This is a genomic window from Streptomyces sp. NPDC014995 (assembly GCF_043080745.1).
GTDB lineage: Bacteria > Actinomycetota > Actinomycetes > Streptomycetales > Streptomycetaceae > Streptomyces.
Map to the genome: position 1 here is coordinate 57,672 of NZ_JBIBVX010000011.1, position 115,343 is coordinate 173,014.

A 115,343-nucleotide genomic window follows, 5' to 3' on the forward strand; every position below is an offset into this window, starting at 1 on the left:
GCGGAGCTTGGCCAGGAACTGCTCGCCGCGCCGCACGGCCTCGTCGGTGGGCAGGGGGTGGGGGTGGATGAGGTCGAGGCGGAAGCGGCCCAGGAAGAGTTCCTTCGCGAAGCTGGGCTTGCGCCAGTGCCGCTCCCGGGCGGCCTCGGCCACTTGGCGGGCCTCACGCTCGGTGACGACGGGTTTCTTGAGGGGTGGTGCGGACATGAGGCTCACCTCGCCGCGAATCGGGATCGGGGACCTTTTGGTTACCGACGGGTCCTACTCGATCGTTGGTACCCGATCCGGGGCGAGGCCACCACCCCTCGCGCGGCCGTTCAGCCGACGGTGACCGCGTAGGACGTGGTGTCCAGACGGCCCGTGCCCTTGAAGACCTCGGTGCCCGCCTCGATGCCGGAGACGTACTTGTCGTTGCCGAGCAGCTTGCGCCGGACGAGTGCCTGGGTGAAGTCGTCGAGGTCGAGCGTGGCCTTGGTGGTGTTGGTGCGGCGGACGAAGGAGTGGACCTTCCAGCCGATGTCGCCCTGGTAGATGTCCCACATGGCGCCGCCCAGGCTGACGCTGCCGTACCTGGTGCCGAGCGGGCCCGCGCCGCCCTGGCGGTTGAGCCAGATCATGATCTCGTCGGTGGGCCGGTCCTGCCAGTCCGCGGTGCTCTTGGTGTGCAGCCACAGGTCGTAGGCGACGTTCATGGTGCCGGGGTCGGCGGGGAGGGAGAACTCCCAGGTGGTCCTCACCGGCTTGCGGTCGCCGACCCTGATGGGCAGCCCGGTGGCGGCCTTGTCGGCCTTCCAGCCCCAGTGCCAGCCGAGGACGGTGCTCGCGTACGACTTCACGTCCGCGTCGGTGCCCTTGCTGTTGTTGGCCCAGGTGTAGTCCGTGCCCCAGGAGATCGTGGAGCCGTTCGCGGCGTTGTCCCACACGCACTGGCTGCCGGTGCCCTTGTCCTGGCCCCAGAGGTTGTTGTTCACGTAGTACTTGCCGAGCGTGATCGTGTCGAACGCCGTGCACTTCTTGCTCGACTCGCCCGCCTGGGCGACGGTGACGCCGGCGGCGGCCGCGAGGGCGACCACGGTGGCGGTGAGGGCCCGCGCCTTGAGAGGCGGGGGCGGCGGTGCTGCATGGGGGTCCTTCCGGGGGAATCGCGGTGACGCTCCTCAGTGGCCGCCGAGGCGCGGAAGGTTGCCGTCCGTCACGGACGCCTCCCGGTCGGGCGTCCGCCGTGGTAGGCAGGGGCCCGCCCCCGTTCCGTGCCCCGTCCGGAACTCGCTGTCGAAGCGCTTCGACAACCTATGGACACCCACCCTCGCTAGAGCTACTGTCGAACCACCCTCACCCGCCCCTGTTCGCACTGCGCACTGTCGAAGCGCTTCACAAAGCTTGGAGAGCTGGATGGTCACCCTCGCCGAGGTCGCCCAGCACGCCGGAGTCTCGGCGAGCACGGTGAGCTATGTCCTCAGCGGCAAGCGGTCCATCTCCGCGACCACCCGGCAGCGGGTCGAGCAGAGCATCCGCCAACTCGGCTACCACCCGAACGCCGGCGCGCGCGCCCTGGCCAGCAGCAGGTCCAACATCATCGCGCTGATGATCCCGCTGCGCACCGACATGTACGTCCCGGTGATGATGGAGATCGCCATCGCGGTCGCCACCACGGCCCGCACGCACGGCTACGACGTCCTGCTGCTGACCGGCGAGGAGGGGCCCGACGCCGTCCGCCGGGTCACCGGCAGCGGACTCGCCGACGCGATGATCCTCATGGACGTCCAACTCGACGACGAGCGGCTGCCGCTGCTGCGCGGCACCGACCAGCCGTCGGTCCTCATCGGACTGCCCGCCGACACCACGGGCCTGACCTGCGTCGACCTGGACTGGAGCGCGACGGGCGCGCTGTGCGTGGAGCACCTGGCGACGCTCGGCCACCGCGACATCGCGGTCATCGGCGAGGCCCCCGCCGTCTACGAGCGGCACACCGGCTTCGCCGAGCTCACCCTCGAAGGACTCCGCTCCCGCGCCCGGGAGCTGGGCCTGCGGATCCTGCACCGCCCGTGCGAGGGCGGGTACGACGCGATGGCCGTGACCCTGGCCCGGGTCCTCGACGAACGTCCGGGCACCACGGGGTTCGTCGTACAGAACGAGTCGGCGGTCGAGCCGCTGCTCGCGCTGCTGCGCCAGCAGGGCCGGGCCGTGCCCGAGGACATGTCGGTGGTGGCGATCTGCCCCGACCAGGTCGCCGTCCAGGCCTCGGTGCGGCTGACGTCGGTCGCCATCCCCGCGCAGGAGATGGGCCGGCACGCCGTGGAGCGTCTGGTGGCCAAGCTCGACGGGCGGGGCAGCGACGACGTCGTGCTGCTCGCGCCCGAGTTGACGGTCCGCGCCAGCTCGGGACCGGCGCCCGCGGCGTCCTGACACCCCTGCCCCTGCTCGCCCCACCTCGCCCCACCGGTCCCCCGCGCTGCCGGGGAACCCCCTGTCCGCCCTCCCCCGCGCTGCCGGGGCACCCCCTGACCGCCCCCTCCACGCCGCACCTCCCCAGCCGCACCCTCCATGCGTCACCCCTCCATGCCTCACTCCTCCATGTCTCACTCCTCCAGGAGCACAGGAGCACCCCACGTGAATCAGCCTGCCGAAAACCAGACCAGTCACCCCGCGGTCAGCCTGGCGCAGTCCTCCCCCACCGTCGGAACCTTCCGTGAGCGCGACGGCGCGCTGGAGTGGAGCGGCCGTCAGGAGACCGTCCGCGTCGAGCCGTGGGGCCCGGACGCGGTCCGGGTCCGGGCGCGGCTCGGCGGTCCCGTCCTCGACGGTCTGCCCGGCGCGCTGCTCGAGGAGGCCCCGCCGGCCCCCTCCACCGTCAAGATCGAGGACGGGCGGGGGCGGCTGACCGTCGGCGCGCTGACCGTCGAGGTCGACGCCGAGGGTCTGATCCGCTTCCTGCGCACCTTTGGCGAGGAGGAGCTGCTGGCCGAGGAGCGCGCCCACTTCTGGTGGCCCGGCCCGCGCCTCTACACGGCCGTCGGCAACGGCCATCACCGTCTGGAGCAGCGGTTCGCCGCCTACGAGGACGAGCGGCTGTACGGCCTGGGCCAGCACCAGCACGGCCGGCTGGACCAGAAGGGGCTGGTGCTGGACCTGGTCCAGCGCAACGCCGAGGTCGGCATCCCGGTGCTCACCTCCAGCCGCGGCTACACCCTGCTGTGGAACAACCCGGCGATCGGCCGCGTGGAGCTGGCCGGCAACGGCACCCGCTGGGTCGCGGACTCGGCCCGCCAGATCGACTACTGGATCACCGCGGGCGCCCCGGCCGACGCCCAGCGCCGCTACAGCGCGGTGACCGGCCGCACCCCGATGCTGCCGGAGTGGGCGGCGGGCTTCTGGCAGTGCAAGCTGCGCTACCGCACCCAGGACGAACTCCTCTCCGTGGCACGCGAGTACAAGCGGCGGGGCCTGCCCCTCGACGTGATCGTCTGCGACTTCTTCCACTGGACGCACCTGGGCGAGTGGAAGTTCGACCCGAAGGAGTGGCCGGACCCGGCCGCGATGGTCCGCGAACTGGACGAGCTGGGCGTCAAGCTGGTGGTCAGCGTCTGGCCTTCGGTGTCGCCGCTGAGCGAGAACCACCCGGTGATGGAGCAGCGCGGCTACTTCATCGGCACCCAGTACGGCCCGCTGGCGCACGCCGACTGGCCGGACAAGGAGGTCGCGTCGACGGTCCAGGTGGCCTTCTACGACGCGACGAACCCCGACGCCCGTGACTTCGTGTGGTCGCGCGTGCGCGACAACTACCTGGCTCCCTACGGCATCAAGGCCTTCTGGCTGGACGCCTGTGAGCCGGAGCTGAAGCCGGGCTTCCAGGAGAACCTGCGCTACTGGGCGGGGCCCGGCCTTGAGGTGGGCAACCTCTACCCGGCCGAGAACGCCCGCACCTTCTACGAGGGCCTGCGCGCGTCCGGCGAGGACGAGATCATCACCCTCAACCGCTCGGCCTGGGCGGGCAGTCAGCGCTACGGCGCCGCCCTGTGGTCCGGTGACATCGGCACCGACTTCGCGACCCTGCGCCGCCAGATCGCGGCGGGCCTCAACACGGCGCTGTCCGGCATCCCGTGGTGGAACACGGACATCGGCGGCTTCCACGGCGGCGACCCGGACGACCCGGACTACCGCGAGGTGATGATCCGCTGGTTCCAGTTCGGCGCGCTCTCCCCGCTGATGCGCCTGCACGGCTTCCGCGACCCGGCCATGCCGCTGGGTCCGAGGATGACCGGCGGCCCCAACGAGGTGTGGTCGTACGGCGAGGAGGCCGGGGCGATCCTGGAGCGGTACCTGCGGCTGCGCGAGCGGCTGAAGCCGTACGTGCTGGACGTCATGCGGGAGGCGCACGAGGAGGGGCTGCCGGTGATGCGGCCGCTGTTCCTGGAGTTCCCCGGGGACCGGGCGGCCTGGTCGGTGGACGACGCGTATCTCTTCGGCCCCGACCTCCTCGTCGCGCCGGTGCTGACGGCGGGCGCCACGACCCGCACGGCGTATCTCCCGGCGGGCGCGAGCTGGACGGACGCGTGGATGGGTGAGACGTACGAGGGCGGTACGGCCGTGACGGTCGACGCCCCGCTGGACCGCATCCCGCTGTTCCTGCGGGACGGGGCGCGGCTGCCCGTAGCGGAGCAGCCGCGTCGGTGAGGAGGGTGCGGCCGGTCCCGTAGGGGAGGGACCGGCCGCACCGTCGTGTGGGCGGGCGCGGCCGTGTCAGCGGCAGACCGAGGCCAGGGAACGGACGAGGGCGCGGGTGTGCAGGGCGTCCGGGTGCTGCTCGTGGCGGACCTGGAGGGTGGCGACGGCCAGCCGCGGGTGGCAGGCCGGGGCGGTGCGCTCGGGCGTGGTGGCGGCCAGGGCGGCGACCAGGTCGGTGGTGACGCGGTTGATCGTCTCTCGGACGACGCTCAGGTCGGGCCTGGTGGTCGGGGCCTGGTCCGGGTGGGTGGTCCAGCGGCGGAACAGGCCGCGCTGGACGGCCTTGTTGGCCTCGATCTGGTCGCGGAAGATCCGCCGGACCTCGTCCGGGTCGGCGCCGGCCCGCTCGGCCTGCGCGGCCACCGTGTCGAGGACCTGCCGCTCGCGGGCCGGGTCGTCGATGGGGGTGTCGGTTCCCCACTTCGCGGCGGCCACCAGGTCGGCGGTGGCCAGGCGTTCGGCGGAGAGGGCGACGACGGGGCGCAGGGACGGGAACGAGGGCGAGGACGCGTAGGGGGGCGAGGGGGAGGACGAGGGGGCCGCCGTCGCGGCGGTGCCCGGTGCGGTGAGCAGGGCGGCCGTCGCGGCGGCGGCGATCAGTGTGCCGCGGAGGGGGGTGGGGATGCGCATGGTTCCCATGGAACCCCACCCCCGCGCCGTCAGCTTCTGCTGACGGTCAGGTTGTTGGTCCGGAAGTCCAGTCCGCCGGAGGACGAGGTGATCTCGAAGCCGAACTGGACGTCACCGATCGTCTCGTTGCCGAACCAGCCCTTGGTGTCCTTGATCCACCTGAGGATCGGGAGGATGTTGACGGTGCCGGAGTTCGAGTCGGAGGTGCGCAGGAACGAGAAGACCTCGTTGGCGCCGTTGTTGCCCTTGTAGACGGACCAGGTGTGGCCGCCCAGGGTCACGCTCCCCTGCGAGGTGCCCAGCGGGCCGACCGCTCCGTTGTGGTTCACCCAGAGCATGATCTCGTAGTCGTAGTCGGTGTCCCAGATGTCGTACGACGTGTTGTACGCGCCGGACGACGGGACGGTGACGTTGTAGTTGCTGGTGAGCGAGCCCAGCGAGGTGATCGACTTGTTGATCACCTTCTTGGAGTTGGGGTAGGACTTGATGCCGCCGGTGTTGGGGTGGTTGGCCCAGACGCCCCAGTTGGTGCCGGAGTTGGCCCAGATGCACTGGCTTCCGGCGCCGGAGCCCCAGATGTTGTTGTAGAGGGTGTAGCCGTTCAGGCTGGTGTTGCCCCACTGGTCGCAGGAGTTCCAGACGGCGGCCTGGGCGGGGGCTGCGGCCAGGCCGATGGTGGCGCCGAGCGCGAGGGCGGGGGCGAGCAGGGCCTTGGTGACCCTGCCGAGGGTGCGTGTTGCCATGGTGTCCCTTCCATGGGTGGGGGGATGTGCGGGGAGTTACCACGTCCCCAGGGTGAGGACGTGGTCTTCTCCGGCGACGAGGTCGAGCGGCTCGGTGCCGGAGGAAGTCCGGACGTCGATGCGGTGGGTGCGGTGCGGCCTCAGGACGGCTCGGGCGCCGTCCGGCCCCCAGGTGAGGTCGAGGTCGGCGCCGAACCGGGTGCGCACGCCCCGGAGTTCGCCCGCCGGGAGCGCGGGGGTGAGCGCGGGCAGCAGGACCAGCCGGTCGGGGGTCGACTGGACGAGCATCTCGATGAGGACGGCGGGCAGGGTGTGGGCGGCGTCCGCGTTGTAGACGTCGCGGTGGGGGTAGTGGGCGCTCATCAGGGAGGCGTGGAAGAAGTCGCCCTCCAGGACCCGGGCGAGGGCGTGGGCGACCCGGTGGCCGTCGCGCAGGCGGGCCGCGACGAGCGCGTGGTGGAGGTGGCCGTGCGCGGAGTCGTTCTCGGCGCCGCGCAGTTCCAGGGCGCGGTGGGCGGCGGCCGCGAGGCGCGGGGTGTCGTAGGGGTTGATCTCGTCGAGGGGCCAGACGGCGTAGAGGTGGCTGAGGTGGCGGTGGTCGTAGGTGTCGTCGAGGCCGGGCCAGGCCCATTCGGCGAGGGCGCCGTCGGCGTTGATCCGGTGCGGCGGGATCCGGTCGGCGAGGGCGCGCCAGCGCTCGGCGTGTTCCGGGTGGTACGCGGCGGCCGTGAGGAGCGCGTGGCGGGCCGCCGAGAGGTCCATGGCCGCGTTGAGGGCACCCCAGCTGGCGTTGGCCGGCCGGTTCTCCGGCGAGTAGGAGGGGACGACGACGAGCTGTCCTTCGTCGTCGGTGCGGGTGAGGAAGTCCTCGTAGAACCGGGCTGCTTCGGCGAGCGCGGCGGCGGTGCGCGGATCGTGTTCGCCGCGGGTCTCGTCGTGGTCGACGAGCGGTTTGAGCAGCCAGTCGGCGCCGGCGGTCCACAGGTGGAGGGGGTATTCGCGACTGAAGTGGTACGTCAGACCCGATTCGCCGTCGGTGTGGGGCGGGGCGACGACGCCCCGGGCGCCGAAGATCGCGCGGGCGTTCTCCCGCCAGTCCGGAAGCTGGCGGTAGATCAGGGAGGCGAGCGCCGAGAGGACTTCGGGCAGGGCGGCGGCTGCCGCCGACGCCGTCTGGAGGTTGATGTTGGCGTCGGTGGTGAAGGCGCCGGCCCAGGCCGTGTCCCAGTCGCCGGTCCACAGGCCGGTGAGGCGGGGCGGGAACAGGCCGCTCGCGCAGAGCAGGTGGTAGCGGCCGGCCGCGAACAGCCGCTCCAGGAGGGCCGTGCTGCCCGGCCGCTCGAGCAGCTCGGAGCCCGGCAGGGCGCGTTCGCCGGCGTCGGCGGCGAGGTCGAGGGTGACCCGTTCGTAGGCGGTGCGGTGCAGCGCGGTGTGGCGGTCCAGGAGGTCCTCGTACGACCACTTGGCCAGCAGGGCGCGCAGGGCGCGGGTCTCCTCGGCGACGTCGAGTTCGCCGGTGTGCCGGCGGACGCGGGTGAGGAGCAGGACGGAGTCGGCGTCCTCGATGCGGACGCCGGGCGCGGCGAGGGACACGCGGCCGCCGGTGACCGCGAGGACGGTGACGCCGGTGTACGCGCGGTCGCTGTCCGGGTAGCGGGCGCGGAGGCTGAGGGCGGCGCCCTCCGGGGTGCGGAGCGTGCCGTGGCCGACGCCCAGGCCGGCCGGTGCGCCCGGGAGCCGGTGGTCCAGGGAGAGGTCGAGGGTGAGGCCGGTGCCGGTGACGTACTGGACGATGACGTCGTCCGCGCGGGAGACGAAGACGCGGCTGGTCCAGCCGGCGCAGCCGGCGGTGGTCTCACCGGTGGCGAAGTCGACGCCGCGGCGGTAGCGGGGCCGGTCGGCGCAGGGGCGGCGCAGGCGGGTCTGGAAGGCGGGGTGGAAGGGCCGCACCCACTGCAACGGCCGTCCGTCCGTGAAGCCCTCGGCGGCCGTGAGGTCGCCGGCGAGCAGCCGGTCCTGGAGGGCGGGGAGTTCCGCGGCGAGCTCCGGGGGTCCGGCGTGTTCGGCGCCGTTCGGGCGGACGAGGGTGTGGTGCGTGACGACGACCCGGTCGTCGTCCGGATCTCCGAACACGAGGGCGCCGTGGTGGCCGTTGCCGCTGAGGAAGCCGTCCTCCCAGCGGGCGGCGGGGCGCGGCTCCCAGGTTCCGTGGACCGGGCCGGGGTGGGAAGCGGGGTGGGAACGGGGGCGGGGGCCGGTGCCGGGGCCGCGCGATGGGGGTGTCATGGTCGCAACACCACCACTCCGTAGCGGCCGAGGGTGACCTCGTCCGTGAAGGTCGCGCCGGTCAGCAGGTCGCGGTGGGTGCCCGGCACCTGGACGGTCACCGACTCGCGCCCGTGGTGGAGGAGGAACAGCAGCTCGCCCCGGCGTACGGCCTCGACCTCCCGCGGGAGGCCGTCGAGGACGGGCCGTGCGCCGGCGTCGGCGGCGACACGGGCGAGGAGGGCGCGCAGCGCGTCGGGCTCGGGGAGCGTCGACACGTACCAGGCGCGGTCGCGGCGCAGGACGGCGGGCAGACCGTCGAGTTCGCCGCCCTTGTAGACGGTCTCCACCGAGCCGTCGGCGGCTTCCAGTTCCTCCGACCACAGCGTGCCGCGGAAGCCGTCGCAGTCGACGGTCTCCCCCGGCTCCAGCGGCCACCACTCGTGCAGGGTGCGGATGCCGAACAGCTCGCGCAGCCGGGCGTCCATGCCGCCCGCGCGGACCCGGTCGTCCTCGTCGGCGACACCGGTCAGGAAGCCGCTGACCAGGGTGCCGCCGCCGCGGACGTGGGCGAGGAGGTTGTCGATCGCCGCGTCGGTGAGGAGGTAGAGCTGCGGGACGACGACCATCCGGTAGCCGGAGAGGTCGTGCTCGGGGTGGGCGAAGTCGGTGGTGAGGTGGGACTCCCACAGGGCGCGGTGCCAGGCGTGCAGGACGGCCGGATGGTCGACGTGGGTGGACGGGCGGCCGTCCTGGGCGCTCGCCCACCAGGCGTGCCAGTCGTGCAGGACGGCGACGTCCGCGTGGATGCGGCCGTCCGTCACCTCGCCGCCGATGCGGGCCAGGTCGGCGCCCAGCCGCCTGACCTCCTGGTAGGTGCGGCCCCGCTCCCCCGCGTGGCTGACCATCCCGGAGTGGAACTTCTCCGCTCCCTGGCGGGACTGGCGCCACTGGAAGTAGCAGACGGCGTCGGCGCCGCGGGCGACGGCCTGGAGGGACCAGAGGCGGTTGAGGCCGCGCGGCTTGGGGTGGTTCACCCCGCGCCAGTTGACCGGACCGGCCGCCTGTTCCATCAGCATCCAGGGGCCGCGGGCCTGCGAACGGGTCAGGTCCTGGATCAGGGCGGCGTGCTGCGGGCCGAGCGGATCGCGGGGGTCGGGGTAGAGGTCGACGGAGACGACGTCCTCCTCCTCGGCCCAGCGCCAGGCGTCCTGGCCGAGGAACAGCGGCATGAAGTTGGTGGTGACCGGGAGGTGCGGGGTGTGCCGGGTGACGATGTCGCGCTCGGCGGCGTAGCACTCCAGGAGCATGTCGGAGGTGAAGCGCCGGAAGTCCAGCACCTGGGTGGGGTTCTTCAGGTAGTGCGGGGTGCGCGGGGGCAGGACGCCGTCCCAGCTGTCGTAGTCCTGGCTCCAGAAGGCGGTGCCCCAGGCGGTGTTGAGGGCGTCGAGGGTGCCGTACTTCCCGCGCAGCCAGCGGCGGAAGGCGGCGGCGGCCTCGTCGCCGTGGTCGTAGGTGCAGTACTCGTTGTTGATGTGCCACATCGTGAGGGCGGGGTGGCCGGCGTAGCGGGCGGCCAGGTCCTCGGTGATGGCGGCGGCGTGCCGGCGGTAGGTGGCGCTGGAGTGCGAGAAGTGCTGGCGGCCGCCCCACCACTCGGTGCGGCCGTCCTCGGTGCGGGGCAGGGTGTCCGGGTGGAGCCGGCCCAGCCACGGGGGCGGGGAGGAGGTGGGGGTGGCGAGGACGACGCCGATGCCGTTGTCGTGCATCAGGTCCATCAGCCGGTCCAGCCAGCCGAACTCCCGGGCCCCCGGGCGGGGTTCGAGCCTGGACCAGGAGAAGACGCCGAGGGTGACGGAGTTGACGCCGGCGTCCCGCATGAGGCGGACGTCCTCGTGCCAGGTCTCCTCGGGCCACTGCTCGGGGTTGTAGTCGCCGCCGAAGAGGATGCGGCCCCGGGTCACGTCGCTGAGGCCGGGCATCAGACGGGGTCCCCGTACTGGATGCCGCGCCCGTTGGTGGCGATGTACACACGGCCGTACACGCGCGGGTCGCCGGTGATCGTCTCGCCGGTCCAGCCCCACTGGTGCTGGTCGTCGTTGATCCGCACCCAGGTCTTCGCCTCGTCGTCGGAGCGGTACACGGCGGTGATCGTCTCGGTGGAGCCGACCATGTAGACCGCCGGGTAGCCGGCGCCGTCGGCCGCCTTGCCGAAGCCGAGGGTGTACGAGGCCCAGCAACTGCTGGCCTTGGTGAAGGTCGCGCCGCCGTCGGTGGACCGGTACAGCCCGTTCCACTTCACGCTCAGCCACAGGTCGCCCGAGCGTCCCGGCGCCGCAACCAGCTCGAACTGGCTGTCACCGGAGGGCAGTCCGGTCGCCCGCGCGGTGAAGGAGCGGCCGCTGTCCGTGCTGGCGTACAGCGTTCCCGTGTCGGTGTCGTAGGCGTAGAAACGCGTCGGGTCGGCCGGGTCGGCGACCGGTGTGGCGCCCTTCGGGAAGGAGGAGACCTCGGCCCAGGTGACGCCGTTGTCCGCCGAGCGGTGGGCCGGGTACTTGGTGCCGTCCCAGTGCACGAAGGTCCACAGCAGCGCGCTGCCGTCGGCGTTGGTGGCGATCGGGCCCGGTGCGTCCTTGGCGAGGGCGGGCTGGGCCTCGAAGGGCGCCCAGGTGCGGCCCCCGTCGTTCGAGTAGGCGCCGTTGCCCTTGTCGCCCCAGCCGGTCCGGACGACGTACGACGGCTTGACCGCCGCCTGCGCGAGCCCCGTCGCCGTGCCGAACACCGGGTTCGACGCCATGCCGCGCGACGGCGATGCCGTGAGCCGCTCGTGGTACATCACGCCGATGTCCCCGGAACCGCTGAGCAGGTGCGCCTCGCCGGTCGGGGGCGAGATCAGCTGGCGTATGGACGCCTCCTCCAGGCCGCGGATCTGCGGGGCCCAGTGCTTGAGGTCCCGGGTGCCGTAGAGGGTCGCGCCGGTGCCGTAGACGACGTGCCGGGAGTCGTACGGGTCGAGCGCGAGGGCCTGGATCCACCAGCCGAACTTCGGCTGGGCCTCACCCCACTTGAGGTAGGGGGTCTCCGACACGTCGAGGACGGCGGTGTCCTTGAGGGACGTCCAGGTGCGGCCGCCGTCGGTGGACCGGTACAGGGTGTCGATGGCGGCCCAGCGGTTGTTGGTGGAGACGACGACGGTGCCGGGGCGGCGGGCGTCGACGGCCACGCCGCCGTAGCCGAAGGTGTCGGCCGAGCCGTCGGCGGCGGTACCGCCCGGCTTCACGGGCGTGACCTCCGTCCACGTGCCGTCGAGGGTGCACAGCTTGTGCACGCTGCCGTCGGACTGGCCGTTGGGCCCGGGGGCGTTGGCGTACGTCACGTACAGGTGGCCGGTGCCCCGGTCGTAGGCGGCGCGGACCGGGACCTTGGCGGCGGTGCCGGAGGGCTGGCCGGGGACCGCTTCCCAGGTGGTGCCGTCGCCGGTCCGGTACAGGTTCTTCGTCCCCGGCGTGCCGTCGCCGTCGCCCCAGCCGGCGTAGAGGGTGCGCCCGGCGGCGACGAGGAGGGTGACGCCCTGGCCGTTCGCGCCGGGGGTGCCCGGGAAGCCGCCGACGGCTGCCCAGGTGGCCCCGCGGTCCGTCGATTTCCACAGACCGTCGTGCCGGGTGCCCAGCCACAGGGTGTCGCTGTCCCGCGGGTCGACCAGGAGCCGCTCGCCCGTGCCCCGGCCGTCCTCGTTGGCGCCGAGCTTCACGGTGAGGTCGGTGCGGGTCCAGGTGGCGCCGCGGTCCTCGGAGCGCAGGACGGCGCCGTTGCCGGCCCAGGACTGCGCGTAGGTGCCGAGGGCGAGGTAGAGGCGGTTCGGGTGCGCCGGGTCGACGGCGAGGGCCTCGACGCCGAGCAGGTTCCAGTCGTCCCAGCCGAGGTGATCGGTGAGCGGGGTCCAGCGGGCCGTGCGGTCGTCCCATCTGTAGGCGCCGCCGATGTCGGTGCGGGCGTAGGCGAGGCCCTTGACGGCGGGGTGGAAGAGGACGCCGGTGATGAATCCGGTGCCGCCGATGACGGCGTTGCGCCAGCGGTAGGTGACGGGGGCGGCGGCCGCGGCGGCCGTGCCGGCGGCTCGGGCGGTCGCCTGGAGCGCGGGGACGCTGGTGAGAGCCGCGGCGGCGGCCGTGCCGGCGAGTACGGTGCGACGGCTGAGGGGGGAGGCGTGCATGGGGTACCTCGCAGGGGGTCGGAGTCGTGGACCTGGGTGTGCCGGGTGCCGTGGGCTGGTGGGGGGTGGGTCGCGCGGCCGGCGCTGACGGGGTGCCGCCTGTGCCACCCGTGCTGCCCCGGGCGGCTGGGCGGCTGGGCGGCTGGGCGGCTGGGCGGCTGGGCGAGGTGACTCCAGGGCGCGGGGAACTGCGCGACCGGCCACGGGCGGCCCGCAGTCGCCGGACGAGCCTCAGCCCCCGCGCCTGCGGCGCAACCGCTAACCCTTCACCGCGCCCGTCAGCATCCCCTTCTTGAAGTGCTTCTGGACGAACGGCGACAGCACCGCCACCGGCAGCAGGGCCATCACCATGACCGCCATCTGCACGGCCAGGCCGGACAGTTGGCCGGTCTTGATGGCCTGGCCCAGGCCCACCGGCGCCTCCTGCTTCTGCACGAGCTGGATCATGACGTTCTGCAACGGCATCATGTCCTGGTCGTTGAGGTACAGGGACGCGTTGAACCAGGCGCTCCAGTAGCCGACGGCGTAGAACAGGGTGATCACCGCGATCACCGCACGCGACAGCGGCATGACGATCTGCCACAGGATCCGCAGGTCGCCGGCACCGTCGATCCGCGCGCTGTCGATGAGCTCCTGCGAGATCCCCATGAAGAACCCCCGCAGCACCAGGATGTTGAACACGCTCACCGCGCTGGGCAGGATCAGCGCGAGATAGGTGTCCGTCAGACCCAGGGTCTGCACCAGCAGGTACGTCGGGATGAGGCCGGCGCTGAAGAACATGGTCGCCAGCAGCGTCATGAGGATCCAGCGGTGCCCGAGCGACCCCGTGCGGGACAGCCCGTACGCACACAGCACGGACACGGTCATGGAGAACGCCGTGCCGATCAGGGTGACGAGGACGCTGATGATCGTGGCCCGGGTGACCTGGCCGCCGCTCAGCAGCTCCCGGTAGGCGATGAAGGTGATGCCCTTGGGCACCATCACCAGCCCGCCGGCCTCGTCGATGGTCTTGCGCGAGGAGAGGCTGGTGACCACGACGATCCACAGCGGGAACAGGATCGCCAGGACGGCCAGCGACAGGGCGAGACCCTTGCCCGCGAGGCCCGCCCTGGAAGGCTCTTCCTCCCAGCTCGGCCGGGGCGGTGCCGCCCACCGACGGGGCTCCCGCACCGGCTTGTCGATGACGGCGGTCACTTCTTGTACACCCCCTGCTCGCCCATGAGATGGGCCACCTTGTTGGCGGCGAGGACCAGCCCGAGGCTGACGACGCCCTTGATCAGGCCGGCGGCGGCCGCGTAGCCGAAGTCCTGGTTGCGCACGCCGTTCCACCACACGAAGGTGTCGAGGACTTCACCGGCACCCGGCCCGACGGCGTCACGTTGCAGCAGGATCTGCTCGAATCCGACGGTCAGGGCGTCCCCGACGCGCAGCACCAGCAGCAGGGCGATCACCGGCCGCAGCGCGGGCAGGGTGACGTGCCACATGCGGCGCCAGCGTCCGGCGCCGTCCATCGCGGCGGCCTCGTACAGGTCCGGGCTGACCGAGGCCAGGGCGGCGAGGAAGACGATGATCCCCCACCCGGCGTCCTTCCACACGCTCTGCGCGGTGATCAGCAGCGGGAAGGTGTCCGGGTTGGTCATGATGTTGATGCCGTTGTAGCCGTTCTCCCGCAACAGCTGGGAGAGGACGCCGGCGCCGCCGAAGAGCTGCTGGAAGACGGCGATGACCAGCACCCAGGAGAAGAAGTGCGGCAGGTACAGGACGGCCTGCGCGACCGCCCGGACCCGGGGCCTGACCACACTGTTGATGAGCAGCGCGAGCAGGACCGGGATCGGGAAGTACAGCACGAGCTGCAGGAAGAACAGCACCAGTGTGTTCTGGACCGCGTTCCAGAAGGCCGAGTCCTGGAAGATCCGCTGGAAGTTCTCCAGGCCCACGAAGGGGCTGTTCAGGATCGAGACGACGCCGTTGTCGCTGATGTAGGGGTCGTACTCCTGGAAGGCGACGACGTTGCCGAGGATCGGTACGTAGTTGAACAGCAGGACCAGCAGGAGGGCCGGCAGTGTCATCAGGAGCATGACGCGGTCGCGTCTGAACCTGGACCGCAGGCTCGGCCTGCCCGTGCCCCGCTCGCCCCCGGGGCCGGTGGCGTCGCCGGACGCCACCGGGGTCCTGCTCGTGGTCTTCGTCTTCGCCTCGGCTGCGCTGCGAGGCACCGTACTGTGGGACACGGCCTTCTCCTTGCCTCAGCCCCGGGTCAGCCGGCCGCGCTGCCGTTCTCGTCGAGGATCTTCTGGTACCAGTCGCGCAGCTTGTCTCCGCCCTTGCTCTTCCAGTCGGAGACGAACTGCTGCATGTCGCTGATCTTCTTGCGGCCGCGGACGATGTCGTCCTCGAGCTGCTCCATGTCGTTGGAGAGGTTGGTGAAGCGCGTGGGCTCGGTGATCTGCATGCCCCAGAAGCTCGACTTCTTGGTGAAGGCGCCCATCCGCTGCTGCCACTCGACCTGGCCCCTGGCCACGTCCGGGAAGTCCGGGTGGGCGAGGGTCGAGGCGGGGCTCGCGACCATCACGTAGGCGTTGAGGACCTCGTTGTTGCCCTTGTCGTTCTTGACGGGCACGCCGTCCTTGAGGGTGTAGTGGGTGCCCTCCACGCCGTAGTTGGTGAGCATGTACTCCTTGGTGCCGTACGGCGCCGCGGTCACGTTGGCGACGGCCAGCGCGTCGCGGATCACGGACTCGGACGCCTTCTTGCTGATGAAGGCGAAGATGCTGGCGGGCTGCGCGGCCCACAGGGTCGGGTCGCCGCCGTCGTGGCCGAAGATGTCCATGCCCCAGATCTTGAAGTCGGGGTTCTGGGTGGCCTGGGAGGCGGTCTGGCCGTACCAGTTGGAGATGTCGTTGTTCCAGATCAGGAACTCGCCGGCGGCGAACTTGGGGGCCGGGTCGGTGGCCTGGCTCTTGCCCAGTTCGAAGTCCGGGTGGACGACCCCGGCGGCGAACAGCTTGCGGGTCCACTCCAGCGCCTCGAGGAACTCCTCGGTCTCGATGCGGTAGATCAGCTTGCCGTCGACCAGGTTCCAGCCGAGCGGCTTCTCCCCGCCCGACAGCACGCCGAAGGAGTTGAAGGCGGTCCACTTCATGTCGCCGCAGGCCCACCGCTTGGCCTTGGCGTTGGTGATCTCCTTGCACAGGGCCAGGAACTCGTCCGCGGACGTGGGGACTTCGTAGCCCTCCTTGTCGAAGACGTCCTGGCGGTAGCAGGGCACGATGTTCTGGACGTACGAGGCCGGCATCGGCAGTCCGCGCAGCGCGCCGCCGAAGAGGGACCGCTGCCACGCCTCCGTCGGGATCGCCGCGAGGTTCGGGTACTCCTTGACCGCGTCACCGGACAGGTAGGGGCCGAGGTCGGCGAACTTGCCGATGATGGCGCTGGGTATCTTGCCGCCCATGTTCCAGCCCGGGATCACCACCACGTCCGGGACGTCGCTGGAGGCGAGGACCGCGCCGAGCTTCTGGTCGTAGGTGTTGCCGTCCTGGTTCTGCCACCGGACGTCGACGCCGATCAGGTCGTTCATCGCCGTGTAGTAGGCGTTGCCGGCCGCGGGCGGCGAGCCCCAGAACGGCGACATGATGGTGACCTTGCCGCCCTTGCCGAGCTTCTTCGGGACCGACGTCTTCAGACCGGCGAGGTCCAGCTTGCTGGTGAAGCCGATCGACGAGCCGTTCTTGGACGGGATGTCCGGCGTCACCACGTTGCTGGCGACGTAGGCCGGAAGGATCTTCTTCGCGTCCTTGCCCGACGTGGTGCCGTCGCGCGAGCCGCTGTCGGTGCCGCCGCAGGCGGCCAGCAACGGCATCCCTCCCGCCACCGCTGCGGTGGCGACCGCCGTGGAGGCGAGGAAGCTTCTCCGGCTGGGCCCGGAGGAGGCGGAAGCGGCGTTCGGCGTCATTGCGTCAACCCTTCATGGCGCACCAGGACACCCGGCGGTGGCCGTCGGCTGCGGTGTCTCGAGTGGAACTGGCTGAGCTGAAGCGGTTCCCGGTCCTCGCTCGTCGGAGGATTGCGTGCCTGGCGGCTGCCACTCCGGACTGTCCAAGGATCGTCGAAGCGCTTCGATGTTGCTGTGAGGTTAAGTGAAGGCATGGGGGTGCACAAGGGTTCGCTCCCAAGATTCCTCCGAGGTATCCAGGTTTCGTCCACGCTCATATGCTGCTTGAAATGACGCCCGGAAGTCGGAGTTGTTGCCGAGGGACGTCTTGACACCCACCCCGGTATCGAATGAGCATCGAAGCGCTTCGAAAGAGCTCCCCCGCTCCATCGCAAAGGGATCACCACGTGACCGCACAGACGCCGCCCACGCCGCCTTTCCGCGATCCGCAGCTGCCGTTCGCGAAGCGCATCGACGACCTGCTGTCGCGGCTGACCGTGGAGGAGAAGGTCTCCTTCCTGCACCAGTTCGCACCCGCCGTGGAGCGGCTCGGCATCGCCGCGTTCCGTACCGGCCAGGAAGCGCTGCACGGCGTGGCGTGGATGGGTCCGGCGACGGTGTTCCCGCAGGCCGTGGGGCTGGGCGCGACCTGGAACCCGGAGCTGGTGCGCCGGGTCGGCGAGGCGGTGTCCAAGGAGGTCCGGGCGATGCGCGCCCGCGACGAGCGCGTCGGCCTCAACGTCTGGTCCCCCACGGTCAACCTGCTGCGCCACCCCCTGTGGGGCCGCAACGAGGAGGGCTACTCCGAGGACCCGAAGCTGACCTCGGCCATCGCCACCGCCTACACCCAGGGCCTGCGCGGGGACCACCCGACCTACTGGCGCACCGCCCCGGTCCTCAAGCACTGGCTGGCCCACAACAACGAGACCGGCCGTGACGTCACGTCCTCCTCGGTCCGCCCGCGCGTGCTGCACGAGTACGACCTGCGCGCCTTCCGCGAGACGGTCGAGGCGGGCGCGGTGGCCGGCGTGATGCCCGCGTACAACCTGGTCAACGGCCGCCCCAACCACGTCTCCCCGTACCTGCGCGAGCAACTGCGCACCTGGACGGACGAGGAACTGCTGGTCTGCTCGGACGCCGGCGCCCCCTCCAACCTGGTCGACTCGGAGCACTACTTCGACACCCACGAGGAGGCGACGGCGGCCTCGCTGGTCGCCGGCGTGGACAGTTTCACCGACCACGGCACGGACGGCTCGAAGATCACCGCACGGGTCCGGGGCGCCCTGGAGCGGGGCCTGCTGACCGAGGCCGACCTCGACACGGCGGTCCGCCGTCAGCTCTCGGTCCGCTTCCGCCTCGGCGAGTTCGACCCGCACTACGACCCGCACGCGGGCACCGGCGAGTTCGACACCCCGGCCCACCGCGCCCTCGCGCGGGAGGCCGCCGAGCAGGCCGTGGTCCTGCTGCGCAACGACGGCGTGCTGCCGCTGGCCGCAGGCACCCGCGTCGCCGTGGTCGGCCTGCTGGCCGACGAGTGCAAGCTCGACTGGTACAGCGGCACCCTGCTCCACCGCTCCACGCCTCTGGAGGGCCTGTACGAGCGGTTCGGCGCCGAGCGGGTGGATTTCGCGGAGGGCGTGGACCGCGTCCTGCTGAAAACCTCCGCGGGAACGTTCCTGAGGGTTCCGCCCGCCCCGGAGGCCGCCGACGAGGTGCGCGGCGCCGAGGGCGCTCTGGACCCGGCGCTGCTCGCCGGCCGCACCGACCTGCCGCCGCTCACCACCGACGCCACCGGCACCGAACTCGCCCTGGTGGACTGGGGCGAGGGCGTCCTCACCCTGCGCGCCCCCGACGGCCGCTACCTCTCGGTCGCCGAGGACGGCCGCATACGCGCCGCGGCCGACCAGCCCGGCGGCTGGGTCGTCCAGGAGACGTTCCGCCTCGAACCCCATGGGAACGGTCACCTCCTGAAGCACCTGGGAACGGGTCGCCACGTCTGTGTCGCCGCTGACGGCGTGCGGGTTGCCGAGGAGGATCCCGAGGTCTTCGAGCTGGTCGTGGCGGAGCGCGGCGAGGAGGCGGTGGCCCGGGCCGCGGCCGGGGCGGACGTGGTCGTGGTGGTGGCGGGCAACGACCCGCACATCAACGGCCGCGAGACCGAGGACCGTACGACCCTGCGGCTGCCGGCCCAGCAGGAGCGGCTCCTGGAGGCGGCCCGCGCCGCGAACCCGCGCACGGTGCTGGCGCTGGTGTCGGCGTACCCGTACGCGATCGAGCCGGGCCACCTGTCCGCGGTGCTGTGGACCGCGCACGGCGGGCAGGCCGCGGGGACCGCCCTGGCGCGCGTCCTCGCCGGTGACGTCTCCCCCGCGGGCCGGCTGCCGCAGACCTGGTACGCCGACGACGCGGACCTGCCCGACCTGCTCGACTACGACGTGATCGGCGCCCGCCAGACGTACCTGTACTTCGAGGGCACCCCGCTGTTCCCGTTCGGGCACGGCCTGTCCTACACCTCGTTCGCCTACGCCGACCTGGTGGTGGGCGTGGGGGACGGCTCGGCGCGCGTCTCCTTCACGGTCACCAACACCGGGGAGACGACCGCCGACGAGGTCGCCCAGCTCTACACGCGCGCGGTGGACCCGTCGGTCACCCGGCCGCGCCGCGAGCTGCTGGCGCACCGCCGGGTCACGCTCGCCCCGGGCGAGAGGCGGGAGCTGTCCTTCGAGGTCCCGCTGTCCGCCTTCGCGTTCTGGGACGTGGCCCGGGGGGACTGGCGCCGCGAGCCGGGCCCGTACGACCTGCTGGTCGGCGCGTCCAGCGAGGACGTCCGGCTGCGCACGACGGTGACGCTCGACGGCGACGCGGCCGCCCCGCGTCCCGTGGTGCGCCGGGCTCTGGCCGCCGTCGACTTCGACGAGCAGAGCGGCACCGAGATCGTGGACCGGACCAAGGTGTCGGGGGACGCGGTGACGCCGGTGGCGGGCGGCACGGGCGAACTGCTCTACCGGGCCTGCGACTTCGGGGCCGGCACCACCGGGGTGACCGTGGAGGTGGCCGGCGAGGGCACGGTGGAGGTCTGCCTGGCCGGCGGCCCGGCCCTGGCGGTGCTGACGCTCGACGCGCCCACGCCGGGACCGTACGACTACACCACGCTCGACGCCCCGTTCGCCGCGGGCGGTGTGCACGACCTGCGGCTCAGGCTGCGCGGCCCCCTGCGGCTCGCGCTCGTCGGCTTCTCCGGTTGAGGGGCCGGACCAGGCCGACGCGGAGAAGGGGCCCGGCACCGGAAGGCATCGGTGCCGGGCCCCTTCAGGGACGGCGAACTCGCGTCAGGAGCGACAGTACCTGAAAATGGTTCCCATTAGCTAGGGGTCGGCCGGGAATCCGGTCAGAGGGCGAGCCCGGTGAGGACCAGCACCCGCTCGTACGTGTAGTCGTCCATGGCGAACCTGACGCCCTCACGGCCCACCCCGGACTGCTTGGCGCCGCCGTAGGGCATCTGGTCGGCGCGGTAGGAGGGCACGTCGCCGATGACGACACCGCCGACCTCCAGCGCCCGGTGGGCGCGGAAGGCGACCTGGAGGTCGTGGGTGAACACGCCCGCCTGGAGGCCGTACTTGGAGTCGTTGACGGCGGCGAAGGCCTCGGCCTCGCCGTCCACCCTGCGCACGGTGAGGACCGGCCCGAAGACCTCCTCGCAGGAGATCGTCACGTCGGCAGGCACGTCGGCGAGGACGGTCGGCGCGTAGGAGGCGCCGTCGCGCTTGCCGCCGGTGAGGAGGGAGGCGCCGGCGGCGACGGCCTCGTCCACCCAGGTCTCGACGCGCTTGGCCGCGTCCTCGCTGACCAGCGGGCCGACGTCGGTGGTGTCGTCCGAGGGGTCACCGGTGACCTGGGCCTCGACGGCGGCGACGACGCGCGGCAGCAGCCGGTCGTACACGGACGCGTCGGCGATCACCCGCTGCACCGAGATGCAGGACTGGCCGCCCTGGTAGTTGGAGAAGGTGGCGATGCGGGTGGCCGCCCAGTCGAGGTCGGCGTCGCTCGCCCAGTCGCCGAGGACGACGGCCGCGCCGTTGCCGCCCAGCTCCAGGGTGCAGTGCTTGCGCGGCACCGAGTCCATGATCGCGTAGCCGACCTTCTCGGAGCCGGTGAAGGAGATGACCGGCAGCCGCTCGTCCTGGACGAGGGCGGGCATGCGGTCGTTGGAGACCGGCAGGACGCTCCAGGAGCCGGCGGGCAGCTCGGTCTCGGCGAGCAGCTCGCCGATGACCAGGGCGGAGAGCGGGGTGGCGGGCGCCGGCTTGAGGATGATGGGCGCGCCGGCCGCGATCGCCGGGGCGACCTTGTGGGCGCACAGGTTCAGCGGGAAGTTGAACGGCGCGATGCCGAGCACGACGCCCTTGGGGAAACGCCGGGTGAGGGCGAGGCGCCCCTGACCGCCGAGGTCGGTGTCGAGGCGCTGGGCCTCGCCGCCGTTGAACCGCCGGGCCTCCTCGGCGGCGAACCGGAACACGGAGACGGCGCGTCCGACCTCACCGCGCGCCCACTTGATCGGCTTGCCGTTCTCGGCGGAGATCAGCCGCGCGATCTCCTCGGTGCGCTCGACGAGCCGCCTGCTGACGTGGTCGAGGGCGGCGGCGCGTACGTGGGCCGGGGTGGCGGCGAACTCCTCCCGCACGGCGTACGCGGCGGCCACGGCCTCCTCGACCTGCGCGTCCGTGGGCACGCTGACCTTGCCGACGAGACGGCCGTCCCACGGGGAGCTGACGTCGAAGCTGTCCTCGCCGGTGGCCTGGCGGCCGGCGAGCCAGAAGGCGTGGAGGGAAGTCATGTCGGGTCCCGGCCCTTCCGCTTTGGGGGTGTGCTGGCTTTTCCTGGTCCACGGTAGGGGCGGGGAGGCGGAGGGTCGCTTGTCCGAGTCGTAGTGGTGGAGCGCGGGCGTGCGCCGCTTTGGCGCGGTCGGGCTACCGCCTCGCCCGCCGGAGCAGGAGCCACAGGGCGCCCAGCAGCACCGCGCACAGGCACCAGCTGGCCACCACGTCCAGCGGCCAGTGGTACCCGCGCCGGACCAGCCCGAAGGAGACGGCCAGGACGAGGACGACCGCCCCGGCGACCGCCGCGCGCCGGGCGGCCGCCGTGACCAGCCAGGGCAGCAGGACCATCACCGCGGATCCGTAGGCGACGGCCGCGGTCGCCGTGTGACCGGACGGGTAGTAGCCGGTGGCCGGCGGCACGACGTGCGTCCCGGGCCGGTCCGTCCACTCCTTCAGCGGTACGACGATCAGCGGGACCAGCGTCATCAGGAGGAAGGCCGCGACGGGCGGCAGCCACCAGCGCCCCCGGCCCACCGCGCTCCCCCGCCAGGCCACGTATCCGGCCACCAGCGCCAGGGCCGGCACCGCCACCTGCACGTTCCCCAGGTCGGACAGCAGCTCGGAGGGCCGGTCGGGGTGGACGAGGGCCCGGCTCAGGCGTGCGTCCAGCCGCAGGAGCGGGCCGTCGGCGGCGACCTGCCAGGTGAGCAGCGCGAAGAGGAGGGCGGGCAGGACCAGCAGGAGGATGAGGAGAAGGGTGTGGGGAGCCGGGGTGCCGGCGTCCGGCGGCGCGGGCGCGTCCTCGGTCCGCTGGTGGGGGCGGGTCGACATGGACTCCAGCTTGTCAGGTGCGGCGGGGTGCGGCCGCGAGGGAGGGCAGGGCGCCGGTGTGCTCCAGGATCGCCGCGGCCAGCGGTGCGTGCACGGCTCGGGGCAGGGCGTGCCCCATGCCGGGGATCTCCACGAGCCGTGCGCCCCGGATCGCCTGGGCCAGGTGCTGCGGGTGGGGCGGAGGGAAGACCGGCTCGGCCGGTGCGGAGACGACCAGGGTGGGCACCTCGGTGCGGGCGAGCCGCTCGGTGCGGTCCATGCCGGAGGAGTCGGCGCGGGCGTGTGCGGTGGATGTGCGGTGGTGCCCGGTGTGCGCGATGATCCGGCGTTCCAGTTGCCTGGTGTACGCGGCGTCGAAGGGCAGTTGCTCCCCTCCGAGCAGCCGCCAGTGCTCGACCCTCCGGTCCAGCTCGGCCTCCGGGTCCGGGTCGTCCGGCACCGGGCGGGCCCACAGCTCCAGCAGGCGGGGGTCGATGCCGGGCAGTTCCCCGACGGGGACGGCGCTCCCGTCGGGGCGTCGGTACGGGACGGAGCTCAGCGCCTGGGTGCCGATCAGGGTGGCGCCGAGCAGCCGGCCGGGATGGTCGGCCAGCAGCAGCTGGGTGAGCATCCCGCCGAGGGACATGCCGACGACGTGGGCCCGGTCGGCGCCGAAGGCGTCCAGGACGGCGACGGCGTCCTCGGCGAGCGCGGTGACCGGGTAGGGCCGCTCGTCGTAGGCCCAGGTGGAGCGGCCGGTGTCGCGGTGGTCGTAGCGGATGACGCGGTGGTGGACGGCGAGCAGGTCCACGAACTCGTCCGGCCAGCCGAGTGCGCAGGCCTGGGCGCCCATGATCAGCAGGAGCGGGGGCGCGTCGGCGGGGCCGCGCTCCTGCGCCCAGAGGCGGATGCCGGGTGCGGCGTCGACGTACTGGTGCATCGGTTCCTCCTGCGGACGGCGAACGGTGACGGAGAACAACGTCATCACGAGACGAGACGTACCGTATCGCATCCCGCTCGAAAAAGAGACCCCGGAGCGAGTCCGGGGTCTGCGTTCCGTGGTCCGCACGTCGGAAGGAGGTCGGCCACCCCGGAACAGGGGGGGTGGTTCCGGGGTGGCCGTCCGGATCGGAATGTGCCGCGCGCCCCGGGGGGTTTGGGGCGGGCGACCGTCCGATCGGTGAGGAGATCCGAAGCCGGAGGCTCCGGTTTGTGTGCGCGAGGCACGACCAGGTCGAAGCTGGGGAGGCCCCGGCCCGGGTTCGCCCACAGTCCCCTGTGGGCGGGGTGTATCTCTCATCTGGTGAGAACCTACGGCAGTGGTCGACGGGACGACAGACGGATCCCCGTCCCGCCATCCACCTCGCACACCTTCTTCACACGCTCTGCCCGGCCCGGAATTCCGTGGCTTCCGGACCGGACGTCCGGGGCCCGTCTCAGATGCGGGCGAAGGCCTGCTCGATGATGTCGAGACCCTCGTTGAGCAGGTCGTCCCCGATGACCAGCGGCGGCAGGAAGCGCAGCACGTTGCCGTAGGTGCCGCAGGTCAGGACCAGCAGGCCCTCCTGGTGGCAGGCCTTGGCCAGGGCGGCGGTCGCCTCCGGGTTCGGCTCCTTGGTCGTACGGTCCTTGACCAGCTCGATGGCGATCATCGCGCCGCGGCCGCGCACGTCGCCGATGATGTCGAACTTCTCGGCCATGGCGCCCAGCCGGGCCTTCATGACGGCCTCGATGTTCTTCGCCCTGGCGTTGAGGTCGAGCTCCTTCATCGTCTCGATGGAGCCGAGCGCACCGGCGCAGGCGACCGGGTTGCCGCCGTAGGTGCCGCCGAGGCCGCCCGCGTGCGCGGCGTCCATGATCTCGGCGCGGCCGGTGACGGCGGCGAGCGGCAGGCCGCCCGCGATGCCCTTGGCGGTGGTGATCAGGTCCGGGACGATGCCCTCGTCCTCGCAGGCGAACCACTGGCCGGTACGGCAGAAGCCGGACTGGATCTCGTCGGCGACGAAGACGATGCCGTTGTCCGCGGCGAACTGGCGGATCGCGGGCAGGAAGCCCTTGGCCGGCTCGATGAAGCCGCCCTCGCCGAGCACCGGCTCGATGATGATCGCGGCGACGTTGTCCGGGCCGACCTGCTTGGTGATCTGGTCGATGGCCTGCGCGGCGGCCTCGGGGCCGGCGTTCTCCGGACCGGTCGGCCAGCGGTAGCCGTAGGCGACCGGCACGCGGTAGACCTCGGGCGCGAACGGGCCGAAGCCGTGCTTGTACGGCATGTTCTTGGCCGTCAGCGCCATCGTCAGGTTGGTCCGGCCGTGGTAGCCGTGGTCGAAGACGACGACCGCCTGGCGCCTGGTGTACGCGCGGGCGATCTTGACGGCGTTCTCGACGGCCTCGGCGCCGCTGTTGAACAGCGCGGACTTCTTGGCGTGGTCACCCGGGGTGAGCTCGGCGAGGGCCTCGGCGACCTCCACGTAGCCCTCGTAGGGGGTGACCATGAAACAGGTGTGGGTGAAGTCGGCGAGCTGAGCGGAGGCCCGGCGTACGACGGCCTCGGCGGAGGCGCCGACGCTGGTCACCGCGATGCCGGAGCCGAAGTCGATGAGACGGTTGCCGTCGACGTCCTCGATGATGCCGCCGCCCGCGCGCGCGGTGAACACCGGCAGCACGGAACCCACGCCCTGCGCGACCGCGGCAACGCGGCGGGCCTGCAACTCCTGCGACTTCGGGCCGGGGATGGCGGTGACGACGCGGCGCTCCTGCGGAAGTGCGGTCATGGGGGGCTCCCTGATGGTCTTGCGTTCCGGGCGGTCCGGGATGTTCGCGGTCCGGGTGTTCCGGGGGGTGCGTTTTCGGACGCATTGCTTCCTTTCTCGCAGGCTAGGACGGGGAGCGAGGGGTGGGCATGCTCCATGTGGGCGTTGTCGGCGGCGCCGGTTGTCCGCCGTGGACATAGCCGGCCGGCCGGTCCCCGGCACGGGCCCGGCCGCGTAAGCGGTGAACTCCCCTTGCGAGGGCGTTAGATTGACTCGGCGACGACGGACGGAACGGCTGGTCAGGGGGCAACGGCGATGGACAGCGACGGGACGCAGGACGCGCGGGGCACGCACGCGGATCCTGTGCCGCGCCCGGCGGGGCCGCCACCGCGCCCCGCCGTACCGCCGGCGCCCCCCGCGGTGCCGCCGCGGCCGGCCCGAGCGCCGGGCGCGTCCGAGGCGTCCGAGCAGGCCGCGCCGCCGCCCTCCTCCGCCGTGGCCGCCTGGCTGAACGAGGCGCGTCCGGCCGCCGAGCCGGGCATCTGGCGGTTCGGGTACCGGCCGCCGAAGGCCGGGCGGGCGGCGGAGCGGCTCGCGCCCGTCACGCTCGTCGGCATGCTGATCCCGCTGGTGGCCGCGCTGGTGCTGTGGTCGCTGTGGCGGCGCGGCGGCCTTCCGTACCAGTTCGCGCCGCTGCGGCTGTTCACGCCGGACGACTGGTGGTGGGGCGGCACGACCGCCTCCCCGAGGACCACGCAGGGCGCCGAGGCCCGGGTGGTCTACGACGGGGTCTTCTTCGCCGTCCTGCTCTACGCCATGGGCCGGCTGGGCGGCTGGCTCGACGCCGCGCGCCACTTCGTCGGCCGCCGGCCACAGCCCGCGCGGGCCCTGCTCGCCCTGCTGTGCGCCCTGGCCGCGCTGAGCTTCGTCTTCCCGAGCGCGTTCCCGGGGGTCGGCTGGGACGCCCTGCCGGTCGTCGCCCCGCTGTTCTCGCTCGTCGTGCTGATCTCCGGCAGCTACGAGCTGTTCGCCTCCCCCGCGTTCACCGACTCGCTCTACGCGGTGATCACGCTGTTGGTGGTGTGGCCGTTCGCGCTGCTCGGCGGCTGGTGGCCGTACCTGAGGGAGCGGCTCGCCGCCCGGCGCGCGGCGCCCGACCGTCCCGGGCCGGCGAGCGGGGAACGGCCGCGCGCGCAGTGGCCGGAGCTGCGGGACGCGGGGCAGTACGAGGCGGCGGACGTACTGACCGCCGAGGTGGCGGCCGGGCGGATGAACGACGTGGACTGCGCGCGCGTCACGCGCGCGTGGTCGGCCGGACTCCCGGACTTCCGGGAGACGGTGCTGCGGGAGGCGGGCGCCGCCTGGGCGCACCCCTCCGGCGACCGCGACCTGTCCCGGCGCGGCGCACGCCACGACCTGCTGGCGGGCCAGGTGCGCATCGGGCGCTGGGTGGCCGCCGAGCGCGCCCCTCTCCCCTACCGCGACGCGGGCGCCGCGCTCGGCCCGGACGTGCTGGGCACCTCGCTGCTGGCGGTCGGGCCGTCCGGCTCGGGCAAGACACGGACGCTCGTCGAACCGCTGACCGAGGCGCTGGCCCTCCAGGCGCTCACCGGCGGCTGCGCGCTCGTCGCGGTCTCCGCCCCGGGCAGCCCGCTCGGCTCCGACTCCGCGTTCGACGTGATCGTGCGGATCGGGGACCCGTCGTCCGTCCACGACCTGGACCCGTACGCGGAGTCCGAGGACCCCGACGAGGCCGCCGCCGTCCTCGCCGAGGCGCTGGTGGGCGACCTCGACACCGTGAACGGGCAGAGCGCGGCCACCGCGCTCGCCCAGCTGCTCGGCCCCTACCGGGCCGTGCACGGACGGTTCCCGGCCCTGCCCGAGCTGCGCGAACTCCTCGAGGGCGAGCCCGCGGCGCTGTCCGCGCTGCGGGAGGCCGTGGCCGGGGACGAGGTCATGCGCCGTGAGCTCGACGCGCGGCTCCGTCAGACGGGCACGCCCGGTGATCCGGGCCGCGCGCTCGCCGACCGGCTCGCGCTGCTGAACCGGCCGGTCTTCGCCGGTTTCTTCGACGGGGGCGGCCGACCGGGCGGCGCGCACCGGGCGTTCTCGCTGCGGGCCGTCGCCCACCACCCCCTGCGGGTACGCGTCGACCTGCCCGAGCGCGGTCACGAGGAGGCGGGCCGGCTGATCACCCGGCTCGTCCTCGCCCAGTTCCACGCGGTCGTACGGGAGGGCCGGCGCACGCACTTCGCCTGTCTGGTCCTGGACGACGCGACGGGGACGGTCACCGCGGAGTCGGTGCGCCGCGTCCAGCGGCTGCGCTCGCAGAACGCGGGCGTGGTGCTCGCCCTGCGGACCATCGGTGACGTCCCCGAGTCGCTGCACGGGCCGCTGTACGGGGCGGTCGGCTGCCGGATGGCGTTCTCCGGCATCACCACGTGGGACGGCAGCCGGTTCGCGCAGACCTGGGGCACCGAGTGGGTGGAGACGACGGAGGTCGCGAAGCACACCGTCTTCGCGGACCAGCCGATGACCCGCGCGATCCACGCCCTGCGCAAGCTGGTCACCGGCAAGGCCGTGACCACGGACGCGGTGACCGTGCGCCAGGTCGAACGGGAGCGGTGGTCGGCCTCCCGGCTGGCGCACGAGGTGCCGCCCGGGCACGCGGTGCTGTCCCTGACGACCGTGGAGGGCGAGCACGCGCCGCCGCTGCTGGTGGACCTGCGGGGCTGAACCGGCGCGGGGACTCCTCCAGTGAGGCAGAATCGACACAGGCCCTTCATACGAAGCGGCCAAAAGATCACGCGGAAGACGACGTACACGATCCTCGTCGGACGCACACGATCCTCGTCGACGATCGCCCCTCAGACCTGAAGGCCCCATGCCCCCCACGCTCGCCTCGCTCGTCCACCACTCCGCGCTGAAGCTGACCGTGCGGGCGGGCGGGGACCGCCTGGACGTGCCGGTGCGCTGGGCGCACGTCAGCGAGCTCGCCGATCCCGTGCCGTACATGGAGGGCGGCGAGCTGCTGCTGATCACCGCGCTGAAACTGGACGCGGAGGACCCCCAGGCCATGCGGCGCTATGTGAAGCGCCTGGCCGGGGCGGGGGTGGTCGGGCTCGGCTTCGCCGTCGGCGTCAACTACGAGGAGATCCCGAAGGCTCTGGTGGACGCGGCGGAGGAGGCGGGCCTGCCACTGCTGGAGGTGCCGCGCCGCACGCCCTTCCTCGCCATCAGCAAGGCGGTGTCGGCGGCGATCGCGGCCGACCAGTACCGGGCGGTCACGGCGGGCTTCGCGGCCCAGCGGGAGCTGACCAGGCAGGCGCTGACCGACGGCCCGGAGGGCCTGCTGGCCGCGCTCGCCTCCCAGGTCGACGGCTGGGCGGCGCTGTACGACGCCTCGGGCGCCGTCGTCGCGGCCGCGCCCGAGTGGGCGGGTCGGCGGGCGGCACGGCTCACGGCGGACGTGGAGCGGCTGCGGGACCGGCCGGCGCCGGCCTCGGCGGTGGTCGGCGGACCGGAGCACTCCGACCACGACGACCGGGTCGAACTGCACTCCCTGGGCACCGGCCGCCGCCCCCGCGCGGCCCTCGCGGTCGGTACGGCGTCGGCCCTCGGCACGGCGGAGCGCTACGCCGTCCACTCGGCCATCGCCCTGCTCACCCTCACCACGGAACGCTCCCGCTCCCTGCACGCGGCCGAACAGCGCCTCGGCGCGGCGGTGCTGCGCATGCTGCTCGCCGGCGAACCGGACCACGCCCGGGCCGTCGCGGGGGACCTGTACGGCAGTCTGCTCGACGCTCCCTTCCGGGTGATCGTCGCGGAGGCGCCGCACGGGGCGGGGGACGCACTTGGGGCCCTGGCCGAGGTCGTCGAGTCGGCGGCCGCCCGCTCGGGCGAGGCGGTGCTGGTGGTGCCCGAGGGCGAACGGCTGGTGGTGCTGGGCGCGGACGAGGGCAAGGCCGTGCTGGCGTGCGGGAACCACGCGGCGACGCTGGAGCAGGCCCGCGCGGCCGGGACCGTCCGGGAGGGCGGCGAGGAGGACCACCTGGTCGTCGGCCTGTCCGCGCCGTCCGGCCCGATCGCGGCGGCCGCGGCCTACAAGCAGGCCGAACAGGCCCTGTCCGTGGCCCGCCGCCGGGGCCGTGTCCTCGTGGAACACGAGCAGCTCGCCGCGGGCTCGGTCCTCCCCCTCCTCGCGGACGACGCGGTGAAGGCCTTCGCGGACGGTCTGCTGCGAGCCCTGCGCGAACACGACGCGACCGGCCGGGGCGACCTGGTCGCCTCCCTGCGCGCCTGGCTCTCCCGCCACGGCCAGTGGGACGCGGCAGCCGCCGACCTGGGCGTCCACCGCCACACCCTGCGCTACCGCATGCGCCGCGTGGAGGAGATCCTGGGGCGCTCGCTGGACGACCCGGACGTGCGGATGGAGTTGTGGCTGGCGCTGAAGGCGACGTCACCGGAGTAGCCGGGGAGGGCGGCCGGGGGTCAGGTGTGCTCTCCCCGGGGCGGGCCCGCCGCCGCCTCGTGCATCGCGCGTTCGAGGAGGAACGGGTCGGTCAGGGTGCCCGAGCCGTCCGGGGGGACCAGCCAGCGGATGCTTCCGGTCGAGCGGCCGGGATGGGGCACGACGATCCAGGTGCCCGCTCCGGCCGTGCGGATCCCGGTGCCGAGCCAGCGGGCGGCCGTGCCCGGCGGCACGAGGAAGCCCGCCCGGTCGTCGTCGAAGGCGGCCAGTACGGGCCCCGGCCGGTCGAGGACGCGGGTCAGGACGTCGAGCGTGGGACTGCCGAGCCGGCTCGGCAGGATGAGCAGGTCCCAGGCCTCGCCGACGGGCAGCACGGCGACCCCGAGGGGGTCGCGCTCCCATTCCCGGCGGCAGGCCTCGGGGTCCGGTGCGACGGATGCCAGCCATGCGACGGCCGTCTTCGCCCCAGCCATGAGGGGACCTCCCTTTCTCTCGTGGACGCGTGCGCGTCAGGAAGGGAGAGAGAGGTCCCCGGCCGGCATTACGCGGGTTCCGGCCACCCGTCGGGGTGAACGGCTCGCTCCATCGCAGAGGCCGTCAGCTGTCGAAGCCGAGGCCCAGCCGGTCCATCGTCCGCAGCCACAGGTTGCGCCGTCCGGCGTGCGCGTCCGCCCGCGCCAGCGACCACTTGGTGAGGGCGATGCCCGTCCAGGCGAAGGGCTCCGGCGGGAAGGGCAGCGGCTTCTTGCGGACCATCGCCAGGGACGTGCGCTCGGTGGTCTCCCCGGCCAGCAGGTCCAGCATCACCTCGGCCCCGAACCGGGTGGCGCCGACGCCGAGTCCGGTGTAGCCGGCCGCGTAGGCGACCTTGCCCTGGTGTGCCGTGCCGAAGAACGCCGAGAAGCGCGAGCAGGTGTCGATCGCGCCGCCCCACGCGTGCGTGAAGCGGACGCCCTCCAGCTGCGGGAAGCAGGTGAAGAAGTGCCCGGCGAGCTTGGCGTACGTCTCCGGCCGGTCGTCGTACTCGGCGCGGACGCGGCCGCCGTACGGGTAGATCGCGTCGTAGCCGCCCCACAGGACGCGGTTGTCGGCGGAGAGGCGGAAGTAGTGGAACTGGTTCGCCGAGTCGCCCAGGCCCTGGCGGTTCTGCCAGCCGACCGAGGCGAGCTGCCCGGCCGTCAGCGGTTCCGTCATCAGCGCGTAGTCGTAGACCGGGACGGTGTACGACCGCGCCCGCCTGACCAGGCTCGGGAAGACGTTCGTGCCGAGCGCGACCCGTCGGGCGCGGACCTGCCCGTACGGGGTGCGTACGGTCATCCCGGCGCCGTACGGCTTCAGCGTCAGCGCGGGCGTGTGCTCGTGGACGCGGACGCCGAGCTTCAGACAGGCCCGTTTCAGGCCCCACGCGAGCTTGGCCGGGTGCAGCATGGCCACGCCCCGGCGGTCGTACAGACCCGCCTGGAAGGTGGGCGAGTTCACCTGCTCGCGGACCGCGTCGGCGTCGAGGAACTCGATGCCGTCGGCGAGGCCCTCGCGTGCGATCTCCTCGTACCAGTCGCGCAGGTGCCACGCCTGGTACGTCTCGGTCGCGACGTCGATCTCGCCGGTGCGCTCGAAGTCGCAGTCGATGCCGTGCCGGGCGATCGCCGCCTCGATCTCGTCGAGGTTGCGCTCGCCCAGCTCCCGCAGCGTGTGGATCTCCTCCGGCCAGCGGGCGAGCCCGTTGGCCAGACCGTGCGTGAGGGAGGCCGCGCAGAAGCCTCCGTTGCGGCCCGAGGCGGCCCAGCCCACCTCGCGGCCCTCCAGCAGCACCACGTCCCGCTGCGGCTCGCGCTCCTTGGCGATCAGCGCGGTCCACAGTCCGCTGTAGCCGCCGCCGACGACCAGCAGGTCGCAGGTCTCGGCGCCGGTGAGAGCGGGCTCGGGGCGGGGCTTGCCGGGGTCTTCCAGCCAGTACGGGACCGGCTGGGCCTCCGACAGGGACTTCGTCCAGTTGGTGTCTCTGCCACGGCTCATGGCGCTCGGGGCCATGATTTCAACTCCCTACGGCTGCTTATGCCTTGCGCCTGTTACGGCGGTTGCCGACGACCATCGAGGTCAGGACGAGCAGTACGGCGACGAGGAACATGGCCGTACCGATGACGTTGATCTGGACGGGCGTTCCGCGCTGTGCCGAACCCCAGACGAACATGGGGAAGGTGACGGTCGAGCCCGCGTTGAAGTTGGTGATGATGAAATCGTCGAAGGAGAGCGCGAAGGCGAGCATCGCGCCCGCGGCGATTCCCGGTGCCGCGATCGGCAGGGTGACGCGGAGGAACGTCTGCAAGGGTCCGGCGTACAGGTCCTGGGCCGCCTGCTCCAGCCTCGGGTCCATCGACATGACGCGTGCCTTGACGGCCGTCACGACGAAGCTGAGGCAGAACATGATGTGCGCGATGAGGACCGTCCAGAATCCCAGCTGCGCGCCCATGTTGAGGAACAGGGTGAGCAGCGAGGCCGCCATGACGACCTCGGGCATCGCCATGGGCAGGAAGATCAGCGAGTTCACGGCCCCCCGCGCGCGGAAGCGGTAGCGGACGAGCGCGAAGGCGATCATCGTGCCGAGGACGGTGGCGCCGAGCGTCGCCCAGAAGGCGATCCGGAGGCTGAGCGACAGCGAGCCGCACAGGCCCGGGACGCCGCACGGGTCCTGCCAGGCGTCCGTGGAGAACTGCTGCCACGCGTAGTTGAAGCGTCCCTTCGGTGCGTTGAAGGAGAACACCGTGACGACGACGTTCGGCAGCAGGAGATAGGCGAGGGTCAGAAGTCCCGCGATGACGACGAGATGGCGCTTGAGCCAGTTGACGAACGGCATCAGACCAGATCCTCCGTCCCGGACCTGCGGATGTAGAAGGTGACCATGAAGAGGATCGCGGCCATGAGGATGAAGGAGAGGGCGGCCGCGGTCGGATAGTCCAGGATCCGCAGGAACTGCGTCTGGATGACGTTTCCGATCATGCGGGTGTCGGTCGAGCCGAGGAGTTCGGCGTTGACGTAGTCGCCGGCCGCCGGGATGAAGGTCAGCAGCGTGCCGGAGACCACGCCGGGCATCGACAGCGGGAAGGTGACCTTCCGGAAGGTCGTGAGCGGCTTGGCGTACAGGTCGCCGGCCGCCTCGTGCAGCCGCCCGTCGATGCGCTCCAGCGAGGTGTAGAGCGGCAGGATCATGAACGGCAGGAAGTTGTACGTCAGACCGCACACCACCGCCAGCGGCGTGGCGAGCACCCGGTCGCCGGAGGTCCAGCCGAGCCAGCTGGTGACGTCCAGGACGTGCAGCGTGTTGAGCGCGCCGACGACCGGCCCGCCGTCCGCGAGGATCGTCTTCCAGGCGAGCGTGCGGATCAGGAAGCTGGTGAAGAACGGCGCGATCACCAGGACCATGATCAGGTTCCGCCAGCGGCCCGCCCGGAAGGCGATCAGGTACGCCAGCGGGTAGCCGAGCACCAGGCACAGCGCGGTCGCGGCGGCCGCGTAGGCGACCGAGCGCAGGAACTGCGGCCAGTACTCGCCGAGCGCGTCCCAGTAGGTCGCGAAGTGCCAGGTGACCTTGTAGCCCTCCTCCAACGAGCCCGTCTGCACGGAGGTGGAGGCCTGGTAGACCATCGGCAGCGCGAAGAAGACCAGCAGCCAGAGCAGGCCCGGCAGCAGCAGCCAGTACGGCGTCCAGCGGCCCCTCCTGCGCGGTGGCTTCGTCCCGGGGGCCGTCGGTGCGAGAGGCGGGGGCGCCTCGGTGAGGGTCGACATCAGGCGGCCGCCTCTTCCTCGGTGCCCGCGTCGATGTCCTGGGCCGCGTCCAGGCCGAAGGTGTGGGCCGGGCTCCAGTGCAGGACGACCTCGGCGCCGGGGGCCAGGCGGGCGTCGCGGTCGACGTTCTGGACGTAGACCTCGAACTCCGGGCAGACGGCGCTGTCGACGACGTACTGCGTGGAGACGCCGATGAAGGAGGTGGCGGTGATCCGGCCGGTGACGCGGTTGCGTCCGTCGGGGATCCCGCCGGCGTCGTCGGTGTGGGTGAGGGAGATCTTCTCGGGCCGGACGCCGACCAGCACCCTGCCGCCCGCCGTGGCCGGCGTGGCACAGCGCGCCTGGGGCAGCACCAGCTTGCCGTCGCCCGCCGTGAGCACGATGTCGTCGCCGCTCGTGGAGTCGACCTCGGCCTCGATGAGGTTGGAGGTGCCGAGGAAGTTGGCGACGAACGTCGTCCTCGGGTTCTCGTACAGGTCGGCGGGCGAGCCGAGTTGCTCGACGCGGCCCGCGTTCATCACGGCGACCGTGTCGGCCATGGTCATGGCCTCCTCCTGGTCGTGCGTGACGTGGATGAAGGTGATGCCGACCTCGGTCTGGATGCGCTTGAGCTCCAGCTGCATCTGGCGGCGCAGCTTGAGGTCGAGGGCGCCGAGGGGCTCGTCGAGGAGGAGCACCTTGGGGTGGTTGATCAGCGCACGGGCCACGGCCACCCGCTGCTGCTGGCCGCCGGAGAGCTGGTGCGGCCTCTTGCGGGCCTGCTCCCCGAGCTGGACGAGGTCCAGCATCTCCTCCACCTGCTTCTTCACCGACTTGATACCGCGCCGGCGCAGGCCGAAGGCGACGTTCTCGAAGATGTCGAGATGCGGGAAGAGGGCGTACGACTGGAAGACCGTGTTCACCGGCCGCTTGTACGGCGGGAGTGCCGTCACGTCCTGGTCGCCGAGGTGCACGGTGCCGCAGGAGGGTTCCTCCAGTCCGGCGATCATGCGCAGGGTGGTGGTCTTGCCGCAGCCGGAGGCGCCGAGCAGGGCGAAGAAGGAGCCCTGCGGGACGGTCAGGTCGAGCGGGTGGACGGCGGTGAACGAGCCGTAGGTCTTGCCGATGCCGGAGAGGCGGACGTCGCCGCCGTTGTCTGTCGTCTTCATCGTCGTCACGCCCCAGTGAGCTTCGCGAACTTCTCTTCGTAGGCCGTCTCTTCCTTCGTGCTCAGGGAGCGGAAGGCATGGGACTTGGCCTGCATGGCCTGGTCGGGGATGATCAGCGGGTTGTTCGCCGCATCCTCGTCGATCTTCGCGAGCTCCGCCTGCACGCCGTCGACGGGACAGACGTAGTTGATGTAGGCGGCGAGCTCGGCGGCCGCCTGCGGCTCGTAGTAGTAGTCGATGAGCCGTTCGGCGTTGGTCTTGTGACGCGCCTTGTTGGGGATCAGCATGTTGTCGCTGGACGTCATGTAGCCGCTGTCCGGGATGACGAAGTCGACGTCGGGGCTGTCCGCCTTGAGCTGTACGACGTCACCGGCCCAGGCGATGCAGGCCGCGAAGTCCCCGCTGGTGATGTCGGACGTGTAGTCGTTGCCGGTGAAGCGGCGGATCTGGCCGCTGTCCACGGCCTTCTGGAGGCGGGCGACGGCCGCGTCGTAGTCGTCGTCGGTGAACTTCGCCGGGTCCTTGCCCATGTCGAGCAGCGTCATGCCGATGCTGTCGCGCATCTCGGTGAGGAAGCCGACGCGCCCCTTGAGCCTGGGGTTGTCCAGCATGTCGGAGACCGACTTCACCTCGATGCCGTCGAGCGCCTTCTTGTTGTAGGCGATGACGGTCGAGATGCCCTGCCAGGGGTACGAGTACGCCCGTCCCGGGTCCCAGTCGGGGCTGCGGAACTGGCTCGACAGGTTGGCGTAGGCGTGCGGCAGGTTGGACGGGTCCAGTTTCTGCACCCATCCGAGGCGGATGAGGCGGGCGGCCAGCCAGTCGGTGAGGACGAGGAGGTCGCGGCCGGTGTCCTGGCCCGCGGCGAGCTGCGGCTTGATCTTGCCGAAGAACTCGTTGTTGTCGTTGATGTCCTCGGTGTACTTGACCTTGACACCGGTCCGCCGGGTGAACGCCTCGAGGGTGGGGTGGCGCTTCCCCGAGTCGTCCACGTCCATGTACTCGGTCCAGTTGGAGAAGGTGACGGTCTTCTCCTCGGCCGAGTGGTCCTCGGCGGACGTGCCGCCCTCGGTCCGGCCGGCCGCGGGGATCCCGCAGGCGCTCAGCGCCCCGAGACCGCCCAGCGTCAGGGCGCCGCCCGCCGAGGCGCGCAGCAGCGACCTGCGGGTCATGGCCGCCCTGCCGTTGCGCAGGCTGCGCCGCATGGCGGCCACTTGGGGCGGGGTCAGGCGGTCGGGCTCGTACTGCTCCATGCGCGTGGTGCCCTTTCGGGAGGTCTGGCCGTGGTCGGCGGCCGGTCGTCGCTAACGGTCCCCGAAGACGGTGCGGTGCCAGGGCTTCCGGGCAACCGCCGTGTTATCGAACATAACGTGCTTGATCTGCGTGTACTCCTCGAACGAGTACATGGACATGTCCTTGCCGAAGCCGGACGCCCGGTACCCGCCGTGGGGCATCTCGCTGATGATCGGGATGTGGTCGTTGACCCACACGCACCCGGCCCTGATCTCGCGTGTCGCCCGGTTCGCGCGGTAGACGTCACGGCTCCAGGCGGAGGCGGCCAGCCCGTACGGCGTGTCGTTGGCCAGCCGGATCCCCTCGTCGTCGCTGTCGAAGGGCAGGACGACCAGGACCGGCCCGAAGATCTCGGACTGGACGATCTCGCTGTCCTGCGCCGCGTCCGCGATGAGGGTGGGGAGGTAGTAGGCCCCGTTCTCGAGCTCTCCGCGCGGGGCCTCGCCGCCGGTCACCACGCGCGCGTAGGCGCGCGCCCGGTCGACGAAGGCGGCGACCCGGTCGCGGTGGACGTGCGAGATCAGTGGCCCGAGGTCGGTGCCCGGGGCGAACGGATCCCCGAGCCGGACGGTCTCCATGAGGGCGGCGGTCCGCTCGACGAACGCCTCGTAGAGGGGCCGCTGCACGTACGCGCGCGTGGCGGCCGTGCAGTCCTGCCCGGTGTTGATGAGGGCGCCGGCGACGGCGCCGTTGGCGGCGGCCTCCGGATCGGCGTCGTCGAAGACGACGAAGGGGGCCTTCCCGCCGAGTTCCAGGTGCAGCCGCTTGACGGTGGCGGTGGCGATCTCGGCGACGCGCCGGCCGACGTCGGTGGACCCGGTGAAGGAGGTCATCGCCACGTCGGGGTGTCCGACGAGATGCTCACCGGCCTCCTTCCCGGTCCCGGTGACGATGTTGACGACCCCGTCCGGGATCCCGGCGTCGGTGGCGGCCTGCGCGAACAACAGCGAGGTCAGCGGGGTGAGTTCGGCCGGCTTGAGTACGACGGTGTTGCCCGCGGCGATGGCCGGGAGGATCTTCCAGGCGGCCATCTGGAGCGGGTAGTTCCAGGGGGCGACGGAGCCGACCACGCCGATGGGCTCGCGGCGCACGTACGAGGTGTGGTCCCCGGAGTACTCCCCCGCCGACTGTCCCGCGAGCTGCCGGGCGGCACCCGCGAAGAAGGCGGTGTTGTCGATGGTCCCGGGAACGTCGAACTCGCGGGTCAGCTTCAGCGGCTTGCCGCACTGCGACGACTCGGCCCGGGCGAAGTCCTCCGCGCGCTCGGCGAGAACGGCGGCGAAGCGGTGCAGGGCGTCGGAGCGCTCGGCCGGAGTGGCACCCGCCCAGCCCGGGAAGGCGGCACGGGCGGCCGCGACGGCCGCGTCGACGTCGGCCGTGGAGGCGAGTTCGTAGGTGTACACCTCCTCGCCGCGGGCCGGATCGACCACGGCGTGGGTCCGCCCGGACGTCCCCTTCCTCAGGCGCCCCGCGATGTACTGGGCGCCGTCCGCGAAACGTTCCCGTGCGGGAAACCGGTCGGATCGGTCCGGGATGGCGGTGCCCGGGTTCTGCATGTCGCTCTCCTCCGCCTTCACCCCGCTGTGCACGGGGCCGGGTGGCGTAGCTCCAGCTCGATGTGAGTGCCGATCCTGACAGAGCAGTGGCACTCCAACAAGGGATTCCGTTGTTGCCTTTTGGTTACGCGACGGAATCTGTCGACGGGGTGGTGAGCCCGTCACGAAAAGGAGGGACGCGCTGTCAGCGGCGCGTGCCACAGTGGCGGCATGGAGAAGATCGATTCCTGGGAAGCCCTGGTCGGGCAGGTCCGGGCGGGGGCGAGGATCAGGTACCTGCACTTCTGGGGCCACCGGCCGCTCCCCGACGGCCGGGTGGGCGCGAGCTGTCTGAGCCAGTGGTGGCCGTCCCCCTTCACGGTGGACGGGGTCACCTACGCGACGGCCGAGCACTGGATGATGGCCGGCAAGGCGCGGCTCTTCGGCGACGCGGAGGCGGAGCGCGAGGCGCTGGCCGCCGGGCACCCCTCCGAGGCGAAGAAGGCCGGCCGCCTGGTCCGTGACTTCGACGAGGCGACCTGGGAGCGGGAGCGGTTCCGGATCGTGGTGGAGGGCAGCGTCCACAAGTTCACGGCCCACCCCGAGCTGCGGGAGTTCCTGCTGAACACGGGCGGGCGGGTGCTGGTGGAGGCGAGCCCCGTCGACCGTGTGTGGGGCATCGGCCTCGCCGCGGGCGACGAGGCTGCGTCGGATCCGCGGCGGTGGAGAGGGCCGAACCTGCTGGGTTTCGCGCTGATGGAGGCGCGGGAGCGCCTGCGGAGCGGATGAGCCCGGCCGGCTCAGCCGGCCACGATCACCAGCACCGCCAGCCCGATTCCCAGCACGAACCCGGCCGCGCCGCAGATGATGCCGGCGAGGGCCTGCCCCGGGTTCGAGGCCTCGCCCCGCCTGGCCTTCGCCCGGCCGATCAGACCGAACATCACGGCGAGGACGCCCGTGACGATGGCCGCGGGCCACATGCAGAACCCGCCGGCCGCGATGATCCCGAGCACCATCGCGGTGATGCCCATGCCGTTCTCCATCGGCCGCATCCCGGGCCACCCGTAGGGGCCCGGCGCACCGCCGTAGCCGACCGGTGCCGCGTATCCCCGCCCACCGGGATGGGGGTACGGCATTCGGCCCGGCCCGTCCGGAGCGATCGGCGGCGGGGGAACGGCCCCGTCCTGCACGACGGGAGGCGCGAAGGGGTGCGGGCCGCCGGCCGCCGTGGCGGGGTTCGGCGGCGGGAAGGAAGCCAGGGAGCCGTTCGCCGGCGGGGCCGCGGGGCTCGCCCACCCCTGCGGGACGCCGTCCCCGACAGCCGGGGCGGCCGGGGTCACGCTCGGCAGCGAGGTGACCGTCCGCTGGTCGTGAACGGACAGGGACGGTGCCTGGTCCCGCGTCCCGCCCTGACCGGCGGCAGCCGCGTCCTTGCTCAGCGCCACCCTGGGCTCCGCGTCCTCGCTCAGCGCCACCCTGGGCTCCGCGTCCCGCGGCTCACCAGCCCTCTCGGGACCCGCGTACTGCGGCTCACCGGTCCGCCCGGGACTCGCATACTGCGGTGCTTCGGTCCCTTCCGCGCTCGCGTCCCGCGACTCGGCGGCCCCCTCCGGACTCGCGTCCCGCGGCTCACCGGCCCACTGGGGATTCACGTGGGGCTCGCCGGCCCCTTCCGCGCTCGCGTCCCGCAGCTCACCGGCCCACTGGGGACCCACGTACTGCGGCTCCCCGGCCCCTTCGGCGCTCGCGTCCCGCGACTCGGCGGCCGTCTCGGCGCTCGCGGACTGCGGCCCTTCGGCCCCCTCCGCGCTCGCGTACTGCGGCCCTTCGGCCCCCTCCGGGACGGACCCGGGCGCGGACCACGGGTTGTGGCCGGCGTCCGCGGCCGTGTTCTCCGGCGCTTCCGGCGTCGACGCGTCGTCGGACATGCGCGAGCCCCCCTCTGTCGTGCGTTCCGCAATGCTAAGGCCCGTGCCTGGACAGCGGTGTCCGGCCCGGCTCGGGAGGGCGGCCCGCGGCCCTCCCCCGTCCGCCTACGATGACCCCGACCCACCGATCAGCCGATCACGGGGAGGCCCCCTTGACCCACCGTCTCGACTCCTTCATCGCCGGTCTGCCCAAGGCCGAACTACACGTCCACCACGTCGGCTCCGCCTCCCCGCGGATCGTCTCGGAGCTGGCCGCCCGCCACCCCGACTCCAAGGTCCCCACCGACCCCGAGGCCCTGGTCGACTACTTCACCTTCACGGACTTCGCGCACTTCATCGAGGTGTACCTGTCCGTCGTGGACCTCATCCGCACCCCGGAGGACGTCCGGCTCCTCACCTACGAGGTGGCCCGTGACCTGGCCCGCCAGCAGGTCAGGTACGCCGAGCTCACGATCACCCCCTTCTCCTCCACGAGGCGGGGCATCGACGAGCGCGCCTTCATGGACGCGATCGAGGACGCCCGCAAGGCGGCCGAGGCGGAGTTCGGCACGGCCCTGCGCTGGTGCTTCGACATCCCCGGCGAGGCCGGCCTCGAGGCCGCCGAGGTGACGACCCGCCTCGCCACCGATGACCGTCTGCGCCCCGAGGGACTGGTCTCCTTCGGTCTCGGCGGGCCGGAGATCGGCGTACCGCGCCCGCAGTTCAAGCCGTACTTCGACCGGGCGATCGCGGCGGGCCTGCGCTCGGTGCCGCACGCCGGTGAGACGACCGGCCCGCAGACCGTCTGGGACGCGCTCACCCACCTGCGCGCGGAGCGCATCGGGCACGGCACCAGCTCCGCGCAGGACGAGAAGCTCCTCGCCCACCTCGCCGAGCACCGCATCGCCCTGGAGGTGTGCCCGACCTCCAACATCGCCACCCGAGCGGTCCGCACCCTCGACGAGCACCCGCTCAAGCAGTTCACCGAGGCGGGGGTGCTGGTCACCGTCAACTCCGACGACCCGCCCATGTTCGGCACCGACCTCAACACCGAGTACGCGGTCGCGGCACGGCTCCTCGGCCTCGACGAGCGGGGCGTGGCCGACCTGGCGAAGAACGCGGTGGAGGCGTCGTTCCTCGACGAGCCGGCCAAGGCCGGGCTCAGGGCCGAGATCGACGCCTACACCTCGGGCCGGCTCGCGGGCTGACGCCACAATGAGCCCATGCAGACCGTGACTGCCGTGGCCCACCGCGGCGCCCCCTACCGCTTCCGCGAGAACACCCTCGACTCGCTGCGCTCCGCACTCGACCTGGGTGCGGACGCCGTCGAGATCGACGTACGCCTCACCGGGGACGGCGTGCCGGTGCTGCTGCACGACGACACGTTGAAGCGGCTGTGGGAGCAGGATCGGCCGCTGCTGTCGCTGTCGGCCGCCGAGGTGCGGGGGCTGACGGGGGGCGGGGTGCCGACCCTGGCGGAGGCGCTGGCGGCGACCGAGGGCAGCAGGGTGATGCTCGATCTGCCGGGCACGCGGGACGTGCGGACGGCGCGCCGGGTCGTGGACGTCGTACGGGAGGCGGGGGCGGCGGACCGCGTGTACTACTGCGCGGGCGCCACCGCGATGCTCGCCGTACGCGCCGCCGACCCGGCGGCCGAGATCGCCCTGACCCGTACGAGCCTGGCGCCCGCGCGTCCCGCGTTGCTGGCGGCGGTGCGGCCGCGCTGGCTCAACTACCGCTTCTCCCTGGTCGACCGCGAGCTGGCCGCCCGGGTGCACCGCGACGGCTATCTGCTCTCGGTGTGGACCCCCGACACCCGCCGCTCCATGCGCCGCCTGCTGGACCTGGGCGTCGACTCGATCACGACGAACCGCGTCGACATCCTGTGCGCGCTCCGCGAGGTACGGCCCGCCGGGTGACGCGAGGCGGCTACACCCGGGAACGCTGAGGCACGGTCGCCGGGTCGTCCGGTGTCCCGCGGGTGACGTACTGCGGGACGGGGGTGCCGTCGTCGCCGGTGTCACGGACCAGGCCGTAGCGGACGGCACCCTGGTCGGGGCCGTGGAGGACGTCCTCGTGGACCGCCTCCCAGGTGGAGGGGAAGACGGTGAGGCCGTAGTCGGCGCCGCGTTCGTTCTGGGTGAGGGTGACGCTGCCGTCGAGGTAGAAGTACTCGTTCTGCCACATCTGCTGGGTGCCGGGCGGCAGGACGGCGTAGCCGATGTCGGGGCCGCCCATGCCGGTCACGTACCCGTCGGCATCGCCGCCGAAGGGGTCGTCCATGCGGCGGCCGCCGCCGGAGGCGACGTGGAACAGCTTGCCCTCCAGCCCGGTCCACGACGGCATGACCAGCGCGCCGGGCCGGCTCTTCGGGGAGATCTGCCAGCGCACGAGGACGTAGCCCTGCCCGCTGAGGGTCACGCTGTCGCCGCGGTGCTGCATGACGGCCTTCGGCCCACCGGTGCTGGTGATCCCGGACTCGGTCCGGTGCGGCAGCTTCGCGGGCCGCCGGTCCGGATCGGGCGCGCTGTCGACGGCGTCGACGACGCTGCCGTACCGGGCGGTCTTCTTCTCGGTCACCGACGGGGAGGGCGACGGCGAGGAGGAGGCGGACCCCGACGGTGCGGGGGGCGGCGTACCGGGCGCGGCCGTCGCCGTGGGCACGACGGCCGCACGGGCCGGCGGATCGTCCGGGGTCTGGACGACGACGTAGGCGCCGCCCGCCGCCAGTGTCGCGCCCGCGGTGACCGCGACGGCGGGCTTGGTCAGCGCGGCCAGCACCTTCGCCGACCAGCCGGCCGAGCCGGCGGCCACGGCGGTCTTGCCGCCGAAGGCCAGGGACAGCGTGAAGCCGACGGGCACCGGCACCAGCGCGATCCCGACCATCAGACGCTCCGCCGGTACGACGGAGTCACGCGTGTCCCCGCAGTACCCGCAGCCCCGGATGTGCCGGGCGAGCCGCTTGCGCCACACGGAGTCGGGGCGGCCGTCCCAGCGGGCGGTCAGGTCGCGCAGGGCGGGGCAGGCGCCGTCGAGGGCGCGGACGATGCCCCGGGAGACCTCCAGGCGTTCCTTCATCCGCTGGACGCGCACGGCGGCGTGCTGCCGGCTGATGCCGACGGCCTCCGCCAGCTCGCGGCGGGTGAGTTCGCCCGCGACCTCCAGCCACCACAGCGACAGCAACTGCCGGTCCTCGTCGTCGAGCCAGCGCACCGCCTCCGCGACCTCGCGCCGCTGGCCCTCCAGCTGGAGCTTGAGGACGGTGAGTTCGGCGAAGTCGGCGGCGCCCTCCCGGGGGACGCTCTCGTCCAGCCGCTGCGCGGTGCGGCGGCGCGCCCGGTCCCGGATCTGCCGCATGGCGATCGCCACCAGCCAGGAGCGGAAGCTGTCGGGATCGCGCAGTGAGCCGAGGTTGTCGACGGCACGCAGCATGGTCTCCTGCACGACGTCGTCGACGTCGGCGTGGCCGTTCAGGGCGCGGCCCACGATGTTGTAGACGAGCGGCAGCCAGCCCGCGACCAGTTCGTCCAGCGCGTGCCGGTCACCGGCCTGCGCGGCGGCGATGGTGGAGTGCCAGTGCTGCCCGTCCACGTCGTCCTCTCCGTCCGTCCCGTGCGCCTCGGTTCACCCCGCGCGTCCCCGCACCCTCTCAGGTGGCCCCGGGGTGGCGACCATGCGGGGGATCACCGTGCGGAGACGGGGTGAAGGCTTCGGGGATAACACTTTTTCGGAGCGCCGCACGGGACGGCCTCGAGAGAGTGTGCGACACCCGGTCGCGCGCCCACACCGAGGTGGCCCCAACCGCCCACCGCTTTCCTGATACCCCTAGGGGGTATAAACTGCCGCCATGGATACCCCCCGGCGGTATCAGACCAGGAGCCCGTCATGAACTCCCTTCAGAAGATAGGCGCCTTCGGCGCGGCCCTCACCGTGACCTTCGGCGGCGCCTACGGCATCGGTACCGTGTTCGGGCCGGCCGAGCCGGAGACGAAGAGCGCCGCGCACACGGCCGCCAACGAGCACGGCGAACAGGACACCACCTCGCCGCCGCCCGAGGACCGCACCCCGGCCGGCCTCCAGGTCTCCCAGGACGGCTACACCCTCGACCTGGAGACCACGGCCGTCCCGGCCGGCGAGGGGGCCGCCCTCAGCTTCGTGATCCGCGACGCCGACGGCGACCCGGTGACCCGGTACGAGACCGCCCACGGCAAACAACTGCACCTGATCCTCGCCTCACGCGAGCTGACGACCTACCGCCACCTGCACCCCACCCGTGCCGCCGACGGCACCTGGAGCACGCCGGTCGACCTCCCCGCCGCGGGCGGGTACCGCGTCTTCGCGGACTTCGTCCCGGCCGGCGCGGCGGAGGGCCTCACCCTCGGCTCCGACCTGACGGTCACCGGACCGTACCGGGCGACCCGGCCGCCGGCGCCCGCGTCCACCGTCACCGTCGACGGCTACACCGTCACCCTCGCCGGCGCGCTGAAGTCCGGCGGCGAGAGCGACCTCACCTTCACCGTCCGCCGCGCCGGCCGGCCGGTCACCGACCTCCAGCCCTACCTCGGCGCCTACGGCCACCTGGTCGCCCTGCGCTCCGGCGACCTCGCCTACCTGCACGTCCACCCGCACGAGGAGGCCGAGGGCGAGGCCACGTCCGGCCCCGAGGTGTCCTTCGCCGCCACCGCGCCCAGTACCGGCACCTACCGCCTGTTCCTGGACTTCAAGGTCGACGGAACGGTCCGCACGGCCGCGTTCACCGTGCGCACCGGCCCCCAGGCGACGGCCGCGCAGCCCTCCGGGCACCCGTCCGAGGCCGGCGAGGAGGCCTCCCACGGCCACTGACCGGCGCGTCCCTCACCCCAGCGTCTCCTCCGGCGGCACATGCCGTACCCCCGGCAGATGCCCGTCCAGCTCCCCGGGCTCGAACCGGCACATCCCCACCGCGTGCCAGAACTCGCCCGTGACGTCGCCCTCGAACTTGTACCCGCCGGAGGGAGACAGCGCCGCCCAGCCGCCCGGCAGCCCGACGAGGGTGGCGCGCAGGGTGGCCGGGGCGCCGCCGGGGACGTTCCACAGGCGCACCGTGCCGTCCTCGCCGCCACTGGCCAGCAGCGAGCCGTCGGGGCTGAACGCGACCGCCAGGACCCGGCCGGTGTGGCCGGTCAGGACGGCGGTCGCGCGCCCGGTGCGCGGATCCCACAGGCGGACCGTCCGGTCGTCGCCGGCGGTCGCCAGCAGCGGCCGCCGGGGATGCGCGGCGGCCGTCCACAGCTTGCCGGTGTGCCCGGTCAGCCGGTGCGCGACCGCGCCGTCCCGCCAGATCACCGCCTGCCCGTCCCAGGAGGCGCTGGCCAGCCAGGAGCCGTCGGGCGCGAACGCCACGGCGTACACCCGGTCGGCGTGCCCGTCGAGGACGGCGGTCATCCGGCGCGCGGCCAGGTCCCAGACGCGCACCTTGCGGTCGTCGCAGCCGGTGGCCACGGCCGCCCCGTCGGGCCGGAAGGCGATGGAGCGGACCCGGCCGTAGTGCTCGGCGACGGTGACGACGTGGGCGCCGGTGGCCCGGTACCACAGCTGTACGGTGTCGTCGTCGTTGGCGGTGGCCAGCAGCTTTCCGTCGGCGCTGAACGCCTCGGCCCAGACGTGGTCGGTCTCGACGTCCATCTCGCGCTGGTACTCGCCGGTTCCGGCGTTCCACAGGTACAGGTCGCCGTCGCTGCCGGCGGTGGCCAGCAGGGTGGGGTCGGCGGGGCTGAACACCGCCGAGACCAGCCGGTCGCTCTGCCCGGTCAGCTCCCGCAGCCGCCGCCCGGAGGCGGCGTGCCACAACCGCACGACACCGTCGTTGCCGCCGGCCGCCAGGAGGGAGCCGTCACCGCTGAAGGAGAGCGTGCCGATCCGGCGCCCGTGGCCGCGCAGGATGCGCCGGCCCTGTCCGGTGGCGGGGTCCCAGAGCCGTACGACACCGTCGTTGGCGCCGGTCACCAGCAGGGAACCGGTCTCCGGGGCGGGCCCGTCGCCGTGCGGGCGGAACTTGCACACCCAGACCGAGCCGCGGTGCTCCGCGGGCTGCCGGTTGAGGGGGACGGCGACCGGGTCGGCGTCCGGCGCGACGCGCCACAGCCGGACGACGCCCTGGCTGTCCCCGGCGGCGAGGAGCGTCCCGTCGGGGTCGAACAGCACCTGGTACACCGCGCCCCGGCAGCCGCCGAGCAGCCCGGCGGCGGCCCCCGCGGCCAGGTCCCACAGCCGCACCTCGCCCTCGGTGTCGCCGCTCACCAGGAACCGGCCGCCGGGATGGAAGTCCAGCGTGTAGACGCGCCCCGCGTGACCGGTGAACGTGTGCAGCACCCGCCGCCCGGCCACGTCCCAGACCCGGACCGTCCCGGCCCGCCCGGCGCCCATGTCCCCGGTGGCGAGCAGGGTCCCGTCCGGACTGAACCGGGCCCGGAACACCGCGCCCCGGTGCCCCGGCAGGTCCCCGATCAGCCGTCCGTCGGCGAGGTCCCACAGCCGTACGGCGGCGGAGGCGTCCCCGGTGACCAGGGTGGCGTCGCCCGGTCCGAAGGCGACGGTGTAGACGGGCGCGGAGTGGCCGGGCAGCCGGTGCAGCGGGGCTCCGGTGGCCGTGTCCCACAGGGTGACCACGCCGTCCGCGTCCCCGGTCGCCAGCAACGACCCGTCGGCGTCGAGGGCGACCGGCCAGACGCCCGACGGGTGGATCTCCAGCCGGTGCCGGCAGGCGCCGGAGACCGGGTCCCACAGCCGTACCGTCCCGTCGGCGCTGCCGGTGGCCAGCACCCGCTCCCGGAACTTGACGGCGTAGACGCGGTCGGTGTGGCCCTGGAGCGTGCGCAGGGCGGTGCCGGTGACGGCGTCGCAGACCAGCACCCCGCCGTCCTCGCTGCCCACGGCGAGGAGTTCGCCGTCCGGGCTGTACGAGATGGGCTCGGGCAGCCGGCTGGTGCGCATGTCGTAGCCGTAGGGCACGCCCACCGCCGAGGGCCGGAAGCCGGAGTCGACGGCCATGCCGGGGGCGACGGCGGCGGAGGCCAGTTCGGGGGTGGCGGGCAGGTCGGTGCCGGTGGTCGCCGAGACGAGCGCCGCCCGCCGCCACTTCCCGCCCTCGACGCGGGCGCCGGTCAGGTCGGAGCGGATCAGCCGGGCCCGCCGCAGATCGGCCCCGCGCAGGTCGGCTCCGGTCAGGTCGGCGCCGTCGAGCCGGGCACCGGTCAGCCGGGCGTCGCGCAGCACGGCCCCGGAGAGGTTGGCGCCGACCAGCCGGGCGTCGGTCAGATCGGCGCGGGTGAGGTCGACGCCGGAGAAGTCGCGGTACGACAGGTCCTCCCCGGCGAGGGCGGCGCCGCGCAGGTCGGTGTGGGCGGGCACCCGCAGCCGGGAGAGGATCTTCACGGCGTTGGCGCGGGCGGTCTCCTCGCCCGCGCCGTCGCCGCCCAGGGTGCGCTCGGCCCACTCCTGGCAGGCACGGTGGTCGGCGAGGTCGCACAGGAACTCCACGGCGAGCCGGCTGAGCTGGCACCGGGCCAGCAGCGCGGTGTCGCCGCCGGTCAGCCGTTGGGCGCAGGCCCGGGCGACGAGCCACTCCACCACCGAGCCGTGGATGAACCGGAACACGCCGTCGTCGCTGCGCACCAGCAGGCTGCCGGAGCCGACCGCGTGCGCGGCCTGCGGCACCGACAGTCTGCTGTCGGCGAGCCCGGTCAGGGTCTCGGCGACGTCGGTGAGCTCGTCGAGGCGCAGCGATTCCTGGCCGCTCTCCCAGAGTCTGAGGGCGAGCGCGGTGACCGCGCTCCACAGCTGGTCCAGGGTGAGCCCGGGGGCCCGGCCGGGGCCGCCTCCGGCGCGTTCCGCCTCGAAGCGCAGCCAGGCGGCGAGGACCTCCTCGTAGAGGCCGGCGGGGCTGAGGGCGCGGCCGGCGCCGGCCACCGCGCGCAGCTGGTCGTCGTCGAGGTCGGCGACGAAGCCGAGCAGCCGGGGGTTGCGGCACAGGGCGAGCAGGTCGGGGATGGCGTCGAGGAGCCGCACCCGGCGGTCGGCGGAGCGGTCGTCGCCGTCGTAGCGGTTGACCAGGTAGGCGTGGATCTGCTGCGGGGTGAACTCCTGGACCGCCAGCACCCTGCGGTGCGGGAGGAGGCCGACGCGTTCGCCGAGGGCGGTGAGCACCTGGCCCTGGGAGCGGAAGTGCTGGGTGCGGCTGCTGACGACGATCTTGGCGCTGTCGACGGCCGAGTCCAGGAGCACCTGGAGGCGTTCGGCGGCGCGGTCGTAGGTGACCTGAGTGACCAGTTCGTCGAAGCCGTCGAAGAGCAGCACGATCCGGCCCTGCTGGAGCATGTAGCGGAAGGCGCGCAGGTCGATGGTGTCGACGCCGTGGGCGGCGAGGTGGGCGGCGACCAGCCCCTCGAACGAGTAGGCCCGGTCCAGGGCGTTCAGCTCCACCAGCAGCGGCACCAGGTGCGGCAGTTCGGCCGGGATCCGGCGGGCCAGCTCACGCAGCGCGAAGGTCTTGCCGTGTCCGAAGTCGCCGAGGAGCAGCAGGAAGCGGCCCTGGTCGGAGTCGAGGAGGCGGAGCATGTCGTCCACCAGGCCGTCGCGGTCCTCCGAGCCGAGGCGCTCCACCTCCCGGTACCGCTGCGGCAGGTACATGCCCGGTGGGTAGCGCGGGTCGGTGCGCAGCCGCTCGCTCTGGGCGGCGACGTAGCCGCGCAGGTCGAGCAGTCCCTGGAACTCGGTGAAGCTGCGCACCCGCACGCCCCTGCGGCGGGCCAGGTCGCGCAGGTCGCGGGCGGGCGGCGGGCCGTCGTGGACGAGTTCGGCCTCGGTCTCGGCGTCGGCCGCGTGCACGAGGGCCACGACCCGGTCGACGTCCTCGGCGGTCGGGGTGCCGATGTGCACGGCAACCCGCTGCTGGCGGACGAAGCCGGACTCCTCCCAGGTGACGAGCAGTTGCGGTACGGGTCCGGCCACCGGCCGGATCTGGGCGCCCTCGTGCCGGGTGCGGCAGACCTCCGCGACGCGGGCGAGCAGCGCCTCGGCCGGGGACTGGACCGCGCGCGGCTCGGGATCCGCCGGGGCGTCCGCGGCCGGGGCGGGCTCGTCGGTCCGCGGCCCGTCCGGTCCGGGGCCGAACACGCGGCGGGCCCGCCGCCACTCCGTCCGCCGCCGGTCCGGTTCCCCGGGCCCGTCCCAGACCGCGAGTCCGTCGCCGCCGATGCGCAGCAGCCGGTGCCGGCCGGGGGCGGCGGCGCCGAGCAGCGGCAGCTCGCCGGAGGCGGTGGTGAGGCCGGGGCGGGCCCCGGCGCCCGCGGGGCCGTGCAGGAGCAGGTGGAGCCGGGGCGCGGTGAGCCGGGCGAGGACGTCGGTGTCGCGCAGCGGGCCGCCCCCGTCGGACGCGCTGCCCCGGCCGCTGCCGGGCGGATGCCGCAGCGCCCCGATCCGCAGCCACCCCTCCTCCTCGTACGGCCGCAGCGCCTGGGCGAACCAGGCGGCCTGCTCGGGCCCGACCTGGCCGTACTGGTCGTCGAGCCGGTGGCTGTAGGCCATCGAGGAGTTCAGCCCGGCGACCACCGTGTGCAGTTCGGGCACCGGGAAGAGGGTCCACGGCTGGTCGCTGTCGAAGACGGCGTCCAGGCCCTGGTAGAGCTCCTGGAAGAGCCGGGCGAAGTGCCGCCACTTGGGCCAGTACGGCGGCCGGGGCGGCATCTCGTCGGCCTCGCAGGTGCTGAAGTAGGCCCGGCAGGCGGCCTGGTTGACGTCCCGGCCGCCGGGGACGAGGGCGACCCGGTGCGGTTCGAGGCCGAGCAGGGCGCGCAGCCCGGTGAGGAAGGCGAGGGCCTGGTCGAACTCGCGGGGGCTGCCTGAGGCGGTCAGGTCGCCGGTGACCACCAGCAGGTCGGGGGCGGGGGCGCCGGCGTCGGTCAGCTCGACGAGGTCCCCCCAGATCGCCGCCTGTAGTTCGGCCGGGTCCTGTCCCCGCCCGAAGGCCGGTCCGGCCAGGTGCAGGACGGTGACCGCCTCGCGTCCCGGCCCGCCCGCGGACGCCGGTGGGTACGCCGGTGGCGCCGCGGGCCTGCGCCGCCCGGCCCAGCCGGGCCGCCCGAGGGGCCGGCCGGACGGCGGCGCGGTGGGCGGTGCGGGGGCGGGCGGGGACAGCGGCCCGTTCCCGCCCGGGTAGTCGGGCCGCAGGCTGGGCCGGGCGCGGCCGTCGAGGGCCTGGCGGACCCGGGTGAGGAGCAGGTCGCGGGCGGCCGCCGGATCGGTGACGGGGACCAGGTCGACGTAGGTGATGGTGGCGAGCAGTCCCTCCACCGGGATGTCCTCGACCCGTACGGTGAGCAGGCGGCGCTCCGGGGCGTCCGGGTCGGCGCGCAGGGCCGCCTGCCACTCCATCCGGCCGTACCGGGACCGCTCGTAGTTGCGGGAGAGGACGGCGATGACGGCGGCCGACTCGCTCACGCCCCGGTCCATGAAGTCCACGAAATTGGTGCCGGGGACGAAGTCCCACGCCTGAAGGACCGTGCGGTAGCCCGCCTCCTCCAGGGTCCAGGCGATCCATGACGCCCAGCGTTCGTCGGCCGGTGAGTAGCTGACGAAGAAGTCCAACGGCCCTGACCCATCGATGATCTGACGCTCCCCCATATAGTCATGATGAATGAGCGAGCGTCGATATGCACCGGTTTCGCAGCCAGGATCCTGGCCGGAGGGCCCTGGCCGCGAAACTGTCGGAAAGCACCCCCTGGTTACAGCGGGGCACAGATGTGCGACCCTTCCTCCCGTGCGTGCCATATTGCGTCTGCATGTACTGGACCGGGTGGCGATCGGTCTGCTCGCGACCGGACTGGTGTGCTGGGGCACGGGGTTGCTGCCCTCCGCCCAGGCCGGCGACGCGATGACCCGGATCGCCCCGCTGCTGCCGTTCCTCGGCACGGTGATCGTGCTGGCCGAACTCACGAGCAGGGCCGAGGTCTTCGACGTGGTGGCGGCCCGTGTCGCCCGGGTCGGCCGGGGCAGTTACCCGCTCCTCTTCCTGCTCTGCGTGGCCTTCGCCTCGGTCACCACGATCGCCCTGAACCTGGACACCACGGCGGTCCTGCTGACACCGGTGATGCTCGCCCTCGCCTCCCGCGTCGGCATCGCCGCCGTTCCGCTGGCGATGACGACGGTCTGGCTGGCCAACACGGCGAGCCTGCTGCTGCCGGTCTCCAACCTGACGAACCTGCTCGCGGCGGACCGGGTGGCCCTCTCCCCGCTGGGGCTGGCGGGCCGCATGTGGGCACCGCAGCTGGCGGCGATCGCGGTGACCATGGCGTGCCTGTGGGGCTTCTACTGGCGCCGGGGACGGCGGGGCGCCGCGCGACCGGCCGAGCCGGGCCCGGACCGGCCCGGCGGCGGCCCGGGCGCGGCGCGCGCGCAGGACGTACGGGAGGGGGAGGACGCGCGCGCGTGGCGGGACGCGCGGGTGCGGAGCGACGGACGGCCCCGGGATGACGCCGGGCCCCGGGGTGACGTACGGACGGGGAACGACCTGGGGACACGGGACGACGCAGCGGCGGGGGAGCCCGCGCGGGCGGCGGGTGCCGACCGCTATGTGCCTCCCGGCCCGCACCGCCCCGCCGATCCGGTGCTGTTCCGGGCCTGCGCGCTGGCCTGCGGCGGGTTCCTGGTGGCGATCCTGGTCGCGGACGTCGAGCTGTGGATCGCGTCCGCGACGGCCGCGGCCGTCGCCGTCGCCGCCTTCGCGGTCCGCGACCGCTCCGCGCTGCGGCTGTCGCTCGTGCCGTGGCGGCTGCTGGTCATGGTGCCCGGCATGTTCCTGGTGGTCGAGACGGTCAACGCCAACGGCCTGCACGACCTGCTGGCCTCCGCGGTCGGCCAGGACGGCGGCCTCGGGGGCATGTTCCGCGCGGCGGCGGTCGGCGGCGGCCTCTCGAACGTCCTGAACAACCTGCCCGTCTACCTGGCGGGCGAGGGCGCCGTCCCGGTGGGCAACCACGACCAGTTGCTCGCCCTGCTCGTCGGCACCAACGCGGGCCCGGTGATCACACCGTGGGCCTCCCTGGCGACCTTGCTGTGGTACGAGCGCTGCCACGCCTACGGGGTACGGGTGCCGGTGACCCGGCTGATGGGGACGGGAGCGGTCCTGGCGGTGGCGGCGGTCACGGCGTCGGTCGCGATGCTGGCGGTGACGGGCTGAGGACCGGAACGGGTCCCCCGGCCCCCGCCGCCAGCTCCAGCAGGTGGGGCAGCACCTCCGGCCGCGCCGCGACGAACGACCGCCCCGTGTCGGGGCCCAGGAAGCCCCCGCCGAACTCCCGGCCGTCCAGGTGCCGGACGGCCACCCCGGCCTCCCGGGCCAGCAGCGCCCCGGCCGGCAGGTCGATCGCCTCGGCGCGGTAGCCGACGAAGCCGTCGATGTCCCCCCGCGCCAGCATGGCCCACGCCAGCAGCGGTGCCCACAGCTGGAGCAGCCGTCGGGAACCCAGCTCCAGGGTGTGCCGCAGCGCGCGGACGGCGGGGTCGTCGCGGCGCACCGCGTGCCCCTGGGTCCAGGCCAGCACCGGCCCGGCCGGGGACAGCGGGCGGCCTCCGCCGGCCGCCGCGAGCCTGCCGCCCGGCCCGTGGGCACCGCCCCCGAGCCGCGCCGACCAGGTCCGCCCGCTCACCGGTTCGTGCACCACCCCCGTCACCGGCGCGCCGTCGACGCACAGGGCGACGCCCACCACGTAGACGGGCAGGCCGATCACCACGTTGTTGCTGCCGTCGAGGGGGTCCACCAGCCAGGTGCGGCCGCCCCCGTCGCCGCCCAGGTCACCGGACTCCTCGGCGAGGATCCGGTCGTGCGGGAACCGCTCCCGGATCCGGTCCACCACGATCCGCTCGGCCAGCAGGTCCAGATCGGTGACGACGTCGCCGCGTTCGCCCTTGGGACGGGCGGCGAACCCGTCCGGGAAGCGGGACCTGAGCAGCGCCCCGGCCTCCTCGGCGGCGGCCACCGCCGTACGGCACTCGGACGTGTAGCGGGCCGCGGGTTCAGACGGACGGGGGGTCGGGTTCGGGCTCATGGATCCTCCTGAGGGCGGCCTGGGCGATGCGGACGGTCTGGGCCGCGTCGCACATCCTGCGGACCACTCGGCGGCCCGGGGCCCGCAACGGGCCCAGGGAGAGGTCCGCCCGGCCGGGCAGTGTCCGCCCCAGCACCAGGGTGGCGGCCGGACGGCCGTCCGGCACCACGGTGGTGTGGAACTCGCCCGCCGGAAGGTCGTAGGTCTGGCCGCGCGCGCTGGTCTGCTCGGCGCCCGGCAGACAGCGCACCAGTCGCCCGGTGGGCCGTAGTTCGTCCACCCCCGAGGCATCGCTGTGCACCTCGAACACCCGGTGGGTGGGCCGCTCGGTCTCCTCGTGGACGCCCATGCGCCGGTTGCCCAGCCGTCCGTACAGCACCGTGCTGGTCAGGTCCCAGCTGTGCGAGTGCACCTGGTGCGCCGTCAGGACGGGATCGGCCGGTCCGAAGACGTGCACGCACACGCCGTCCGCGCCGTCCCGCAGCACGGGCAGGCAGACGAACCCCAGGGGATGGCGCACCGCGCGCAGCGCCCGGCGGCCCGTGACCACCTGTTCCAACTCCGATGCGGCCTGCCGCATCACCTCGCCGGCGGCTCCCCGCCGGGCGGCCCGTTCCAGGGCCGGGTAGTCCATCGTCTCCCCCTCGGCACAAGGTGGCTACCTGCGGTACGGGTCCTCCGCCCGCAGGGCCCTGTCGATGATGTCGCCGACGTCACGGTCGGTGAAACTCGTGGGCAGTGGCAGTGCGAGCCGGTCGAGCAGGCGTCTGACCTCGTCGACGGTCGGCTCGTCGCTCAGCGGGGTGGCCTCGCGCAGATCGAGCTTGACCGCCTGCTCCCGGCTCTGGTGCAGCTCGGTGACGTAGTAGTCGTACAGCGGCCGTCCCCGCTCCACGCAGAGGCTGACGCGGCGCGGGTCGTCCTGGGTGATGATCAGGCAGGTGTCGGAGAGGTCGAAGCGCAGGGTCGGCGCCACCGACGACAGGTGCACGTCGATCTCCAGCGTGTCCAGCCGCTGCCGGTGCCAGGCGGCGGCGACCACGGTGGCGTAGGCCTCCTTGCGGGTGCGCTCGGTGGTCCACTCGGTGAACGCGCCGCCCTCCTGCCGATGGCCGAAGGTGCGCCGGAAGCGGGCGTAGGCGGCGCAGACCCGGTCGTCGGCGGGATTGACGATGTCGATCTTCATGCTGAGGGAGCGCCGCTGCCGCTGGGCCTCCACGACGCACTCGGGCAGGGTGACGGCCCGCAGGTAGGTGCCGGTGCCGCCCTTGAACACCCAGCGTGCGGTGCTGCGCCGGGCCTGCTCGTGGGCGAGCGCCACCTCCGGGCCGGCCAGCGTGCGCACCATGGACAGGTCCTCGATGGCCCGGCTCGTGCCCGCGGTCGCGGCCCGGATGTCGGCCAGCCGCCGCCGGCGCTCGGCCAGCGAGCCGTAGACCAGGGCCGCCAGCACCAGCAGGATGGAGCCGGTGACGATGTCGTCGTCGAAGTCCTTGTCCAGGATGTCCATCAGGCCGACCACCAGCGCCAGCGCGATGGCGACGACACCGTCCGCGTTCCTGACCGCCCACGCGATCGAGTCCTCCAGGCGGCGCCCGGACGGCTGCTGCCGTGTCGTACGCGTCACGTCCACCCTCCCCCGACGGCGACCTCCAGGGTAGGAGCAACCACCCCTCGCGAGCTACCGCGCGTGAATCGGCCTCAACGGCGCGTACCCGACGCCGACGGCGCGAGGGACTGCGTATCCGGCGCGGTCGACGGCGTACCCGGCACCGAGGAGGGCACCTCCTGGGCCGGCGACGGTTCCCGGGTGGCGGCGGGGGTGAGGTCCGCGGTGCCGGTGGGGTTGCCGGGTGTCCGGGGATCGGGGACCGGGGCCGGGGTCCCCTCGGTAGGGCCCGGGGCGGCGGGCGCCGGGGACTCCGGCGCAGTGGGCGCGGTCGGGGTGCCGCGCACGGGGGGCGGGGCGAGCGGGACCGTCGGGGACGCGGGCGGCCCGGGTGCCGTCAGGTGCGCCGGCAGCAGGACGAAGGCGGCGACGGCTACGGCGACGGCCGCACCGGCACCGGCGGCGGTGCGCCACAGCCGTCGCCGCCCCGCACGGCGGCGGATCTCCTCGTACCGTCCGGCAGGCGGGCCCAGATGGCCGGAGGGGGGACGCAGGAGGACGGTGAGGGGGTCGTCGGCGTCGCGGTCCGGGCCGTCGTCGAAGTCGTCAACGGGTGTGATCAAGGCTTCTCCCCAGGTGGGCACGGAGCAGTTCGCGGGCCGCGTGCAGGTCGGCCTTGACGGTTCCTTCCTTGCGCCCGGTCAGCACGGACACCTCCCGGATCGGCATGTCAGCGTAGTAGTGCAGCAGGATCGGCACCCGCAGTCGTTCCGGCAGCGACTGCACGAGCAGCCGGACCGAGGGGTCGGCCGTTTCGGCGGGCGGGCTCACGGCGGCCTCGACGGTGGCCCGGCGCACGGCGTTGCGCTCGCGCTCCAGCTTGCGCCAGTGGTCGCGGACCAGGTTGGCCGCGGTGACGTAGAGGAACCCCTGGGGTTCCGCCACGGCCGTCCAGCGCGCCCACAGGCGGGTGAACGCCTCCGAGGCGATCTCGTGCGCCGTCCCGTCGTCGTCGACCAGCCGGCGGCACCAGCCGGCGAGGCGCGGGTAGAGGGCGGCGAACAGTTCGGCCGCCGCCCTCTCACGGGACCGTTTCACCGTTCTCCCGCGACGTCCGGGGCCGCGGGGGGCGCGGCGAACACGATCACGTTGTCGCGGTACCCGTCGTCCTCGCGGGGTCCGCCGCACGTGATGAGCCGCACCTCCGGCCGGTTCACGTTCCCGTAGACCTCCTCCGTCGGGAAGTCCTCCTTGGCGACGGTGCGTACGCGGGTGACGGCGAACACCGCCGCCGTGCCGTTCTCCAGGCGCGCGACGATCCGGTCGCCCCGGCGCAGCCGGCCGAGGCGGCGGAAGACGCCGTCCCCGTACGCGCCCACCGTGACATGACCGAGGATCACGGACGGGCCGGTCCGCCCCGGCGGGGGCGAGTACCGGTACCAGCCCGCCCGGTCGTGCGCCCCGACCGGGGGCACCTCCACGCTGCCGTCCCGGGCGAGCCCGAGCCGCATGACGGGCGTGTCGACTCCGATGGCCGGGATCTCCAGCCGGACCGGGGCCGCACCCCCGGAGGAGTGCGCCGCCGGCCCGGAGGGGCGCGGCGCGGGAGACGTGCCCGCGCCCTGCCCGGCCGGGCGGCCACCGCACCCCACGAGCGGCACCGCCAGGGCCGCGGCGACCAGGGCGCGTCTGGAGAGCGGGCTCATGCCCGGGTCGCCCGCCGGCGCCGCACGACGTGGACCCCGGCGGCGCCCGCGGCGAACGCCACCGCGGCGGCACCCCCCGCGGCCGGCCCGCCCCACGCCCCCGCCGGGTCCGTGGCCGCGCCGGTGTCCGCCGCTCCCCTCGGGACCACACTCACCTGGTCCGGGACCGGCGTCGCGTCCTCGGTGGGTTCCGGCACGGAAGTCGGTGCCGCGGGGGCCGCGGGGGCGGGTGCGGCGGTGGTCGCCGGAGTGGGTGCCGCGGTCGCCGCGGGAGCGGGTGCGGCGGTCGCCGCCGGAGCGGGCGTCGGAGCCGTCCCGTCGGCGGACGCGGGGACCGCCCCCAGCATCACGGCGGCACCCGCGACGGCCAGGGCGGCGGGGCCCGTTCGGGGTATGAACCGTATGTATCGCATCAACCGCTCTCTCTCGTCCGTCCTGCGTCTGTCCTGCGTCTGTCCTGCTGTCACGCATCCGTCCGGCGTCTGTCCCGTCGGACGGATCGAGCGGAGAGACGAGGCGGTGAGGGGGCGGGTTGTAAAGAGAAGGCAAAGTGTGTGATCGGGGGGGCCGTCGACCCCCCAGCAGACGCCGCCGGCCGGCGGCGACGCCGGAGGGGAGCCGCCATGCCGCCGTACAGCCTCGCGAACCGACTGGTCATCGGAATCGCCTCCAGCGCCCTGTTCGACCTGGAGGAGTCCGACGCCGTCTTCCGGCGGGACGGCGAGGAGGCCTACCGCACCTACCAGCGGGAGCACCTGGACGACACCCTCCGCCCCGGAGTCGCCTTCCCCTTCATCCGCCGCATCCTGTCCCTGAACGACCTGGCCCCCGAGGGCGACCCCCTGGTCGAGGTGATCATCCTCTCCCGCAACGACCCCGACACCGGACTGCGGGTCATGCGGTCCATCACGGCGCGTCGACTCCCCATAAGCCGCGCCATCTTCATGCAGGGCCGGGCGCCGTACCGGTTCATGCCCGCCCTGAACATGTCGCTGTTCCTGTCGGCGAACGAGAAGGACGTCCGGGAGGCCGTGGCGTCGGGGCTGCCGGCGGGCCGGGTGCTCGGCTCCGCCGTGGCCGACGACCCCGAGGACAAGGACCTCCGCATCGCCTTCGACTTCGACGGGGTCCTCGCCGACGACGCGTCGGAGCGCGTGTTCCAGCAGGACGGTCTGGAGGGCTTCCGCGCTCACGAGGCCCTGAACGTCGCCACTCCCCACGACGCGGGCCCGCTGCGGGACTTCCTGCGCGAGATCAACACGCTCCAGCGCAGGGAGGAGGAGCGGCGCGGAGCGGACGAGAGCTACGCGATCCGCGTGCACGTCTCCATCGTCACCGCGCGCAACGCCCCCGCGCACGAGCGGGCCGTGCTGAGCCTGAACAACTGGGGGGTGACCGTCAACGACGCCTTCTTCCTCGGCGGTGTCGACAAGAGTTCGGTCATGGACGTACTGAGGCCGCACATCTTCTTCGACGACCAGGAGAGCCACCTCGAGGGCACCTACCGGAGGACTCCGAGCGTCCACATCCCGTTCGGGGTCGTCAACCAGGGGGAGCCTCTCCCCGAGGGGCCCGGGTGAGGCGCCGCCGTCAGTGGACGACGGACACGATCCGGCAGGCGGCCCCGGCGAGTTGACGGTCTCCGCGGATGCGGGAGCGGTCGAGGGCGGTGCCGGGGTCGATGCCGCGCGTGCACAGGCGCCAGGCGGTCTCCGGGTCCAGCCGCACCGCGGCGGCGGCCTGTCCTGCGGGTGCTTCGGCCAGTGACCAGCGGTCCGCGCCGGCGGTCACGGTCCAGGTGCCGCCGGCCGGCCCCTCGACGACGACCTGGAGCTGTGTCCCGAGGGGCGCGGCCGTGTCGCGCAGGGTGTGCGGCAAGGCCCGCATGAAGGTGTCCAGGACGGTGGCCAGGGCGCGGGGCTCGGGGTCGGTGCCCTGGCCGGTGGCGTGCCGGATCTGCTGGCGGTGGGTCCAGTACTCGGTGAACTCCCGGGCGATGTCCAGCCATTGGGGCACCGGGTCGGCCCCGGCCCAGGAGACCCCGAGGCCCGTCGCGTCGAGGTCGGCGCTCTCGAACCGGCGGGCGACCTGGGTGCCGGCCGGTTCCAGGGCCGCGACGAGGTCGGCGGGGCTGTGATCGGCGTGCCGGTCCACCCATTCCTGGTTGGCGCGGTGGATGAACGCCTCCAGCGTCTCCCCGGACGCGGGAGCGGGCCGGTGTCCGTCCCCGTCTCCGCGCCGGCCCAGACGGCCGAGGAAGTCACCGAGGAGGTGGGCGACGACATCGCGCACGGTCCATCCCGGGACGGCGGTCCTGCTCCACTCCTCTTGCCGCAGCTCACGGAGCAGGCGGAGGAGCGACGCCGACTCCCGCCCGAAGAGCGGGCGGGCATCGATCGGCGGGCCCAGCCAGGAGGTGTCGCCCGGACGGCCGGGGCTGTGACGAGGCTTCGTTATGGACACCGGCCAACAGTACAAGAAGGCCATTCCTCCCCCTTTTTCACGGCCCGTCCGGTCGTCCGACGCATTACTGGGGGAATTCGTGGTGACCGTGTGCGCGGCTCTTGAAGGCGACTTGCGGCATATTCAGTCGTGCCGTAATCACGTGAATCATGAACCTGTTCACCCGTGCTGCGTCACTGCGCCGCCCGGCATCCCCCACAGCATCTCAACTCCCCCACGACCAGCGGAGCTTCGCACCCACCGGCCTGCCGGACCCCGCCCTGGCGGCGCTGACCGGGGAATGGATGATCGACCCGGCGCACAGTCGTATCGGTTTCTCCGTCCGCCATGCCATGGTGACCACCGTGCGCGGGGCTTTCACGGAATACCGGAGCCGTCTCTACTTCGACGGCCGCGATCCGGCTCGCTCGCGGGCGGAAATCGTCCTGTCCACCGGGTCCGTCGACACCGGCGTGGAACAACGCGACGCGCACCTGGCCGGCCGTGACTTCCTGGACGCGGCGACCTATCCGCGGATGCGCTTCGTCAGTACGGAGGTGCGTCTCGCGGGCAGCGACGTCTACCGCATGACCGGCGACCTCACCATCAAGAACACCACGCGTCCGGTCGACCTGGAACTCACCTACATAGGACACGTCACCGACCCGTTCGGCTACGAGCGGGTCGGTTTCGACGGCACGACCACCATCAACCGTTCGGACTGGGGCCTGACGTACAACGCGAGACTCGCGGAGGGCGGTGCCATGGTGAGCGAGAAGGTGCGCCTCCAGTTCGACATCGCCGCCATCCGCGCGACCCCCGGCGGCTGAGGAGGGCGCCCCTCGGCACCGCGCCCCCGGACGGGACGTCCCGTCCGGGGGCGCGGTGCCCTGCCGGGGGCTCGGCCTCGCGGCCGCGCCGCGGAGCGCTACGCGTCGAGCGAGGTCATCACGTGCTTGATCCGCGTGTAGTCGTCGAAGCCGTACGACGACAGGTCCTTGCCGTAGCCGGACTTCTTGAAGCCGCCGTGGGGCATCTCGGCGACCAGCGGGATGTGCGTGTTGATCCACACGCAGCCGAAGTCGAGCTTCTTGGACATGCGCATCGCGCGGCCGTGGTCCTTGGTCCACACCGAGGAGGCGAGGGCGTACTCGACGCCGTTGGCCCACTCCACCGCCTGGTCCTCGTCCGCGAAGGACTGCACGGTGATGACCGGCCCGAAGACCTCGTTCTGGACGATCTCGTCGTCCTGCTTGAGGCCGGAGACGACGGTCGGGGCGTAGAAGTACCCCTTGTCGCCGACCTGGTGGCCGCCCGCCTCGACCTTGGCGTGGGCCGGCAGGCGCTCGATGAAGCCGGAGACCTGCTTCAGCTGGTTGGGGTTGTTCAGCGGCCCGTACAGCACGTCCTCGTCGTCCGGCTGCCCGGTCTTCGTCTCGGCGGCGGCCTTCGCGAGCGCGGCCACGAACTCGTCGTGGATCGCCTCCTGCACGAGGACGCGGGTGGCGGCCGTACAGTCCTGGCCGGCGTTGAAGAAGCCCGCGACCGAGATGTCCTCGACGGCCTTGGCGATGTCGGTGTCCTCGAAGACGACGACCGGGGCCTTGCCGCCCAGCTCCAGGTGGACGCGCTTGAGGTCCTTGGACGCGGACTCGGCGACGGACATGCCGGCGCGCACGGAACCGGTGATGGACGCCATCGCCGGGATCGGATGCTCGACCATCAGGCGGCCGGTGTCGCGGTCGCCGGTGATGACGTTGAAGACGCCCTTGGGGAGGATCGAGCCGACGATCTCGGCGATCAGGACGGTCGACGCGGGGGTGGTGTCCGAGGGCTTCAGGACGACCGTGTTGCCCGCCGCGATCGCCGGGGCGAACTTCCACACGGCCATCATCATCGGGTAGTTCCACGGCGCGACCTGCGCGCAGACGCCGACCGGCTCACGACGGACGATCGAGGTCATCCCGTCCATGTACTCGCCGGCGCTGCGGCCCTCCAGCATCCGCGCCGCGCCCGCGAAGAAGCGGATCTGGTCGACCATCGGCGGGATCTCCTCGGAGCGGGTCAGCCCGACCGGCTTGCCCGTGTTCTCCACCTCGGCCGCGATGAGCTCCTCGGCGCGCTCCTCGAACGCGTCCGCGATCTTCAGCAGGGCCTTCTGGCGCTCGGCCGGGGTGGTGTCGCGCCAGCCCGGGAAGGCCGCCGCGGCGGCCCGCATCGCGGCGTCGACGTCCGCCGGGCCGGACAGCGGCGCGGTCGCGTAGGCCTCGCCCGTCGCGGGGTTGACCACCTCGGTGGTCCGCCCGTCGGCGGCGTCCCGGAACTCACCGGCGATGTAATTGCGCAGCTTGCGCAGGGGTCCCAGCTCGGTGCTCACTGCCGGCCCTCCAAGTTCGGATGTCCAATGGCTGAGACACCCACATTAATCGCTGTCCCCACGTTTTCAACACCCCCGATCCCGCCGGGGCTGCGGAATCCGCAGATCTCAGTCTCGTAAACAACGAATTTCATCGCCCCGGCCTTGCGGAACTGTCGAGACGTCGTGCAGAGTGAGGTCGTGGCCAGTCGAAGCGCAGAGCACCGGGACTCCCGCGAGCCCAAGAACGGCACCCCTCACCTGGATGCCGTCAGCCTCGCCATCATCGAGCAGCTCCAGGAGGACGGCCGCCGGCCGTACGCCGCGATCGGCAAGGCCGTCGGCCTGTCCGAGGCGGCCGTGCGCCAGCGCGTCCAGAAGCTGCTCGACCAGGGCGTGATGCAGATCGTCGCCGTCACGGACCCGCTCACCGTGGGCTTCCGCCGGCAGGCGATGGTCGGGATCAACGTCGAGGGCGACGTCGAGGCGATCGCCGACGCGCTCACCGACATGCCGGAGGTCGAGTACGTGGTGATGACCGCGGGCTCGTTCGACATCCTCGCCGAGATCGTCTGCGAGGACGACGACCACCTGCTGGACGTCATCAACAAACGCATGCGTGCCCTGCCGGGCGTGCGCTCCACCGAGAGCTTCGTCTACCTGAAGCTGAAGAAGCAGACCTACATGTGGGGAACCCGATAACCGTGAGGACCCGATAACCGTGAGCACCAAGGACCTCAGCCGCACCGCGTACGACCACCTGTGGATGCACTTCACCCGCATGTCCTCGTACGAGAACTCCCCGGTCCCCACCATCGTCCGGGGCGAGGGCACCTACATCTACGACGACAAGGGCAAGCGCTACCTCGACGGTCTCGCCGGTCTGTTCGTGGTCCAGGCCGGACACGGCCGCACGGAACTGGCGGAGACCGCGTTCAAGCAGGCGCAGGAGCTGGCGTTCTTCCCGGTCTGGTCCTACGCCCACCCGAAGGCCGTGGAGCTGGCGGAACGTCTGGCCGACTACGCGCCGGGCGACCTGAACAAGGTCTTCTTCACCACCGGCGGCGGTGAGGCGGTCGAGACCGCCTGGAAGCTCGCCAAGCAGTACTTCAAGCTCCAGGGCAAGCCGACCAAGTACAAGGTCATCTCCCGCGCCGTCGCCTACCACGGCACCCCGCAGGGCGCCCTGTCCATCACCGGCCTGCCGGCCCTGAAGGCCCCCTTCGAGCCGCTGGTGCCGGGCGCGCACAAGGTCCCGAACACCAACATCTACCGCGCCCCGATCCACGGCGACGACCCCGAGGCCTTCGGCCGCTGGGCCGCCGACCAGATCGAGCAGCAGATCCTCTTCGAGGGCCCGGACACGGTCGCCGCGGTCTTCCTGGAGCCCGTCCAGAACGCCGGCGGCTGCTTCCCGCCCCCGCCCGGCTACTTCCGGCGGGTGCGCGAGATCTGCGACCAGTACGACGTGCTGCTCGTGTCGGACGAGGTCATCTGCGCCTTCGGCCGCCTGGGCACGATGTTCGCCTGCGACAAGTTCGGCTACGTCCCGGACATGATCACCTGCGCCAAGGGCATGACCTCCGGGTACTCCCCCATAGGCGCCTGCATCATCTCGGACAGGCTGGCCGAGCCGTTCTACAAGGGCGACAACACCTTCCTGCACGGCTACACCTTCGGCGGCCACCCGGTCTCCGCGGCCGTGGGCCTCGCCAACCTCGACCTGTTCGAGCGGGAGAACCTCACCCAGCACGTCCTGGACAACGAGGGCGCCTTCCTGCGGACCCTCCAGAAGCTGCACGACCTGCCGATCGTCGGCGACGTCCGCGGCAACGGCTTCTTCTACGGCATCGAGCTCGTCAAGGACAAGGCGACGAAGGAGTCCTTCGACGCCGAGGAGACCGAGCGCGTCCTGTACGGCTACCTGTCCAAGGCCCTCTTCGACAACGGCCTGTACTGCCGTGCCGACGACCGCGGCGACCCGGTCGTCCAGCTCGCCCCGCCGCTGATCTCCGACCAGGAGACGTTCGACGAGATCGAGCAGATCCTGCGCGCGACGCTGACGGAGGCGTGGACGAAGCTGTGATCTTCCGGGAGGTCCGTCCGGTGGACCTTCCGGTGCCCCTTCCTCCGAGGTGATCGACACCGGCCCCGGCGCCGTCCGTTCGAGTGAGAAACGGCGGCCCGGGGCCGTGTGCTGTCCGGATGCCTGTCATGGGCTGCCTAGCGTGCCAGTGACCGATCGGCCCTGCCTTCGTTCCCCCGGACGGGGGAAACGGCACGGGAACTACGGATCTGAACCGAGGTGTACGCCCATGGAGGCCCCGCCGGACAACGACGTGCTGTGGGCACAGTCCCTGCACTTCACGCACCACGACGGCTCCCCCGCGCTCGGCGGCGTGTCGCTCGGCGTGCGGGAGGGCGAGATCCTCGCCGTCACCGGCCCGCGCGGCAGCGGCAAGACGACCCTGCTGCACTGCCTGTCCGGCCTCGCGCCCACCCAGCGCGGCGAGGTCTGGTTCAACAGCATCCCCGTGCACACCATGGGCCCGACCGCCCGCGAACGGCTGCGCCGCGACCGCTTCGGCTGGATCGACCCGGCCCCGGTCCTGGTCCCCGAACTCAACGTCTGGGAGAACGCGGCCCTCCCCCTGATGCTGCGCGGCACCAGCCGCCGCCGGGCCAAGGCCGCCGCCCTGGAGTGGCTGGAGCGCCTCGACGTGGGCGACAGGTCGCGCTGCCGGCCGCACGAGCTGACCCAGGCGGAGCGCCAGCGCGTGTGCATCACCCGCGCCCTGGCCCCCGCCCCGTCGGTCCTCTTCGCCGACGAGCCGACGGCGCCCCTGCACCGCGCGGACCGGGTCCACGTCCTGCGCACGCTCACGACAGCGGCCCGCTCCCACGGCATCACGGTCGTCCTGGCCACCCACGACCCGGAGACGGCGGCCCTGGCCGACCGCACGGTGCCCCTGCTGGACGGACGCCGGGTGAAGACGGTCCACCTGCCCCCGGTCGAGGAACACGAGACGGAAGGCCGGGCGGCGTGCTCGCTCTCCGCCTGACCCGCAGCGCCCACCCCGCCGTCCAACTGCGCCGCCTCCTGGTGGCGACGGCCTCGGCGGGCACGGGCTTCCTCCTCCTGGGCACCCTCGGCCACGCCCTCACCCACCCCGAGACCCCGGGCGCCTCCGCACTCCGCCTGGCCTGGTGCGCGGTCCCCCTGGCGGCGACGGTCCAGTTCGCCCTGGCGGTCGCCCGCACGGACCCCGGCACCCGCCCCCGCCCGGGCCTCGCCGCGATCGGCCTGGGCCCCGCCCGGCTGATGGCCGTCTCGGCCACCACGACGGCCCTCTCCACCACCCTCGGCTCCCTGCTGGCCCTCCTGGCCTTCCTCCACCTCCGCGGCGACCTCACGGGCATGCCCTTCGACGGAGCGGCCGCGGACTTCCTGGCGTCGGAGGTCCTCCTGCCGCTGCCGGCGGCGCTGACCCTGCTGTCCCTGGTCCCGGCGACGGCATCGGCCGCGGTGGCGCTGTCGCTGCGCCCCCGGGACACCCGGCCGGCGACCGGCTCCCGGGGCACGGGGGTGTCGCTGAGGCGGTTCGCGGCGCCGGCGGGAGCGCGGGAGACGTTCGGCGCGTACGGCCGCTTCGGCAGCAGAGCCGTCCGGACGGCGGGCGGTCGTACCGCCGGGGCGACGGTGACGCCCTCGCTCGGGCGAGGCCGAGCGTGGGAGAGCGTGGCCGCGGGGGGCACCCCGCAGGCGCCGGGCAGCGCGACCAGCCCCCCGGCCACGGCCGAGGGCGCACCGGAGGCACCGGACTCCGTGCCCGGCCCCCCGCACGGACCCGGGCCGCACAACCCCCCGCCGCCCCACCCCACCGCCCTCCCCTGGGGCGCGGCCCTCCTCGCCGCCGGCCTGGCCGTGGAGGCCTACGCCCTCCACAGCGCGAGCGAGGCCACCCTCACGCTGCCCGGCGGCCCGACCGGCCCCGCCGCCGTCCTCCTCGGCTGGACCCTCACCGCCCTCGGCCTCGCCCTCGCCGGCCCCGGCCTCACCCACCTCTGCGGCCGCCTCCTGCAAGCCGTCCGCCCCGGCGCCCTGCGACTCCTGGCCGGCCGCGGCCTGATGCAGGAGGCGTCCCGCATCGGCCGTCCCCTGGGCGTCCTGTGCGCGGTGGTCTCCGGCGCGTACAGCATGGCCGCCCTGCACGACCCGTCCGACCCGTCCGCCGGCCCGCTCACCACCCTCGGCGCCCTCCTCGTCACCGGCTGCGCCCTCGCCACCGTCCTCACCGCCGCCGTGGAGGCCCGCCAGGCCCGCGCCGGCACCACCGCCGCCCTGCTCCGCCTCGGCGCGCCGGCCTCGATGCTGCGCGGCGCGGCCGCACTGCGCGCCGGCGCGCTCGCCGCGCTCTTCCTCCCGCTCACCCTGCTCGTGGCGGCGCTCGCGGCCCTCCCCCTGACCGGCTGAATCCGGTACGTGGCCGCAGGGGCACGGGTATGAGGACCCGCCCGGAAAATCCGCGCGAGAAAATCCCGGTACGCCGATGAGTTCCGCTCGACCCCCCGGTCTACCCCACCGAACACGACGAACAAGCCGCGCGGACCAACCGCTCGCAGCCGATGGGAGAGACCCCGATGACCGCCCCCGCCCACCAGCAGATGATCTTCGTCAACCTCCCCGTGAACGACCTCGAGGCCTCGAAGAAGTTCTTCACGGAGCTGGGCTACTCGATCAACCCCCGGTTCAGCGACGAGAAGGCTGCCTCGGTGGTGATCAGCGAGACCATCTTCGCGATGCTGCTCACCAAGCCGTTCTACTCGACCTTCACCAAGAAGGAGATCGCGGACTCCACGAAGACCAGCGAGGTCCTGATCGCGCTGAGCGCCGAGAGCCGCGAGAAGGTCGACGAACTGGTCGACCGCGCCCTGGCGTTGGGCGGCTCGCCCAGTGGCGAGACCCAGGACCACGGCTTCATGTACGGCCGTTCCTTCGACGACCTCGACGGCCACACCTGGGAGGTCGTCTGGATGGACCCGTCGGCGATCGAGGGCTGACCGCCCGGCGGAGGGCACGTCCTAGCATGGGCGGGTGCATCCGACACCCGCCCAGCCGTTCGACGGCTCCCACGACCGCGAGATCGAGTCCCTCGCCGAGTTCGACGAAGTGGTCGCCGCGCAGGGCGCCCTGTCCCACTACCGCGTCCAGGCCGTCGACCTGACGGACCGTACGGCGGTCCTGCTGGCCCTGGACACCTCGGGCAGCGTCTTCCTCGGCTGCCCGATGGACCCGGAGGCGGCGGAGAAGGCCCGCGCCTCGGGCGCCCTGGTCTTCCCGCCCGTACCCGGTCTTTCCTTCGACCCCTACCGCGCCTTCGTCTACACCCCCGACGAGCTGTTCGAGTCGCTGGACGAGGGCGGCTACGAGGCGACGCCCGACGCGCTCACCTACGCCTGGTTCCAGCGGACGAAGTCCGACGGCGACGTGTTCGCCTCCATGCTCCGCTCGCTCCACGACGACGCCGTCTCCGACGCCCTCGACGAACTCCTCGTCGGCGCCCGTGTGGTGGGCGTCATGGGCGGGCACGCCATGGCCCGCGGGACGGAGGCGTACGCGGGTGCCGCCCGCCTCGGCCGGGAGCTCGCCCGCGCCGGCCTGACCGTGGCGACCGGCGGCGGCCCGGGCGCGATGGAGGCGGCGAACCTCGGTGCCTACTCGGCCCCCTTCCCCGACGACATGCTCGCCGGCGCCCTCCGGCTCCTCGCCCGGGCGCCGAAGTTCACGCCCTCGATCACCGACTGGGCGTCGGCCGCCTTCGAGGTCCGCACCCGCTGGCCGCGGGGCGGCCCCTCGGTCGGCGTCCCCACCTGGTTCTACGGCCACGAGCCGCCGAACCCGTTCGCCGCGCACATCGCCAAGTACTTCTCCAACGCCACCCGCGAGGACGGCCTGCTGGCCCGCTGCACCGCGGGGGTCGTCTTCCTGCCGGGCGCCGCCGGGACCGTACAGGAGATCTTCGACAGCGCGACGCCCAACTACTACAAGTCGCGTGGGGAGCCCACGCCCATGGTGCTCGTCAACCGCGCGCACTGGACGGAGCGGCTGCCCACGTGGCCGCTGCTGCGGGCGCTCGCCGAGGAACGCGCGATGGAGCACCGGATCGCCCTGGTCGACCGGATCGAGGAGGCTCCAGAGGCGTTGAAACGTCTCGGCGGTTAAAGCGCGGGCAAAGGCAATGGTCCCGAAGCGTCCACACATTGACAGTACTTATGGAACGCTTATAGACCTGTGAGCCTCCCGGGGATGCTGTCGCCCACCGCACAGGGGGCGTCACCTCCCCCTCCACCCCCCGCAGTTGCGCATCACGTAAAGGACAAACGTGTCCCCATCCCGCCGTACCGCCGCTCGTTCGGTGCGCATGCTCGGCGTCACCGCCGCCTCGGCCGCCCTCGTCCTCGGGGCCTCCGGCTCGGCGTTGGCCAGCGATATCACGGACTTCTCCGCCGCGGCCGCCTGTGACGGCGCGAAGGGCGTCATCACCGTCACCGACAAGGACCCGACGGGGACCCCGGCCGTCGTCACGGTGTTCCTCGAGAACAACGGCGCCGACCTCCGGCAGGTCGGCGAGCAGACGGTCGAGGGCTCGAAGAAGGGCGTCACCGTCACCTTCGCCGAGGACTGGGAGCCCGGCGCCGTCTACCGGATCCACGTCACGGCCACGAAGAACGACAAGGTCCTGGTCAACGCCGACATCGCAGGCAACCTGACCACCCCGGCCAAGGCCTGCACGGCCGACGACACGCCCACCACGCCCACCGGCCCGTCGGCGTCGCCGTCTCCGTCGGACTCCGCCTCCACCCCGGCCGGGACCGACTCCGGGACACCGGCCCCGCCGGCCTCGTCGCCTGCGGCGCCCTCGTCGAGTGACGGCACCGCGCCCGCGGACACCACCGTGAGCAGCGCCCCGTCGCCCGCGGTCGGTGAGTCCAACCTCGCCGAGACCGGCGCCAACTCCCACACCGGCCTGATCGTCGGCATCGCGGCCGTGCTGGTCGCCGTGGGCGGCGGCGCGGTGTTCTTCGGGATGCGCCGCCGGGGACCGGGCAGCCGCTGATCCCCCTACGGCCCGTCCCCCAGGGGGCGGGCCACCGGCGTCCCACCCGAGGCGGATGCCGCGGCCGGTGCGCTCCGGAGTACGCGGTTCGCCGGCCGCCGCCGGTGTCTCCCGCCGGGCGCCGACGGCCAGGTCGCCGGTGTGCGCGACGGCCGGTCAGTCGAGCACGACGACCTCGGCCGCGTCGAACGCCACCCCGACCGGGTCCCCGACCTCCGGCGCCAGCCGCAGCGCGCACGCCGCCTCCAGACGCGGCGCGTCCTCCGGCTGGAGGCGGACGGCGACATGGGTGCCCTTGAAGGTGCGGGCGGCGACCGTGCAGCGCAGGCCCTCGTCCGCGCCGACCAGCCGCACCCCGGCGGGCCGGACGAGCAGCGTGCGCGTCCCCTGCCCGGAACCGGCCGGCACCGGCACCTTGCCCCACGGCGTGTCCGCGGCCTCCCCGGCGACGCTCGCCTCCACCACGTTGTCGAAGCCGAGGAAGCGCGCCACGAACGCGTCCGCCGGCCGCTGCCACACCTCGAGAGGCGTACCGGACTGGGCGATCCGCCCGTCCCGCATCACCACCACCCGGTCGGCGAGCGCGAACGCCTCGCCCTGGTCGTGGGTGACCGCGAGCACGGTGGTGCCCAACCGCCCGAACAACTCGCGGAGTTCGACGACCAGCCGCTCCCGCAGCGACCGGTCGAGCTGCCCGAGCGGCTCGTCCAGCATCAGCAGCCGGGGCCGGGGCGCGAGCGCGCGGGCCAGCGCGACCCGCTGCTGCTCACCGCCGGAGAGCGAGGCGACGGCCCGGCCGGCGGCGCCCGGCAGCCCGACGAGGTCCAGCAACTCCCGTACCCGCTCGTCCTGGTGCCGCCTGGGAACGCCGTGCATGCGCAGCCCGAAGGCCACGTTGCCGCCCACGTCCCGCTGCGGGAACAGCTGATGGTCCTGGAACATCAGCCCGAGCTCCCGCTTGTGCGCGGGCACCCCCGCCTGGTCGCGCCCGTCGAGCACCACCCGCCCGGCGTCGAGGGGTTGCAGCCCGGCCACCGCCCGCAGCAAGGTCGACTTGCCGCTGCCGCTCGGCCCGAGCACGCACACCACCTCGTGCCCGGCGACGGCGAGGTCGACGGCGTCGAGCACCGCCCGCCCGCCGAACCGCACGGTCGCACCCTCGAGCCGCAGCAGCATCAGAACTCTCCCGTCCGGTCGGTCCGCAGCCGCTCCAGCACCAGCAGGGCCACCGCGCACACCAGCATCAGAATCGTGGAAAGGGCCATCGCCTGCCCGTAGTTGAGCTCACCGGCCCGGCCGAGGAGCCGCGCCACCGCGACGGGCAGCGTCGGGTTGTCGGGCCGTGCGATGAACACCGTCGCCCCGAACTCCCCGAGCGACACCGCGAAGGCGAACCCGGCCGCGACGAGCAGCGCCCGCCGCACCATCGGCAGGTCCACCTCCCGCCACACCCGCCAGGGCGACGCCCCCAGCACGGCCGCCGCCTCCCGCAGCCGTACGTCCACCGCCCGCAGCACGGGCAGCATGGTCCGTACGACGAAGGGGACGCCGACCAGCGCCTGCGCCAGCGGCACCAGGATCCAGGTGCCGCGCAGGTCCAGCGGGGGCTCGTCGAGCGCGATCAGGAAGCCGAAGCCGACGGTCACGGCGGAGACGCCCAGCGGCAGCATCAGCAGCGCGTCGAAGCCGCGGACGAAGCGTCCGGCGTCGCGCCGGGTCAGGGCCGCGGCCGCCGCCCCGCCGACCAGCACGGCGATGGCCGTGGCGGCGAGGGCGTACTCCAGGGAGTTGCCGATCGCGTCGATCGGCGGGACGAGGAAGACGTTGCCGTCGTCGCTGGTCAGCGCCCGGTAGTAGGCGAGGTCGGGCGCGTCCAGCGAACGTTGCACGAGCACCGCGAGCGGCATCAGGAGCAGCACGGCGACGGTGACCAGGACACCGGCCAGCAGCCCCCACTGCCCGGCCCCGCGCGGCCGTCGCGCCGTCACGGAGGCGTCCACCAGCCGCAGCGCGGTCTCCCGCCGCCGTACGGTCCAGGCGTGCACGGCGAGGATCGCGCCGACGGCCGCGAACTGCACGATCGTCAGGACGGCCGCCGTGGACAGGTCGAAGATCTCCGAGGTCTGCCGGTAGATCTCGACCTCCAGGGTCGAGAAGGTCGGCCCGCCGAGGATCTGGACCACGCCGAACGAGGTGAAGGTGAAGAGGAAGACCATGAGCGTGGCCGCCGCCACGGCGGGCGCCAGGGCCGGGAGCGTGACCTGACGCCAGGCGCGGAAGGGTGACGCGCCCAGAATCCGCGCCGCCTCCTCCTGCCGCGGGTCGAGCTGCGCCCACAGCCCGCCCACCGTCCGCACGACGACCGCGTAGTTGAAGAAGACGTGCGCGAGCAGGATCGCCCACACCGTGGTGTCCAGCCGTACGCCCCACAGCTCGTCGAGCAGCCCGCCGCGTCCGACGAGGGCCAGGAACGCCGTACCGACGACGACCGTCGGCAGCACGAACGGGACGGTCACGACCGCCCGCAGCACCTGCTTGCCGGGGAAGGCGAAGCGGGCGAAGACGTACGCGGCGGGCAGGGCGAGCAGGAGGGTCAGCGCGGTGGAGGCGAGCGCCTGCCAGGTGGTGAACCACAGGACGTGCCGGATGCCGGACTGTCCGAGCACGTCCCAGAGCCGCCCGAAGTGCCAGACCCCGTCGGCCCGGAGCCCGCGCGAGACGATCGCGGCGACGGGATAGGCGAAGAAGACCCCGAAGAACGCGACGGGCAGGACCATGAGCCCCAGCCGCGCCGCGCTCCCGCGTCGGGTGGCCCCTACTTCAGTACGAGCGAGGTCCACGACTTGACCCAGTCGTCACGGTCGGCGGCGATCTTCGCCGGGTCCATGGTCTCGGGGTCCTCGGCGGCGGGCCCGTACCGGGTGAACTCGACGGGCACGGCCGCGCCCTTCACCACCGGGTAGACGAACATGTTGAGCGGCATGTCCTCCTGGAACTCCTTCGAGATCAGGAAGTCGATCAGCGCCTTGCCGCCCGCGCTGTTCTCCGCGTTGCTCAGCAGCCCGGCGAACTCGATCTGCCGGAAGCAGGTGCCGGTCGCGACACCGGTCGGGGCGGTCGTCGGCTTCGGGTCGCCGTAGATGACCTCGGCGGGCGGCGAGGAGGCGTAGGAGACGACGAGCGGCCGGTCCGCCCCGGCCTTCCTGCCGCCTGCCGACCCGGAGAACTCCTCGTTGTACGCCTGCTCCCAGCCGTCGACCACCTTCACGCCGTTGGCCTTGAGCTTCTTCCAGTAGTCCTGCCACGCGTCGTCGCCGTACCGGGCGGCGGTGCCAAGCAGGAAGCCGAGGCCGGGCGAGGAGGTGGAGGCGTTCTCGGTGACCAGGAGGTTCTTGTAGGCGGGCTTGACCAGGTCGTCGAAGGAGGCGGGCGGGGCCAGCTTGTGGTCGGCGAAGTACTTCTTGTCGTAGTTGACGCAGATGTCGCCGTAGTCGACGGGCGTGACCCGGTGCTTTGCCGCGTCGAGCTGGTACCGGGTGTCGACCTGGTCGAGCCCCTTGGCCTCGTACGACTGGAACAGCCCGTTGTCGAGGGCCCGCGACAGGAGCGTGTTGTCGACGCCGAAGAAGACGTCGCCCTGCGGGTTGTCCTTGGTGAGGACGGCCTTGTTGACGGCCTGCCCGGCGTCGCCGTCCTTGAGGACCTTGACCTTGTAGCCGGACCGCTTCTCGAAGTCCGCGAGCACGCTCTTGGAGACGGCCCACGAGTCGTGGCTGACGAGGGTGACGGTCCGGGAGCCGCCGCTCGATCCCGTGTCGTCGGACGACGACGCACCGCACGCGGACAGCGTGACGAGACCGAGGCCGACGGCCGCGGCCATGAACGTCCTGGTGTGCACTGGATTCCTCCTGGAGGTGACCAGGAAGAGACGCGGCCCTGCCCGGGACCCGCGGGGGGGTGCCCGGGCAGGGCGCAACAGCTCGAGTGATGACCGAACTCCCTACCCAGAATGACCTGGGCGAGGTTCAGAGGGTCTGCGGCCCGGTTGCCGCACTCTCAGCGCTGTGGCGCTCCCCTGTCGGAATATGAAGGTGTCTGAATACCGATGGTGGTGCTTACGCCGGTCAGACTACCGCTCGGTGGCGGCGAGCTGACCACACGCCCCGTCGATCTCCTGGCCACGGGTGTCCCGGACGGTGACGGGTACCCCGTGCGCCGCGATGGCCTCGACGAACGCCTTCTCGTCCTCGGGCCGGGAAGCGGTCCACTTCGAGCCCGGGGTCGGGTTGAGCGGGATCAGGTTGACGTGCACCGGCCGGCCCTTGAGCAGCCGTCCGAGTCGGTCTCCCCGCCAGGCCTGGTCGTTGATGTCACGGATCAGGGCGTACTCGATGGACAGCCGCCGCCCGGACCTCTCGGCGTACTCGAAGCCGGCGTCGAGCACCTCGCGCACCTTCCACCGGGTGTTCACCGGGACGAGGGTGTCGCGCAGCTCGTCGTCCGGGGCGTGCAGCGAGATCGCGAGCCGGCACTTGAAGCCCTCGTCGGAGAACCGGTGGATGGCCGGCACCAGCCCGACGGTCGACACGGTGATCCCGCGCTGCGACAGCCCGAGCCCGTCCGGCGTCGGGTCGGTGAGGGCGCGGATCGCGCCGACGACCCGCTTGTAGTTGGCGAGGGGCTCGCCCATGCCCATGAAGACGATGTTGGACAGCCGGGCCGGCCCGCCCGGGACCTCCCCGTCCCTGAGCGCCCGCATCCCGTCCACGATCTGGTGGACGATCTCGGCGGTCGACAGGTTCCGGTCGAGCCCCGCCTGCCCGGTCGCGCAGAAGGGGCAGTTCATCCCGCACCCCGCCTGCGAGCTGATGCACATGGTGACCCGGTCCGGATACCGCATGAGCACCGACTCGACCAGCGTCCCGTCGAACAGCCGCCACAGCGTCTTGCGGGTGGTGCCCTGGTCGGTCGACAGATGCCGGACGACCGTCATCAGATCGGGCAGCAGCGCCTCACGCAGCTTCCCGCGCGCTCCGGCGGGGATGTCGGTCCACTCCGCCGGGTCGTGCGCGTACCGCGCGAAGTAGTGCTGCGACAACTGCTTCGCCCGGAACGGCTTCTCACCGATCTCCGCCACCGCCTCCTTCCGCTCGGCGGGCGAGAGGTCGGCGAGATGCCGCGGCGGCTTCTTGGCTCCGCGGGGGGCGACGAAAGTGAGTTCTCCGGGTGCAGGCATAACACGTCCAGTGTGGCAGATCATCTCCGGGACCCCAGGCCAGAGCGGGGTGGGGGTGGTCACCCGTGGGCGGCGTCTGTCAGCGTTGGTCGGCCTCGGACGGCCCAGGGACGGCCCAGGGCTCAGCCAGCCTCCGACTCGCCGTGTCCAGACAGCGACGCCACCACCCATCACTCCATCTGCACGGGAGCGACCGGGAGCTGCTCCTTGTAGGGCCATGTGAAGGTGCGGTCGGGCTCGAGGTGGGCGTCCCCCCAGTGGATGGCATGGATGCCGTTTTCGACGTCGGCCGTGAAGAACACACAGACCAGCCTGGTGGAAGCTCCCAGCTCCTCGAACACCTCGTGCAGCCCCAGATACTCCTCGGTCGCCAGGTCCTCATCGACGTCGAACAAGCCTTCCGGAGGCTGCGGCCCGTGCGCCCGGAACAGCCGGTGCCGAGTGGGCGACGCGTTGGCCGGCAGCCGGGCTCGGTCCAGGGGCCTCGGCCTGTCCGCGTACCGGAACGGGAAGAGTGCGTGATCATTGATCACCGCATACTCGTACCCGCGCACGTCTCGAACGGCTTCCCCCAGCTCACGCGCCGTCTCCGCCAGGTTCTCGCGCACCAGCCCTGCTAGGGCGACACCGTACGGACTCCGCTTCTTCAGTCCCGCAGCGAGGTGCGCGGCATGAGCTTTCCCGTGTGCCTTGGCCAGTTGCACCGGGACCGCAGCGGCAAGCGCGCCGGCATGCCGCCCGAACCGCTCGACGGCCCAGGCCGACGGCCCTACCGGATAGCCACCCAACACCGACATGCAGTGCTCCCTCCCCCAGGTCCCGCCTCAGAACTGTGTGACACGCACACGAAGGGCGCACAAGGGGGCGATCCGGCCAGGACGCGGCCACACACGCTCGTTCCGCAGAACAGCCAACTGCTCACGGTCTCGCTGATCAGCGAGGCCAACCGCGGATCCCAGCGACATAGCACATCGGATGCAGGATCTGCTACATCAACTGCTCGATGTCAGTCCCCTCCGCCATGCTCCGCAGTGCTATACCGAGACATCACCCAGGGGGTTTAGTGGCGAAGAAGGCGCGACAGCAGACTCGGAAAAAGAAGCAGATGAAGGGGGTTTTTCCCAGCGCGATTGACGGCGGCGGCGTGATGTTCGCCCTTGCCGACATCCAGCCCTAGATAGACGCTGATGTCTGTTTCGCCCGTCACGACCGTCACTCCCGCCCTCGCCTGTTCCCCGGCCTCACCTGCGGCATCAGCGTGCCGGCATCCACGTTACGAAGAGACTGCCGTACCCGGTTGAGGGATTGGCGCTCGTGCCTCTAATCAGCGGTCTGCCAATGCCTCCGGCACCGGCGACACCACCTTTTCGATCATCTCGACTGGGGGCGCAAGTCATACCGGGGCCGAAGGCCGGGAGCCTCCTTGCGAGGCCACGAAGAAGGTAACGGGGCTCCGCAGCCCCTGCCTCGGACGCATCCCGAGCGCCCCCACCCTGATAGCTGTCAGGGCCACGACGTCCCTGGTGCGGTCTACGGTTCGAGTCGTCGGTTACGACCACAGAGGAGACCCCATGGGACTGAGAAAACGAGCGGCTGCGACGGTCGCGACGCTGATCGCCGCGTTCCTTCTTCCGCTGGCCGCGCAGGCACCGGCACAGGCCGCCGCCACCGCGTGGACGCCGGGGATCTCCCCCCTGTACGACGGCGAGTGGGTGCAGCGGGACATACAAGGTGGTGACGATGCTGACAGGGCGCTCAAGATTTGCGCCTTGGCATCAGGGATCGCCTGTGTCTCGGTCGGTCAGGGCGACGGCAAGCAGAGCATCTTCCACCTGTACAGGTGCGGAACGCGGTCGCTCTCGAACTTCATCGACGCGCTCTCCGTGCTCAACAACCAGACGGGCGGAGCCCAAGTCCGTTTCACGGGGCCCAACGTGGGTACGTACCGCGCCCCTGCCAACCCCAACGTCATCACCGTGTTCCCGAACGCGGCGACGTACGACTTCAACACCATGTCCGTCTGCTGAGGTCACACCGCCCCGGGCACGCCGATCAGGGTGTCCGGGTCGTCGCCCCGTACGACTCCTGAGGTACTCGACGACCCTGACCCTGGTCTCCGTCGCCCCGAACGCCCACAGCGCGGCGCCGTCCTCCTTGTGGAGGCGGATGCCGCCGGTCTGGGTGCCGGCGGGGGCCGGTTGCGTGGCCAGGTCGGCGACGATCTGTGCGGCGGCGTCCTCGCCGGGCAGCGCCGTCTGCTGTGCGTGGGCCGCTTCCACGGCCGCGGCGGCCACACTGTCCGCGTCGCGGACACCTCGATTGACCAGCCAAGACGTCAGGCGGGCCAAGCCGCGTCGACGGAGAGCGGCCGGTGTCTGGCAGCCGGTCAGCAGGACCAGTGCACCCTTGCGGGCCGAGTAGTCGAAGGCCCGCTCCAGGGCGGGAAACATGCCCGTGAGCACGTCGCGAAGCCGGTTGACCGTCCGCACCCGGTCGGTGATCAGGTCGGTGCGGTGGGCGGTCAGCAGTGCCAGGTCGGCGGCCAGCTGCGCGGGCACGTCGAGAGTGCTGAAGTCCCGGCGGTGACGTGCGGTCTCGGCTATGACGTAGGCGTCACGGGCATCGGTTTTGGCTTCGCCCCGGTAGGCGCCGGCCATGCGGTTGACGGTGCGGCCGGGCACGTAGACGGCCTTATGGCCGTGGGCTGCCAGGAGCGCCAGCAGCAGGGCGGAGGACCTGCTGGAGATGTCCACCGCCCAGTGCACCTCGTCGGCCAGGTCCAGAATCTCGCCGAGCGCGGTCAGGATCGCCGACTCGTCATTTCCGATCTTGTTCGACCACAGGGTCGCGCCGGTCTCGTCGACCACTGCGGCCCAGTGGTGGCCCTTTCCCGCGTCGATACCGACCCATACCCGGGCCCGCTGTTTGCTCACGCGTCCCTCCCGAAGCCGAGTTTCTTGCCGTCGGGCCCGTAGGACACCCCGTCGTCAGCTCCGTAAACAGCGACTCGTTCCGCGCATTTCAATCAGCGACCAGGGCGCCCCGAAGGGCCGGACGGCCACTCCAGCCAAGCCGCGGTCGGCAAGCTGCTTTGAAGCCACATCCGGCCCTCCCGGGCCACCGCACAACTTACGGAGCTGCTTTGGCGCGAGTGATCATGCCCCCGTAAGCTTCTGGCGCGTCGGGCAGTCTGTGGACCTGCCCGGTAAAGCACGACGTTAGGGCCATGATCTTCGAGGCTCGCCCCAAATTAGCTGCCTAATACTCCAGCCGTAGATCGTGATCTCGATGGTGAGGGGCGTCGAGGCGGCAGGTGTCCAGAGTGGATCATCTCGCCCGAGATCGCCCATGCCGTCGCGGGCGTCGGCTCCTTCTCCGTCTACCCGAGTTCACCGCGGCGGAGGGCGTCCCTTATCTCGCTGAGCTTCGCGGTCGTTGCCGGGGTCCGCTCCTGTGCTTGTTCAGCGAGTCGGAGGGCATCGTCGATCTCGCTGAGCTTCCTGGAGGACAGGACGGCCGCCCGCTCTATCAGGTCGTCCCGGGACACGGTGGTCAGCCACGTGCACGGGGTGAAGCCTGGACGCGGGAACGCGAGCCGCAGCACGCCTTCGAGCGGCAGCCCTTCACCGGCGCCGACCGTCACTTCGATGCCCAGACCGCTGATGTCGAGGCCCGCCGGAGCGACGACCTGCATCACCTGGAACCCGGACGCGTCGTCTCCTGACAGCAGTACGACCAACCTCCGCTCGTCGAACTGGACCCACCAGACTTCGCCACGTTGCACAAGCCCTCCGATACACAGGACGGCAGGCAGACGCTGCGCGACCTGACGCGGTGTGGAGACGGGTGCGACCACCGTTGATCATCGGTGTGTGAAGACAAACGATCATGCGGTGGCCGCAGGTCACAGCGTAGACCCTGCCTGCCGGCAGGAGGCGTTCGAGGGCCTGATGAGCCGGATGGCGGGACGCTTCACACGGGTCGAATCCCGACGGCGGCCCGGAAGTTGGTACTCGGCCTGTTGTCGGACCTGCCGCGCAAGAACTGCTGGACCATCGCCGAGTGGGCCGGGGACAGGACCCCGGACGGCATGCAGCACCTGCTCGGGAGGGCGAAGTGGGATGCCGACCAGGTCCGCGACGAGGTGGGTGACTACGTGGTGGAGCATCTGCACGACGACGAGGCGGTGCTGGTGGTCGACGAGACCGGCGACGTGAAGAAAGGCACCGACACCGTTGGAGTCCAGCGGCAGTACACCGGCACCGCGGGCAGGATCGAGAACGCCCAGGTCGCCGTCTACCTGGTCTACGCCGGCCGCCGCGGGCACGCCGCAGTGGACCGGGAACTCCATGTTCCGCGGTCCTGGACCTTTGATCCCGACCGCTGCCGGGCCGCCGGCCTCGGTGACAATACGGAGTTCGCGACCAAGCCGGAGCCGGCCGCTCGCATGGTCACCCGATTCCTCGACGCCGGCCATCGGGCCGCCTGGGTCGCGGGAGACGAGGTCTACGGCGGCAACCCGAGGCTGCGCACCACGCTGGAGGAACGCGGCACCGGCTACGTCCTCGCGGTGGCCTGCTCGCACGAAGTCACCACAGGCGCCGGGAGGTTTCGCCGATATGTTGGCCAGGAACGTGCCCAAGAGGGCCTGGCAGAAGCTGCCCGCAGGGGCCGGAGCCAAGGGCCACCGCTTCTACGACTGGGCCGTCATCGACCTCACCGATCCCCGGCCCGAAAGCCGGCAGCTGCTGATCCGCCGCAACCGCAGCACCGGCGAACGTACCCACTACCGCTGCTACTCGCCTGCCGCAGTGCCGCTGACCACCCTGGTGCACGTCGCTGGATCAAGGTGGCGGGTCGAGGTGCGACGCCGCCACCAGGCCCGATCCCAGACCAGCCACCACCGGCGTCAAGCCGCTCAAGCATGAAGATCACGATCTCCAGCTGTAGTACTAAAGCCGTGAAGCCGACCGCCCCAGCCACAGACGTGCAAACATCAGCACTGTCAGGCGATGCTTTCCAGGCCGAGCTTCGCCAGCCGCGACCGGATGGCGCTAGGCTTCCGGCCGAACTGCTTCGCAAGGGTGTCGAAGTCACGTTCCCCCTGCTGGTAGAGCCCAAGGAGGTGCGCGTCGTCCTCTGGTGACCAGGGGTGACCCATCCGCGGATAGCGAGAACGCAGCTCTTCCACTGACTCCCGCTTCCTGCTGGGGGACTTTGTTAGCAACCATTGCTGGTGCCGCGATCGCGCTCGTCGGTCAACACCTAGTGAAACGATCTGAGGAACGGGCTCGCATCTCGGAGCTTCTACTTGAGCAGTGCGCCATGGTGGCGGCGTCCTCCACGGAGTTCCGGGATCGCATCTGGGAGGAACGCCGCCTGGGCGTGGAGGGGCGGGTCGCTGATTGGGATCTCTCGGCCCTGCGGCTGGCAACAGCCCGCCTGCAGATCCTCTCGAAAGACGAAGCCCTGCTGTCGTCACTGGATCAGCTGAACAGGGCTGGCCGACGGCTGGGAAGCTGCTGGCGACGTAGGGACGTGAATGATGCGGAGTATTCCCACCTTTGGGACCAACACGGCGCTGCTATGAAGCAGTTCCTTGAGGCAAGCGGCAAGGCGGTGCACCGCCGTCTGTCTCACACCTGAGTGTCGGGGCACGGCCCAGAGACGGCCCAGCAAGTCGAGCCAGGGACCCTACCGGCGCCAAATGCGCTGGTGGCGCGGCTATTGCGCCCGGCTACTGCCAGTTCTCCGGGCTTAGGCATGGCCATACCAGTGTCGCAGATCGAATCGGGTGGCCCGGAGCCCAGGCCGCACGCGGTGGTCGTGCGGACTTCCACCGGGCCTGAGCTGCTCACCTCCACACCCCGGCGGCGGTGCCTCGCCCACGCCGGATGGTGTATCCCCGCTCGGCGGGCCCGCCCCCGTCGAGCGGGAATCGCAGGTGGGTCGGGGCTCCCCATCCACCTCGGAACGCGGTGAAGGCCCGCCGCCCCGAGGGGCCGCGGACCTTCACCGGTCATGCGAGCGAGCCGACGGTCAGCCGGACCCCACGAACAACACCAGCAGCAGCCACACCACCGGCGCCGTGGGCAGCAGCGAGTCCAGCCGGTCCATGATGCCTCCGTGACCCGGGAGCAGCGTGCCCATGTCCTTGATGCCCAGGTCCCGCTTGATCATGGACTCGCCGAGGTCGCCGAGCGTGGCGCTGGCCGCGACGGCGAGGCCCAGCAGCAGGCCCTGCCACCAGGTGCCGTCCTCGATGAGGAACTGCATGCACAGCGCGCCCGCGACCATCGCGAAGGACACCGCCCCGAGCAGACCCTCGCGGGTCTTGCCGGGACTGATGCGCGGGGCGAGCTTGTGCCTGCCGAAGCGCCAGCCGACGGCGTACGCGCCGGTGTCGCTGACGACCGTCAGGAGCAGGAACATCAGCACCCGCTGCGCCCCGTCGTCGGCCGTGAGCATCATGGCGACGAAGGTGGCCAGGAACGGGACGTAGAAGGCCGCGAAGAGGCCGGCCGTGACGTCCTTGAGGTAGCCCTCCGGCGGTTCCGTCATACGCCAGACCAGGACCGCCAGCGCGGTCAGGGCCATGGCGACCCACGCGCCCTCGGCGCCCCGGACGTATCCGGCGACGACCATCGCCGCACCGCCGAGCGCGAGCGGCACCAGCGGCGCCTTGATGCCCTTGCGCTCCTGCAGCCGGCTGGTCAGCTCCCACAGGCCCACGACGACGGCGACCGCTATCACGCCGACGAAGACGGCCTTGACGACGAACAGCGAGACGACGATCACCGCACCGAGCCCGACGCCGACCCCTATGGCCGCGCCCAGGTCTCGGCCCGCGCTCTTCTTCTGCGGTGCGGGCGCCGGCTGCGGGGAGTCGGGCATGGGATCCGGATTCTGCGGCACCGCCGCCTGGGGCTGCGCCGACGGGGTCTCGTCGCGGAACATCTCGTGCGGAGGCGTCCCGCCGTGGAAGGTCTCGTCTCGGAACAAGGGGCCACCCAGCCGAGCGGCCCCCCGGTCGTCATCCTGGTGTCCGCCGTGAGCGGCTACGTCGGGGACGCTGGGCATGGGGCGAGTCAGGTGCGCCTCAGGCGCATCGTACGCGGGACCCGCCGGGGCGGCTCCCCGGACAGGTCCCCGGTCGGTGGGCCCCCAGTACCCGGCTTGTGAACCGGCGTGCGGCGGAGCGCCCCAGGAAGAGTCGTTCATCAGACCTCGAGCAGCTCCGCTTCCTTGTGCTTGAGGAGCTCGTCCACCTGGGCGACGTACTTCGCGGTGGTGTCGTCGAGCTCCTTCTCCGCACGGCGGCCCTCGTCCTCGCCGACCTCGCCGTCCTTGACGAGCTTGTCGATGGCGTCCTTGGCCTTGCGGCGGACGGAGCGGATGGACACCTTGGCGTCCTCGCCCTTGCCCTTGGCGACCTTGATGTACTCGCGGCGGCGTTCCTCGGTGAGCTCGGGGAACACCACCCGGATGATGTTGCCGTCGTTGCTCGGGTTGACGCCGAGGTCGGAGTCGCGGATCGCCTGCTCGATGTTGCGCAGCGCGCTCTTGTCGAACGGGGTCACGACCGCCATGCGCGGCTCCGGCACGGAGAACGAAGCCAACTGGTTGATCGGCGTCGGCGCGCCGTAGTAGTCGGCCACGATCTTGTTGAACATCGCCGGGTGCGCACGGCCGGTGCGGATCGCGGCGAAGTCCTCCTTGGCGACCACGACGGCCTTCTCCATCTTCTCCTCGGCCTCGAGGAGGGTCTCTTCGATCACCACTTGCTCCTGCGTGTCTTGAGTAGGCCCGGCTGCGGTTCCTTGCGGGGGCGGCGGCCGGCTGCGTCGCGTCTTCTTCCTGCACGGTTCCCGACCGGCAGGACATTGTCCATCCCCCGACCAGGGTCCGTCCCCCGGTCAGGGGTTGTCGTACGGGCCGGGGATCTCACCGGTCGAACCGGGTTCACTGCTCAGGCCCGGCTGCCCTGGTCACCCACAAGCGTGCCGATCTTCTCACCCTTGACGGCCCGCGCGATATTGCCTTCGGCCAGAAGCTCGAAGACGAGGATGGGGAGCTTGTTGTCGCGGCACAGCGTGATCGCGGTGGCGTCGGCGACCTTCAGCTCGCGCGTGATGACCTCGCCGTAGCCGAGGGAGTCGAACTTGACCGCCTCCGGGTTGGTCTTCGGGTCGGAGTCGTAGACGCCGTCCACGCCGTTCTTGCCCATCAGCAGCGCCTCGGCGTCGATCTCCAGGGCGCGCTGCGCGGCGGTGGTGTCGGTGGAGAAGTACGGCATGCCCATACCGGCGCCGAAGATGACCACGCGGCCCTTCTCCAGGTGGCGCACGGCGCGCAGCGGGATGTACGGCTCGGCGACCTGGCCCATGGTGATGGCGGTCTGCACGCGGCTGTCGATGCCCTCCTTCTCCAGGAAGTCCTGGAGGGCGAGGCAGTTCATCACGGTGCCGAGCATGCCCATGTAGTCCGAGCGGGCCCGGTCCATGCCGCGGACCTGGAGTTCGGCGCCGCGGAAGAAGTTGCCGCCACCGATGACGACCGCGATCTGCGCGCCGTCGCGCACCACGGCCGCGATCTCGCGGGCGATCTTGTGCACCACATCGGGGTCCACGCCCAGGCCGCCACCGCCGGAGAATGCCTCTCCGGACAGCTTCAGCAGGAACCGGCCGCGTACTTTGCCGTCGTCACTCTTCTGGGCCTTGGTGGTCATGGGAGATCCCGCCTCTTTCACGTGGTGCACATACGAAGAAGGCCATTGCCGGTGGGGTGTCGTTCGCATCCCATGCGCGGCAATGGCCTCCTCGTCAGATCTGCTGTCGTCCGTCACACGTCCAGTGTCGACGTACCCGGACGACTGCTGCCGACCCTATCCGGGCCGGGCGTCCGTCGCGGTACGGACTCAGATGCCGACCTTGATGCGCGCGAAGCGCTTCAGGGTGACACCGGCCTCGTCCAGGACCTTCTGGACGGACTTCTTGTTGTCGAGCGCGTACGGCTGGCCGAGCAGCGTGGCGTCCTTGAAGAAGCCGTTGAGGCGACCCTCGACGATCTTGGCGATCGCGGCCTCGGGCTTGCCCTCGGCGCGGGTGGTCTCCTCGGCGATGCGGCGCTCGGACTCGACGACCTCGGCCGGCACGTCCTCCTTGGAGAGGTACTTCGGCGCGAAGGCGGCGATGTGCTGGGCGACGCCCTTGGCGACCTCGGCGTTCGGCTTGTCCAGCTCGACGAGGACACCGATCTGCGGGGGCAGGTCGGGCATCGTGCGGTGCATGTACGCGATGACGAAGCCGTCGGTGAACTGCGCGAAGCGGTCCAGGACGATCTTCTCGCCGAGGTTGGCGTTGGCCTCGTCCACGAACGCCTGGACGGTCTTGCCGGGCTCGATCTCGGAGCCGAGCAGGGCCTCGATGTCGGCCGGGGAGGTCTTGGCGACGTGCTCGGCGATCGCGGTGGCGACGGCCTGGAACTTCTCGCCCTTGGCGACGAAGTCCGTCTCGCACTTCAGCTCGACCAGGACACCGGAGGAGTTGTCGTCGGCGATGATCGAGACCACGGCGCCGTTCTCGGCGGAGCGGCCCTCGCGCTTGGCGACGCCCTTCTGGCCCTTGATGCGGAGCGCCTCGACGGCCTTCTCGACGTTGCCCTCGGCCTCGTCCAGCGCCTTCTTGCAGTCCATCATGCCGGCGCCGGTGAGCTCGCGGAGCTTCTTGACGTCGGCGGCGGTGTAGTTCGCCATGAGTCTGTGAGTCTTTCTCGAAGTCTGGAAGATCGGAGGTCTGCGGGCCAGTGATCCACATGGAGGGGTGGATCTCCGACTCTGCCGCTGACCTACGGGTGAACGGCGGGAGCGGTTTTCATGTCACCGCTCCCGCCGTCAACCACGCACGCTGACGGTCAGGCCTGCTCGCCCTCGGCGGCCGGCGCCTCGGCGGCGGGCGCCTCAGCAGCGGCCTCGGCGGGCGCCTCGGCGGCGGCCTCGGCGGCGGGGGCCTCGGCAGCGGCGGGGGCCTCGGCAGCCGGGGCCTCCTCAGCCTTCTTCTCGCCCTCGAGCAGGTCGCGCTCCCACTCGGCCAGCGGCTCGCCCGCGGCCTTCTCGCCCTTGCCCTCGGTGGCGACACCGGAGCGGGCGATGAGGCCCTCGGCGACGGCGTCGGCGATCACGCGGGTGAGCAGGGTGACGGAGCGGATCGCGTCGTCGTTGCCCGGGATCTTGTAGTCGACCTCGTCGGGGTCGCAGTTGGTGTCGAGGATGGCGACGACCGGGATGTTGAGCTTCCGGGCCTCACCGACCGCGATGTGCTCCTTCTTGGTGTCCACGATCCAGACGGCGCTGGGAACCTTGGACATCTCGCGGATACCGCCGAGGGTCTTCTCGAGCTTGGCCTTCTCACGCGAGAGGACCAGGAGCTCCTTCTTGGTCAGACCGGACGCGGCGACGTCCTCGAAGTCGATCTGCTCGAGCTCCTTGAGGCGCTGCAGACGCTTGTAGACGGTGGAGAAGTTGGTGAGCATGCCGCCCAGCCAGCGCTGGTTGACGTAGGGCATGCCGACGCGGGTGGCCTGCTCGGCGATGGCCTCCTGCGCCTGCTTCTTCGTGCCGACGAACATGACCGTGCCGCCGTGGGCGACGGTCTCCTTGACGAACTCGTAGGCGCGGTCGATGTACGACAGCGACTGGAGCAGGTCGATGATGTAGATGCCGTTGCGCTCGGTGAAGATGAAGCGCTTCATCTTCGGGTTCCAGCGACGGGTCTGGTGACCGAAGTGGACGCCGCTCTCCAGCAGCTCCCGCATCGTGACGACGGCCATGGCCGTTCTCCTTGGGTTTCTCGGTTGTGCCGCGGAAGCCGGACGGCTCCCGCGCCTGACGCCCGCGTGCGCCGAGCCACGAAGGACCGAGGGGCGCAGATACCGGGAGACCGACCGTTGTCGGCCCCGATACCGGGGCGTGCGAAGTCGACCCGGTGACCCGGATCGCCAGAAGAAGTGTACGGGACCCACGGGGTACCGGGTGACGCCGCTGTCCACAACGGGCGGTCGGTCCACAGGTCCCGGCGGGGGTCGGCGGGTTCGCGGGACGGTTCTCGCATGTGTCCGAAGCGATGTGCGGCCCTGCTGCTGGGCCTTTTGATCACCATGATGGCCTCGGTGGCCGGGGCGGCTCCGACACCGCCGTCCCCGGCCACCGGCCCTGCCTCCTCCCCACGGTCGCCGGTCCCCGCGATCGGCCGCTCCTGGCCGGTGGGCACCCGCCCTGCGGTGGTACGCGGCTGGGAGCCCCCGCCGACGGCGTACGCCCGCGGCCACCGGGGCGTGGACCTGGCGGCCCCGGCCGGCGCCCCGGTCCGCGCGGTGGCGGCGGGCCGGGTGTCGTTCGCGGGGCGGGTGGCGGGCAGGGGTGTCGTGTCCGTGGAACTGGCGGGCACGGACCTCCGGACGACCTACGAGCCGGTGCGGGCGGCGGTCAGGAAGGGCGACGAGGTGACCGCGGGCCAGCTGGTCGGCGAGGTGGAACCCACGGGTCCGCACTGCCCGGTCAGCTGCGTGCACTGGGGGCTGCTGAGAGGCCGCGCGTACCTGGACCCGCTGGCCCTGCTCCCGCCATGGCTCCTGCGAAGGGGCCCGTCGAGACTGCTGCCGGTCCTGGGGGTACCGCTGCCGTGAAGGGCCTGGCTGGCCATCGCGAGGGGAAGCCGTGGGCCCGGCAGCCCGATGGGGGCGGCGGGTCTGGCGGGTGTGGGTGCGGGTGCGGGCGGACAGTGCGTGAGTCGAGGTGTCCTCTGGACCGTGGGCCGGCAGCCCTACCCCCGGACCCCCCGCAGCACCATCCCGACCGCCGCCTCGGTCACCGCCGACGGCTCCTCCGCGCCCAGCTCGATCCTGCGCACGGCCGCGTCCACAACCCCCTGCACCAGCATCGCCGCGAGCCGGGGCTCCGCATGCCCCATCGCGCCCAGTGCCTCGACGATCATCGCCACGAGCCCCCCGTGCGCGGCCCGGATCTTCTCCCGCGCCCCCGCGTCCAGCTCACTCGCCGAGATCGCCACGACGGCCCGGTGCCGCCGGTCCCCCACCAGCGCCAGCTGCCGTCGCGCATACGCCTCGACCTTGGCCTCCGGCCCTTCCGCCGCGGCCATCGCCGCCTCGACCTCCGCCGCCCACACGGGGAAGTCGACCTCGCACAGTTCCTCGACCACGGCCGCCCGCGACCGGAAGTACTCGTACACGGACGAGCGCGCGAGCCCCGTCCGCTCGGCGAGGGCGGGGAAGGTCAGCGCCTCCGTCCCACCCTCGGACAGCAACGAGCGAGCCGCGTCCAGCAGGGCGGCTCGCTGCATCGACCGGTGCTCGGCCACGGAGGCCGCTCGAATCCTTGGCACGCCGACCACTTTACGGACGCCGTGCCCCGGACGGGAGTGACTCCACCCGCACGGCCGACATCCGACGAGGTCACCGACCGAAGCTCGCCAGCTTGGCGCGCAACTGCAACACGGATTTCGTGTGGATCTGGCTGACCCGGCTCTCGGTCACACCCAGCACGTTCCCGATCTCCGCCAGCGTCAGCCCTTCGTAGTAGTACAGGGTCACCACCGTCTTCTCCCGGTCGGGCAGCGTGTTGATCGCCCGTGCCAGGAACCGCCGCAGCTCCCGGTCCTCGGCCACCTCCACGGGGTTGTCCGCGGCGGTGTCCTCCAGCGTGTCCATGACGCTGAGCCCATCCCCGCCATCGCCCCCGACGTGCAGCAGCTCCTCCAGCGCCACCACGTTGGCCAGCGACAGCTGGCTGAACACCGCGTGCAGCTCGTCGACCGCGATGCCCATCTCGGCGGCGACCTCGCATTCCGTCGGGGTCCGCCGCAGCCGCGCCTCCAGCGTCGCGTACGCCCGCTCCACGTTCCGCGCCTTCTGCCGCACGGACCGCGGGATCCAGTCCAGCGCCCGCAGCTCGTCGATCATCGCGCCCCGGATCCGGGTGATCGCGTAGGTCTCGAACTTGATCTCCCGGTCGATGTCGAACTTCTCGATCGCGTCGATCAGCCCGAAGACCCCGGACGACACGAAGTCGGCCTGTTCCACGTTGGGGGGCAGCCCGACGCTCACCCGGCCCGCCACGTACTTCACCAGCGGCGAGTAGTGCAGGATCAGCTGCTCCCGCAGCCGCTCGTCCCCCGTCGCCTTGTACGACCGCCACAGCTCGTCGAGCGTCGAGGGAGCGGGCGGCCGCACGCTGCCACCGTCGCGGGCGGCTGGGGGGATTGCCGCCCGGTCGGACCCGGAGGTGTGCTGGGGCATTCGTCGCCTTGTGCCGTTCTGCCGTGAAGTACGTGAGGTCGAGGGTGTCTGGGTGGGGTGTCGTGCTGCTGCCGTGTAGTGCCGTCTGGTGCTGTGAAGTGCCGTGAAGTGCTGTGTACTGCCGTCTCGTGTCTGTGGTGCCGGTGTAGTAGCGGTGGTGCAGGAGCTTCCGGTCTGTGCCGGAATCCTCGTGAGCGTAGCGTGACTGGAGCGTCGCGGTGCGCGAACGGCGTGGTCCGGCGCGGGCGCGGATGCGGTCCGCCGAACGGCGCGCCGGGGCGGGCCGCTCGCCGGGGCGGCCGGTGGGAGGCGTCAACTACGGGTGATTTCCAAAGGGTTCGGCGTTCCCCCGGACGGCCGAACCCCGTCGGTCAACACGGGCGTCGACCCACTCGAACGGAGACCATCGCCTGGCGTGTCAACTTCCAGCCGTCGCCGTGTCGTTCGACGTAGCCGAGTGCTCTGAGTTCGTACAGTCTCGCGATGGCGTCGTCCTGGGTGGTCCCGGCCTCGCGGGCGATCTCGTCCACCGCCGCCGGCCGGCGGCCGGGAAGGGCGGCCAGGACCCGTCGGGCGCCCGGTTCCAGCAGGTCGCGCGGCAGCACCGGCCCGCGCCGCTCCGGAGCGAGCTCCCCCATGTCACCGACCAGTTCCACGACCTCCGCAGCGTCGGTGACCAGCACGCCCTCCCCGCGCAGAAGCTCGTGCACACCCGCCGACAGGCCGCTGGTGGCGGGCCCGGGCACCCCCATCGTGTGCCGGCCCAGCCGCTGCGCCGCCCGCGCGGTGACCAGCGATCCGCTGCGGTGGGCGGCCTCGACGACCACCGTGCCCCGGGTGAGCGCGGCGATCACCCGGTTGCGCAGGACGAATCTGCTCTGCGTCGGATGGTCGCCCGGCGGCAGCTCCCCCACGACCAGCCCCTGCTCCGCGATCCTGTTGATCAGTTCCGTGTGGCCGCGCGGGTAGGGCCGGTCGACCCCGCAGGCGAGGACGGCGACGGTGGCACCGCCCGCGCCGAGAGCGCCCCGGTGAGCGGCGCCGTCGACGCCGTAGGCGCCGCCGGAGACCACCACCCAGCCGCGCTCGGCGAGGCCGGCGGCGAGGGTGACCGCCATGTGCGCGCCGTACTCGGTGCAGGCGCGGGCGCCGACGACCGCCACCGAGCGCAGCGCCCACATCCGCAGACTGGGCCGGCCCCGCACCCACAGGCCCAGGGGGCGGGCGTCGCCGAGGTCGTCCAGCGGACCGGGCCACTCGGCGTCACCCGGGCACACGAACCGCACTCCCGCCTCCCGCGCGACGGCCAGGTCCCGCTCCGGTGCGGCCTGCGCGGCCCGTGCCCGCAGCCCGGCCCACCGCCGCGGGGTCACCCCGGGCAGGGGCTCCCCGCCGTCCCGCAGCCGCCGCGCCACCTCCACGGCCCCGTGCCGTCGCACCCACTGCCCGCCGACCTCGTCGCCGGGCTCGATGACCCGGGCGAGGAAGACCCGGGCGAGCCGTTCCCCGTCCGGCTCGCCGGTGCCGGTCATGCCAGGGCCCCGAGTGCCATCGGCACCCCGCGCGGTACGCCCGTGCGCAGTTGCAGCGCCAGGGCGACGTCCAACGCGTCGGGCCGGTCGTGGCCGAGGAGGTCGGCGACGGTCCAGGCGACGCGCAGGACCCGGTCCAGCCCGCGGACGGTGAGGACGCCTCGCTCCAGGTTCCGTTCGGCCTCGTCCATGGCGCCGATCGCGGGATGCCAGCGGTTGCGCAGCTCCCGCCCCGGTACCTCGCTGTTGGTCCGCCAGGGGGTGCCGGTCAGCCGGGCCGCCGCGCGTTCCCGGGCGGCGCGGACGCGGTCGGCGACGGTCGCCGTGGACTCGCCTCCGGGCCCGCGGTGGGCCAGCTCGGCCCGGCTGACCGGGTCCACCTCGACACGCAGGTCGACCCGGTCGAGCAGCGGTCCGGAGAGCCGGGCCTGGTAGCGGCGGATCGCCGAGGGCGGGCACTCACACAGGCTGTCGCGCTGGGAGAAGCGGCCGCACGGGCAGGGGTTGGCCGCGAGCACCATCAGGAACCGCGCCGGGAACCGCACCACGCCCGCGCTGCGCGCGATCACGACGTGTCCGGCCTCCAGGGGCTGTCGTAGGGCATCCAGGACATGGCTGCTGAATTCGGGGGTCTCCACCTCTTTAGGGAGTGCTCAATCGTCAGTATCGGCTATGACCTGCGGCAATACGTCGCGTGTATGTCCGCGACGTATTGCCGTGCCGTCAGAACGGTGTGAGCGCCAGCGGGTTGTTGTGGGCAAGTTCAGGGCCGGTGAAGACGGTGGGGCCGATGTCGCGGGTGCGGGTCTCCTGCCACCGGTCGCTCTGCCGCTCGGCCCAGGGGACGGGCTTGCGGCTGATCACGAAGGAGTCGGGGCCGGAGTCCTGCTGGATGACGATCAGCGTGGGTTCCCCGGTGGTCTCCTCGGCGTGCGCGTCGATGAAAGGCAGGTGCCGCATGTCGCCGGTCCAGCGGACGGCTGGTGCCGCGTCGACCAGGGCGAGGACAGCTTCCAGGAGCCAGGCGGCCTTATCGGGCGAGATGTTGCCGGTCAGCCAGTAGGTGAGGGGGACGAAGCCGTCGGCGTCGTCGGCTTGAAGATCGATAGCGTTGTCGAGGCGATAGACGAACACGGCGGGGACTCCTTCATGGCCGGGCGCCGGCCGGAACGGCCTGCTGGAGTTCGAGGAGTTGGACCTCGAGGTCGGCGATGCGTTTGTCGGCGAAGCGGAGGTTGGTGCGGGCGCCTTCGAGCCGTTCTTGGAGCTTGCGGTGCTCCTGTGTCACCTGTTGGATGCGGCGCTTGAGGGTGGTGTTCTCGGTGGTGAGCTGCTGGAGGGACTCGCCGGGGACCATCTGATCGACGTCGCGGAGTTGGCCCATGAGCTCGCCGATCCGCTGTCGCTGGACCAGGACCTCGTTCTGGGTCCGGGTGAGTTCGGCCTCGGCGTTCAGGGCCCGCTCGCGCCAGGACGCCTCGATCTGTTCGTGCTTTTCGCCGGTGCGCCGGTCGTGTCGGCTCCTGCTGTCGGTGACGGCCTGCTGGACGAGAGCCCGGGCTTCCGAGTTCTCATAGAGGAACGTGGCGGACACGTCCGCCCGCTCGGCGATCGCCCGCACTGCGAGCCGTCCGCGCTCCCGGCGGAGCTGGCCGATCGCCTTCTCGACGCGGGTGAGTTTGTCCTGGGTCTGTTGACGACGGGCGGCGATGGCCGCCGCGGTCTGCCCGGGTCCGGGGGTCACGGTGTCACCTCGCCCTCGTCGTCCGGCCGGGCCTCGTCGACGACCGGGATGACGGCGTTATCGACGTACTCGGTCGCCGCGGTGCTGTCCGTGTGGATGTAGAGCAAGGTCGGCCCGACGCGGGTGTGTCCCAGCTGCTGGGCGGCGAAGGTCTGCATGTGGCAGTCGGCAGTGGTCACGACAGGTCCTCGTTCTCGTCGGAGTCGTACTCGTCGTCGAAGTCGATGTCGCCGTGGTCCTCGTGCTGGGCGAGTTCGTTGGCCCGGAAGGCGGTGGCCCAGACGCGGCCGAAGTAGTCCTGGGGCCGTCGCAGGTCGAGGGCGAGCGCGTCGTCAAGGAGGCCGACGGCGGCCAGGGCCTTCTCGAGGCCGTCGATCGCGCGGGCGGTGGGCTCGAAGATCTGGTGGAGGTAGTCGGCGACCTTGGGGTCGCCGGAGCCTTCGGCGACCATCCGCCACTGCTCCCGCTTGCGGTGCCAGTAGAGGAGGTCGGCGCCGGACATCACGAACTTCTCGCAGTTGTGGCAGTCCATCTGCCAGGGACAGGCACCGCCGTCGACCACGGCCTGGAAGGTGCAGAAGCCGCCTTCGGCCGGGGTGGACCTGCGGGTGAGGTCGATCATGATCGCCTCGGCCTGCTCGCGGGTCATCGGCTCGCCGCCGGACAGGACGATGCCGGGTTCCGGGGCGCCGGGGCCGGCGACCCAGATCGCGTTGAGTGCGTCCTCGAGCCGCTGGTCGGTGTTGGCGATGGTGACGTAGTGCTCGGCCATCGCCTCGGAGACCTGCCCGAGGTAGCGCTTGACGTGGGTAAGGTTCGCGCCGTTCTTGATCAGGTTCGTGGCCAGGGAATGGCGAGCCTGGTGGGCGACGCAGTGGCCGATGTCGAGCTCGTTGATCCACTCGCGGAACTGCGAGTTGAACCAGCCGTAGCTCATGCCCTTGATGTGCTTGCGGTTCATGGCCCGGCTGGGAAACAGCGCAATCTTCAGGCGCTCTTCAGCGGTGGGCGGTCGGCCTTCTCGCTCGACGAACCGTTCGATGGTCTTGGCCTGGCGTCGCTCGATCCGCTCATAGAGGCGCTCGGAGATCCGGATGGCCTGGTCGTAGTTGCCGACCTTGGTCGCGTCATACCAGAACATCGCCAGACCACCGAGGCGGCCGATGCACTCCAGCCGCAGCTCCAGCACCTCACGGCAGCGCCGACCCGTGGTGACCAGGGCCTCCCACATGTCCCGCAGTCCCCCGTCTCCGGGGTCCTTGCCCTCCAGCGCCTGCAGGTTCGCTTCGGCCGCGAGGGCCTTGGCGACGTCATCGGGAAACGGCCGGCGGCGGTTCTTGGTCCTGGCGACTCCGGGAATGGCGAGGATGAACGCCCGGTCCAGCCCGAGCCGTTCGGAGTCGCCTGTCTCCAGAGCCTTGCGCAGGGTCCGGCGGACGCCGTTGAAGAACCCGACGACCATGCCCTTGGTGACCGGGTCGTGCTCCTTGCCGCCGCGGCGTCGGGACGCGGCCAGTGGCTGCTGCCCGTGCTCGGCCCGGTGCCGCTGATCGGCGACGAAGTCGATCATGTGACGGCCTTCGAGGAGCCGGGGATCGTGGCCTCCCTCTGGCGCCTGGACTTCCAGAAACGCGCTGAGTTCCGCGCATCCGCGTCGCGTCAGGTCGAAGGGCTGGGTGGTGCGGGGCGGGTTGACCAGCAGGCGGTTGGCCATCTGGTCCCAGAGCAGATCTCTCAGCCAGCGCTGCGAGATGCAGGTCAGGTCGATCTGCCCGCCGTGGTTGCCGAGCTTGACGCCGAAGTGCTCGGTCTCGATGTAGCCGGCGTCCTTGGTGTCCTCGCGGGTGAAGTAGACGATCCGCAGCATGCGGAGCATCGCCTTGCCGACCAGCCGTGGCAGGTGCCGCATGCCGTCGAAGTCCAGGTCCGCAAGTGAGTTGACCTTCTGCTTGCGGCAGTCGTCCGCCAGGTACTGGATCCAGGGCAGCGGCCAGTGTCCGGCCTCGACCTTCACCTGGGTGTGCTGGAACATGCACCACTGGATCTCTGCCTTCACCAGTGGCCGCAGCCTCAGCAACGACACCTTGCCGTTCGCCCGGTTGATCGGGTCCGTTTCAAGGCACCATTTCCGGAACGCCAACTCGTCGTCGTAGAGCACCGGGACCGGCTTGCCACGGTTCGCCAGCCACCGGCCCCACTGGTGCGGCAGCCGGCCTCCGCCCGGGCAGCCCTCCCTGCGGTACTGACGGACGTGCCGCATGCACATCCCGATCGGGTTCTCCGCCCGTTCCGGGCATGCCTGCACCTTGCAGTCGCCGAAGGGCGGGAACGGCTTCTCCGCCGCGAGCCACTCGTCGTAGTCCGGCTGTCCTTCGCCGTGCTTCTTGAGCCAGAACGTCTTCCGTGCCTGCCACCGGTCCGCGTGCAGGAAGCACAACGGTGACGAGCCCGAGGCCGGGATCCCGGGACAGATCGTGCAGTCCTCGGGCTGATACCAGGACACCGGTTTCAACGGCTCGGCCGTGCGCATGAAGTCGGCGAGATTGCCGCCGGCCTCCCGCGCCGTGCGCCACCCGACCTCATGGACGGCGCAGAGCGACCGCGTCGGCTCGCTTGCGCGCTCGCACTGCGGGACCGTGCAGATCCACCCGTAAGAGTCATGGTCCCCCGGGACGCGGATGATGTCCTGACAAAACAGCCCGGCGTCGAACCCGGGCGCCGCCATCAGCGTGTGCAGCAGCTCCAGCCGGTCGCCGGTGGTCCGGCTCGGCTGGTCCGGGGTAACGAGGGGCAGCAGGTGGCGGGCAGGCTCGTTCACTCCGGCTCACCCCAGACCGACTTCAGCGCGGAGACGAACTCCGGGGAGTGCATGTCGGGGTGCCCGTAGACCTCTTCGACGGTCTGCACCGACGCCCAGTTGCCGGCCTCCTTGGCCACCCAGCTGTCGTTGTCCGTGACATCGAGGATCTTCGAGGTGGTCGTGTGCCGGAACGCGTGCGGCTTGATGCGGCCGGGAAGCTCGGCCCGCCTGCCGGCCCGCCGCAGCATCCCGCGGGCCGCGTCCGCGGTCCACGGCTCACCGATCTGCTGCCCGGCGAGCTGGATCAGGAGCATCCCGTGCCCCGTGGCGTACTTCGCGTACTCCGTCGTCATGTACTTGAAGTAGGAGCTGACCATGGCCGGGCTCGCCCGGTAGATCTCGCCGCCGGTGATCACGCCGTCGACCAGGTGCCAGTCCTCCTTCTTCTTCGCCCTGGCCCGGTTGGGGTTGGCCTGCCGGTGGCAGACGTGGACGTGCGGGCTCTTGCACTCGCCGCAGTCGGCGTTCTCCCGCAGGTGGAGGTCAACCAGGTGCAGGCCGGTCAGGCCACCGATCCGCAGGGTCGTGTCGGACAGCCAGGTCACGACCATCTCGTCCCGGGCGGTGTTCACCGCCCCCATCAGCTCCGGCCTGGCGCCGTCCGGCAGCATCTTCGGATGACGCCGACGGCTGCCCTGCCGTGGGGCCAGTGGATTGGTCGGCACCGAGGTGATCGCATGCCCCAGGAAGGCCCTCTTGCGGTCCGCCTGGGTGGGCAGCCTGCCGACGTCCAGCGCCTCGCGGAGCTCGTCGTTGATGCCCCGCCTCACGCACTGGTGCAGGTAGAAGCGCTTGAGGACGGCCGCCGAGACCGACAGAGCCGACGTGCTGTACGGACGCTTCGGCGGCACCCGCCACGGCCGCCCATACGGCATCGGCACTTGCGCACCCACCGCCCCCTGGTAGCGGTGGAGATCCTGCAGCGTGATCGTCTCCGTGGTCAGCCCTTCGCGCAGGCGCCACCGAAGGTGGTCGACGAGGTAGTAGGCGTAGGGCTCCTGGGAGCCCGATCCCTCGTAGAGGCGCAGGTAGCTCTCCGCTTCTTCGTCGACCGAGCAGTCCGGCCAGAGGATCGAGAACGCCCAGCTGCCGTCGGCCCGTCTGATCTTCTGGACCCGTAGGTCGTCCAGCACCAACGTGCTTCGCAACAGGATTTCCTTCCGTTTCGTCGCCTATGGGGCGAACGGAAGCAAACTGTTAGCTAAATACCTACGTGACGCGGCCGAACTGCGTCTCTACGAGCGACACGGACTCGCCGTTGGCAGTCGCTAAAGTCCAGGAAGAGAACCCCACGATGAGCCATCGACACGGCCCCCGGACGGGCGATGTTCGGGCCGCCCCCGACGAGCGCCTGCATCGTGGCGGAGTGGTGCGGGGCGCAGTACGGGGGAACGTCGATCAGGGGCTTGCCCGGGGGCAGGAGCCCGGCCACCGAGTGGACCGCCGTGACCTCGAGGGACTCCTCCCGGCTCAGCCGGGGCAGCACGGCGGGGAGCCGCTCGGCGAGCATGGTCTTGCCCGCTCCGGGTGGTCCTTCCAGGAACAGGTGATGTCCGCCCGCCGCGGCCACCTCCACGGCCGTCCGCGCCGAGCGCTGGCCCACGACGTCCGCGAGGTCGTGCCCCTGGTCCTGCTGGGCGGCGCCGACGCCGTGCATGCCTGCGGCCGCGCCCGTCCCGGGCATCCGCAGGCCGGCCAGGAGGGGATCCGGGCGGCCCAGCTCGTCCGGTTCCTCCTCGGGCACGGGCTCGTCCGCGAGGACGGCGATCAGCTGCCGCAGACTGCGCACCCCGAGCACGGAGACGCCCGGGACCAGCGAGGCCTCGGCGGCGGCGCACTCCGGCACCACCACCTGCTCGTAGCCGGCGTCCGCCGCGGCGAGCACCGCGGGCAGGATGCCCCGGACCGGCCGCACCCGCCCGTCGAGGCCCAGCTCTCCGATCATCACGATGTCGGCGAGCACCCGTGGGTCGATCCGCTCGGCCGCGCCCAGCACCGCGCAGGCGACGGCCAGGTCGAAACCGCTGCCCGCCTTCGGCACCGACGCGGGACTGAGTCCGACCGTGAGCTTCTTCTGCGGCCACTCGCCGCCCGAGTTCACCACGGCAGCCCGCACCCGGTCGCGGCTCTCGCTCAGGCTCTTGTCCGGCAGCCCGACCAGCGTGAAGGCCGCGACCCCGGGCTCCAGGTCCGCCTGGACCTCGACCACGACCCCCTCGACACCCACCAGCGCCACGGAGCACGTCCGTGCGAACCCCATCTCAGGCCACCCCCCGCACGTGCTCGACGACGGGCGCGCCGCGCCGCGGCAGGACGACGCCGACCAGGTCGATGCGTACGCCGCCCGGTGGGGCCCCTCCCTGGGCCTGGATCCAGCACTCGGCGAGGCCCCGCAGCCGCGCCGCCTTCTCGGGCGTGACCGCGGCCATGGGATGTTCGAAGTCGCCGCCCCTGCGGGTCTTCACCTCGCAGACGACCAGGGTGTCGCCGTGCCGGGCGACGATGTCGATCTCTCCGGTCCTGCCACAGCGCCAGTTGCGCTCCAGGACCGTCATTCCGGCCTCCACCAGCCGCCGAGCGGCCAGCGTCTCGCCGTACCTGCCGAGTGCGCTGCGTGCGTTCATGTCGGCACCACCTCCGGCGCCAACCGTCACGCATCCGGCCCCACCCAGTGGATCTTGGTGGAGAACTCAGCCGCTGTGGACAACTCCGTCACCCACGGGAGTGAGCATCACCCGCCCGGAAGCTCCAGATCGCTCTTGTTCAGCTCCTCGATGTTCACGTCCTTGAACGTGAGCACCCGCACCTGCTTCACGAACCGGGCCGGCCGGTACATGTCCCACACCCAGGCGTCCGCCATCGACACTTCGAAGAACACCTCACCCTGGACCGAGTGCACCTGCATCTCGTAGTCGTTGGTCAGGTAGAAGCGCCGCTCGGTCTCGATCACGTATTTGAACAGACCGACGACATCGCGGTACTCCCGGTAGAGCTTCAGCTCCATCTCGGTCTCGTACTTCTCGAGGTCCTCGGCGCTCATGGCATGTTCCCCTTCAGCCGTGCGATCCCCCCATTGTGCGCCAGTCCCGTGAGCCGCTAGACGATTTCCGTGTCAAGGGTTACGGGGCCGGCCGGGGGACCTTCGTCGAGCAGCCTGCTCAGCAGCTCGGCGAGTCTGGTCGGATACACCGTCTCATGTGCCCGGGTGAGTTCCTGACACGTCCACCAGCGCGCTCCCGCGACGCTGCGCCGCTCCAGCTCGGTCAGGGCGGTGGCCCCGGTCGCCGTCACGGTCGTACGGGCCAGGTAGTACCACTCGTCCTGGTCCCAGCGGCGGCCCGCGAACGGGAAGGAGCATCTGCGCCGCCACACCACCGGGCCGAGCTCGACGTCGGTGATGCCCGTCTCCTCGGCGAGTTCCCTCAGCGCGGCCTCTTCACGGGTCTCGTCGCCCTCCAGGCCGCCGCCGGGCGTGAACCACCAGTCGTCGGCCGGATCGTCGGGCTCGTGGCCGTGCAGCAGCAGGATGCGGTCCTCGGGGTCGAGGAGGACCACCCGGGCAACCTTGCGCAGGCCGCCTTCGTACGAGTCGACGCTCGTGTCCGTCGTCTCAGCGGGCACCGACGGGCTCCGGGCGGGGACGGCGGGAGACCCGCTTGGCGATCGGGCCGTACGCGCCGCCGCCGAGGACGAGGACCGTGCCGGCCAGGATCATCCAGCCGATCGTGGGCAGCGGGCCCGGCTGGGAGAGGGTGCCGAGCGGCTCGAACCCGGTGGGCCGCTCGAGCATGCCGTCCATGGGCCAGACGACGGCGTCGACGCGGGCCTGGACGGCGCTGCGCGCGACCGTGCCGCCGGCCGCGTCCGTGAGGTGGGCGGTGGAGTCCAGGGAGCCCTGGCGCTCGTCGCCGAGCAGGAACAGCCGTCCCTCGGGAACCTTCACGGTGGGGAAGTTCTTGATCTCGGCGAGGCTGCCCTCGGGCAGATACGGTTCCTCGATCTGCTGGTCGTTGACGGTCAGCTTGCCGTCCGTGCAGCAGGAGACCGTGTCGCCGCCGACCGCGACGACCCGCTTGACCACGGGCGCGTTGCTCGCCCAGGTCTTGTCGGTGAAGACCACGACGTCCCCGCGGCGCACCTCGTCGCCGTCCACCACCTCGGCCAGCACCCGGTCACCGGCCTGGATCGTCGGCGCCATGGAGCTGGTGGGCACGGTGTAGGGCCGGTAGGTCAGCGCCGCCCAGCCGAATCCGCCGAGGAACAGCACAAGGCCCAGCGCGACGGCCACACCGGACAGACGCTGTCCGGTCCGGCTGCCCACCGGGCCACTGCTGGTGCCGCCGCGGCTCTGCGGGGCCGTACGTGTCGAGCTCTCGCCACCCATGGATCCGCACCCTACCCGGCGGTACCGAGCCGGGTCAGCCCTTCCCCGGGGGGCGGTCACACCTTGGGAAAGGGTTTGCCGAGCGGATCCCCGAGTCGGCGGGTGCGAGGGGTCAGCGGGTCTCGGACACCTGCGCGCGCCGACGGCGCCACAGGACCACCGGGACGACGCCGGCGAGGGCGAGGCCCTCCGGGGCGACCGTCAGGGCGGCGGAGGCCGCCGACCGGGCGTTCAGACCCTCCTGGTCGAAGGTGTCCGGCACCGGCAGCGTGCCCCAGCGGTTGATGGGCCAGGCCTTGACGATGGCGCGGCCGACGACCTTGTCGACGGGGACCATGCCGTGGTTCTTGTCGGACTGGTTGTAGCGGGAGTCGCGCGAGTTCTGGCGGTGGTCGCCCATGACCCAGATGTAGCCCTTGGGCACCTTCACCGTGAACTGGCCGCCCTGGTCGTCCATGCTGCACGGGGTGTTGCCCGGGTACACGTACGGCTCGTTCAGCGCCTTGCCGTTGACCGTCAGGGGGCCGGTCTTCTTGCAGGAGACGGTGTCGCCGCCGACGCCGACCACCCGCTTGATCAGGTCCTTCTCCTCCGCGGACGGCATCAGGCCGATCCAGCTGAGGAAGGTCTGCACGGCGTTCGGGTCGATGGTGGGCTCGCCCGCCAGCCAGTTGTCCGGGTCGTGGAAGACGACGACCTCACCGCGCTCGGGCTCGGAGCCGAACCACGGGGTCAGCTTGTCGACCAGGACGCGGTCGCCCTCCTGCAGGGTGTTCTGCATCGAGTCGGAGGGGATCGAGAACGCCTGCACCAGGAACGTCTTGATGAGCAGCGCGAGCACGAGCGCGATGCCGATCAGGATCGGCAGTTCCTTCCAGAAGGAGCGCTGCTTCCTCGCCCCGGGGGCCCCGTCGTCCGGTCCCGGCCCGGTCGTGGGCGGCTGCCCGTCGCCGGGCCCGTCGCCTCCGGCCGCCGGGACGTCATTCCCGGAGGTCACGGCGTCGTCCACGGCCGGGTCGGCCGCCTCCACGGGACGTCCGCGGTGCTCCTCGCCGTCGTGCCCGGACCGTGCGCCAACCGCCACATCCCCCACGCCAACTCCTTACTCTGTGCCGCTGCCTGCCCCACATACGACGCAGGCCCACCACTCCCATAACGAGCGGGAGTTCCGCAGGGCTCGGGAGTCGGATCGTTCCGTTCGGATCGTCGGGAGCAACCCTATGCGACGTCTCGGGAGACGCGGTCGTCCCGACGACCGCGTCGGTCACGGAAGAAAAGGTTTGCGGTTCCTTGAGGGTGTTCCAGTGGCCCAGGGGCCAGGCGATGACCATGGCCCGTCCCACCACCTCGTCCTCGGAGACGGTGCCCCCGTAGTCGGTGTCCTGGTGGGCGCGGGAGTCCGCGGAGTTGTCCCGGTGGTCGCCCATCACCCACAGCCGTCCCTGGGGGACGGTGATGTCGAACGGTGTGCTGGAGGGGGCGTTGCCGGGATAGAGGTAGGCCCCCTCGTTCAGGGGAACGCCGTTGACGGTGACTCGGCCCTGCGTGTCACAGCACTGGACGCGGTCCCCGCCGACCCCGACGACCCGCTTGATCAGGTCCTTCTCATTGTCGGACGGCAGCAGGCCGATGAAGGTGAGGGCTTCCTTGACCTGCTTGACGACGATGGGGTCGTCCTTCTTCACGGTGGTCTGCTCGTCCTGGAGCCAGCCGCCGGGGTCCTTGAAGACGACGACGTCCCCGCGCTCGGGCCTGGAGCCGAACCAGGGCGTGAACTTGTCCACCAGGACGCGGTCGCCGATCTGGATCGTCTGCTCCATGGAGCCGGACGGGATCACGAAGGCCTGCACGAGGAAGGTCTTCAGGACCAGGGCTATGAGGACGGCGACACCGACGAGAAGCGGGATCTCCCGGACGGCGCCGCGCCTGCGCTTGCGCTTGACCTTGCGCTGCAGCTTGCGCCGCTCCGCGCGGGTGCGGCCGCCGGAGGGGGCGGCGGCGCGCCGGGAGCCGGTGGGCAGGAGGTTGTCCGCGGCGCTGCTGGGGACGCCGCGGGGCTTGCCGCGGTTACCCATGGGCGCCCGCCGTCTTCTCCGGGGCACGCTCCGCATCCGACGGGGTGCTCGCCGAGGGCACGCGCGCGTAGGCGCTCGGACGGTGCAGGCGGGTGAGGTGGGCGGAGGGCCAGACGATCCAGTCGGCGCGACCGATCACGGCGTCGACGGGGATCATGCCGCCGCCCGGTGAGCCCAGGTGGTCGCGCGAGTCGCTGGAGGCGCTGCGGTGGTCGCCGAGGACGAACAGGGTGCCCTCGGGCACCTCCACGTCGAAGGGCACCGTGGACGGGCTGTCGCCCGGATACAGGACCGTCGACTCGTCGACCGGCCGGCCGTTCACCTGGATCCTCCCCTCCTTGTCGCAGCAGACCACGTGGTCTCCACCCACACCCACAACGCGCTTGATGTAGTCGGCGTGCCCGAAATACCCGGTGCCGTCGAACACAACCACGTCGCCACGGCGCGGCTCGGCGCCGAAACGGTATGCCAACTTATTTACGAGGACGCGGTCACCGATCCTCAATCCGTTCTCCATGGATCCGCTGGGAATCTGGAAGGGTTTGGCCACGAAAACGTTGAGGAGCAGCAGAAACAGCAGGCAGATCAGCAGGGTGAGGCTGGTCCGGCCGCCCGGGAGCCAGTGCGTGATCCGTGCCACCAACGCGAAACGCGACCGTTCCTCCCGCCGCTCCGCCTCCGAGGTGTCCTCGGGAACGGAAGGGTGGGAGGAGCGGTCGCGCTCCGTCGGCTGTGCTTCGGTGTCCATCGAGGCCAGATGCTATCCGGCCCCGTCGCGAACCCCGGAGAGCGCTCAGTTGTCGCGCTTCTCCTTGATCTTCGCGGCCTTGCCGCGCAGCTCGCGCAGGTAGTACAGCTTGGCGCGACGCACGTCACCGCGGGTCACGAGCTCGATCTTCTCGACGATCGGGGTGTGCACCGGGAAGGTGCGCTCGACGCCGACGGAGAACGAGACCTTGCGGACCGTGAAGGTCTCGCGGACACCGGCGCCCTGGCGACGGATCACCACGCCCTTGAACTGCTGCACACGGGAGCGGTTGCCCTCGATGACGCGCACGTGGACGTTGACGGTGTCACCCGGGCGGAAGGCCGGGACGTCGCTGCGCAGCGACGCGGCGTCGACGGAGTCGAGCAGGTGAGACATTTCGTCTGCTTTCTTCGCTGATGCCACAGGTCATCAACGGAACTAGGTGATCTGGATGAGAGTCGTGCGCGTCGGGGCGGGCGTCGTGTCCCCCTGTGGCAGGGGCGCACGCCGGACGGCGCACAACAGCGACCTATTCTTCCACGCCCTCGGTCCTGCGCCAAAATCGGCCGAACGGCTCCCCCTCGGGGTCCGGTGCCCAGCCCAGGATGGAGAGCATCTCGCGGTCCTTCTTGTCGAAGGCCTTGGGGTCGCAGCGCTCGATCAGGTCGGGCCGGTTGGCCGTCGTACGCCTGAGGGCCTCGTCGCGGCGCCAGCGGGCGATCTTCCCGTGGTGGCCGCTGAGCAGCACCTCGGGGATCTCCCGGCCGCGCCAGGCGGGCGGCTTGGTGTAGACGGGGCCTTCCAGCAGGCCGGCCATGGCGCCGGGGGCGAAGGAGTCGTCGCGGTGGGACTCGGCGTTGCCGAGCACGCCGGGCAGCAGCCGCGCCACGGCCTCCGTGATGACCAGGACGGCCGCCTCGCCGCCGGCGAGGACGTAGTCGCCGATGGAGACCTCGTACACGGGGATCCGGGTGGCGTACTCGTCGACGACGCGCCGGTCGATGCCCTCGTAGCGGGCCGGCGTGAAGATGAGCCAGGGGCGCTCGGAGAGCTCGACGGCGAGTTCCTGGGTGAAGGGGCGGCCGCTGGGGGTCGGGACGACGAGCGCGGGGGTGTGCGCGCCGGTCTCGTAGCCGTCGGCGAGGACGGAGTCCAGGGCGTCGCCCCAGGGCTCGGTCTTCATGACCATGCCGGGGCCGCCGCCGTACGGGGTGTCGTCGACGGTGTGGTGCCGGTCGTACGTCCACTGGCGCAGGTCGTGCACATGGACGTTCAGCTGTCCACGCGCGCGTGCCTTGCCGACCAGGGAGACGTTCAGCGGGTCGAGGTACTCGGGGAAGATCGTGACGACGTCGAGGCGCATCACGACTCCTCCCCGGCCGCTTTCCGCGCGGAGGCGCTGTCCCCGTCGGCGACTTCGCCGCGGTCGTCGATCAGTCCGGGCGGCGGGTCGATGACCGCGCGCTGCTCCTCCAGGTCGATCTCGGTGACGATCTCCTCGACGAACGGGATCAGCACCTCGGTGCCGTCGGCCCGCTCGACGATGAAGAGGTCCTGCGAGGGCAGGTGCGAGATCTCGGTGATCCGGCCGACCTCCTCACCGTCCTTGGTCACGACGTCGAGGTCGATCAGCTGGTGGTCGTAGTACTCGTCCTCGCCCTCGGGGAGTTCCTCGGGGTCCACCTCGGCGATGAGGAGGGTGTTGCGCAGGGCCTCGGCCGCGGTGCGGTCGGTGACGCCCTCGAAGCGCAGGAGGAGACGGCCGCTGTGCACCCGGCCGGTCTCGATCGTGAGCGGACCCGCCGAGGCGGGGTCCGTGGACAGTACGGCGCCGGGGGCGAGCCGCAGTTCCGGCTCGTCGGTGCGGACCTCGACGGTGACCTCGCCCTTGATGCCGTGGGCGCGGCCGATCCGTGCGACTACGAGCTGCACTTTTCGAAGATCTCCTGTCGTACGTGTCGTACCTGTCGGACGTCGCGTACCTGTCGTGGGTGGCGTGCCTGTCGTACCGGTCGTGACGACTCGCGCAACGACTACGGGCCGGGGAGAGCCCAGTGGCCCTCCCCGGCCCGAGCCGGTTGCGATAAGCGTCAGCGGACGTGGTCGACGTCGACCAGGTCGACGCGGACACCGCGGCCGCCGATGGCGCCCACGACGGTGCGCAGAGCGCGTGCGGTGCGGCCGTTGCGACCGATCACCTTGCCGAGGTCGTCCGGGTGGACCCGGACTTCGAGCACACGCCCGCGACGCAGGTCGCGCGAGGCGACCTGCACATCGTCAGGGTTGTCGACGATGCCCTTCACGAGGTGCTCAAGCGCCTCTTCGAGCATGCTGCTCAGGCCTCGGTCGACTCGGACTCAGCCGCGGCCTCGTCCTTCTTCTCAGCCTTCTTCTTCTGGGTGATCGCCTCACCCTTGCCCTCGTCGTCGCCACCGAGTGCCTCGAACGAGGGGCGCGCCTTCTTCGGCTCGGCGACGAGCAGCGGAGCCGGGGCGGGCTCGCCCTTGAACTTCTGCCAGTCGCCGGTCTTCTTCAGGATGGCGAGCACGGGCTCGGTCGGCTGGGCGCCGACACCGAGCCAGTACGCCACACGCTCCGCGTCGACCTCCATGACCGACGGGTTGTACGTCGGGTGGTACTTGCCGATCTCCTCGATCGCACGGCCGTCACGACGGGTGCGGGAGTCGGCGACGACGATGCGGTAGTGAGGCGAACGGATCTTGCCCAGACGCTTCAGCTTGATCTTGACTGCCACGGGAGTGGGTTCTCCTGGATTTGACGTGGTTGGGCACGGCGAGAATGCCGCGTGGGGTTGCGGTACCCGAGTGCCCGATGGACGCGTCAGCCGGAGGAGAGAGGGGTCCTGTGCGGCTGTCGAGTACAGCTAGCCATTCTGCCACACCCCGCGGGCCGCTCATGGCCGAGGGTGCGCGCGGGCATGCCCGGCCGGCCCCACGGGGCAGCAGGGAGCACCCCTGGGCCGGCCGCCCTGACGGCACACGGCGCCGAGGTGCCCGCTGCCACGGCGGGACCCGCACGTGGGCGTGACGCAGGTGGGCGTGACGCGCCCGGCCTGAGCACCGCGCCCGCCCGCAGCGGCACGCGCGCGGTGCTCAGGCCGGGCGAGCAGGCCCGGCAGGCGTCCCGCGCCCGTCACGCGGGGCGGCCCGGCAGGCCGTGCCCGGCTACTGAACCGGCAGCCACGAGATGCCGGTGTGCAGTCGGCGGGTGCCGTTACGCCGCGCCCATGACGTCCGGGATCCGGAACGGCTTGCCGCAGCCCCCGCACACGATCGGGGCCTGGGCCAGGACCGACGGCACCACCCGGACGTTGCGCCCGCAGTCGCAGACCGCCTTGACGCGGACGCCGCCGCCGGAGGAGCCGTGGCGGGCGGCCGGGCCGCGGAAGGCGCGGGTGGTGTCGGAGGAGGTGGCGGCCGTGTGGGCCTTGAGGGCCCGCTGGAGGCGCTCGATCGTCGGACGGTAGCGGCGCTTGGCCTCGGGGTTGAGCGTGACCAGCGAGAAACCGCTGCTGGGGTGCGGTTCCTCGGGGTGGTCCAGGCCCAGTTCCTCGGCGATCGCGAGGAATCTGCGGTTGTGGTAGCGGCCGGCGCGGGAGGTGTCGCGGACGCCGCGGGAGGCGGCGATCCCGTGGACTGCCTCATGGAGCAGTCGCTCGAAGGAGAGCTCGTGACCGCAGGCGGACGACGACTCCCCGATCAGGGACTCTGGCGCGGCAAGGTCCGGCAGCTCGGGGTGGTACCGCTGAATGTCGGCCCACGCCTGTGCCAGCTCTGCGGCGAGAACAGGTGGTGTCTGTGTCGTGCTCACGTAATGACAACGAGCGGGGGTGCCCCTGTGTTCCTATTCCGGGGCATCTCAAATAATTTGCACGTACCCGTCAGTTGCCCCTGATGCGTCCTGACGAGGGCGGGTGCGCTGATCTGCGGAGAAGCCTCACAGCTCATCCCAAGCTGGTGCGTAGTTCGCCGTACGGTCCGGCGCGTAGACGATGTCCGCGCGCCGGGGTACGGATGTTCGCAGGGGCGCAAGAGGCGTTTCGGTCGCTCTCTCGGCGGAGGGCGCCGCCTCAGTAAGCGCGCGCGACGATCGCGACGTTACCGGGAGCGTCGCCGTCCTCCGGCACCGACCCGTCCGCGGCGACCAGACACCGTACGGTCACCGCGTGGTCGGCCAGCTTGGCCTCGCCCTCCTCGCCCAGGGTCGCCCAGGGGATGCGCGCCCAGCCGCCGGCGGCGGCCACCTGCACGGCCTCCTCGACCGTGGCCACGTCCGTCGTACGGGACTCGCGGCGCTCGCGGGACTGCCTCAGCAGCAGCGCCTGGTCCTCGTCGAGGATCGTGGGGAGCAGGCCGGCCAGCGCGTCCAGGGACACCGGCTCCTTGCCGCCCGGGATCCGCCGCACCAGCATCGCCGTGCCGTTCTCCAGGTCCCGGGGCCCGACCTCGACCCGTACGGGCACGCCCTTGAGCTCCCAGTCGACGGCCCGGCGCCCGAAGGGGGTGTCCGTGCGGTCGTCGACATGGACACGGACACCGGCCGCCCTGAGCCTGTCGCCGATCTCGTGGACCTTGGCCAGAACCGCTTCGTCACCCTTGATGGCGAGGACGACGGCCTGGATCCGCGCCAGGCGCGGCGGGACGCGCAGCCCGTCGTCGTCGCCGTGCATCATCACCAGGGCGCCGATCATGCGGGTGGTCGATCCCCAGGAGGTCTGCCAGACCAGTTCCTGGGTGCCGTCCTTCGACAGGTAGGAGGTGTTGAAGGCCTTGGCGAAGTTCTGCCCCAGCTCGTGGCTGGTGGCCATCTGCAGGGCCTTGCCGTCGCCCATCATGCCCTCGAGCGTGAGGGTGTTGATGGCGCCCGCGAACCGCTCCTTGACGGTCTTGCGGCCGGGGACGACGTCCATCGCGAGCACGTTCGCCATGAAGTCCTCGTAGACCTCGCGGTGGATGTGCGCGGCGAAGTCGCGGGCCTCCTCGTACGTGGCGTGCGCGGTGTGGCCCTCCTGCCACAGGAACTCGGTCGTGCGCAGGAAGAGGCGGGGCCGCAGCTCCCAACGGACCACGTTGGCCCACTGGTTGATCAACAGGGGCAGGTCGCGGTAGCTCTGCACCCACTTCGAGAAGTAGTCGTTGATGATCATCTCGGAGGTGGGCCGGACGACCGCCGGCTCCTCCAGCTCCTTGCCGCCGCCGTGCGTGACGACCGCCAGCTCGGGGGCGAAGCCCTCGACGTGATCCGCCTCGCGCGTGAGGTACGACTGCGGGATCAGCAGGGGGAAGTACGCGTTCTGGGTGCCGGTCTCCTTGATGCGGGCGTCCATCTCCGCCTGCATCCGCTCCCACAGTCCGTACCCGTACGGTCGGATCACCATGGTGCCGCGCACCGGACCGTTGTCGGCCAGCTCGGCCTTGGTGATCAGATCCTGGTACCAGCGCGGGAAGTCGTCCGCCCGCGGCGTGAGAACGGGTGCCTTTGCCATGGCGCGATGGTACGGCCCGAAGTTGCCGGGACGTGAAATCTCGCCACACGCGCGGATCGTCCCCAAGCAGGGCCCCTCAACCCCTGGACGCAGGGTCGAGTGGGGAGTTACCTGGCATACGGGGGGAGTGCGGGCGCACTGACGGGGGCCACCTGAACGGGTACAGCGGCAACTCTCGGCGGATTGGGGCGCTTTTACATGACACCTACGCTCGTGCGGCAGCACCTGCCTCATGCCGGGCCGGCGGCGGTCCACGCGGATCCGGGTGCACGCGCGCGTGACTGGTCCGAGATCCAGGAGCGGATGCTGGTCCCGCTCTATGAGGCCGTCTACGAGCGACTGGAAGTGGGCCCGGGCACACGGCTGTTGGGCCTCGGCTGCGGCTCGGGGCTGGCTCTGCTGATGGCGGCCTCCAGAGGCGCCGCCCTGACCGGTGTCGAGGCCTCCTGCCCCGAGCGGCTGGCCCTCGCACGCCAGCGGCTGCTGCCGGAGGGCTCGGGAGCACGCACGCGTGCGGACACCCGGCTCGTCGAGGGCTCGCCCGGGGACGCGGCCGACGTGCGGACACCCGCGTACAACCTGGTGACCGCCTTCGAGCCCATCGGCTGCCTCGCGGGGGACTCCGAAGGCCTCGGCGAGTTACTGGCGGCCGCCACGCCGCTGGCCGAGCGGGGTGCCCCCGTGGTGCTCGTCGGCTGGGGTCCGCCGGAGCGCTGCGCCACGTCGTCCGTGCTGCGGGTCGCCACCAAGCTGGCCGATCCCCTGCGCTGCACGGGCAGTTGGCGCCCCGCCCTGCGCGACGACCTGGAGGAGGTCGCCCAGCGGGCCGGGCTGAAGCCGGACGGATCCGGGCGGGTGGCCTGCCCGTTCGGGTACGCGGGCGTCGACAGCGCCCTCAAGGGCCTGCTGTCCACCGGCCTGTTCGACGCGGCGATCTCCGCGACGGACCAGGCGCAGGTGGACAAGGAGGTGACCGAGGCGCTGCACCCGTACCGGCGCGAGGACGGCACGGTCTGGATGCCGAACGTGTTCCGGTACCTGATCGCACGCACGGTCTGAGTGCGCTGTTCGGGAGTAGGGTCCAGGACCTGTCGTTCGGCTCACGCCGCGGACGCGGGGCACGCACGCGCACCTGCGGCGTCGTCGTCGGTCGCCGCTCCGCGTCGACGCCCTCCCCCGCCGTGCGGCTGCACGCACCGGGCACCGCTCACCGGCGCCGACGGGACGCCGTCGATTCCCTGCGACCTCATCCGAACCACAGACCCTAGACGTCGTCCTTGGTCAGCCGCGCGATCCCCGCGATGCGGTACGCGTCCGCCTCCTCCAGCGTCTCGTTCTCCAGCAGCGCCTCGGCGAGGGCGTCCAACCGGGCGCGGTGGTCGCGGAGTTTGCGGGACGCCTCCTCGTAGCACTCGTCGACGATGCGGCGCATCTCGCTGTCGATGACGTCGAGGGTCTGCGGGGCGGCCGCGAGTCCGTAGGCCTGCGCGGCGTCGCTGGGGAGGGCGGAGAGGCGGCCGATGCGCTCGCTCATGCCCCAGCGGGCGACCATGCCGCGCGCGATGGCGGTGACCTGTTCGAGGTCGCTCTCCGCGCCCGTGGTGACGACCCCGTAGACCACCTGCTCCGCCGCCATGCCGCCGAGGGCGCCGATGATGCGGCCGCGCAGGTACCCCTCCGAGTGCGCGTACCGCTCCACCTCGGGGCTGGACATGGTCACGCCCAGCGCCCGGCCGCGCGGCACGATGGTGATCTTGCGGACGGGGTCGGCGCCGGGCTGGAGCATGCCGAGGAGGGCGTGCCCGCTCTCGTGGTACGCGGTGCGGCGGCGGTCCTCCTCCGGCATCACGAGGGTGCGGGCGGCGCCCAGTTGCACCTTCTCCAGCGCCTCGGAGAGGTCGGAGCGGGTCACCCGGTCCTGCTGGCGCCGGACGGCGAGCAGGGCGGCCTCGTTGGCGAGATTGGCCAGATCCGCACCTGTCATGCCCGGCGTCACCCGGGCCATCTGGGCCAGGTCCACGTCCGGGGCGAGCGGTATCTCCCGGGTGTGGATCCGCAGGATGGCCTCGCGTCCGCCCCGGTCCGGCGGGGAGACGTTGACCACCCGGTCGAAGCGGCCGGGCCGGGTCAGCGCCGGGTCCAGGATGTCGGCACGGTTCGTGGCCGCTATGACGATCACGCCTTCCGTCCCGGAGAAGCCGTCCATCTCGGTGAGGATCTGGTTCAGCGTCTGCTCGCGCTCGTCGTGTCCGCTCACCGAGGCGCCGCCGCCGCGGACGCGTCCGATGGTGTCGATCTCGTCGATGAAGATGATCGACGGCGCCACCTTGCGCGCCTCGGCGAACAGTTCCCGGACGCGGGACGCGCCGACGCCCACGATCATCTCGATGAACTCGGACGCGGAGGCGGAGAAGAAGGGCACGCCCGCCTCGCCGGCCACCGCGCGAGCCAGCAGCGTCTTGCCGGTGCCGGGCGAACCGGCGAGCAGCACACCGCGGGGCATCTTCGCGCCCATCCTGCGGTAGACGTCGGGGTGCCCGAGGAAGTCGACGACGTCGTCCAGCTCGCCCTTGACCTCGTCGATGCCGGCCACGTCGGCGAAGGTCGTGCGCCGGCCGCCCGGCCGGAGCTCGACCGGTCTGGGCGGCGCCTTGCGGCCGAGCACACCGCCCGCGCCACCCAGGCCCGCCCCGGCCCGGCGGACGACGAAGATCCACACGGCGACCAGGAGCACGATCGGGACCAGGGAGATCAGCAGGTTGGACAGGAGGCCGCGCTCCTGGACGACCGGCTCGGCGGTCACCGTGACGTTCCGGCCGCTGAGGTCCTGCCAGAGGTCGTCGTCCGCGAAGGCGGGGCGCTGCGTCGTGAACCTGGTGTACTCGCCACCGCCGTCCGGGTCGTCCCGGGCCTCCTTGAGCTGCCCCTGGATGGCGTCGCCCTTGGAGTAGATCTTGGCGACGTTGCCGTCGTCGACCTGTCGGCTGAACTCGGTGTACGAGATCGTCGGCTCGTCGCCCCCGCCGAAGTAGTTCAGCCCCGCGTAGGCGAGCAGGAATACGATCACCGCGGTGACGACGAGGCCCCACCACTGGCCGCGTGTCCTTCGGCCACCGGACCGCCGCGGCGCCTCGTCCGGGGTGCCTTCGGTGCGCCACGGCTGCTCGGGGGCCTTGCGTGGTGGCGCGGCATTGCTCATATCTGGACGTTACGGCACACGCCGGACCCCGGCACGCGCTGAGGGCGCCCTCCCGGCGGGAAGGCGCCCTCTGCCGTACCGCGGCTGCGGCGCGGGTCAGCCCATGAACTTCTTGAACTCGTCCGGCAGCTCGAAGTCCTGGCCGGCCTGCTGGCCCGGCAGGCCGAAGGCGCCGCCGGGAGCGCCGCCCTGGGCGGCGGCCGCGCGACGGGCGGCCTCCTCCTGCTCCTGCTGCTTGCGCTTCATCGGGTTGCCGGAGCGCTGCTTGCCCTTGGCCTTCTTCTGCTGCTTCCTGGCGCGGCCGGGGCCGCCACCCATGCCCGGCATCCCCGGCATCCCGGGCATGCCGCCGCCCTGGGCCATGCGGGACATCATCTTGCGGGCCTCGAAGAACCGCTCGACCAGGCCCTTCACCGCGCTGACCTCGACACCGGAACCCTTGGCGATACGGGCGCGGCGCGAGCCGTTGATGATCGTCGGGTCCTGGCGCTCGGCCGGGGTCATCGACTTGATGATGGCGGCCGTGCGGTCGACGTCCCGCTCGTCGAGGTTGTTGATCTGGTCCTTGATCTGGCCCATGCCCGGCAGCATGCCGAGCAGCTTGGAGATCGACCCCATCTTCCTGACCTGCTCCATCTGGGACAGGAAGTCGTCGAGGGTGAACTCCTGACCCTTCTTGGACGCCAGCTTGGAGGCCATCTTGGCGGCCTCTTCCTGGCTGAAGGTCTTCTCCGCCTGCTCGATCAGGGTGAGCAGGTCACCCATGTCGAGGATGCGGGAGGCCATCCGGTCCGGGTGGAAGGCGTCGAAGTCGCCGAGCTTCTCGCCGTTCGACGCGAACATGATCGGCTTGCCGGTCACCGAGGCGATCGACAGGGCCGCACCACCACGGGCGTCACCGTCGAGCTTGGACAGCACCACGCCGTCGAAGCCGACGCCGTCACGGAAGGCCTCGGCCGTGTTGACCGCGTCCTGACCGATCATCGCGTCGACGACGAAGAGGATCTCGTCGGGCGAGACGGCGTCGCGGATGTCCGCGGCCTGCTGCATCAGCTCGGCGTCGATACCGAGGCGGCCCGCGGTGTCCACGATGACGATGTCGTGGACCTTGGACTTCGCGAACTCGATGGAGTCCTTGGCGACCTTGACCGGATCGCCGACGCCGTTGCCCGGCTCGGGGGCGTAGACGGCGACGCCGGCGCGCTCGGCGACCACGCTGAGCTGGTTGACGGCGTTGGGGCGCTGGAGGTCGGCGGCGACCAGGATCGGCGAGTGGCCCTGCTCCTTCAGCCAGTGGCCGAGCTTGCCCGCGAGGGTGGTCTTGCCCGCACCCTGCAGACCGGCCAGCATGATCACGGTCGGCGGCTGCTTGGCGAAGCGCAGGCGCCGGGTCTCGCCGCCCAGGATCGTGACGAGTTCCTCGTTCACGATCTTCAGGACCTGCTGGGCCGGGTTCAGCGCCTTGGAGACCTCGGCGCCGAGGGCACGCTCCTTGACGTTCTTGATGAACGTCCGCACGACCGGCAGGGCGACGTCCGCCTCGAGGAGGGCGATCCGGATCTCGCGCGCGGTGGCGTCGATGTCCGCCTCGGAGAGCCGTCCCTTGCCGCGCAGGTTCTTGAAAGTCGCTGAGAGGCGATCGGAGAGAGTATCGAACACGGCGCTCGCGGTCCTCGGGGTCGGTGATGGCTTCAGGGAATCGCCCTCCAGGGTATCCCGGAGCGACAGGACCGGGTCACGGTCGTCCCCGACCCGGTCCGGACGCCCCGGTTCAGCCCCGCAAGGTCTCCTCCAGCTTCCGCGCCACGGATTCCGCCTCGTCGCTCGGCAGCGGGGCGCCCTCCGGTCCGGTGACGTAGAAGGCGTCGACGGCGTTGGCGCCCAGCGTGCTGACGTGCGCACTGCGCATCCGCACCCCCGCGTCCTCCAGCGCCCGGCCGATCCGGAACAGCAGCCCCGGCGCGTCCTGGGCGCGGACCTCGATCACCGTGGCCAGGCGGGAGGCCGCCGAAGCCACCGTGACCCGCGGCGGAGGCGCGACCACGCCCCGGCGACGGGGGTAGGCCGCGTCCCGTTCCGCGAGCCGGCCGGCGATGTCCAGGGAGCCGTCCAGGGCGCGCACGAGGTCGGCGCGGAGCCGGGCGGCCTGGGGCAGCGAGCCGTACTCCGCCGCGACCCGCCAGTCCAGGAGCAGCACGGAGCCCTCCACGCCGGAGGGCAGGTCCAGGGCCCGCAGCTCGGCCGTGCGGACGGTCAGCCGGTGCATGGCGAGGACACCGGCGACCGCGGGCAGCACGCCGGTCTGGTCGGGTACGGCGATGAGGAGTTCCACGCCGAGCGGCTCCGGGTCGCCGGACGGCTGCTCCGCGGCGGAATCGGCCGGCGACTCGGTCTGCGCGCGCAGCGCCAGCACCGGGCTGCCCGTGGCGACCGCCTCGATCGCGAGCCGCTCCTGCTCGGCGGTGGTCGCGGCCTCCTCGGGCTCCGCGGGGGCGTCCCCGGCGAGCACCGCCGAGACCCGCTTGACCAGGTCGGCGACGAGCGAGGCACGCCAGGACGACCAGGCGGCCGGACCGGTGGCCAGGGCGTCCGCCTCGGTCAGGGCGTGCAGCAGTTCCAGGGTGCCCTGCGAGCCGACCGCCTCGGCGACCGACCGCACGGTGGCCGGATCCTCCAGGTCGCGCCGGGTGGCCGTCTCGACGAGCAGCAGGTGGTGGCGGACGAGGGTGGAGAGGACGGCGACGTCCGCGCGGTCGAAGCCGATGCGGGCGGCCACGTCCTTGGCGATGATCTCGCCGGCCACGGAGTGGTCGCCGGGCCAGCCCTTGCCGATGTCGTGCAGCAGCGCGGCGACCAGGAGGAGGTCGGGACGGCTGACGCGGCGGGTGAACTCGGAGGCGCGCACGGCGGTCTCGATGAGGTGCCGGTCGACGGTCCAGATGTGCACGGCGTTGCGCTGCGGCCGGCAGCGCACCCGCTCCCAGTCGGGCAGCAGCCGGGTGATCAGCCCCTCGGCCTCCAGCGCCTCCCAGACCTCGATGGTCGGCTGTCCGGAGCCGAGCAGGGTGACCAGTTGTTCGCGGGCCTCGGCGGGCCAGGGCGTGGGCAGGGGGCGCACGGTGGCCGCGAGGCGCCGTACGGCGTGCAGGGAGAGCGGGAGGCCGGCCTGCGCGGCGGCGGCCGCGGCACGCAGGGGCAGCACGGGGTCGCGGTCGGGGCGCGCGGCGCGGGCGAGCACCACCTCGCCGTCCTGCTCCACCACCCCTTCGGCCAGGGGGGAGCGCTCGGCGACGGGCTTCCCGCCCCCGAGCATGGCGCGCAGCCGCGGTCGCACGGCGCGCGACCTGAGCACGCGCCCCACTTCACGCCAGGTGACGTCACTGGCGTACGAGACGACCCGAGCGGCCTCGTAGACCTGGCGCAGCAGGGTGTCGGCGTCCAGGAGGCCCAGCTCGGCCGCGACCTGGTCCTGTTCCTGGAGGGCCAGGCGGTCGGTCGCGCGGCCGGTCGTCAGGTGCAGGGCGTCGCGGACGTCGAGGAGCCGGCGGCGGGCGTCGTCGAGGCCCTCGCGGGGGGCGTCGGCGAGCCAGGAGGCGGCGACGGCGCGCAGGGCGGTGGCGTCGCGCAGGCCGCCGCGGGCCTCCTTGAGGTCGGGTTCCAGCAGGTACTGCAGCTCGCCCTGGCGTTCGGCGCGCTCGGCGCACAGTTCCTGGAGTTCGGGCAGGCGCTTGGGGGCCTGGTTGCGCCAGTCGGCGAGCACCGCCGTACGCAGTCCCGCCGTCAGTCCCAGGTCGCCCGCGAGGTGGCGGGCGTCGAGCAGGCCTAGGTGGACTTTCAGGTCCTCCCCGGCCGTCCTGCGGGCCTCCGCCGGCGTGCGCACGGAGTGGTCGAGGGCCAGGCCGAGGTCCCACACGGGGTACCACAGGCGGTCGGCGAGGGCGGCGACCGCCTTGGGGTCGTTGCCGTCGTGCAGCAGGAGCAGGTCGAGGTCGCTGCGCGGGGACAGTTCGCCGCGGCCGTAGCCGCCGACGGCGACCAGGGACACGCCGCGCAGTTCCTCGGCGCCCGCGGCGAACAGGCCGGCCAGCCAGTCGTCGGTCAGTTCGGCGAGGGCCGAACGGCGCGGCGGCCCGGACCGCGCCTCCTCGGTGAGGAGGCGCAGCCGGGCCGCCGCGTAGCCGCTGGGTCCCGAGTCCTCTGCATCCTTGCGCACGTCCGTACTCGTCACCCAGCGACTCCTGTTCTGTTCTGCGGTCAGAGCGCGTCCGGGCCGCGCTCGCCGGTGCGGACCCGTACGGCGGTCTCGACCGGGAGGGACCAGACCTTGCCGTCACCGATCTTGCCGGTGCGGGCCGCCTTGACGATGACGTCGATCAGCTGCTCGGCGTCGTCGTCCTCGGCCAGCACCTCGATGCGGATCTTGGGGACCAGGTCGACCGTGTACTCGGCACCGCGGTAGACCTCGGTGTGTCCCCGCTGACGACCGTAACCGCTGGCCTCGGTGACCGTCAGGCCGTGGACGCCGAATGCCTGGAGGGCTTCCTTGATCTCGTCGAGCCGGTGGGGCTTCACGACGGCGGTGATGAGCTTCATGCGTCCACCTTCTTGCTCGCGGTGTCGGCCACCGGGGCCGGGGCGGCGGTGGTGCGGGCGGCACCGCCGCCGGCACCGCTGAAGTCGTATGCGGTCTCGGCGTGCTCGGCCTGGTCGATGCCGGCCACTTCCTCGTCCTCGGAGACGCGCATGCCGATCGTCTTGTCGAGGATGAGGGCGAGGATCGCGGAGACGATCAGCGAGTAGGCGAGGACCGCGAAGACACCGGCGCACTGCTTCCAGAACTGGTCCAGGCCGCCGCCGTAGAAGAGGCCCTGGACCTCGGACTGGCCCTTGCCGCTGGCGAAGAAGCCGATGAGCAGGGAGCCGACGACACCGCCGACCAGGTGGACGCCGACGACGTCGAGGGAGTCGTCGTAGCCGAACCTGTACTTCAGGCCGACGGCCATGGCGCACAGGACACCGGCGATGACGCCGACGGCGATCGCGCCGAGCGGGGAGACCGCGCCGCCCGCGGGGGTGATGGCGACCAGGCCGGCGACCGCGCCGGAGGCGGCGCCCAGCGTGGTGAACGCGCCGTGGCGGATCTTCTCGTAGATGAGCCAGGCCAGCATGGCGGCGGCGGTGGCGACCTGCGTGTTGACGAACATCAGCGCGCCGACGCCGTCGTCGTTGCCGAGCCACGAGCCGGCGTTGAAGCCGAACCAGCCGAACCACAGCAGACCGGCGCCGAGCATGACCAGCGGCAGGCTGTGCGGGCGCATCGGGTCCTTCTTGAAGCCGACGCGCTTGCCGATGACGAGGATCACGCCGAGGGCCGCGGCACCGGCGTTGATGTGGACCGCCGTACCGCCGGCGAAGTCGATCACACCGAGCTCGAAGGCCCAGCCGCCGGCACCCCAGACCCAGTGGGCGACCGGGAAGTAGACGACCGTGGCCCACAGGGCGACGAACAGCGCCCAGGCGCTGAACTTCACGCGGTCCGCGAGGGCACCGCTGATCAGGGCGGGCGTGATGATCGCGAACATCAGCTGGAAGACCAGGAAGACGAAGACCGGGATGGTGTAGCCGTCCCACAGTTCGGTCAGCCCGATGTTGCTGAGGCCGACCCAGTCGGAGTTCCACCCGATGAGGCTGCCGGAATCCGTACCGAAGGCGAGGGAGAAGCCGTACAGCACCCACAGGATGGTGACGATCCCGAGGCTGATGAAACTCATCATCAGCATGTTGAGGGTGCTCTTGACGCGGACCATGCCTCCGTAGAAGAAGGCCAGGCCCGGGGTCATGAGCATCACCAGGGCAGAGCAAATGAGCATGAAGCCTGTGTTGGCGGACGACAGCGTGGGTGCGTCCGCCGCAAGCGTGATGGCGGCTGATGCCATCGGCGTCTCCTCGTCGTAAGTACGGCCCCGTGCGGGCGAAGCCTGAGCGGATTGAGGGGTGGGCCGGTTATGCGCCATGAGATTGGCGCAGCGCGGTTTCGGTGGAAGCCCCTCGTTGTTTCGCGGCCGTGACGAAGGCGCCGTGCGTGTTACGCCTCGATGAACTGGCAGATATCGCCCGCCTCGATCGTTATCGTGGCGCAACCTTCACCGAGGGAACGAAAACCGGCCGTGGCCGGCCTTCCGATGACCTGGCATGGGGGAGCCGAGTCGGGCAGTTCGGGAGGGCCGGCCACGGCCGGGGTCCAGGGGTTCTCCTGGGGTTCAGACCGCTGCCGCGGTCTCCGGCAGCTCGACGGCGAGCCGGTCGGTGAGGTCGACGACCTCGCTGAGGTCCCCGAAGTCGCGTACGGCGGTGTCGACGGTCTTTCGGATACGAGTGTTCACACGCTCGGAGCGGACCTTCTTGGCTTCCTTCATGGCCCGCACGGCCAGGACCGCGCTCTGCTCGGGCTCGCGCCGCAGCAGGTGGACGGTGGCCATGCCGATCAGGTTCAGCACGTACGACCGCTGGTGGTCGGAGTCCTTGGCGAACAGGTCCACGGCCTTCTGCATCAGCGGCTCGGCCAGCGAGGCGTACGTGGGGCTGCGGCCGGCCACGTAGGCCAGATCGCGGTAGGAGTGGGAGTTCTCGCCGTGGAGTTCGGCCTCGGAGAAGAAGCGGATCCAGTCGGGATCGGGCTCGTCCCACTCCTCCGCGTCGGCGAAGGTGTCCTCGGCCATCCGGACCGCCCGCTTGCACCGGCCGGGCTGGCCCATGTTGGCGTAGGCGCGCGCCTCCATCGCATACAGCATGGACTGGGTGCGCGGGCTCGCGCAGTCGCGGCTGCCGTACTGCGCGAGGTGGATCAGCTCCAGGGCGTCCTCGGGCCGCCCGAGGTGGATCATCTGGCGGCTCATGCTGGACAGGATGTACGAGCCGAGCGGCCGGTCACCGGCCTCTTTGGCGGCGTGCAGGGCGAGGACGAAGTACTTCTGCGCGGCCGGCTGGAGCCCCACGTCGTAGGACATCCAGCCGGCCAGCTCGGCCAGCTCGGCGGCGACCTTGAAGAGCTTGCGCGCGGTGGCCTCGGGCTGGGGCTCCTGGAGGAGGTCCGTCACCTCGTGCAGCTGTCCGACGACCGCCTTGCGGCGCAGACCGCCGCCGCACTGGGCGTCCCACTGCCGGAACATCACGGTGGTGGACTCCAGCAGCTCCAGCTCGGGCCGGGAGAGCCGGCCGCGGGCGCGGCTGGTCGGGACGGACGCCGCGTCCTCCCGCGGGCCGGGCGGCGAGGGGACGAGCCAGCGCTGCATGGGCTCGATGAGGGACGGGCCCGCGGACAGGGCCAGCGAGGTTCCGAGGAAGCCGCGCCGCGCCAGCATCAGGTCGCTGCGCGAGAACTCGCTGAGCAGGGCCACCGTCTGCGGGCCCGTCC

Annotated in this window: 94 protein-coding genes, 4 pseudogenes and 1 riboswitch (2 of these 99 cut by a window edge); of the genes and pseudogenes, 22 read left to right on the forward strand and 76 right to left on the reverse strand. The window is 71.9% G+C overall.

The window, feature by feature from the left end; all coding sequences use genetic code 11:
- Both ACF1A1_RS22230 and ACF1A1_RS22235 read right to left on the reverse strand, forming a co-directional pair.
- Positions 1-207: the start of an acyl-CoA dehydrogenase family protein gene (locus ACF1A1_RS22230; RefSeq protein ID WP_392002081.1), read on the reverse strand. Its footprint begins 1,728 nt before the window's first position; 207 of the gene's 1,935 nt are visible here — the first part of the coding sequence; it begins with the start codon at positions 205-207; its stop codon lies beyond the left edge, outside the window.
- Positions 208-317: 110 nt separating this feature from the next.
- Positions 318-1,073 (reverse strand): endo-1,4-beta-glucanase, encoded by a 756-nt coding sequence (locus ACF1A1_RS22235; protein ID WP_392002083.1) that lies wholly within the window; start codon positions 1,071-1,073, stop codon positions 318-320.
- A gap of 319 nt (positions 1,074-1,392) precedes the next feature.
- On the opposite strand from ACF1A1_RS22235, the gene ACF1A1_RS22240 reads away from it, so the two are divergent.
- Together ACF1A1_RS22240 and ACF1A1_RS22245 are read left to right on the forward strand one after the other, a co-directional pair.
- Positions 1,393-2,406 (forward strand): LacI family DNA-binding transcriptional regulator, encoded by a 1,014-nt coding sequence (locus tag ACF1A1_RS22240; RefSeq protein ID WP_392002085.1) that lies wholly within the window; start codon positions 1,393-1,395, stop codon positions 2,404-2,406.
- 204 nt (positions 2,407-2,610) lie between these two features.
- On the forward strand, positions 2,611-4,674 hold the full coding sequence (locus tag ACF1A1_RS22245; protein ID WP_392002086.1) for a TIM-barrel domain-containing protein: 2,064 nt from the start codon (positions 2,611-2,613) through the stop codon (positions 4,672-4,674).
- Positions 4,675-4,740: 66 nt separating this feature from the next.
- Here the strand turns inward: ACF1A1_RS22245 and ACF1A1_RS22250 are convergent, their stop codons facing one another.
- From ACF1A1_RS22250 to ACF1A1_RS22285, 8 genes are all read right to left on the reverse strand, one after another.
- Complete coding sequence (locus ACF1A1_RS22250; RefSeq protein ID WP_392002088.1) at positions 4,741-5,355, reverse strand: chorismate mutase; 615 nt, start codon at positions 5,353-5,355, stop codon at positions 4,741-4,743.
- A gap of 29 nt (positions 5,356-5,384) precedes the next feature.
- Positions 5,385-6,098 (reverse strand): hypothetical protein, encoded by a 714-nt coding sequence (locus ACF1A1_RS22255; RefSeq protein ID WP_392002090.1) that lies wholly within the window; start codon positions 6,096-6,098, stop codon positions 5,385-5,387.
- Between the two features lie 36 nt (positions 6,099-6,134).
- Positions 6,135-8,384, reverse strand: a complete 2,250-nt coding sequence (locus ACF1A1_RS22260) for a glycoside hydrolase N-terminal domain-containing protein (protein ID WP_392002091.1) — start codon at positions 8,382-8,384, stop codon at positions 6,135-6,137.
- A complete protein-coding gene (locus tag ACF1A1_RS22265) occupies positions 8,381-10,345 on the reverse strand; it encodes a beta-galactosidase (protein ID WP_392002092.1) in 1,965 nt (654 codons plus the stop codon). The genes ACF1A1_RS22260 and ACF1A1_RS22265 overlap by 4 nt, the downstream gene beginning before the upstream one ends.
- Positions 10,345-12,576 (reverse strand): WD40/YVTN/BNR-like repeat-containing protein, encoded by a 2,232-nt coding sequence (locus ACF1A1_RS22270; RefSeq protein WP_392002093.1) that lies wholly within the window; start codon positions 12,574-12,576, stop codon positions 10,345-10,347. Before ACF1A1_RS22270 ends, ACF1A1_RS22265 begins: the two co-directional genes overlap by 1 nt.
- 258 nt (positions 12,577-12,834) lie before the next feature.
- Positions 12,835-13,770, reverse strand: a complete 936-nt coding sequence (locus tag ACF1A1_RS22275) for a carbohydrate ABC transporter permease (protein WP_392002095.1) — start codon at positions 13,768-13,770, stop codon at positions 12,835-12,837.
- Positions 13,767-14,807, reverse strand: coding sequence for an ABC transporter permease (locus tag ACF1A1_RS22280; protein WP_392002096.1), 1,041 nt, complete (start codon positions 14,805-14,807; stop codon positions 13,767-13,769). Before ACF1A1_RS22280 ends, ACF1A1_RS22275 begins: the two co-directional genes overlap by 4 nt.
- 26 nt (positions 14,808-14,833) lie before the next feature.
- Positions 14,834-16,528 (reverse strand): extracellular solute-binding protein, encoded by a 1,695-nt coding sequence (locus ACF1A1_RS22285; RefSeq protein ID WP_392002097.1) that lies wholly within the window; start codon positions 16,526-16,528, stop codon positions 14,834-14,836.
- A gap of 386 nt (positions 16,529-16,914) precedes the next feature.
- On the opposite strand from ACF1A1_RS22285, the gene ACF1A1_RS22290 reads away from it, so the two are divergent.
- On the forward strand, positions 16,915-19,752 hold the full coding sequence (locus ACF1A1_RS22290) for a glycoside hydrolase family 3 C-terminal domain-containing protein (RefSeq protein ID WP_392002098.1): 2,838 nt from the start codon (positions 16,915-16,917) through the stop codon (positions 19,750-19,752).
- A 143-nt stretch (positions 19,753-19,895) separates the two neighbouring features.
- Here ACF1A1_RS22290 and ACF1A1_RS22295 read toward each other — a convergent pair whose 3' ends face one another.
- The 4 genes from ACF1A1_RS22295 to gabT all read right to left on the reverse strand — a co-directional run bounded on the left by ACF1A1_RS22295 (position 19,896) and on the right by gabT (position 24,905).
- Positions 19,896-21,341, reverse strand: a complete 1,446-nt coding sequence (locus tag ACF1A1_RS22295; RefSeq protein WP_392002100.1) for an aldehyde dehydrogenase family protein — start codon at positions 21,339-21,341, stop codon at positions 19,896-19,898.
- 133 nt (positions 21,342-21,474) lie between these two features.
- Entirely contained in the window at positions 21,475-22,155 is a 681-nt protein-coding gene (locus ACF1A1_RS22300) for a phosphatase PAP2 family protein (RefSeq protein ID WP_392002102.1), read from the reverse strand.
- A 13-nt stretch (positions 22,156-22,168) separates the two neighbouring features.
- Positions 22,169-23,074: an alpha/beta fold hydrolase gene (locus ACF1A1_RS22305; RefSeq protein WP_392002414.1), complete on the reverse strand. Its 906-nt coding sequence runs from the start codon at positions 23,072-23,074 to the stop codon at positions 22,169-22,171.
- A gap of 496 nt (positions 23,075-23,570) precedes the next feature.
- Complete coding sequence (gene gabT, locus ACF1A1_RS22310; protein WP_392002104.1) at positions 23,571-24,905, reverse strand: 4-aminobutyrate--2-oxoglutarate transaminase; 1,335 nt, start codon at positions 24,903-24,905, stop codon at positions 23,571-23,573.
- Positions 24,906-25,199: 294 nt separating this feature from the next.
- On the opposite strand from gabT, the gene ACF1A1_RS22315 reads away from it, so the two are divergent.
- Together ACF1A1_RS22315 and ACF1A1_RS22320 are read left to right on the forward strand one after the other, a co-directional pair.
- On the forward strand, positions 25,200-27,620 hold the full coding sequence (locus ACF1A1_RS22315) for an ATP/GTP-binding protein (protein ID WP_392002106.1): 2,421 nt from the start codon (positions 25,200-25,202) through the stop codon (positions 27,618-27,620).
- 148 nt (positions 27,621-27,768) lie between these two features.
- Positions 27,769-29,355: a PucR family transcriptional regulator gene (locus ACF1A1_RS22320; RefSeq protein ID WP_392002108.1), complete on the forward strand. Its 1,587-nt coding sequence runs from the start codon at positions 27,769-27,771 to the stop codon at positions 29,353-29,355.
- A gap of 20 nt (positions 29,356-29,375) precedes the next feature.
- Here ACF1A1_RS22320 and ACF1A1_RS22325 read toward each other — a convergent pair whose 3' ends face one another.
- The 7 genes from ACF1A1_RS22325 to ACF1A1_RS22355 form a co-directional block, all read right to left on the reverse strand.
- Complete coding sequence (locus ACF1A1_RS22325; protein WP_392002110.1) at positions 29,376-29,828, reverse strand: hypothetical protein; 453 nt, start codon at positions 29,826-29,828, stop codon at positions 29,376-29,378.
- A 124-nt stretch (positions 29,829-29,952) separates the two neighbouring features.
- Positions 29,953-31,386 (reverse strand): NAD(P)/FAD-dependent oxidoreductase, encoded by a 1,434-nt coding sequence (locus ACF1A1_RS22330; protein WP_392002111.1) that lies wholly within the window; start codon positions 31,384-31,386, stop codon positions 29,953-29,955.
- A 22-nt stretch (positions 31,387-31,408) separates the two neighbouring features.
- Positions 31,409-32,209 carry an ABC transporter permease gene (locus ACF1A1_RS22335; protein ID WP_392002113.1) on the reverse strand — a complete coding sequence of 267 codons (801 nt, stop codon included), beginning with the start codon at positions 32,207-32,209 and terminating at the stop codon, positions 31,409-31,411.
- Positions 32,209-33,138 (reverse strand): ABC transporter permease, encoded by a 930-nt coding sequence (locus ACF1A1_RS22340; protein WP_392002114.1) that lies wholly within the window; start codon positions 33,136-33,138, stop codon positions 32,209-32,211. Before ACF1A1_RS22340 ends, ACF1A1_RS22335 begins: the two co-directional genes overlap by 1 nt.
- Positions 33,138-34,295, reverse strand: a complete 1,158-nt coding sequence (locus tag ACF1A1_RS22345) for an ABC transporter ATP-binding protein (protein ID WP_392002116.1) — start codon at positions 34,293-34,295, stop codon at positions 33,138-33,140. Before ACF1A1_RS22345 ends, ACF1A1_RS22340 begins: the two co-directional genes overlap by 1 nt.
- Positions 34,292-35,539, reverse strand: coding sequence for a spermidine/putrescine ABC transporter substrate-binding protein (locus tag ACF1A1_RS22350; protein ID WP_392002118.1), 1,248 nt, complete (start codon positions 35,537-35,539; stop codon positions 34,292-34,294). The genes ACF1A1_RS22345 and ACF1A1_RS22350 overlap by 4 nt, the downstream gene beginning before the upstream one ends.
- Positions 35,540-35,590: 51 nt before the next feature.
- Positions 35,591-37,135: a gamma-aminobutyraldehyde dehydrogenase gene (locus ACF1A1_RS22355; protein WP_392002120.1), complete on the reverse strand. Its 1,545-nt coding sequence runs from the start codon at positions 37,133-37,135 to the stop codon at positions 35,591-35,593.
- A 210-nt stretch (positions 37,136-37,345) separates the two neighbouring features.
- Between ACF1A1_RS22355 and ACF1A1_RS22360 the strand changes: the two genes are divergently transcribed.
- Positions 37,346-37,903: an NADAR family protein gene (locus ACF1A1_RS22360; protein ID WP_392002121.1), complete on the forward strand. Its 558-nt coding sequence runs from the start codon at positions 37,346-37,348 to the stop codon at positions 37,901-37,903.
- Between the two features lie 11 nt (positions 37,904-37,914).
- Here the strand turns inward: ACF1A1_RS22360 and ACF1A1_RS22365 are convergent, their stop codons facing one another.
- Positions 37,915-39,042 (reverse strand): hypothetical protein, encoded by a 1,128-nt coding sequence (locus ACF1A1_RS22365; RefSeq protein WP_392002123.1) that lies wholly within the window; start codon positions 39,040-39,042, stop codon positions 37,915-37,917.
- 110 nt (positions 39,043-39,152) lie between these two features.
- Here ACF1A1_RS22365 and ACF1A1_RS22370 point away from each other — a divergent pair, with 110 nt between their 5' ends.
- Together ACF1A1_RS22370 and ACF1A1_RS22375 are read left to right on the forward strand one after the other, a co-directional pair.
- Positions 39,153-40,229 (forward strand): adenosine deaminase, encoded by a 1,077-nt coding sequence (locus tag ACF1A1_RS22370; protein ID WP_392002124.1) that lies wholly within the window; start codon positions 39,153-39,155, stop codon positions 40,227-40,229.
- 15 nt (positions 40,230-40,244) lie between these two features.
- The gene (locus ACF1A1_RS22375) at positions 40,245-40,940 is read left to right on the forward strand and encodes a glycerophosphodiester phosphodiesterase (RefSeq protein WP_392002126.1); all 696 of its coding nucleotides are present in this window, start codon (positions 40,245-40,247) and stop codon (positions 40,938-40,940) included.
- Between the two features lie 10 nt (positions 40,941-40,950).
- On the opposite strand, the gene ACF1A1_RS22380 is transcribed toward ACF1A1_RS22375, so the two are convergent.
- A complete protein-coding gene (locus ACF1A1_RS22380) occupies positions 40,951-42,612 on the reverse strand; it encodes an RNA polymerase sigma factor (RefSeq protein ID WP_392002128.1) in 1,662 nt (553 codons plus the stop codon).
- Positions 42,613-42,906: 294 nt separating this feature from the next.
- On the opposite strand from ACF1A1_RS22380, the gene ACF1A1_RS22385 reads away from it, so the two are divergent.
- Positions 42,907-43,863: a hypothetical protein gene (locus ACF1A1_RS22385; protein WP_392002129.1), complete on the forward strand. Its 957-nt coding sequence runs from the start codon at positions 42,907-42,909 to the stop codon at positions 43,861-43,863.
- Positions 43,864-43,875: 12 nt separating this feature from the next.
- On the opposite strand, the gene ACF1A1_RS22390 is transcribed toward ACF1A1_RS22385, so the two are convergent.
- Positions 43,876-49,680, reverse strand: coding sequence for a TIR domain-containing protein (locus ACF1A1_RS22390; protein WP_392002131.1), 5,805 nt, complete (start codon positions 49,678-49,680; stop codon positions 43,876-43,878).
- 136 nt (positions 49,681-49,816) lie between these two features.
- Here ACF1A1_RS22390 and ACF1A1_RS22395 point away from each other — a divergent pair, with 136 nt between their 5' ends.
- Positions 49,817-51,235 carry an SLC13 family permease gene (locus tag ACF1A1_RS22395; protein WP_392002132.1) on the forward strand — a complete coding sequence of 473 codons (1,419 nt, stop codon included), beginning with the start codon at positions 49,817-49,819 and terminating at the stop codon, positions 51,233-51,235.
- On the opposite strand, the gene ACF1A1_RS22400 is transcribed toward ACF1A1_RS22395, so the two are convergent.
- From ACF1A1_RS22400 to ACF1A1_RS22430, 7 genes are all read right to left on the reverse strand, one after another.
- Positions 51,198-52,103, reverse strand: coding sequence for an inositol monophosphatase family protein (locus ACF1A1_RS22400; RefSeq protein ID WP_392002133.1), 906 nt, complete (start codon positions 52,101-52,103; stop codon positions 51,198-51,200). The two genes, ACF1A1_RS22395 and ACF1A1_RS22400, sit on opposite strands and share 38 nt — an antisense overlap.
- The gene (locus tag ACF1A1_RS22405) at positions 52,072-52,737 is read right to left on the reverse strand and encodes a hypothetical protein (protein WP_392002135.1); all 666 of its coding nucleotides are present in this window, start codon (positions 52,735-52,737) and stop codon (positions 52,072-52,074) included. The genes ACF1A1_RS22400 and ACF1A1_RS22405 overlap by 32 nt, the downstream gene beginning before the upstream one ends.
- A 24-nt stretch (positions 52,738-52,761) precedes the next feature.
- Complete coding sequence (locus tag ACF1A1_RS22410) at positions 52,762-53,730, reverse strand: hypothetical protein (protein WP_392002136.1); 969 nt, start codon at positions 53,728-53,730, stop codon at positions 52,762-52,764.
- A gap of 74 nt (positions 53,731-53,804) precedes the next feature.
- A complete protein-coding gene (locus tag ACF1A1_RS22415) occupies positions 53,805-54,335 on the reverse strand; it encodes a hypothetical protein (protein WP_392002138.1) in 531 nt (176 codons plus the stop codon).
- Complete coding sequence (locus ACF1A1_RS22420; protein WP_392002139.1) at positions 54,319-54,810, reverse strand: RNA polymerase sigma factor; 492 nt, start codon at positions 54,808-54,810, stop codon at positions 54,319-54,321. Before ACF1A1_RS22420 ends, ACF1A1_RS22415 begins: the two co-directional genes overlap by 17 nt.
- A complete protein-coding gene (locus ACF1A1_RS22425; protein WP_392002141.1) occupies positions 54,807-55,418 on the reverse strand; it encodes a class F sortase in 612 nt (203 codons plus the stop codon). The genes ACF1A1_RS22420 and ACF1A1_RS22425 overlap by 4 nt, the downstream gene beginning before the upstream one ends.
- Entirely contained in the window at positions 55,415-55,831 is a 417-nt protein-coding gene (locus ACF1A1_RS22430; RefSeq protein ID WP_392002142.1) for a sortase-dependent protein, read from the reverse strand. Before ACF1A1_RS22430 ends, ACF1A1_RS22425 begins: the two co-directional genes overlap by 4 nt.
- Positions 55,832-56,041: 210 nt before the next feature.
- Here ACF1A1_RS22430 and ACF1A1_RS22435 point away from each other — a divergent pair, with 210 nt between their 5' ends.
- A complete protein-coding gene (locus ACF1A1_RS22435) occupies positions 56,042-56,998 on the forward strand; it encodes a 5'-nucleotidase (RefSeq protein WP_392002143.1) in 957 nt (318 codons plus the stop codon).
- A gap of 10 nt (positions 56,999-57,008) precedes the next feature.
- Here the strand turns inward: ACF1A1_RS22435 and ACF1A1_RS22440 are convergent, their stop codons facing one another.
- Entirely contained in the window at positions 57,009-57,881 is an 873-nt protein-coding gene (locus tag ACF1A1_RS22440; RefSeq protein WP_392002144.1) for a maleylpyruvate isomerase family mycothiol-dependent enzyme, read from the reverse strand.
- A 149-nt stretch (positions 57,882-58,030) separates the two neighbouring features.
- On the opposite strand from ACF1A1_RS22440, the gene ACF1A1_RS22445 reads away from it, so the two are divergent.
- Positions 58,031-58,690, forward strand: a complete 660-nt coding sequence (locus ACF1A1_RS22445) for a YceI family protein (RefSeq protein WP_392002146.1) — start codon at positions 58,031-58,033, stop codon at positions 58,688-58,690.
- Between the two features lie 98 nt (positions 58,691-58,788).
- Here the strand turns inward: ACF1A1_RS22445 and ACF1A1_RS22450 are convergent, their stop codons facing one another.
- Positions 58,789-60,237 (reverse strand): gamma-aminobutyraldehyde dehydrogenase, encoded by a 1,449-nt coding sequence (locus ACF1A1_RS22450; protein ID WP_392002147.1) that lies wholly within the window; start codon positions 60,235-60,237, stop codon positions 58,789-58,791.
- Between the two features lie 165 nt (positions 60,238-60,402).
- Here ACF1A1_RS22450 and ACF1A1_RS22455 point away from each other — a divergent pair, with 165 nt between their 5' ends.
- From ACF1A1_RS22455 to ACF1A1_RS22485, 7 genes are all read left to right on the forward strand, one after another.
- Positions 60,403-60,918: an Lrp/AsnC family transcriptional regulator gene (locus ACF1A1_RS22455; protein WP_392002148.1), complete on the forward strand. Its 516-nt coding sequence runs from the start codon at positions 60,403-60,405 to the stop codon at positions 60,916-60,918.
- 19 nt (positions 60,919-60,937) lie between these two features.
- Complete coding sequence (locus ACF1A1_RS22460; protein ID WP_392002150.1) at positions 60,938-62,302, forward strand: aspartate aminotransferase family protein; 1,365 nt, start codon at positions 60,938-60,940, stop codon at positions 62,300-62,302.
- Between the two features lie 229 nt (positions 62,303-62,531).
- The gene (locus ACF1A1_RS22465; protein WP_392002152.1) at positions 62,532-63,278 is read left to right on the forward strand and encodes an ABC transporter ATP-binding protein; all 747 of its coding nucleotides are present in this window, start codon (positions 62,532-62,534) and stop codon (positions 63,276-63,278) included.
- Positions 63,260-64,690, forward strand: a complete 1,431-nt coding sequence (locus tag ACF1A1_RS22470; protein ID WP_392002153.1) for a hypothetical protein — start codon at positions 63,260-63,262, stop codon at positions 64,688-64,690. Before ACF1A1_RS22465 ends, ACF1A1_RS22470 begins: the two co-directional genes overlap by 19 nt.
- A gap of 167 nt (positions 64,691-64,857) precedes the next feature.
- Positions 64,858-65,277, forward strand: a complete 420-nt coding sequence (locus tag ACF1A1_RS22475; protein ID WP_392002155.1) for a VOC family protein — start codon at positions 64,858-64,860, stop codon at positions 65,275-65,277.
- A 34-nt stretch (positions 65,278-65,311) separates the two neighbouring features.
- Positions 65,312-66,439 (forward strand): LOG family protein, encoded by a 1,128-nt coding sequence (locus ACF1A1_RS22480; RefSeq protein ID WP_392002157.1) that lies wholly within the window; start codon positions 65,312-65,314, stop codon positions 66,437-66,439.
- 160 nt (positions 66,440-66,599) lie between these two features.
- Entirely contained in the window at positions 66,600-67,334 is a 735-nt protein-coding gene (locus ACF1A1_RS22485) for an LAETG motif-containing sortase-dependent surface protein (protein ID WP_392002158.1), read from the forward strand.
- Positions 67,335-67,490: 156 nt separating this feature from the next.
- Here the strand turns inward: ACF1A1_RS22485 and ACF1A1_RS22490 are convergent, their stop codons facing one another.
- From ACF1A1_RS22490 to ACF1A1_RS22520, 7 genes and pseudogenes are all read right to left on the reverse strand, one after another.
- Positions 67,491-68,510 carry an ABC transporter ATP-binding protein gene (locus ACF1A1_RS22490; RefSeq protein ID WP_392002159.1) on the reverse strand — a complete coding sequence of 340 codons (1,020 nt, stop codon included), beginning with the start codon at positions 68,508-68,510 and terminating at the stop codon, positions 67,491-67,493.
- A complete protein-coding gene (locus ACF1A1_RS22495; protein WP_392002160.1) occupies positions 68,510-70,111 on the reverse strand; it encodes an ABC transporter permease in 1,602 nt (533 codons plus the stop codon). The genes ACF1A1_RS22490 and ACF1A1_RS22495 overlap by 1 nt, the downstream gene beginning before the upstream one ends.
- Before the next feature lie 38 nt (positions 70,112-70,149).
- The gene (locus ACF1A1_RS22500; RefSeq protein WP_392002162.1) at positions 70,150-71,232 is read right to left on the reverse strand and encodes a thiamine ABC transporter substrate binding subunit; all 1,083 of its coding nucleotides are present in this window, start codon (positions 71,230-71,232) and stop codon (positions 70,150-70,152) included.
- A gap of 81 nt (positions 71,233-71,313) precedes the next feature.
- Positions 71,314-71,421: riboswitch (TPP riboswitch) on the reverse strand.
- Positions 71,422-71,463: 42 nt separating this feature from the next.
- Positions 71,464-72,570: a 23S rRNA (adenine(2503)-C(2))-methyltransferase RlmN gene (rlmN, locus tag ACF1A1_RS22505; protein WP_392002164.1), complete on the reverse strand. Its 1,107-nt coding sequence runs from the start codon at positions 72,568-72,570 to the stop codon at positions 71,464-71,466.
- Positions 72,571-72,740: 170 nt separating this feature from the next.
- Positions 72,741-73,367 carry a hypothetical protein gene (locus tag ACF1A1_RS22510; protein ID WP_392002165.1) on the reverse strand — a complete coding sequence of 209 codons (627 nt, stop codon included), beginning with the start codon at positions 73,365-73,367 and terminating at the stop codon, positions 72,741-72,743.
- A 1,368-nt stretch (positions 73,368-74,735) separates the two neighbouring features.
- A pseudogene (locus ACF1A1_RS22515) lies at positions 74,736-75,503 on the reverse strand (IS110 family transposase); the annotation flags it as partial.
- 446 nt (positions 75,504-75,949) lie between these two features.
- The gene (locus ACF1A1_RS22520) at positions 75,950-76,354 is read right to left on the reverse strand and encodes a type II toxin-antitoxin system PemK/MazF family toxin (RefSeq protein WP_031080431.1); all 405 of its coding nucleotides are present in this window, start codon (positions 76,352-76,354) and stop codon (positions 75,950-75,952) included.
- A 166-nt stretch (positions 76,355-76,520) separates the two neighbouring features.
- Here ACF1A1_RS22520 and ACF1A1_RS22525 point away from each other — a divergent pair.
- Positions 76,521-77,432, forward strand: a pseudogene (locus tag ACF1A1_RS22525) (IS701 family transposase); the annotation flags it as partial.
- Between the two features lie 143 nt (positions 77,433-77,575).
- On the opposite strand, the gene ACF1A1_RS22530 reads toward ACF1A1_RS22525, so the two are convergent.
- The 6 genes from ACF1A1_RS22530 to rpsB all read right to left on the reverse strand — a co-directional run bounded on the left by ACF1A1_RS22530 (position 77,576) and on the right by rpsB (position 83,397).
- Positions 77,576-77,761, reverse strand: a complete 186-nt coding sequence (locus ACF1A1_RS22530; protein ID WP_392002167.1) for a hypothetical protein — start codon at positions 77,759-77,761, stop codon at positions 77,576-77,578.
- Between the two features lie 848 nt (positions 77,762-78,609).
- On the reverse strand, positions 78,610-79,791 hold the full coding sequence (locus ACF1A1_RS22535; protein WP_392002169.1) for a phosphatidate cytidylyltransferase: 1,182 nt from the start codon (positions 79,789-79,791) through the stop codon (positions 78,610-78,612).
- A complete protein-coding gene (gene frr / locus ACF1A1_RS22540) occupies positions 79,791-80,348 on the reverse strand; it encodes a ribosome recycling factor (RefSeq protein WP_044388432.1) in 558 nt (185 codons plus the stop codon). Before frr ends, ACF1A1_RS22535 begins: the two co-directional genes overlap by 1 nt.
- Positions 80,349-80,539: 191 nt before the next feature.
- Positions 80,540-81,298, reverse strand: coding sequence for a UMP kinase (gene pyrH, locus ACF1A1_RS22545; RefSeq protein WP_264936854.1), 759 nt, complete (start codon positions 81,296-81,298; stop codon positions 80,540-80,542).
- A gap of 189 nt (positions 81,299-81,487) precedes the next feature.
- Complete coding sequence (gene tsf, locus ACF1A1_RS22550) at positions 81,488-82,324, reverse strand: translation elongation factor Ts (protein ID WP_392002170.1); 837 nt, start codon at positions 82,322-82,324, stop codon at positions 81,488-81,490.
- A gap of 158 nt (positions 82,325-82,482) precedes the next feature.
- Positions 82,483-83,397, reverse strand: coding sequence for a 30S ribosomal protein S2 (rpsB, locus tag ACF1A1_RS22555; RefSeq protein WP_392002172.1), 915 nt, complete (start codon positions 83,395-83,397; stop codon positions 82,483-82,485).
- Between the two features lie 279 nt (positions 83,398-83,676).
- Between rpsB and ACF1A1_RS22560 the strand changes: the two genes are divergently transcribed.
- The gene (locus tag ACF1A1_RS22560; protein ID WP_392002174.1) at positions 83,677-84,252 is read left to right on the forward strand and encodes a M23 family metallopeptidase; all 576 of its coding nucleotides are present in this window, start codon (positions 83,677-83,679) and stop codon (positions 84,250-84,252) included.
- Between the two features lie 137 nt (positions 84,253-84,389).
- On the opposite strand, the gene ACF1A1_RS22565 is transcribed toward ACF1A1_RS22560, so the two are convergent.
- The 24 genes and pseudogenes from ACF1A1_RS22565 to proS form a co-directional block, all read right to left on the reverse strand.
- Positions 84,390-84,944 carry a TetR/AcrR family transcriptional regulator gene (locus tag ACF1A1_RS22565; protein ID WP_392002416.1) on the reverse strand — a complete coding sequence of 185 codons (555 nt, stop codon included), beginning with the start codon at positions 84,942-84,944 and terminating at the stop codon, positions 84,390-84,392.
- A gap of 94 nt (positions 84,945-85,038) precedes the next feature.
- Positions 85,039-85,881, reverse strand: coding sequence for an RNA polymerase sigma factor WhiG (whiG, locus tag ACF1A1_RS22570; RefSeq protein WP_392002176.1), 843 nt, complete (start codon positions 85,879-85,881; stop codon positions 85,039-85,041).
- A 371-nt stretch (positions 85,882-86,252) separates the two neighbouring features.
- Complete coding sequence (gene dprA, locus ACF1A1_RS22575) at positions 86,253-87,413, reverse strand: DNA-processing protein DprA (protein WP_392002178.1); 1,161 nt, start codon at positions 87,411-87,413, stop codon at positions 86,253-86,255.
- Positions 87,410-88,048: pseudogene (locus tag ACF1A1_RS22580) on the reverse strand (ATP-binding protein); the annotation flags it as partial. The pseudogene ACF1A1_RS22580 and the gene dprA, both read right to left, overlap by 4 nt.
- Before the next feature lie 88 nt (positions 88,049-88,136).
- Positions 88,137-88,547: a hypothetical protein gene (locus tag ACF1A1_RS22585; RefSeq protein WP_392002180.1), complete on the reverse strand. Its 411-nt coding sequence runs from the start codon at positions 88,545-88,547 to the stop codon at positions 88,137-88,139.
- A 13-nt stretch (positions 88,548-88,560) separates the two neighbouring features.
- Positions 88,561-89,157 carry a DUF6262 family protein gene (locus tag ACF1A1_RS22590; RefSeq protein WP_392002182.1) on the reverse strand — a complete coding sequence of 199 codons (597 nt, stop codon included), beginning with the start codon at positions 89,155-89,157 and terminating at the stop codon, positions 88,561-88,563.
- The gene (locus ACF1A1_RS22595; protein WP_392002184.1) at positions 89,154-89,336 is read right to left on the reverse strand and encodes a hypothetical protein; all 183 of its coding nucleotides are present in this window, start codon (positions 89,334-89,336) and stop codon (positions 89,154-89,156) included. The genes ACF1A1_RS22590 and ACF1A1_RS22595 overlap by 4 nt, the downstream gene beginning before the upstream one ends.
- Positions 89,333-91,975: a tyrosine-type recombinase/integrase gene (locus tag ACF1A1_RS22600; protein ID WP_392002185.1), complete on the reverse strand. Its 2,643-nt coding sequence runs from the start codon at positions 91,973-91,975 to the stop codon at positions 89,333-89,335. Before ACF1A1_RS22600 ends, ACF1A1_RS22595 begins: the two co-directional genes overlap by 4 nt.
- Positions 91,972-93,165, reverse strand: coding sequence for a tyrosine-type recombinase/integrase (locus ACF1A1_RS22605; RefSeq protein WP_392002187.1), 1,194 nt, complete (start codon positions 93,163-93,165; stop codon positions 91,972-91,974). The genes ACF1A1_RS22600 and ACF1A1_RS22605 overlap by 4 nt, the downstream gene beginning before the upstream one ends.
- A gap of 125 nt (positions 93,166-93,290) precedes the next feature.
- Positions 93,291-94,277: pseudogene (locus ACF1A1_RS22610) on the reverse strand (YifB family Mg chelatase-like AAA ATPase); the annotation flags it as partial.
- A gap of 1 nt (position 94,278) precedes the next feature.
- On the reverse strand, positions 94,279-94,641 hold the full coding sequence (locus tag ACF1A1_RS22615; protein WP_392002188.1) for a YraN family protein: 363 nt from the start codon (positions 94,639-94,641) through the stop codon (positions 94,279-94,281).
- 107 nt (positions 94,642-94,748) lie between these two features.
- Positions 94,749-95,057: a DUF2469 domain-containing protein gene (locus ACF1A1_RS22620; RefSeq protein WP_003965949.1), complete on the reverse strand. Its 309-nt coding sequence runs from the start codon at positions 95,055-95,057 to the stop codon at positions 94,749-94,751.
- Positions 95,058-95,113: 56 nt separating this feature from the next.
- On the reverse strand, positions 95,114-95,638 hold the full coding sequence (locus ACF1A1_RS22625; protein WP_392002189.1) for an NUDIX hydrolase: 525 nt from the start codon (positions 95,636-95,638) through the stop codon (positions 95,114-95,116).
- On the reverse strand, positions 95,628-96,401 hold the full coding sequence (gene lepB, locus ACF1A1_RS22630) for a signal peptidase I (RefSeq protein WP_392002190.1): 774 nt from the start codon (positions 96,399-96,401) through the stop codon (positions 95,628-95,630). The genes ACF1A1_RS22625 and lepB (ACF1A1_RS22630) overlap by 11 nt, the downstream gene beginning before the upstream one ends.
- A gap of 112 nt (positions 96,402-96,513) precedes the next feature.
- Positions 96,514-97,494 carry a signal peptidase I gene (gene lepB / locus ACF1A1_RS22635; RefSeq protein WP_392002192.1) on the reverse strand — a complete coding sequence of 327 codons (981 nt, stop codon included), beginning with the start codon at positions 97,492-97,494 and terminating at the stop codon, positions 96,514-96,516.
- Positions 97,382-98,476, reverse strand: a complete 1,095-nt coding sequence (gene lepB, locus ACF1A1_RS22640) for a signal peptidase I (RefSeq protein ID WP_392002193.1) — start codon at positions 98,474-98,476, stop codon at positions 97,382-97,384. The genes lepB (ACF1A1_RS22635) and lepB (ACF1A1_RS22640) overlap by 113 nt, the downstream gene beginning before the upstream one ends.
- Entirely contained in the window at positions 98,469-99,224 is a 756-nt protein-coding gene (gene lepB / locus ACF1A1_RS22645; protein ID WP_392002195.1) for a signal peptidase I, read from the reverse strand. The genes lepB (ACF1A1_RS22640) and lepB (ACF1A1_RS22645) overlap by 8 nt, the downstream gene beginning before the upstream one ends.
- A 45-nt stretch (positions 99,225-99,269) precedes the next feature.
- Positions 99,270-99,620, reverse strand: coding sequence for a 50S ribosomal protein L19 (rplS, locus tag ACF1A1_RS22650; protein ID WP_020128707.1), 351 nt, complete (start codon positions 99,618-99,620; stop codon positions 99,270-99,272).
- Between the two features lie 133 nt (positions 99,621-99,753).
- Positions 99,754-100,587, reverse strand: a complete 834-nt coding sequence (gene trmD, locus ACF1A1_RS22655) for a tRNA (guanosine(37)-N1)-methyltransferase TrmD (RefSeq protein ID WP_392002196.1) — start codon at positions 100,585-100,587, stop codon at positions 99,754-99,756.
- Positions 100,587-101,156 (reverse strand): ribosome maturation factor RimM, encoded by a 570-nt coding sequence (gene rimM, locus ACF1A1_RS22660; RefSeq protein ID WP_392002197.1) that lies wholly within the window; start codon positions 101,154-101,156, stop codon positions 100,587-100,589. The genes trmD and rimM overlap by 1 nt, the downstream gene beginning before the upstream one ends.
- A gap of 158 nt (positions 101,157-101,314) precedes the next feature.
- Complete coding sequence (locus ACF1A1_RS22665) at positions 101,315-101,554, reverse strand: RNA-binding protein (protein WP_005479813.1); 240 nt, start codon at positions 101,552-101,554, stop codon at positions 101,315-101,317.
- A 5-nt stretch (positions 101,555-101,559) separates the two neighbouring features.
- The gene (rpsP, locus tag ACF1A1_RS22670) at positions 101,560-101,979 is read right to left on the reverse strand and encodes a 30S ribosomal protein S16 (protein WP_392002199.1); all 420 of its coding nucleotides are present in this window, start codon (positions 101,977-101,979) and stop codon (positions 101,560-101,562) included.
- A 479-nt stretch (positions 101,980-102,458) separates the two neighbouring features.
- Complete coding sequence (locus tag ACF1A1_RS22675) at positions 102,459-103,055, reverse strand: hypothetical protein (RefSeq protein ID WP_392002200.1); 597 nt, start codon at positions 103,053-103,055, stop codon at positions 102,459-102,461.
- A gap of 259 nt (positions 103,056-103,314) precedes the next feature.
- Positions 103,315-104,730, reverse strand: a complete 1,416-nt coding sequence (gene proS, locus ACF1A1_RS22680; RefSeq protein ID WP_392002202.1) for a proline--tRNA ligase — start codon at positions 104,728-104,730, stop codon at positions 103,315-103,317.
- 198 nt (positions 104,731-104,928) lie between these two features.
- Here proS and ACF1A1_RS22685 point away from each other — a divergent pair, with 198 nt between their 5' ends.
- Complete coding sequence (locus ACF1A1_RS22685) at positions 104,929-105,789, forward strand: SAM-dependent methyltransferase (protein WP_392002204.1); 861 nt, start codon at positions 104,929-104,931, stop codon at positions 105,787-105,789.
- A gap of 205 nt (positions 105,790-105,994) precedes the next feature.
- Here ACF1A1_RS22685 and ftsH read toward each other — a convergent pair whose 3' ends face one another.
- From ftsH to ACF1A1_RS22715, 6 genes are all read right to left on the reverse strand, one after another.
- Positions 105,995-107,929, reverse strand: a complete 1,935-nt coding sequence (gene ftsH, locus ACF1A1_RS22690) for an ATP-dependent zinc metalloprotease FtsH (RefSeq protein ID WP_392002206.1) — start codon at positions 107,927-107,929, stop codon at positions 105,995-105,997.
- 96 nt (positions 107,930-108,025) lie between these two features.
- Positions 108,026-109,588, reverse strand: coding sequence for a signal recognition particle protein (ffh, locus tag ACF1A1_RS22695; protein ID WP_392002207.1), 1,563 nt, complete (start codon positions 109,586-109,588; stop codon positions 108,026-108,028).
- A gap of 112 nt (positions 109,589-109,700) precedes the next feature.
- Complete coding sequence (locus ACF1A1_RS22700; protein WP_392002209.1) at positions 109,701-112,157, reverse strand: [protein-PII] uridylyltransferase; 2,457 nt, start codon at positions 112,155-112,157, stop codon at positions 109,701-109,703.
- Between the two features lie 26 nt (positions 112,158-112,183).
- Complete coding sequence (locus tag ACF1A1_RS22705) at positions 112,184-112,522, reverse strand: P-II family nitrogen regulator (protein ID WP_003997576.1); 339 nt, start codon at positions 112,520-112,522, stop codon at positions 112,184-112,186.
- Entirely contained in the window at positions 112,519-113,865 is a 1,347-nt protein-coding gene (locus ACF1A1_RS22710; protein ID WP_392002210.1) for an ammonium transporter, read from the reverse strand. The genes ACF1A1_RS22705 and ACF1A1_RS22710 overlap by 4 nt, the downstream gene beginning before the upstream one ends.
- 324 nt (positions 113,866-114,189) lie before the next feature.
- A protein-coding gene (locus ACF1A1_RS22715; RefSeq protein WP_392002211.1) for a hypothetical protein crosses the window boundary here: on the reverse strand, positions 114,190-115,343 show its 3' portion. 340 nt of this gene lie beyond the right edge of the window; 1,154 of the gene's 1,494 nt are visible here — the last part of the coding sequence; the start codon falls outside the window, past its right edge; its stop codon occupies positions 114,190-114,192.

Coding starts and splice junctions, on each gene's coding strand:
- ACF1A1_RS22240 (WP_392002085.1), top strand. CDS start 1,393: ATGGTCACCCTCGCCGAGGTCGCCCAGCACGCCGGAGTCTCGGCGAGC.
- ACF1A1_RS22250 (WP_392002088.1), bottom strand. CDS start 5,355: ATGCGCATCCCCACCCCCCTCCGCGGCACACTGATCGCCGCCGCCGCG.
- ACF1A1_RS22255 (WP_392002090.1), bottom strand. CDS start 6,098: ATGGCAACACGCACCCTCGGCAGGGTCACCAAGGCCCTGCTCGCCCCC.
- ACF1A1_RS22260 (WP_392002091.1), bottom strand. CDS start 8,384: ATGACACCCCCATCGCGCGGCCCCGGCACCGGCCCCCGCCCCCGTTCC.
- ACF1A1_RS22265 (WP_392002092.1), bottom strand. CDS start 10,345: ATGCCCGGCCTCAGCGACGTGACCCGGGGCCGCATCCTCTTCGGCGGC.
- ACF1A1_RS22270 (WP_392002093.1), bottom strand. CDS start 12,576: ATGCACGCCTCCCCCCTCAGCCGTCGCACCGTACTCGCCGGCACGGCC.
- ACF1A1_RS22285 (WP_392002097.1), bottom strand. CDS start 16,528: ATGACGCCGAACGCCGCTTCCGCCTCCTCCGGGCCCAGCCGGAGAAGC.
- ACF1A1_RS22295 (WP_392002100.1), bottom strand. CDS start 21,341: ATGACTTCCCTCCACGCCTTCTGGCTCGCCGGCCGCCAGGCCACCGGC.
- ACF1A1_RS22300 (WP_392002102.1), bottom strand. CDS start 22,155: ATGTCGACCCGCCCCCACCAGCGGACCGAGGACGCGCCCGCGCCGCCG.
- ACF1A1_RS22305 (WP_392002414.1), bottom strand. CDS start 23,074: ATGCACCAGTACGTCGACGCCGCACCCGGCATCCGCCTCTGGGCGCAG.
- gabT (WP_392002104.1), bottom strand. CDS start 24,905: ATGACCGCACTTCCGCAGGAGCGCCGCGTCGTCACCGCCATCCCCGGC.
- ACF1A1_RS22315 (WP_392002106.1), top strand. CDS start 25,200: ATGGACAGCGACGGGACGCAGGACGCGCGGGGCACGCACGCGGATCCT.
- ACF1A1_RS22320 (WP_392002108.1), top strand. CDS start 27,769: ATGCCCCCCACGCTCGCCTCGCTCGTCCACCACTCCGCGCTGAAGCTG.
- ACF1A1_RS22325 (WP_392002110.1), bottom strand. CDS start 29,828: ATGGCTGGGGCGAAGACGGCCGTCGCATGGCTGGCATCCGTCGCACCG.
- ACF1A1_RS22330 (WP_392002111.1), bottom strand. CDS start 31,386: ATGGCCCCGAGCGCCATGAGCCGTGGCAGAGACACCAACTGGACGAAG.
- ACF1A1_RS22335 (WP_392002113.1), bottom strand. CDS start 32,209: ATGCCGTTCGTCAACTGGCTCAAGCGCCATCTCGTCGTCATCGCGGGA.
- ACF1A1_RS22340 (WP_392002114.1), bottom strand. CDS start 33,138: ATGTCGACCCTCACCGAGGCGCCCCCGCCTCTCGCACCGACGGCCCCC.
- ACF1A1_RS22350 (WP_392002118.1), bottom strand. CDS start 35,539: ATGGAGCAGTACGAGCCCGACCGCCTGACCCCGCCCCAAGTGGCCGCC.
- ACF1A1_RS22355 (WP_392002120.1), bottom strand. CDS start 37,135: ATGCAGAACCCGGGCACCGCCATCCCGGACCGATCCGACCGGTTTCCC.
- ACF1A1_RS22360 (WP_392002121.1), top strand. CDS start 37,346: ATGGAGAAGATCGATTCCTGGGAAGCCCTGGTCGGGCAGGTCCGGGCG.
- ACF1A1_RS22365 (WP_392002123.1), bottom strand. CDS start 39,042: ATGTCCGACGACGCGTCGACGCCGGAAGCGCCGGAGAACACGGCCGCG.
- ACF1A1_RS22370 (WP_392002124.1), top strand. CDS start 39,153: ATGACCCCGACCCACCGATCAGCCGATCACGGGGAGGCCCCCTTGACC.
- ACF1A1_RS22375 (WP_392002126.1), top strand. CDS start 40,245: ATGCAGACCGTGACTGCCGTGGCCCACCGCGGCGCCCCCTACCGCTTC.
- ACF1A1_RS22385 (WP_392002129.1), top strand. CDS start 42,907: ATGAACTCCCTTCAGAAGATAGGCGCCTTCGGCGCGGCCCTCACCGTG.
- ACF1A1_RS22390 (WP_392002131.1), bottom strand. CDS start 49,680: ATGGGGGAGCGTCAGATCATCGATGGGTCAGGGCCGTTGGACTTCTTC.
- ACF1A1_RS22400 (WP_392002133.1), bottom strand. CDS start 52,103: ATGAGCCCGAACCCGACCCCCCGTCCGTCTGAACCCGCGGCCCGCTAC.
- ACF1A1_RS22405 (WP_392002135.1), bottom strand. CDS start 52,737: ATGGACTACCCGGCCCTGGAACGGGCCGCCCGGCGGGGAGCCGCCGGC.
- ACF1A1_RS22425 (WP_392002141.1), bottom strand. CDS start 55,418: ATGAGCCCGCTCTCCAGACGCGCCCTGGTCGCCGCGGCCCTGGCGGTG.
- ACF1A1_RS22430 (WP_392002142.1), bottom strand. CDS start 55,831: ATGCGATACATACGGTTCATACCCCGAACGGGCCCCGCCGCCCTGGCC.
- ACF1A1_RS22435 (WP_392002143.1), top strand. CDS start 56,042: ATGCCGCCGTACAGCCTCGCGAACCGACTGGTCATCGGAATCGCCTCC.
- ACF1A1_RS22445 (WP_392002146.1), top strand. CDS start 58,031: ATGAACCTGTTCACCCGTGCTGCGTCACTGCGCCGCCCGGCATCCCCC.
- ACF1A1_RS22465 (WP_392002152.1), top strand. CDS start 62,532: ATGGAGGCCCCGCCGGACAACGACGTGCTGTGGGCACAGTCCCTGCAC.
- ACF1A1_RS22475 (WP_392002155.1), top strand. CDS start 64,858: ATGACCGCCCCCGCCCACCAGCAGATGATCTTCGTCAACCTCCCCGTG.
- ACF1A1_RS22490 (WP_392002159.1), bottom strand. CDS start 68,510: ATGCTGCTGCGGCTCGAGGGTGCGACCGTGCGGTTCGGCGGGCGGGCG.
- ACF1A1_RS22495 (WP_392002160.1), bottom strand. CDS start 70,111: ATGGTCCTGCCCGTCGCGTTCTTCGGGGTCTTCTTCGCCTATCCCGTC.
- rlmN (WP_392002164.1), bottom strand. CDS start 72,570: ATGCCTGCACCCGGAGAACTCACTTTCGTCGCCCCCCGCGGAGCCAAG.
- ACF1A1_RS22510 (WP_392002165.1), bottom strand. CDS start 73,367: ATGTCGGTGTTGGGTGGCTATCCGGTAGGGCCGTCGGCCTGGGCCGTC.
- ACF1A1_RS22535 (WP_392002169.1), bottom strand. CDS start 79,791: ATGAACGACTCTTCCTGGGGCGCTCCGCCGCACGCCGGTTCACAAGCC.
- pyrH (WP_264936854.1), bottom strand. CDS start 81,298: ATGACCACCAAGGCCCAGAAGAGTGACGACGGCAAAGTACGCGGCCGG.
- tsf (WP_392002170.1), bottom strand. CDS start 82,324: ATGGCGAACTACACCGCCGCCGACGTCAAGAAGCTCCGCGAGCTCACC.
- rpsB (WP_392002172.1), bottom strand. CDS start 83,397: ATGGCCGTCGTCACGATGCGGGAGCTGCTGGAGAGCGGCGTCCACTTC.
- ACF1A1_RS22560 (WP_392002174.1), top strand. CDS start 83,677: ATGTGTCCGAAGCGATGTGCGGCCCTGCTGCTGGGCCTTTTGATCACC.
- whiG (WP_392002176.1), bottom strand. CDS start 85,881: ATGCCCCAGCACACCTCCGGGTCCGACCGGGCGGCAATCCCCCCAGCC.
- dprA (WP_392002178.1), bottom strand. CDS start 87,413: ATGACCGGCACCGGCGAGCCGGACGGGGAACGGCTCGCCCGGGTCTTC.
- ACF1A1_RS22615 (WP_392002188.1), bottom strand. CDS start 94,641: ATGAACGCACGCAGCGCACTCGGCAGGTACGGCGAGACGCTGGCCGCT.
- ACF1A1_RS22620 (WP_003965949.1), bottom strand. CDS start 95,057: ATGAGCGCCGAGGACCTCGAGAAGTACGAGACCGAGATGGAGCTGAAG.
- lepB (WP_392002190.1), bottom strand. CDS start 96,401: ATGGGTGGCGAGAGCTCGACACGTACGGCCCCGCAGAGCCGCGGCGGC.
- lepB (WP_392002193.1), bottom strand. CDS start 98,476: ATGGGTAACCGCGGCAAGCCCCGCGGCGTCCCCAGCAGCGCCGCGGAC.
- lepB (WP_392002195.1), bottom strand. CDS start 99,224: ATGGACACCGAAGCACAGCCGACGGAGCGCGACCGCTCCTCCCACCCT.
- rplS (WP_020128707.1), bottom strand. CDS start 99,620: ATGTCTCACCTGCTCGACTCCGTCGACGCCGCGTCGCTGCGCAGCGAC.
- trmD (WP_392002196.1), bottom strand. CDS start 100,587: ATGCGCCTCGACGTCGTCACGATCTTCCCCGAGTACCTCGACCCGCTG.
- ACF1A1_RS22665 (WP_005479813.1), bottom strand. CDS start 101,554: ATGCTCGAAGAGGCGCTTGAGCACCTCGTGAAGGGCATCGTCGACAAC.
- proS (WP_392002202.1), bottom strand. CDS start 104,730: ATGGCAAAGGCACCCGTTCTCACGCCGCGGGCGGACGACTTCCCGCGC.
- ACF1A1_RS22685 (WP_392002204.1), top strand. CDS start 104,929: ATGACACCTACGCTCGTGCGGCAGCACCTGCCTCATGCCGGGCCGGCG.
- ftsH (WP_392002206.1), bottom strand. CDS start 107,929: ATGAGCAATGCCGCGCCACCACGCAAGGCCCCCGAGCAGCCGTGGCGC.
- ACF1A1_RS22705 (WP_003997576.1), bottom strand. CDS start 112,522: ATGAAGCTCATCACCGCCGTCGTGAAGCCCCACCGGCTCGACGAGATC.
- ACF1A1_RS22710 (WP_392002210.1), bottom strand. CDS start 113,865: ATGGCATCAGCCGCCATCACGCTTGCGGCGGACGCACCCACGCTGTCG.